The sequence below is a fragment of the Streptomyces sp. Qhu_M48 genome (genome assembly GCF_051305195.1).
GTDB lineage: Bacteria > Actinomycetota > Actinomycetes > Streptomycetales > Streptomycetaceae > Streptomyces.
In genome coordinates this window covers 387372-498023 of record NZ_CP195432.1, presented here as the reverse complement: position 1 = coordinate 498023, position 110652 = coordinate 387372, and the positions used below count along the sequence as shown (strand labels likewise).

Annotated in this window: 111 protein-coding genes, 1 tRNA gene and 2 pseudogenes (2 of these 114 running past the window's edge); 42 read left to right on the top strand and 72 right to left on the bottom strand. The window is 71.2% G+C overall.

Features of this window, described 5'->3' with window-relative positions:
* On the top strand, positions 1–291 hold the 3' end of the coding sequence (locus ACRRSS_RS02610; RefSeq protein ID WP_435969595.1) for a helix-turn-helix transcriptional regulator. Its footprint begins 669 nt before the window's first position; only the last 291 of its 960 coding nucleotides appear in the window; its start codon lies off the left edge, out of view; it ends in the stop codon at positions 289–291.
* Between the two features lie 53 nt (positions 292–344).
* Here ACRRSS_RS02610 and ACRRSS_RS02605 read toward each other — a convergent pair whose 3' ends face one another.
* Positions 345–1346 carry a sigma-70 family RNA polymerase sigma factor gene (locus ACRRSS_RS02605; RefSeq protein WP_435969594.1) on the bottom strand — a complete coding sequence of 334 codons (1002 nt, stop codon included), beginning with the start codon at positions 1344–1346 and terminating at the stop codon, positions 345–347.
* 446 nt (positions 1347–1792) lie between these two features.
* On the opposite strand from ACRRSS_RS02605, the gene ACRRSS_RS02600 reads away from it, so the two are divergent.
* Positions 1793–2926: a questin oxidase family protein gene (locus ACRRSS_RS02600; RefSeq protein WP_435969593.1), complete on the top strand. Its 1134-nt coding sequence runs from the start codon at positions 1793–1795 to the stop codon at positions 2924–2926.
* Between the two features lie 37 nt (positions 2927–2963).
* On the opposite strand, the gene ACRRSS_RS02595 is transcribed toward ACRRSS_RS02600, so the two are convergent.
* Positions 2964–3752: a dioxygenase family protein gene (locus ACRRSS_RS02595; RefSeq protein WP_435969592.1), complete on the bottom strand. Its 789-nt coding sequence runs from the start codon at positions 3750–3752 to the stop codon at positions 2964–2966.
* A 129-nt stretch (positions 3753–3881) separates the two neighbouring features.
* On the opposite strand from ACRRSS_RS02595, the gene ACRRSS_RS02590 reads away from it, so the two are divergent.
* Positions 3882–4370: a MarR family winged helix-turn-helix transcriptional regulator gene (locus tag ACRRSS_RS02590; RefSeq protein WP_435969591.1), complete on the top strand. Its 489-nt coding sequence runs from the start codon at positions 3882–3884 to the stop codon at positions 4368–4370.
* Between the two features lie 130 nt (positions 4371–4500).
* On the opposite strand, the gene ACRRSS_RS02585 is transcribed toward ACRRSS_RS02590, so the two are convergent.
* Both ACRRSS_RS02585 and ACRRSS_RS02580 read right to left on the bottom strand, forming a co-directional pair.
* Positions 4501–6030, bottom strand: a complete 1530-nt coding sequence (locus tag ACRRSS_RS02585) for an MFS transporter (RefSeq protein ID WP_435969590.1) — start codon at positions 6028–6030, stop codon at positions 4501–4503.
* A gap of 159 nt (positions 6031–6189) precedes the next feature.
* On the bottom strand, positions 6190–6864 hold the full coding sequence (locus ACRRSS_RS02580) for a TetR/AcrR family transcriptional regulator (protein WP_435969589.1): 675 nt from the start codon (positions 6862–6864) through the stop codon (positions 6190–6192).
* A gap of 575 nt (positions 6865–7439) precedes the next feature.
* On the opposite strand from ACRRSS_RS02580, the gene ACRRSS_RS02575 reads away from it, so the two are divergent.
* Positions 7440–8711 carry a M6 family metalloprotease domain-containing protein gene (locus ACRRSS_RS02575; RefSeq protein ID WP_435969588.1) on the top strand — a complete coding sequence of 424 codons (1272 nt, stop codon included), beginning with the start codon at positions 7440–7442 and terminating at the stop codon, positions 8709–8711.
* Here ACRRSS_RS02575 and ACRRSS_RS02570 read toward each other — a convergent pair.
* Positions 8698–10317, bottom strand: a complete 1620-nt coding sequence (locus ACRRSS_RS02570) for a class I adenylate-forming enzyme family protein (protein WP_435969587.1) — start codon at positions 10315–10317, stop codon at positions 8698–8700. The two genes, ACRRSS_RS02575 and ACRRSS_RS02570, sit on opposite strands and share 14 nt — an antisense overlap.
* Positions 10318–10378: 61 nt before the next feature.
* Positions 10379–10846: a hypothetical protein gene (locus ACRRSS_RS02565; protein WP_435969586.1), complete on the bottom strand. Its 468-nt coding sequence runs from the start codon at positions 10844–10846 to the stop codon at positions 10379–10381.
* A 224-nt stretch (positions 10847–11070) separates the two neighbouring features.
* Here ACRRSS_RS02565 and ACRRSS_RS02560 point away from each other — a divergent pair.
* Positions 11071–11143 (top strand) — tRNA-Arg (locus ACRRSS_RS02560).
* Positions 11144–11222: 79 nt separating this feature from the next.
* Here ACRRSS_RS02560 and ACRRSS_RS02555 read toward each other — a convergent pair.
* The 10 genes from ACRRSS_RS02555 to ACRRSS_RS02510 form a co-directional block, all read right to left on the bottom strand.
* On the bottom strand, positions 11223–12374 hold the full coding sequence (locus tag ACRRSS_RS02555; RefSeq protein ID WP_435969585.1) for a tyrosine-type recombinase/integrase: 1152 nt from the start codon (positions 12372–12374) through the stop codon (positions 11223–11225).
* Positions 12374–12565, bottom strand: a complete 192-nt coding sequence (locus tag ACRRSS_RS02550; protein WP_366376053.1) for a helix-turn-helix domain-containing protein — start codon at positions 12563–12565, stop codon at positions 12374–12376. The genes ACRRSS_RS02555 and ACRRSS_RS02550 overlap by 1 nt, the downstream gene beginning before the upstream one ends.
* Positions 12562–13953, bottom strand: coding sequence for a replication initiator protein RepSA (gene repSA, locus ACRRSS_RS02545; RefSeq protein WP_435969584.1), 1392 nt, complete (start codon positions 13951–13953; stop codon positions 12562–12564). Before repSA ends, ACRRSS_RS02550 begins: the two co-directional genes overlap by 4 nt.
* A gap of 90 nt (positions 13954–14043) precedes the next feature.
* The gene (locus ACRRSS_RS02540) at positions 14044–14364 is read right to left on the bottom strand and encodes a SpdD-like protein (RefSeq protein ID WP_435969583.1); all 321 of its coding nucleotides are present in this window, start codon (positions 14362–14364) and stop codon (positions 14044–14046) included.
* 26 nt (positions 14365–14390) lie between these two features.
* Entirely contained in the window at positions 14391–14549 is a 159-nt protein-coding gene (locus ACRRSS_RS02535; protein ID WP_104860443.1) for a hypothetical protein, read from the bottom strand.
* 13 nt (positions 14550–14562) lie between these two features.
* Positions 14563–14757: a mobile element transfer protein gene (locus ACRRSS_RS02530; protein ID WP_435969582.1), complete on the bottom strand. Its 195-nt coding sequence runs from the start codon at positions 14755–14757 to the stop codon at positions 14563–14565.
* A 17-nt stretch (positions 14758–14774) separates the two neighbouring features.
* A complete protein-coding gene (locus ACRRSS_RS02525) occupies positions 14775–15425 on the bottom strand; it encodes a DUF2637 domain-containing protein (RefSeq protein WP_435969581.1) in 651 nt (216 codons plus the stop codon).
* An 89-nt stretch (positions 15426–15514) separates the two neighbouring features.
* Positions 15515–16882, bottom strand: a complete 1368-nt coding sequence (locus ACRRSS_RS02520) for an FtsK/SpoIIIE domain-containing protein (protein ID WP_435969580.1) — start codon at positions 16880–16882, stop codon at positions 15515–15517.
* A 2-nt stretch (positions 16883–16884) separates the two neighbouring features.
* Positions 16885–17241, bottom strand: a complete 357-nt coding sequence (locus ACRRSS_RS02515) for an SCO3933 family regulatory protein (protein ID WP_435969579.1) — start codon at positions 17239–17241, stop codon at positions 16885–16887.
* 138 nt (positions 17242–17379) lie between these two features.
* Complete coding sequence (locus ACRRSS_RS02510) at positions 17380–18159, bottom strand: GntR family transcriptional regulator (RefSeq protein WP_435975229.1); 780 nt, start codon at positions 18157–18159, stop codon at positions 17380–17382.
* Positions 18160–18177: 18 nt separating this feature from the next.
* On the opposite strand from ACRRSS_RS02510, the gene ACRRSS_RS02505 reads away from it, so the two are divergent.
* Both ACRRSS_RS02505 and ACRRSS_RS02500 read left to right on the top strand, forming a co-directional pair.
* On the top strand, positions 18178–18645 hold the full coding sequence (locus ACRRSS_RS02505) for an NUDIX hydrolase (protein WP_435969578.1): 468 nt from the start codon (positions 18178–18180) through the stop codon (positions 18643–18645).
* A 20-nt stretch (positions 18646–18665) separates the two neighbouring features.
* Positions 18666–18872, top strand: a complete 207-nt coding sequence (locus tag ACRRSS_RS02500; protein ID WP_435969577.1) for a hypothetical protein — start codon at positions 18666–18668, stop codon at positions 18870–18872.
* Positions 18873–19425: 553 nt separating this feature from the next.
* Here the strand turns inward: ACRRSS_RS02500 and ACRRSS_RS02495 are convergent.
* The gene (locus ACRRSS_RS02495; RefSeq protein WP_435969576.1) at positions 19426–20178 is read right to left on the bottom strand and encodes a GIY-YIG nuclease family protein; all 753 of its coding nucleotides are present in this window, start codon (positions 20176–20178) and stop codon (positions 19426–19428) included.
* 147 nt (positions 20179–20325) lie between these two features.
* Between ACRRSS_RS02495 and ACRRSS_RS02490 the strand changes: the two genes are divergently transcribed.
* The 3 genes from ACRRSS_RS02490 to ACRRSS_RS02480 all read left to right on the top strand — a co-directional run bounded on the left by ACRRSS_RS02490 (position 20326) and on the right by ACRRSS_RS02480 (position 25188).
* A complete protein-coding gene (locus ACRRSS_RS02490; RefSeq protein ID WP_435969575.1) occupies positions 20326–21630 on the top strand; it encodes a DNA cytosine methyltransferase in 1305 nt (434 codons plus the stop codon).
* 140 nt (positions 21631–21770) lie between these two features.
* Complete coding sequence (locus tag ACRRSS_RS02485) at positions 21771–22403, top strand: very short patch repair endonuclease (RefSeq protein WP_435969574.1); 633 nt, start codon at positions 21771–21773, stop codon at positions 22401–22403.
* Positions 22404–23664: 1261 nt separating this feature from the next.
* Positions 23665–25188: a hypothetical protein gene (locus tag ACRRSS_RS02480; protein WP_435969573.1), complete on the top strand. Its 1524-nt coding sequence runs from the start codon at positions 23665–23667 to the stop codon at positions 25186–25188.
* A gap of 371 nt (positions 25189–25559) precedes the next feature.
* On the opposite strand, the gene ACRRSS_RS02475 is transcribed toward ACRRSS_RS02480, so the two are convergent.
* From ACRRSS_RS02475 to ACRRSS_RS02450, 6 genes are read right to left on the bottom strand one after another with little or no spacing between them, the layout of a single operon-like run.
* Positions 25560–25907: a hypothetical protein gene (locus ACRRSS_RS02475; RefSeq protein WP_435969572.1), complete on the bottom strand. Its 348-nt coding sequence runs from the start codon at positions 25905–25907 to the stop codon at positions 25560–25562.
* The gene (locus ACRRSS_RS02470; protein WP_435969571.1) at positions 25904–26575 is read right to left on the bottom strand and encodes a GntR family transcriptional regulator; all 672 of its coding nucleotides are present in this window, start codon (positions 26573–26575) and stop codon (positions 25904–25906) included. Before ACRRSS_RS02470 ends, ACRRSS_RS02475 begins: the two co-directional genes overlap by 4 nt.
* Before the next feature lie 8 nt (positions 26576–26583).
* Positions 26584–26808: a hypothetical protein gene (locus ACRRSS_RS02465; protein ID WP_435969570.1), complete on the bottom strand. Its 225-nt coding sequence runs from the start codon at positions 26806–26808 to the stop codon at positions 26584–26586.
* Positions 26805–26981: a hypothetical protein gene (locus tag ACRRSS_RS02460; protein WP_435969569.1), complete on the bottom strand. Its 177-nt coding sequence runs from the start codon at positions 26979–26981 to the stop codon at positions 26805–26807. The genes ACRRSS_RS02465 and ACRRSS_RS02460 overlap by 4 nt, the downstream gene beginning before the upstream one ends.
* Entirely contained in the window at positions 26978–27277 is a 300-nt protein-coding gene (locus ACRRSS_RS02455; RefSeq protein ID WP_435969568.1) for a hypothetical protein, read from the bottom strand. Before ACRRSS_RS02455 ends, ACRRSS_RS02460 begins: the two co-directional genes overlap by 4 nt.
* 12 nt (positions 27278–27289) lie before the next feature.
* Positions 27290–27568, bottom strand: a complete 279-nt coding sequence (locus tag ACRRSS_RS02450) for a hypothetical protein (protein WP_435969567.1) — start codon at positions 27566–27568, stop codon at positions 27290–27292.
* Between the two features lie 78 nt (positions 27569–27646).
* Here ACRRSS_RS02450 and ACRRSS_RS02445 point away from each other — a divergent pair, with 78 nt between their 5' ends.
* Positions 27647–28402, top strand: coding sequence for a GntR family transcriptional regulator (locus ACRRSS_RS02445; protein ID WP_435969566.1), 756 nt, complete (start codon positions 27647–27649; stop codon positions 28400–28402).
* A 6-nt stretch (positions 28403–28408) separates the two neighbouring features.
* Here ACRRSS_RS02445 and ACRRSS_RS02440 read toward each other — a convergent pair whose 3' ends face one another.
* The 6 genes from ACRRSS_RS02440 to ACRRSS_RS02415 all read right to left on the bottom strand — a co-directional run bounded on the left by ACRRSS_RS02440 (position 28409) and on the right by ACRRSS_RS02415 (position 33252).
* A complete protein-coding gene (locus tag ACRRSS_RS02440) occupies positions 28409–28876 on the bottom strand; it encodes a DUF4240 domain-containing protein (protein WP_435975228.1) in 468 nt (155 codons plus the stop codon).
* A gap of 274 nt (positions 28877–29150) precedes the next feature.
* Positions 29151–29894 carry an ABC transporter ATP-binding protein gene (locus tag ACRRSS_RS02435; RefSeq protein WP_435969565.1) on the bottom strand — a complete coding sequence of 248 codons (744 nt, stop codon included), beginning with the start codon at positions 29892–29894 and terminating at the stop codon, positions 29151–29153.
* 16 nt (positions 29895–29910) lie between these two features.
* Positions 29911–30501, bottom strand: a complete 591-nt coding sequence (locus ACRRSS_RS02430; protein WP_435969564.1) for a hypothetical protein — start codon at positions 30499–30501, stop codon at positions 29911–29913.
* Positions 30498–31922 (bottom strand): hypothetical protein, encoded by a 1425-nt coding sequence (locus ACRRSS_RS02425; RefSeq protein WP_435969563.1) that lies wholly within the window; start codon positions 31920–31922, stop codon positions 30498–30500. Before ACRRSS_RS02425 ends, ACRRSS_RS02430 begins: the two co-directional genes overlap by 4 nt.
* Positions 31923–32023: 101 nt before the next feature.
* The gene (locus ACRRSS_RS02420; RefSeq protein ID WP_435969562.1) at positions 32024–32572 is read right to left on the bottom strand and encodes a hypothetical protein; all 549 of its coding nucleotides are present in this window, start codon (positions 32570–32572) and stop codon (positions 32024–32026) included.
* A gap of 386 nt (positions 32573–32958) precedes the next feature.
* On the bottom strand, positions 32959–33252 hold the full coding sequence (locus ACRRSS_RS02415; protein WP_435969561.1) for a hypothetical protein: 294 nt from the start codon (positions 33250–33252) through the stop codon (positions 32959–32961).
* A gap of 149 nt (positions 33253–33401) precedes the next feature.
* On the opposite strand from ACRRSS_RS02415, the gene ACRRSS_RS02410 reads away from it, so the two are divergent.
* Positions 33402–33839, top strand: coding sequence for a hypothetical protein (locus tag ACRRSS_RS02410; RefSeq protein ID WP_435969560.1), 438 nt, complete (start codon positions 33402–33404; stop codon positions 33837–33839).
* 6 nt (positions 33840–33845) lie between these two features.
* On the opposite strand, the gene ACRRSS_RS02405 is transcribed toward ACRRSS_RS02410, so the two are convergent.
* Positions 33846–35531, bottom strand: a complete 1686-nt coding sequence (locus tag ACRRSS_RS02405; protein ID WP_435969559.1) for an MFS transporter — start codon at positions 35529–35531, stop codon at positions 33846–33848.
* Positions 35532–35908: 377 nt separating this feature from the next.
* On the bottom strand, positions 35909–38215 hold the full coding sequence (locus ACRRSS_RS02400; protein ID WP_435969558.1) for a D-alanyl-D-alanine carboxypeptidase family protein: 2307 nt from the start codon (positions 38213–38215) through the stop codon (positions 35909–35911).
* A gap of 513 nt (positions 38216–38728) precedes the next feature.
* Between ACRRSS_RS02400 and ACRRSS_RS02395 the strand changes: the two genes are divergently transcribed.
* The 3 genes from ACRRSS_RS02395 (at position 38729) to ACRRSS_RS02385 (ending at position 40923) form a co-directional block, all read left to right on the top strand.
* Positions 38729–39427 (top strand): GOLPH3/VPS74 family protein, encoded by a 699-nt coding sequence (locus ACRRSS_RS02395; RefSeq protein ID WP_229315752.1) that lies wholly within the window; start codon positions 38729–38731, stop codon positions 39425–39427.
* Positions 39428–39668: 241 nt separating this feature from the next.
* Positions 39669–40529 (top strand): helix-turn-helix domain-containing protein, encoded by an 861-nt coding sequence (locus ACRRSS_RS02390; protein WP_351897304.1) that lies wholly within the window; start codon positions 39669–39671, stop codon positions 40527–40529.
* Positions 40530–40722: 193 nt separating this feature from the next.
* Positions 40723–40923 carry a DUF397 domain-containing protein gene (locus ACRRSS_RS02385; protein WP_041133951.1) on the top strand — a complete coding sequence of 67 codons (201 nt, stop codon included), beginning with the start codon at positions 40723–40725 and terminating at the stop codon, positions 40921–40923.
* Between the two features lie 201 nt (positions 40924–41124).
* Here the strand turns inward: ACRRSS_RS02385 and ACRRSS_RS02380 are convergent, their stop codons facing one another.
* On the bottom strand, positions 41125–41958 hold the full coding sequence (locus tag ACRRSS_RS02380) for a hypothetical protein (protein ID WP_435969557.1): 834 nt from the start codon (positions 41956–41958) through the stop codon (positions 41125–41127).
* A gap of 81 nt (positions 41959–42039) precedes the next feature.
* Here ACRRSS_RS02380 and ACRRSS_RS02375 point away from each other — a divergent pair, with 81 nt between their 5' ends.
* Together ACRRSS_RS02375 and ACRRSS_RS02370 are read left to right on the top strand one after the other, a co-directional pair.
* Entirely contained in the window at positions 42040–42822 is a 783-nt protein-coding gene (locus ACRRSS_RS02375) for an SDR family oxidoreductase (protein WP_435969556.1), read from the top strand.
* A 197-nt stretch (positions 42823–43019) separates the two neighbouring features.
* On the top strand, positions 43020–44570 hold the full coding sequence (locus ACRRSS_RS02370) for a sodium:solute symporter family protein (protein ID WP_435969555.1): 1551 nt from the start codon (positions 43020–43022) through the stop codon (positions 44568–44570).
* Here the strand turns inward: ACRRSS_RS02370 and ACRRSS_RS02365 are convergent.
* Positions 44555–45673, bottom strand: a complete 1119-nt coding sequence (locus tag ACRRSS_RS02365) for an ADP-ribosylglycohydrolase family protein (protein ID WP_435969554.1) — start codon at positions 45671–45673, stop codon at positions 44555–44557. The two genes, ACRRSS_RS02370 and ACRRSS_RS02365, sit on opposite strands and share 16 nt — an antisense overlap.
* 154 nt (positions 45674–45827) lie before the next feature.
* On the opposite strand from ACRRSS_RS02365, the gene ACRRSS_RS02360 reads away from it, so the two are divergent.
* The gene (locus ACRRSS_RS02360; protein ID WP_435969553.1) at positions 45828–46928 is read left to right on the top strand and encodes a tyrosine-protein phosphatase; all 1101 of its coding nucleotides are present in this window, start codon (positions 45828–45830) and stop codon (positions 46926–46928) included.
* Between the two features lie 52 nt (positions 46929–46980).
* Here ACRRSS_RS02360 and ACRRSS_RS02355 read toward each other — a convergent pair whose 3' ends face one another.
* Together ACRRSS_RS02355 and ACRRSS_RS02350 are read right to left on the bottom strand one after the other, a co-directional pair.
* Positions 46981–49566 carry a bifunctional FO biosynthesis protein CofGH gene (locus tag ACRRSS_RS02355; RefSeq protein ID WP_435969552.1) on the bottom strand — a complete coding sequence of 862 codons (2586 nt, stop codon included), beginning with the start codon at positions 49564–49566 and terminating at the stop codon, positions 46981–46983.
* A gap of 72 nt (positions 49567–49638) precedes the next feature.
* On the bottom strand, positions 49639–50469 hold the full coding sequence (locus ACRRSS_RS02350) for an LLM class F420-dependent oxidoreductase (protein ID WP_435969551.1): 831 nt from the start codon (positions 50467–50469) through the stop codon (positions 49639–49641).
* 128 nt (positions 50470–50597) lie between these two features.
* Here ACRRSS_RS02350 and ACRRSS_RS02345 point away from each other — a divergent pair, with 128 nt between their 5' ends.
* The 3 genes from ACRRSS_RS02345 to ACRRSS_RS02335 all read left to right on the top strand — a co-directional run bounded on the left by ACRRSS_RS02345 (position 50598) and on the right by ACRRSS_RS02335 (position 52315).
* A complete protein-coding gene (locus tag ACRRSS_RS02345) occupies positions 50598–51053 on the top strand; it encodes a nuclear transport factor 2 family protein (RefSeq protein ID WP_435969550.1) in 456 nt (151 codons plus the stop codon).
* A gap of 13 nt (positions 51054–51066) precedes the next feature.
* On the top strand, positions 51067–51819 hold the full coding sequence (locus ACRRSS_RS02340; protein ID WP_435969549.1) for a GNAT family N-acetyltransferase: 753 nt from the start codon (positions 51067–51069) through the stop codon (positions 51817–51819).
* 292 nt (positions 51820–52111) lie between these two features.
* Positions 52112–52315: a hypothetical protein gene (locus ACRRSS_RS02335; RefSeq protein ID WP_435969548.1), complete on the top strand. Its 204-nt coding sequence runs from the start codon at positions 52112–52114 to the stop codon at positions 52313–52315.
* Between the two features lie 159 nt (positions 52316–52474).
* Here the strand turns inward: ACRRSS_RS02335 and ACRRSS_RS02330 are convergent, their stop codons facing one another.
* The 6 genes from ACRRSS_RS02330 to ACRRSS_RS02305 form a co-directional block, all read right to left on the bottom strand.
* Positions 52475–54040 (bottom strand): APC family permease, encoded by a 1566-nt coding sequence (locus ACRRSS_RS02330; protein WP_435969547.1) that lies wholly within the window; start codon positions 54038–54040, stop codon positions 52475–52477.
* A gap of 271 nt (positions 54041–54311) precedes the next feature.
* Positions 54312–55766 carry an aldehyde dehydrogenase family protein gene (locus ACRRSS_RS02325; RefSeq protein ID WP_435969546.1) on the bottom strand — a complete coding sequence of 485 codons (1455 nt, stop codon included), beginning with the start codon at positions 55764–55766 and terminating at the stop codon, positions 54312–54314.
* Positions 55767–55809: 43 nt separating this feature from the next.
* Complete coding sequence (locus tag ACRRSS_RS02320; RefSeq protein ID WP_435969545.1) at positions 55810–57549, bottom strand: N-acyl-D-amino-acid deacylase family protein; 1740 nt, start codon at positions 57547–57549, stop codon at positions 55810–55812.
* Between the two features lie 145 nt (positions 57550–57694).
* Positions 57695–58819 (bottom strand): LLM class flavin-dependent oxidoreductase, encoded by a 1125-nt coding sequence (locus ACRRSS_RS02315; protein ID WP_435969544.1) that lies wholly within the window; start codon positions 58817–58819, stop codon positions 57695–57697.
* Between the two features lie 121 nt (positions 58820–58940).
* Positions 58941–59702 carry an SDR family NAD(P)-dependent oxidoreductase gene (locus ACRRSS_RS02310; protein ID WP_435969543.1) on the bottom strand — a complete coding sequence of 254 codons (762 nt, stop codon included), beginning with the start codon at positions 59700–59702 and terminating at the stop codon, positions 58941–58943.
* Between the two features lie 11 nt (positions 59703–59713).
* Positions 59714–60631: an LLM class F420-dependent oxidoreductase gene (locus ACRRSS_RS02305; RefSeq protein WP_435969542.1), complete on the bottom strand. Its 918-nt coding sequence runs from the start codon at positions 60629–60631 to the stop codon at positions 59714–59716.
* 278 nt (positions 60632–60909) lie between these two features.
* Between ACRRSS_RS02305 and ACRRSS_RS02300 the strand changes: the two are divergent.
* A pseudogene (locus ACRRSS_RS02300) lies at positions 60910–61266 on the top strand (PIN domain-containing protein); the annotation flags it as partial.
* A 102-nt stretch (positions 61267–61368) separates the two neighbouring features.
* Here ACRRSS_RS02300 and ACRRSS_RS02295 read toward each other — a convergent pair.
* Positions 61369–62586 carry an amidohydrolase family protein gene (locus ACRRSS_RS02295; protein WP_435969541.1) on the bottom strand — a complete coding sequence of 406 codons (1218 nt, stop codon included), beginning with the start codon at positions 62584–62586 and terminating at the stop codon, positions 61369–61371.
* 616 nt (positions 62587–63202) lie between these two features.
* Between ACRRSS_RS02295 and ACRRSS_RS02290 the strand changes: the two genes are divergently transcribed.
* Both ACRRSS_RS02290 and ACRRSS_RS02285 read left to right on the top strand, forming a co-directional pair.
* Positions 63203–66079 carry a BTAD domain-containing putative transcriptional regulator gene (locus tag ACRRSS_RS02290; protein WP_435975227.1) on the top strand — a complete coding sequence of 959 codons (2877 nt, stop codon included), beginning with the start codon at positions 63203–63205 and terminating at the stop codon, positions 66077–66079.
* A gap of 225 nt (positions 66080–66304) precedes the next feature.
* Positions 66305–66526 carry a hypothetical protein gene (locus tag ACRRSS_RS02285; protein WP_435969540.1) on the top strand — a complete coding sequence of 74 codons (222 nt, stop codon included), beginning with the start codon at positions 66305–66307 and terminating at the stop codon, positions 66524–66526.
* A 278-nt stretch (positions 66527–66804) separates the two neighbouring features.
* On the opposite strand, the gene ACRRSS_RS02280 is transcribed toward ACRRSS_RS02285, so the two are convergent.
* Complete coding sequence (locus tag ACRRSS_RS02280; protein WP_435975226.1) at positions 66805–68439, bottom strand: FadD3 family acyl-CoA ligase; 1635 nt, start codon at positions 68437–68439, stop codon at positions 66805–66807.
* Between the two features lie 106 nt (positions 68440–68545).
* Between ACRRSS_RS02280 and ACRRSS_RS02275 the strand changes: the two genes are divergently transcribed.
* Genes ACRRSS_RS02275 through ACRRSS_RS02265 form a run of 3 tightly spaced genes read left to right on the top strand, consistent with a single transcriptional unit; the run spans position 68546 to position 70922 of the window.
* Entirely contained in the window at positions 68546–69688 is a 1143-nt protein-coding gene (locus tag ACRRSS_RS02275; protein ID WP_435969539.1) for a lipid-transfer protein, read from the top strand.
* 32 nt (positions 69689–69720) lie between these two features.
* Positions 69721–70146 carry a Zn-ribbon domain-containing OB-fold protein gene (locus tag ACRRSS_RS02270; protein WP_435969538.1) on the top strand — a complete coding sequence of 142 codons (426 nt, stop codon included), beginning with the start codon at positions 69721–69723 and terminating at the stop codon, positions 70144–70146.
* Complete coding sequence (locus ACRRSS_RS02265) at positions 70143–70922, top strand: enoyl-CoA hydratase/isomerase family protein (protein WP_435969537.1); 780 nt, start codon at positions 70143–70145, stop codon at positions 70920–70922. Before ACRRSS_RS02270 ends, ACRRSS_RS02265 begins: the two co-directional genes overlap by 4 nt.
* 70 nt (positions 70923–70992) lie before the next feature.
* Here the strand turns inward: ACRRSS_RS02265 and ACRRSS_RS02260 are convergent, their stop codons facing one another.
* The 3 genes from ACRRSS_RS02260 to ACRRSS_RS02250 all read right to left on the bottom strand — a co-directional run bounded on the left by ACRRSS_RS02260 (position 70993) and on the right by ACRRSS_RS02250 (position 75335).
* Entirely contained in the window at positions 70993–71574 is a 582-nt protein-coding gene (locus ACRRSS_RS02260; RefSeq protein ID WP_435969536.1) for a hypothetical protein, read from the bottom strand.
* A 350-nt stretch (positions 71575–71924) separates the two neighbouring features.
* Positions 71925–74378: an outer membrane protein assembly factor BamB family protein gene (locus ACRRSS_RS02255; RefSeq protein ID WP_435969535.1), complete on the bottom strand. Its 2454-nt coding sequence runs from the start codon at positions 74376–74378 to the stop codon at positions 71925–71927.
* A gap of 162 nt (positions 74379–74540) precedes the next feature.
* On the bottom strand, positions 74541–75335 hold the full coding sequence (locus ACRRSS_RS02250) for a VOC family protein (RefSeq protein WP_435969534.1): 795 nt from the start codon (positions 75333–75335) through the stop codon (positions 74541–74543).
* Positions 75336–75674: 339 nt separating this feature from the next.
* Here ACRRSS_RS02250 and ACRRSS_RS02245 point away from each other — a divergent pair, with 339 nt between their 5' ends.
* On the top strand, positions 75675–76322 hold the full coding sequence (locus ACRRSS_RS02245) for a TetR family transcriptional regulator (RefSeq protein WP_306329873.1): 648 nt from the start codon (positions 75675–75677) through the stop codon (positions 76320–76322).
* A 213-nt stretch (positions 76323–76535) separates the two neighbouring features.
* Here the strand turns inward: ACRRSS_RS02245 and ACRRSS_RS02240 are convergent, their stop codons facing one another.
* Both ACRRSS_RS02240 and ACRRSS_RS02235 read right to left on the bottom strand, forming a co-directional pair.
* Positions 76536–77006, bottom strand: a complete 471-nt coding sequence (locus ACRRSS_RS02240; protein ID WP_435969533.1) for a nitroreductase family deazaflavin-dependent oxidoreductase — start codon at positions 77004–77006, stop codon at positions 76536–76538.
* Positions 77007–78242 carry an acyl-CoA dehydrogenase family protein gene (locus ACRRSS_RS02235; protein WP_435969532.1) on the bottom strand — a complete coding sequence of 412 codons (1236 nt, stop codon included), beginning with the start codon at positions 78240–78242 and terminating at the stop codon, positions 77007–77009.
* 106 nt (positions 78243–78348) lie between these two features.
* On the opposite strand from ACRRSS_RS02235, the gene ACRRSS_RS02230 reads away from it, so the two are divergent.
* Positions 78349–79512 (top strand): thiolase C-terminal domain-containing protein, encoded by a 1164-nt coding sequence (locus tag ACRRSS_RS02230; protein ID WP_435969531.1) that lies wholly within the window; start codon positions 78349–78351, stop codon positions 79510–79512.
* Positions 79513–79674: 162 nt separating this feature from the next.
* Positions 79675–80337, top strand: coding sequence for a pyridoxine/pyridoxamine 5'-phosphate oxidase (locus ACRRSS_RS02225; protein ID WP_435969530.1), 663 nt, complete (start codon positions 79675–79677; stop codon positions 80335–80337).
* Positions 80338–80383: 46 nt separating this feature from the next.
* Here ACRRSS_RS02225 and ACRRSS_RS02220 read toward each other — a convergent pair whose 3' ends face one another.
* From ACRRSS_RS02220 to ACRRSS_RS02205, 4 genes are all read right to left on the bottom strand, one after another.
* Positions 80384–82267: an AMP-dependent synthetase/ligase gene (locus ACRRSS_RS02220; RefSeq protein WP_435969529.1), complete on the bottom strand. Its 1884-nt coding sequence runs from the start codon at positions 82265–82267 to the stop codon at positions 80384–80386.
* Between the two features lie 99 nt (positions 82268–82366).
* Entirely contained in the window at positions 82367–83011 is a 645-nt protein-coding gene (locus ACRRSS_RS02215; RefSeq protein ID WP_435969528.1) for a TetR/AcrR family transcriptional regulator, read from the bottom strand.
* 115 nt (positions 83012–83126) lie between these two features.
* Positions 83127–84473, bottom strand: coding sequence for a dicarboxylate/amino acid:cation symporter (locus ACRRSS_RS02210; protein WP_435969527.1), 1347 nt, complete (start codon positions 84471–84473; stop codon positions 83127–83129).
* A gap of 483 nt (positions 84474–84956) precedes the next feature.
* The gene (locus ACRRSS_RS02205; protein WP_435969526.1) at positions 84957–85223 is read right to left on the bottom strand and encodes a DUF4229 domain-containing protein; all 267 of its coding nucleotides are present in this window, start codon (positions 85221–85223) and stop codon (positions 84957–84959) included.
* Between the two features lie 168 nt (positions 85224–85391).
* On the opposite strand from ACRRSS_RS02205, the gene ACRRSS_RS02200 reads away from it, so the two are divergent.
* Together ACRRSS_RS02200 and ACRRSS_RS02195 are read left to right on the top strand one after the other, a co-directional pair.
* A complete protein-coding gene (locus ACRRSS_RS02200; protein ID WP_435969525.1) occupies positions 85392–85925 on the top strand; it encodes an N-acetyltransferase family protein in 534 nt (177 codons plus the stop codon).
* Between the two features lie 158 nt (positions 85926–86083).
* Positions 86084–86950, top strand: coding sequence for an AraC family transcriptional regulator (locus tag ACRRSS_RS02195; RefSeq protein WP_435969524.1), 867 nt, complete (start codon positions 86084–86086; stop codon positions 86948–86950).
* A gap of 131 nt (positions 86951–87081) precedes the next feature.
* On the opposite strand, the gene mqnE is transcribed toward ACRRSS_RS02195, so the two are convergent.
* Both mqnE and ACRRSS_RS02185 read right to left on the bottom strand, forming a co-directional pair.
* Entirely contained in the window at positions 87082–88245 is a 1164-nt protein-coding gene (gene mqnE, locus ACRRSS_RS02190) for an aminofutalosine synthase MqnE (protein WP_435969523.1), read from the bottom strand.
* A 95-nt stretch (positions 88246–88340) separates the two neighbouring features.
* On the bottom strand, positions 88341–88796 hold the full coding sequence (locus ACRRSS_RS02185; protein WP_351897209.1) for an Lrp/AsnC family transcriptional regulator: 456 nt from the start codon (positions 88794–88796) through the stop codon (positions 88341–88343).
* Between the two features lie 113 nt (positions 88797–88909).
* Here ACRRSS_RS02185 and ACRRSS_RS02180 point away from each other — a divergent pair, with 113 nt between their 5' ends.
* Positions 88910–89047, top strand: coding sequence for a hypothetical protein (locus tag ACRRSS_RS02180; protein WP_351897207.1), 138 nt, complete (start codon positions 88910–88912; stop codon positions 89045–89047).
* Here ACRRSS_RS02180 and ACRRSS_RS02175 read toward each other — a convergent pair.
* From ACRRSS_RS02175 to ACRRSS_RS02165, 3 genes are read right to left on the bottom strand one after another with little or no spacing between them, the layout of a single operon-like run.
* Positions 89044–89721 carry a UbiX family flavin prenyltransferase gene (locus ACRRSS_RS02175; protein WP_435969522.1) on the bottom strand — a complete coding sequence of 226 codons (678 nt, stop codon included), beginning with the start codon at positions 89719–89721 and terminating at the stop codon, positions 89044–89046. The genes ACRRSS_RS02180 and ACRRSS_RS02175 overlap by 4 nt on opposite strands.
* Positions 89722–89751: 30 nt before the next feature.
* Complete coding sequence (gene mqnP, locus ACRRSS_RS02170) at positions 89752–90654, bottom strand: menaquinone biosynthesis prenyltransferase MqnP (RefSeq protein ID WP_435969521.1); 903 nt, start codon at positions 90652–90654, stop codon at positions 89752–89754.
* Entirely contained in the window at positions 90651–92108 is a 1458-nt protein-coding gene (locus ACRRSS_RS02165; protein WP_435969520.1) for a menaquinone biosynthesis decarboxylase, read from the bottom strand. Before ACRRSS_RS02165 ends, mqnP begins: the two co-directional genes overlap by 4 nt.
* A 90-nt stretch (positions 92109–92198) precedes the next feature.
* On the opposite strand from ACRRSS_RS02165, the gene ACRRSS_RS02160 reads away from it, so the two are divergent.
* Together ACRRSS_RS02160 and ACRRSS_RS02155 are read left to right on the top strand one after the other, a co-directional pair.
* Complete coding sequence (locus tag ACRRSS_RS02160; protein WP_435969519.1) at positions 92199–92561, top strand: PLD nuclease N-terminal domain-containing protein; 363 nt, start codon at positions 92199–92201, stop codon at positions 92559–92561.
* Complete coding sequence (locus tag ACRRSS_RS02155) at positions 92561–93445, top strand: LysR family transcriptional regulator (RefSeq protein WP_435969518.1); 885 nt, start codon at positions 92561–92563, stop codon at positions 93443–93445. Before ACRRSS_RS02160 ends, ACRRSS_RS02155 begins: the two co-directional genes overlap by 1 nt.
* On the opposite strand, the gene ACRRSS_RS02150 is transcribed toward ACRRSS_RS02155, so the two are convergent.
* From ACRRSS_RS02150 to ACRRSS_RS02135, 4 genes are all read right to left on the bottom strand, one after another.
* Positions 93348–94277, bottom strand: a complete 930-nt coding sequence (locus ACRRSS_RS02150; RefSeq protein WP_435969517.1) for a DMT family transporter — start codon at positions 94275–94277, stop codon at positions 93348–93350. The two genes, ACRRSS_RS02155 and ACRRSS_RS02150, sit on opposite strands and share 98 nt — an antisense overlap.
* 101 nt (positions 94278–94378) lie before the next feature.
* Positions 94379–94570: a hypothetical protein gene (locus ACRRSS_RS02145; RefSeq protein ID WP_435969516.1), complete on the bottom strand. Its 192-nt coding sequence runs from the start codon at positions 94568–94570 to the stop codon at positions 94379–94381.
* A 112-nt stretch (positions 94571–94682) separates the two neighbouring features.
* Positions 94683–94931 (bottom strand): hypothetical protein, encoded by a 249-nt coding sequence (locus ACRRSS_RS02140; protein WP_435969515.1) that lies wholly within the window; start codon positions 94929–94931, stop codon positions 94683–94685.
* Positions 94928–95122 (bottom strand): hypothetical protein, encoded by a 195-nt coding sequence (locus ACRRSS_RS02135; RefSeq protein WP_435969514.1) that lies wholly within the window; start codon positions 95120–95122, stop codon positions 94928–94930. Before ACRRSS_RS02135 ends, ACRRSS_RS02140 begins: the two co-directional genes overlap by 4 nt.
* Before the next feature lie 170 nt (positions 95123–95292).
* On the opposite strand from ACRRSS_RS02135, the gene ACRRSS_RS02130 reads away from it, so the two are divergent.
* Positions 95293–96045 carry a DUF6879 family protein gene (locus tag ACRRSS_RS02130; protein ID WP_435969513.1) on the top strand — a complete coding sequence of 251 codons (753 nt, stop codon included), beginning with the start codon at positions 95293–95295 and terminating at the stop codon, positions 96043–96045.
* Positions 96046–96061: 16 nt separating this feature from the next.
* A pseudogene (locus ACRRSS_RS02125) lies at positions 96062–96250 on the top strand (helix-turn-helix domain-containing protein); the annotation flags it as partial.
* A 59-nt stretch (positions 96251–96309) separates the two neighbouring features.
* Here the strand turns inward: ACRRSS_RS02125 and ACRRSS_RS02120 are convergent.
* A complete protein-coding gene (locus ACRRSS_RS02120; RefSeq protein ID WP_435969512.1) occupies positions 96310–96633 on the bottom strand; it encodes a hypothetical protein in 324 nt (107 codons plus the stop codon).
* Entirely contained in the window at positions 96630–96854 is a 225-nt protein-coding gene (locus tag ACRRSS_RS02115) for a hypothetical protein (protein ID WP_435969511.1), read from the bottom strand. The genes ACRRSS_RS02120 and ACRRSS_RS02115 overlap by 4 nt, the downstream gene beginning before the upstream one ends.
* Before the next feature lie 286 nt (positions 96855–97140).
* On the opposite strand from ACRRSS_RS02115, the gene ACRRSS_RS02110 reads away from it, so the two are divergent.
* The gene (locus tag ACRRSS_RS02110) at positions 97141–97404 is read left to right on the top strand and encodes a GntR family transcriptional regulator (RefSeq protein WP_435969510.1); all 264 of its coding nucleotides are present in this window, start codon (positions 97141–97143) and stop codon (positions 97402–97404) included.
* A 46-nt stretch (positions 97405–97450) separates the two neighbouring features.
* Here the strand turns inward: ACRRSS_RS02110 and ACRRSS_RS02105 are convergent, their stop codons facing one another.
* Entirely contained in the window at positions 97451–97810 is a 360-nt protein-coding gene (locus tag ACRRSS_RS02105; protein ID WP_435969509.1) for a DUF6247 family protein, read from the bottom strand.
* 126 nt (positions 97811–97936) lie between these two features.
* Here ACRRSS_RS02105 and ACRRSS_RS02100 point away from each other — a divergent pair, with 126 nt between their 5' ends.
* The 4 genes from ACRRSS_RS02100 to ACRRSS_RS02085 all read left to right on the top strand — a co-directional run bounded on the left by ACRRSS_RS02100 (position 97937) and on the right by ACRRSS_RS02085 (position 103282).
* On the top strand, positions 97937–98389 hold the full coding sequence (locus tag ACRRSS_RS02100; protein ID WP_435969508.1) for a nucleoside deaminase: 453 nt from the start codon (positions 97937–97939) through the stop codon (positions 98387–98389).
* Positions 98382–99425 (top strand): isopenicillin N synthase family dioxygenase, encoded by a 1044-nt coding sequence (locus ACRRSS_RS02095; RefSeq protein ID WP_435969507.1) that lies wholly within the window; start codon positions 98382–98384, stop codon positions 99423–99425. Before ACRRSS_RS02100 ends, ACRRSS_RS02095 begins: the two co-directional genes overlap by 8 nt.
* A 154-nt stretch (positions 99426–99579) precedes the next feature.
* Positions 99580–101658 (top strand): hypothetical protein, encoded by a 2079-nt coding sequence (locus tag ACRRSS_RS02090; RefSeq protein WP_435969506.1) that lies wholly within the window; start codon positions 99580–99582, stop codon positions 101656–101658.
* A gap of 4 nt (positions 101659–101662) precedes the next feature.
* Complete coding sequence (locus tag ACRRSS_RS02085) at positions 101663–103282, top strand: ABC transporter substrate-binding protein (RefSeq protein WP_435969505.1); 1620 nt, start codon at positions 101663–101665, stop codon at positions 103280–103282.
* Between the two features lie 96 nt (positions 103283–103378).
* Here the strand turns inward: ACRRSS_RS02085 and ACRRSS_RS02080 are convergent, their stop codons facing one another.
* The 8 genes from ACRRSS_RS02080 to hemL form a co-directional block, all read right to left on the bottom strand.
* Positions 103379–103912 carry an SRPBCC domain-containing protein gene (locus ACRRSS_RS02080; RefSeq protein WP_435969504.1) on the bottom strand — a complete coding sequence of 178 codons (534 nt, stop codon included), beginning with the start codon at positions 103910–103912 and terminating at the stop codon, positions 103379–103381.
* A 37-nt stretch (positions 103913–103949) separates the two neighbouring features.
* Positions 103950–105032 (bottom strand): c-type cytochrome biogenesis protein CcsB, encoded by a 1083-nt coding sequence (gene ccsB / locus ACRRSS_RS02075; protein ID WP_351897175.1) that lies wholly within the window; start codon positions 105030–105032, stop codon positions 103950–103952.
* Positions 105029–106771, bottom strand: a complete 1743-nt coding sequence (resB, locus tag ACRRSS_RS02070; RefSeq protein WP_435969503.1) for a cytochrome c biogenesis protein ResB — start codon at positions 106769–106771, stop codon at positions 105029–105031. The genes ccsB and resB overlap by 4 nt, the downstream gene beginning before the upstream one ends.
* A 5-nt stretch (positions 106772–106776) precedes the next feature.
* On the bottom strand, positions 106777–107514 hold the full coding sequence (locus tag ACRRSS_RS02065) for a cytochrome c biogenesis CcdA family protein (protein ID WP_351897169.1): 738 nt from the start codon (positions 107512–107514) through the stop codon (positions 106777–106779).
* Positions 107515–107518: 4 nt separating this feature from the next.
* On the bottom strand, positions 107519–108124 hold the full coding sequence (locus ACRRSS_RS02060) for a TlpA family protein disulfide reductase (RefSeq protein WP_435969502.1): 606 nt from the start codon (positions 108122–108124) through the stop codon (positions 107519–107521).
* Positions 108125–108235: 111 nt separating this feature from the next.
* The gene (locus ACRRSS_RS02055; RefSeq protein ID WP_435969501.1) at positions 108236–109534 is read right to left on the bottom strand and encodes a hypothetical protein; all 1299 of its coding nucleotides are present in this window, start codon (positions 109532–109534) and stop codon (positions 108236–108238) included.
* A 271-nt stretch (positions 109535–109805) separates the two neighbouring features.
* On the bottom strand, positions 109806–110522 hold the full coding sequence (locus ACRRSS_RS02050; protein WP_435969500.1) for a histidine phosphatase family protein: 717 nt from the start codon (positions 110520–110522) through the stop codon (positions 109806–109808).
* Positions 110519–110652, bottom strand: the 3' end of a protein-coding gene (hemL, locus tag ACRRSS_RS02045; RefSeq protein ID WP_435969499.1) for a glutamate-1-semialdehyde 2,1-aminomutase. Its footprint extends 1213 nt past the window's final position; 134 of the gene's 1347 nt are visible here — the last part of the coding sequence; its start codon lies off the right edge, out of view; it ends in the stop codon at positions 110519–110521. The genes ACRRSS_RS02050 and hemL overlap by 4 nt, the downstream gene beginning before the upstream one ends.

The following is a 110652-nucleotide window of genomic DNA, read 5'->3' as shown; positions in this document are numbered from 1 at the left end:
GCCGCCCAGCTCCTCGCCCGCTCCATGTCCCGGACCCAGCCCGAACTCGACCTGGACGTCACCTTCGAGGCCCCCGCCGACTTCGTCACGGCCCGCCTCCCCTCCCACCTGGTCCCCACCCCGACGGGCCCGACCAGCTGCCGTCTCCGCACCCGCTCGGCGGACTCCGTCGAATGGCTGGCCCTCCGGCTGGCCCTGGTGGACGCCCCGTTCACGATCCACGGCCCCGGCTCCCTCCACCAGTACGTGGAGGACCTGGCGGGCCGCCTGGCCGCGTCGACGCGGGGGTGAACGCGGAGAGGGACCCGGGGACGGAACGTCCCGGGTCCCTCTCTCCAGCCGCACTAGGCCACCGCGTCGAAGCCCGTGTCGTGGGCCATCTTCTTCAGCTCCAGAAGCGCGTGCTTCTCGATCTGGCGGATCCGCTCACGCGTGAGGCCGTGCTGCTTGCCGACCTCCGTCAGCGTCCGCTCGCGCCCGTCCTCGATCCCGTACCGCATCCGGATGATGGACGCCGTCCGGTGGTCGAGCTTGTCGATGAGGTCGTCGAGCTCCTCGCTGCGCAGCAGCGTGAGCACCGACTGCTCCGGCGAGACCGCCGACGTGTCCTCCAGGAGGTCGCCGAACTGCGTCTCGCCCTGGTCGTCCACCGGCATGTTCAGCGAGACCGGGTCGCGCGCCCAGTCCAGCACGTCGACGACCCGCTCCGGCGTCGAGCCGAGCTCCGTGGCGACCTCCGCGGGCTCGGGCTCCCGCCCGTTCTCCCTGTTGAACTCGCGCTGCACCCGCCTGATCCGGCCCAGCTCCTCCACGAGGTGGACGGGGAGCCGGATCGTGCGGGACTGGTCGGCGATGGACCGGGTGATGGCCTGGCGGATCCACCACGTCGCGTACGTGGAGAACTTGAAGCCCTTCGCGTAGTCGAACTTCTCGACCGCGCGCACCAGGCCCGCGTTCCCTTCCTGGATCAGGTCGAGCAGCGGCAGTCCGCTGCGCGGGTAGCGCCGGGCGACGGCCACGACGAGCCGCAGGTTGGACTTGATGAAGAGCTCTTTGGCCCGCTCGCCCGCGGCGACCAGCGCTTCGAGCTCCTCACGGGCGGCTCCGCCCGCCTCGCTCTCGATCTCTCCCTCGAGGATCTGGCGGGCGTAGACACCCGCCTCGATCGTCTGGGAGAGCTCGACCTCCTTGGCGGCGTCGAGCAGGGGTGTGCGCGCGATCTCGTCGAGGTACATGCCGACCAGGTCGCGGTCGGCGATCTCCCCGCCCACGGCGCGAACGCTGCTTGCCCGGCCGGCCCCGCTCTTGGCGGAGGTCTGACGACGGGCGACGGCACGGGTTGCCATGCGAGCTCCCTTGCTGAGTAGGTCGCGACACCCATTCGGGTGCCCTGCATCCGACGGAAACAACGACTGGAATCAGGACAGAATTCCCACCCGGCACATGGATTTTCGCGATCATGCAGTATGCTGCGCGGCCGCCGCCCCCGCGGGCATGCCTTCGATATCCACGGAGGTGCAGGTCAGACTGGGCCCGGAGGGTTTCCCGGCGCCGCTCGCGGGGTCCCCGACCACACTGTCGGTGAGACCGCGATCACACGCGCCGCCGTCTGTTCAGACGCCGGGACGGGCCGATGGGTTGCCCGCCCCGCCCGGGATGCCGAAGGAGGGGACGCCCGGCCCGGGAGGGCCCGGCCAACCGGCCCCGGGAGGGCAGCCCTCGCGGCCTCGGGCGGGAGGCCTAGGTCCCCAGCCCGTTACGCCCCCACCCCTCCCCGCCCTAGCGTCGCCCCATGAGCGACGCACCCGGCACCGCCCCTTCCAGCACCGACGCACCCGGCGCCGCCCCGTCCGGCACCGCCCCGCACCGCGCCGACGACGCCCCGCACCGCACACCCGCACCCGGTGCCGACGCGTCCGGCACCCTCGACGAAGCCCTCGAACGCCTCCACACCACCGGCCCCGAACGCGACGGCTGGCTCAGCAACCACGCCCCCATGGCCGTCGAGGCCCTGGTCCGCCACGGCCGGGCCCCGGCCGTGCACCGCTGGCTGGATCACTACGCCCACAAGCTGGAGGAACTGCCGCCCCCGTCCCGCCCGGTCACCACCGGCGACTGGCGCGAGGCGCTCGGCGACCCGACCCGGATCACCGACTGGACCCGTTTCTTCGCGCGGGAACTCGACGGCGCCGAGGCGCGCCCCTGGCGGGAGATCCTCGCCGAGTGGTGGCCCCGGCTGCTCCCGGGCATCGCGGGTGGTGCGACGCATCCCGTGATCCGCACCGGTCACGCCGTACGGACCCTCCTGACGTCCGGGGAGGCCGGGACGGCACCGCGCCGGGCCGAGCTGGCGCACGCCCTCGGCTACTGGGCCGCCCGCCACCAGCCCCTCCCGTCATTGACCCCGCTGGCCGTGGCGCCGGACGCGGCCGCCGCCCTCGGCGCCGTACCGCCGGTCCCGGAGCAGGACGGCGGGATCCGGGCCCGGCTCGCGCAGCTGACGGCCTTCCCCGACTGGGGCACGGCACCGGACCCGGACACGGCGCGGGCACTGCTCACCGACCTGGTGACGGCGGCGACGCACCGGTACGCGACCCACGGCCACGGCGAGCCGATCATGCTGGTGCACGCCGCGACCGCGCCGAACGCCGTGCTGCGCGCCCTGCCCGCGCTCCCCCGCGAGCTGTGGGCGCCGAGCCTGGCGGCGGCGTGGGCGGCGGCGGCCGCGGTGACCGCCGCGTACACACCGCCGGAGGCAGGCCCGTACGCGCCGACCTCCCTCACCGCCGAGGAGGTCTTCGAACGGGCGGCGGCGCACGGGGACGACCACACGATCAAGTTCACGGACACGGCGCTCGACGTGGGCGACCCGCTCGCGCTGGCCGCCGCCGTCCGCTCCATGGAGCTGAACACCCCGGCGTACTGATGCCCGCCCGGGCCACCGGGCCGCGGGGCCGCGGGGCTCAGCCGAACTGGACCGACCGCTTGGCGAGACCCAGCCAGAACCCCTCGATCACCGACCGCTCCGCGTCGAGGTCCCCGGCCGCCTCCGCCGCGCCCAGGGTGACGAAGAGCGGGGCGAAGTGCTCCGTACGCGGGTGGGCGAGGCGTCCGGCCGGCGACTTGTGCTCGAAGTCGAGGAGCGCGTCGACGTCGTGGGCGGCGAGGGCCTCGTACCCCCAGGCGTCGAACTCGGCGGACCAGCCCGGCACCCCGCCGCCGGTGTGGCGGAGGGCGGCGAGGTTGTGGGTGAAGAAGCCGCTGCCCACGATCAGGACGCCCTCGTCGCGGAGCGGCGCGAGCTTGCGCCCGATGTCCATGAGGCGGCGCGGGTCGAGGGTGGGCATGGAGATCTGGAGCACGGGGATGTCGGCGCCGGGGAACATCTCGACGAGCGGCACGTACGCGCCGTGGTCGAGGCCCCGGTCGGGGATGTCCTGCACGGGCGTGCCGGGCGCGCGGAGCAGCTTGCGGACGGCCTCGGCCAGTCGGGGCGCGCCGGGGGCCGCGTACCGGACGCGGTAGTAGTGCTCGGGGAAGCCCCAGAAGTCGTGGACGAGCGGGATCGTCTCGGTGGCGCCGAGGGCGAGCGGGGCCTCCTCCCAGTGGGCGGAGATCATGAGGATCGCCGCGGGGCGCGGGAGGCCGGCGGACCAGGCGGCGAGCTCGCCGGGCCAGACGGGGTCGTCGGCGAGCGGCGGAGCGCCGTGGGACAGGTAGAGGGCGGGCATCCGTTCGAGCGTGGTGTCCATGGCGACGGCCTCCGGCTTCCGGCGTTGGCGAGGGCGTGATGCTTGAAACTTCAAGTTCACTCCTGCGCAGGATAAGCCGACATAGTTCAACTTTCAAGAACGAGTCGTACGATGGGAACCATGGGAGACATGACCGAACCACGCTGGCTCAGCGACGAGGAGCAGCACGTCTGGCGCTCGTACCTGCACGCCACCACGCTCCTAGAGGATCACCTCGACCGCCAGTTGCAGCGCGACGCCGGGATGCCGCACATCTACTACGGCCTGCTCGTCCAGCTCTCCCAGGCCCCCCGCCGACGGCTGCGGATGACCGAGCTCGCCAAGAGCGCCAAGATCACCCGTTCCCGCCTCTCCCACGCGATCGCCCGGCTGGAGAAGAACGGCTGGGTGCGGCGCGAGAACTGCCCCTCCGACAAGCGCGGACAGTTCGCGCAGCTCACGGACGAGGGCATGGAGGTCCTGCGCAGGACCGCGCCAGGCCATGTGGCGGCCGTACGCCAGGCCCTCTTCGACCGGCTCGCGCCGGAGCAGGTCGAACAGCTCGGCGCGATCATGCGGGTCATGGCCGAGGGCCTCGAACCGGCGGATCCGGACGCGGACCTGCCCTGGCTCCGCTGAGCACGAGCTCGGGGAACCAGGGCAGGTGACGGCCGGGGGAACCAGGGATGGTTACGGACCGGGGAACCAGGGCGGGTGACGGACCGGGGAACCAGGGCGGGTGACCACCCGGCTGGGGAATCGGGATCGGTCAGTGGGCGATGACCGGGACCTTCATCTCGTCGTCGGCGCCCGCGCCGGACCCGACGACGGCCCCGGTGTCCGGCTTCCCGGTGTTGATCAGCACGAAGGCGATCGCGGCCGAGGCGACCAGGATGCCCACGGCCCACCAGATGGCCGCGGTGTAGCCCTCGACCATGCCCTGGAGCTGGAGCAGCTTCTGCGTGGCCGGGGTGGTCGCGCCCGCCGCGTTGTCCGTCAGGTACGCGGTGGTCGCCGAGGCGGCGATCGTGTTCAGCAGGGCCGTACCGATGGCGCCGCCGACCTGCTGCGAGGTGTTGACCATCGCCGAGGCCACACCGGCGTCACGCGGGTCCACGCCGAGCGTCGCGAGGGACATCGCCGGCATGAACGCCGTACCCATGCCCAGGCCGAGCAGCAGCTGCGCGGGCAGGATCAGACCGGCGTACGAGGTGCCGATCTCCAGCTGGGTGAGGAGCAGCATGCCGAGGCCGGCGGTCAGGAAGCCGGGGGCCATGAGCAGGCGCGGCGGGACGCGGGTCATCAGGCGCGTGCCGATCTGCGTCGAGCCGATGATCATGCCCGCGATCATCGGGAGGAACGCGAAGCCCGTCATGACCGGCGAGTAGCCCTTCACGACCTGGAGGTAGTAGGTCAGGAAGAGGAAGAGGCCGAACATCGAGATGACGGCGAGACCCAGCGACAGGTAAACACCGCCGCGGTTGCGGTCGGTCAGGACGCGCAGCGGCAGCAGCGGGGACTTCACCTTCGCCTCGGTGAGCACGAAGGCGAGGAGCAGGACGGCGGAGCCGACGAAGAGGCCGATGGTGCCGGCGTCGCTCCAGCCCTCGGACTCGGCGCGGGTGAAGCCGTACACGAGCGCGACCAGGCCCAGGGTGGACAGGATGACGCCGGGGATGTCGAGCGTGGAGCGGTTGCGGCCGCCCGCGGGCTCACGGATGACCAGGTACGCGCCGACGGCGGCGACGACGGCGAACGGGATGTTGACGAAGAAGGTCCAGCGCCAGTTCAGGTACTCGGTGAGGACTCCGCCGAGGATCAGACCCACGGCGCCGCCACCACCGGCGATCGCGCCGTAGATGCCGAAGGCCTTGGCGCGCTCCTTGCCGTCGGTGAAGGTCACGGCGAGCAGCGAGAGCGCGGCGGGCGCGAGGAGCGCGCCGAAGGCGCCCTGGAGCGCGCGGGCACCGAGCATCATCGCCTCGCCGTTCGCGGCCCCGCCGAGTGCGGAGGCGAGGGCGAAGCCGATCAGGCCGACGACGAAGGTGCGCTTACGGCCCCACAGGTCGGCGATGCGGCCACCGAAGAGGAGCAGGCCGCCGAAGGCGAGGGCGTAGGCGGTGATGACCCACTGCCGGTTGCCGTCCGAGATGCCGAGGTCCTGCTGGGCGGAGGGCAGGGCGATGTTCACGATCGTCGCGTCGAGCACGACCATCAGCTGGGCGAGGGCGATGAAGACGAGCGCTTTCCAGCGGCCGGGGTCGGCTTGGGTCACGGTGTCGTCGGGGATTTTCGGCATGGGGGTAGCCACCTCTTGGCGCGTACTGGTGAAAAGGACGTGAAAGCGATGCGGGTCGTACGGATCGTGCGGGTCGTACGGGTCGTACGGGTCGTACGGGTCGTACGGGTCGTCTAAGGGGTTCACGGGTTCAGCCGGACGGGCGGCCCTGACCGCTGGTCACGGCGTGCGCGGCGAGCAGGAGTCGCGCCTCAGGTCCTCCAGGGTCGCGGCCGTCCCGGGCAGCTCGGAGCGCGCGGGCGCCTCCAGGCCGTCGAGGAAGAGTTGCAGGTGTCGGTGGACGAACTGGTCGAAGTTGGCGCCGCAGGCCGTACCCGGCAGGGGGCGGGTCAGCTGGGACACCGCCACCATCAGGTCTCCGACGCCGATGTCGGAGCGGAGCCGGCCGGCCCGCTGGGCACGGTCGACGAGCGACTGGACGGCTTCCTCCAGGCGTTCGCGTTCGGCCGTCAGGTCGGGGTGGTCCTTGTCGAAGGCCCCGTCGAGCATCGGGCACAGGGCACCGATGCGTTCGTCGGCGGCCGCGTGGGTGAAGCGCCGGAGGGCGGCGAAGGTGTCGTCCTCCTCCGTGGCACGCTCGGCGAGCTCGGTGACGCGGGCCATGATCGAGAGCACGACCTCGCGGACGAGGTCGTTGCGCTCGGGGAAGTTCCGGTAGAGCGTGGCGTTCCCGACGCCGGCCCGGCGCGCGACCTCGTCGTACGGCACCTGGGGGCCGAACTCGACGAACATCTCGCGGGCGGTCGTCACGATCCGCTCGCGGTTGCGCAGGGCGTCGGCGCGCGGTCGGGGCACGCGGCGGGCGGGCGCGGTGTCGGCGACGTCGCTGGTCACGCCACGGCCTCCTCACTTCACTCGGGGTCTTCGGCACTTCGGTAGGGGACGTCGTCCGGAGCCGCACCGGCAGGGCACCGGCACCGCATCCCGGACAGGATCCGGGTCCCGGACGACAACTGGGTCCCGGAAAGGATCCGGCCCCGGACAGCATCCGGGGACGGACTCCCCACTTCGCCGAACACAGTCATAAACGGGGACCCAGTCCCCGGTTATTTCCCACCGCACGTGTGACCTGGCTCACACACCTGGGTCGCGGTCGGAATACCCACGATCGGGCCACCCGGCGCGCGCGCCGGAACCTCTCGTCACAGGCTGATCGCACAGCGCGGTCGCACGCGGACCCATGGGACCACGGGCGGCCGCACGCCGGAACGGATACGACTCGCGTGGACCCACGCCGGAACGGAGAGGGCCACGCGAGCCCATGCCGGCACGGACACGGCCCACGCGGACCCATGCCGGCACGGACACGGCCCACGCGGACCCATGCCGGCACGGACACGGCCCACGCGGACCCGCGCTGACCGGAAGGGGTCGTTCCGCCGACCTGCCCCCCTCGGAGAGGCGACCGTATGCAGCACCCCCGCCGACGGATACGCAGACCCGTCGCCCTGGCCGCGACCACGGCGCTCTCCCTCACGCTGCTCGCCTCCGCGAGCAGCACCCTGCCCGGTCCCGCCCCCGCCTCGGCCGGCCCCGTGGCCGCGGCGCCCGGTGGAGCCCAGCTGGGGCCGTGCCGTATCGCGACCACGATGGGCGTGCAGATGTCGGAGGGGCTGCCCACCGCCCCCGGATACGTGCGCTCCACGGGCCAGGTCAGGGCCCTCAACCTGATGATCGACTTCCCGGACGCCACCGGCGAGGGCACGGCGATGGGCCGCTTCCGCGAGTTCTTCCCGCAGACCGCCGAGTGGTTCCGCACCAGCTCGTACGGGCGCCTGCACTACCGCGCCGAGGCCCCGATAGCCGACTGGCTGCGGATGCCCAAGGCATTCTCCGCGTACGGGATCGAGCGCGGCTCACCGTACGAACCGGCCTACCGCTCCCTCGTGGAGGACATCGTGAAGGCGGCCGACCCGAAAGTGGACTTCAGCGCGTACGACCTGGTCAACGTCCTCGTCACGCCGAACGCGGGGCCCTCCGCCCTCGACACCGTCCTGTCCGTGACCTTCTCCGGCAACGACGACGCCCCCTACGCGGACGGTGTGCCGCTCGCCAACACGTCCTTCGTCTACAGCCGCCAGGACGACGGCTCCGGCAGCTTCGCCGAGACCGGCTACCGCGTCCTGCCGCACGAGAACGGGCACGTCTTCGGGCTGCCCGACCTGTACACCTCGGACGGCGGCGGGACCGTCGGGCACTGGGACATCATGTCCGAGGACTGGGGGGCCAACAACGACCTGCTCGGCTGGCACAAGTGGAAACTGGGCTGGCTCGACAACGACCAGGTCGGCTGCGCGTCCGACCCCGGCACCGGCGACTACACCCTCACCCCGCTGGCCGTCCCGGGCGGCCCCAAGCTCGCCTTCGTCCCGCTCTCCGACACCTCCGGGTACGCGGTCGAGGTCCGCAGCAAGGACGGCAACGACGAGGCGGTCTGCGAACAGGGCGTCCTCGTCTACCGGGTGGAGTCCGACGTGGACACCGGCCACGGCCCGGTGACCGTGTCCGACAGCGAGCACGCGAGCGGCGGCTGCACGCGCCGCGCGAACGTCCACGCGGAACTGTCGGACGCCCCCTACCGCCCCGGCGAGACCTTCACGGACCGCGCCAACGGCATAGGGATCACCGTCCTGGACGAGGACGAGAACGGCACCTACCGGGTCAGGATCACCCGCCGGTGACCAGGCTGCCCCTCAGCTCGCGCTTGAGGATCTTCCCGGTCGGGTTCCGGGGCAGCTCCTCCTCCCGTACGAGGACCTGGGTGGGCACCTTGAAGGCGGCGAGGCGCGCGCCCACGTGCGCGCGCAGCTCCTCGACGCCGACGGCGGCGCCGGGTCGCAGGCGGACGACGGCCGCGACCTCCTCCCCGAGGAGGGGATGCGGGACACCGAGCACGGCGGCGTCGACGACGTCGGGGTGCTCGTGGAGAACGCCCTCGACCTCGACGCAGTAGACGTTCTCACCGCCGCGGATCACCATGTCGGTGAGCCGGTCGACGACGAAGACCCGCCCCTCCGCATCCACCCGCCCGAGATCCCCGGTCCGGAACCAGCCGCCGTCGGCGAACGCCGCACGGGTCGCCGCCTCGTCCCCCCAGTACCCCCGGACCAGCGACTGCCCGCGCAGCCACAGCTCCCCCACACCCCCCGCGTCGGGCCGGTCGACCCGCACCTCGGTGACGGGCGAGGGCCGGCCGACGCTCCCGGGATGGGCGCGGTACTCGGCGCCGACGTTCGACAGGACCCCGCCGCAGGTCTCGGTGAGCCCGTAGCCGTTCCGGGGCTCGACGCGCTCCCCGTACCCGGCGGAGATCCCGTCGACGATGCCGGGCGGGGCGGCGGCGCCCCCGGTGCTGAGCAGGGTGAGGCTGTCCAGCCGGTCGCCGGTCGCGCGGGCGAGGTCGAGGAGCTGGAGCGCGGTGGTCGGCACCCCGGCGTAGTGCGTGACGCGATGCTCGCGAATCAGCTCCAGGGCGAGGGCCGGATCCCACTTCCGCATCATCACCAGCGTCCCGCCGGCCGCCATGACCCCGTAGAAGGAGGTGAAGGCGGCCACGTGGAAGAAGGGAAAGGTGGTCAGCGACACGGGCGCGGGCCCCGTCCCGGGCACGTCACCGCGCGCGAGGGCCGCGGCGGCGGCGAAGTACCGGGGGTTCATGGCGGCCCCGGCCTGCGCGAGATGGGTGGCGACGGCGCCCTTGGGCCGCCCGGTGGTGCCGGAGGTGTAGACGATGGTGGCGTCGTGCTCGGGCAGGACGTCGACGGGCGGCGGCCCGAGGAACGGATCGGTGTCGGGCACGTACGCCCGGAAGCCCGCGGGAAGCGGCCCTTCCGGCTGGAAGACGATCCCGGGGACCCGGTTCCGCCCGGCCCACGCCTCGACCCGCCCGACCCGCTCCCCGTCGACGAGCAGCACGCCCGGGGCACAGTCGTCCAGCGCGTACGCGCACTCGTCCTCGGTCCACCAGGCGTTGAGGGGTACGGCGACGAGCCCGGCGAGCTGGGCGGCCCAGAAGGCGATCTGCCACTCGGGCAGGTTCCGCATGGCGATGACGACACGATCGCCCGGGCGCAGCCCGCACTCCCCGAGAAGCCGCCGGGCGAGCCCGCAGGAGGCGTCGAAGAACTCCCGATAGGTCAGAACCCGCCCCTCGGACACGAGGAAGACCTGATCCCCGTACCCCCAGACGACCTCGACGAACTCGCGCAGGGTCCGCGGCCCGGAGGCGTAGACCCCCTCGCTCACCTCGAAGGGCGCCCCGACAGCGGTCAGCCGCGCTTCCACCACGAGCCCTCCTCGACACCTGCCCAACCGGCCCGGCGACGCTATGCGCCCCGCGCGAACAGGGTCAACCCCGCACCGGGACGCGCCGCAGCCGGGACAGGACCCCGGAGGCCACGGCACCGAAGCAGGCGAGCGGCAGCAGAACGGCGAGGACCGGGTTGACGTAACCGGGGACGAGAACGCCGTAGTCCGCTCCGCCCGCCACCTCGCAGACGAGCCGCAGCGGAACGAAGTCCCCCCGCCGCCCGACGAGGTCGGCCCCCTCGGGCCGCCGCACCTCGCACTCCTGACCCTGCAGCTGCTCGTCGACGAACACCAGGTGGAGAAGCCCCCACAGATAGAACGCGACCGACACGGCGACGGAGAGCAGAGCGACGTCCCGCGTCCCCCGGACCGCGTCGTACCGCCGCAGGGCGTCCGGCGCGAGCCGGGACCCCAGATAGACGACGAGCCCCATCAGGACAGCCGCACTGACGAAAAGCCCCACGACGAGCAGGCCGGGATCGTGCCCCCGCCAGGAATCGGCAGCCAAGCCCACGTCAGCCCCCTCAGGTCCTCACGAGGACCGTAGGCCATCGCACACCCACAGGAAAGATCACCACCGCCCCGCCAGAGCCCGCCATCAACCCCACCCCACCAAAGCTCACGCACCCCCACAGCACACAACGCGGCCAGACCCTGTCCCCCCATACGCCGACCACACCACCCGCTACACTGACGTCGGCGAAGCGACCCCCAGGGGCCGCTCCCCACCCGGCCTTCGTAGCTCAGGGGATAGAGCACCGCTCTCCTAAAGCGGGTGTCGCAGGTTCGAATCCTGCCGGGGGCACAAGCTCAGAGGGGGGTCACATACCAATTTTGGGATGTGACCCCCCTCTGACATCTACGGCTGACATCAACGGCAACGGTCAGGGACGACCGGGCCGCCTCTTGAGCAGCCGGTCCATGTGACTGATCGCCTCACGTTGCGTGTCCTGGACGACATGCGTGTACACGTCCATGGTGATGCTGATCTGGCTGTGCCCGAGGATCTCCATGACCACGCGGGGCGCGACGCCGGCGGCGGTGAGCAGGGTCGCGCAGCCGTGCCGGGCGTCGTGGAGCCGGATGACGCGGAGCCCGGCGGAGGCGGCGACGCGGGTGAAGGAGCGGTACACGTTCCGCGGCTCGACCGGGCTGCCCGTGCGCGTCGTGAAGACGTAGTCACTTCCCTTCCACTCCTCCCCCGCCCTGGCCCGCTGATCGTTCTGCCGCATCCGGTGCCAGCGGAGGGGCGCGATGCACATGGCGGGAAGCGGTACGGCACGGCGGCGACGTCCCTTGGGATCGTCGTCGTACAGGACACCCCGGCGCCGCTGGATCTGCTGGCGGACGTAGAGGACGCGACGGTCCAGGTCCACGTCAGCCCAGCGGAGTCCGATCAGCTCGCCCCGGCGCAGCCCCATGGCGATGGCGAGGACGAAGGCGGCGTACAGCGGGTCTCGGCGGGCGGCGGCGAGGAAGTCGAGGGTCTCGTCCAGGGACCAAGGGCTCAGCTCCCGCGCCTTCGACCGGGGCGGCTCGACGAGGGTGGCCACGTTGCGCGTGATCAGCTCCTCGCGGCAAGCCGCGGTGAGGGCGGTCCGCAGGACGCGGTGGGACTCCTTGGCGGTGGCGGCGGTGGTCTTCTTCTCCAGCTGGACGAGGAAGCGCCGGACGTCGGCGACGCTCAGGGACTCCAGCCGCTTGGAGCCGATCCCCGGGACGAGGTGGAGACGGACGTGCGTCTCGTACTTGTCGTACGTGCTGAGCTTGCGGCGCGGCTGGACGATGTTGCCCAGCCAGTACGGGAGCCACTCGGAGAGCTTCGCCGAGCGGGTCGGCACGGGAATGCCGTTGTCGACCTTGTCGAGGAGCTCGCGGCGCTTGGCGTCGCACTCGGCCCAGGTCTTGCCGTACGCGAACTTCCGGGCGCGGGTGCCGTCGGGCTGGAGGACGTAGACGGCGGCCTGGAAGCGGCCGTCCTTGCGCTGGGTGATGGTGCCGGCGCCGTTCGGGTTGCGCTTGCGCTGAGCGGCCATCAGGCGGCCTCCCCGATCTTGTAGGTGATGAAGTCCCGCACGGCGTCGACGGGGACGCGGCGGGCGCGGCCGACGGTGATCGAGGTGAGGCGGCGTGAGCGGATGAGGTCGTAGACGGTGGAGCGTCCGAGCTTGAGCCGGGCCATGACCTCGGGCACGGTCAGCAGTTCGTCGGTGGTGGCGGTGGTCATGCTGCGGCTCCTTCCGGGGCGGCCAGGGCGAGTTGGTCGCGCAGGGCTTCGCGGGCGGTCTGACGGTTGAGCTGGATTCCGCGCGAGATGGTCGCGGCGAGGGCGGCCTCACCGGGGGTGTGGCCGTGTCCGGCGTACTGCCAGGAGGCGAGGATGAGCACGGTGTCCGGCTCGGCGTCGACGTGTTCCTGGGCGGCGCGGTAGTCGGCGCGGATCTGGCGGAGGGCGCCGAGGGTGGTCGAGTAGCGGCGGGACTTGGTGGAGAAGTGGCCGCGGAAGCCGAGCATGTGGGCCCAGGCGGTGAGCTTGCGGTCCGGGTAGAGCGGGGCCAGGTCGAGGCAGGCCTCGATCAGGCGGCGGGGGTGGTCGGCCACGTCCAAGAGGTCGAGCACCTCCCGGTTGCCGATCCGCCGGTCGAGGCTGCCGGTGGTCTCGGCGGCCTTGGTGGCGTACTTCGCGACGTACGCGGCCACCGCCTGCTCGGTGATGTCGGAGCCGTCGCCGAACGCCTTGACCGGACGGATGTCGAGCTGGCGGCCCCACTGGAACCGCCGGCACGGCTGGTCTCCGGCGGCCGGGACGGTGATGGTCGTGTACGCGTGGACGGCGGCGGCGCGGATCGCGTCGTCGAGGAGCCGCACAGTGGCCCATGAGGGTGGGGCGGTGCCGGGGCCGTCCGGTCCGTCGAGGCGGATCACGGCGTGGAAGTGGATGGCGCCGCGCTTCTGGAACTCGGCGACCTTCCCGTACGAGACCCGTAAGGCGCCCTTCAGCTCGCGCTGGGTGAGCCCGGCACGGGCGGCGAGCTCGCGGCGCAGTCGGTTGGTGAAGCGCTGCCAGAGCTGACCGGCGTGGTTGTTGAAGAGGACGGCTCCGGCGTAGTCGTACGACTCGGGGTCGAGCGCCGTGCCCAGGGCGGGGTCGTTCTCCGGGTGGCGGGTGCCGCAGCGGCAAACGCCGCGGTCGGGCCGGTTGTGCACGGGGCCGAAGGACGGGGCGGTGAGGGTGGCGAAGACCCGGGGGTGGTCGCGGACGGTCGAGGGGATGTCCTTGGACTCGTCGCCGGCCAGGCCCGCGCGGATCAGGTGGTACGTGTCCCCCGCGTACGTGTGGGCGCAGGAGGGGCAGCGGGAGGCTCGGCGGTTGCCGCAGGCGACGCGGAGATGGCCGCTGGGCTCGGCCTCCGTGGAGTATCGGCGGAGGGTCTCGCCGGACGCGCGGTCCTTGGCGAGGGACCAGCCGGTCAAATGGATGGGATCGGAGCAGCCGCCGGTGCGGTGCACCTGGTCCCGCCAGCGGTCGAAGTCGGGGGCGGAGGCGACTCGGAGGACATCGTGGAGGGTGGCCGGGTCCAGGCCCGCCGCGGTGGCGGCGGTGCGCTGATCCATGATGGGTGTTCCTTCCGGTTGTGAGATCGGCGAGGGGTACGGCTCCCGGGCGGCGGATGCTTGGCGGTATCGAGGCCGCCCGGGGGCCGGTCAGCGGCGCTTGGCCGAGGACGCGATCAGCGAACGGACAACGACGGCGCAGACGGCGACCGATGCGGCGGTGACGGCGGTCGCGAGGAGCATCGAGACCAGGACCGTTCCAACGACCAGGACGACGGCGGTGCCGGCACCGATGACGGCGAGCGCAGCCCCGGGGGTGATCTGGACGGCGGGCCGCTGGGCAGTCGGGGCCGGAGACGACTGCATGGGCTCCACGGCAGTCGGCTGGACGACGGCGGGCGGGAGGAAGACGGCGGGCGGGGTGACGAGACCGGTCGGCGTCGGCATGGTCGGGATCTTGGGGCGGAGCATGAGGTGGTTCCCCTTTCCGGGTCGGGTCACTTGGAGATCGCGGTGTCGATGACGGGGGCCAGCAAGCTGTCGGCGAGGAGGAAGCCGCCGAGGAGGAGCACGGCGACGAGCCACCAGGGCGGGCGGATGAGCTTGATGCCGAGAGCGCCGACGACGACCAGGGCGAGCCAGAGCGGGACGTCCACGAGCGGTATCCGTTCAGTCGGAGATGCGGCAGCGGTGGGTACGGGCCGCGAGCTGGGCGGCGGCGGAGCTGGAGTAGTCGGAGGACCAGCCGCAGCGGTCGGCGGTGCAGACGGCGGCGTACTTGGTGCGGCCGTGGCGGTCGCGGTGGGTGCCGATCTGTACGGGGCCGATGCGCATGACGGAGTGGAAGTGGTCGCGAGGGGACATGGCGCTCTCCGTTCTGATCAAGCGAGTTGGGCGGCGATGGCGTCCGCCATGGGCGCGGGAACGCCGAGGCGGGCGCGCAGGGTGTCGGTGTCGATGGGGTGGCCCGTACGGGCGTGGTGGTCGTCGGCGAGCTTGCGGGCGTGCGCGACCAAGGCGGCCGGGACGGGAACGGCGGGCGCGGCTGCCGGCGCGGGCCGGGTCGGCTCCAGCTCGGCGACGGCATCGGTCTCGGTGACGTGCTCCGTCTCGGTCGACACGCCTTCTGTCGGCTCCGGCTCGACCACCGGATGGGTCTCCGAGGTCGTCGGCGCCGGTGAATGTGCGAGCAGCGTGCCGCCGAGGAACGCGACCGCGGGCCATCCGGCGATGCCGAAGCGCAGCCAGCCGGGTGGATGGGCGAGGTCGAGGAACCCGGCGGTGGCGACGTTCGCACCGAGCGAGGCGAACAGGGAGACCAGGAACCAGCACCAGGCGAGCCGTGACGAGCCGTCCGAGCGGAGGCGGCGCCAGGCGGCGACCAGGAGCAGGTCGACGGAGACGGGATAGGCCCACGCCTTCCATCCGGTCTGACCGGCAGCGGCGGCCAGGTCGTGCAGGTGGGCGAAGGACAGCGCACCGGCGATCAGGGCTTGGACCAGCACGGCGTCGACGCGAAGCTTGCTGGTCATGTCGGCACCTCCTTTGCGGGCGTTCTGGGCATGGCGGGGTAGGGACGTGGCGCGTGATGCGGTCGCGCCGACCGGTGGGGCGGGAAGGGTCAGGCGGTAGCCGGGGACTCGGCGGACGCCGGGGCCTGAAGCTTGACCGGGTGCACGTGCGGCTCGACGGCGGGCCGGAAGGCGGCGAGGCCGGGCAGCTCCGGGACGAGGTGCGCGTACTTGTTACAGGCGTTGACGGCCGTACGGAGCGAGGTGTGCGGCGTGCGGATGCGGGCCCAGCCGCCGGAGGCGTCGCCGGTGATCGCGAGGCCGGGCGAGTCGACGGGGATCTGGACGGTGGCGAGGACGGCGTCCGGCGCGATGTCGCCGAAGGCCATGCCGGCGCTGGTCTCGTCGTTGACGCGGTGGGCGGTACGGACGCTGAGCTGGGCGCGGAGCATGGTGATGCCCTTGCCGAGTTCGGAGCCGAAGCGCTGCCCGCAGATCTCCAGATAGATGCCGGCGGCGCGGCCGAGCTGGGCTAGCCGGGCGAGTGAGGTGATGATCCGGTCCCGCCGCTTCTCCTCCTCCTTCGTGGCGAAGAGGGCGAGTTCGGCGACCTCGTCGACGAGGACGACGACGGGAACGGGACGGAGGTGGTCGGGCAGGTCCCAGATGTCGGCGGCGATGTCGGCGTCCGGGGTGTCAGCGGTGATGCGCTGTTCGGCGCGGATGAGTTGGTAGACGCCTTCCATGTGCGCGATGAGGGCGTCGAGGAGGTCGGCGGCGGTGTCGGGGTTGTCTGCGAGACCGGAGAAGCGACGGGCCAGGGGGAACAGCTCGACCCCTTGCTTGCAGTCGATCCCGATCAAGGCCACTTCCTGAGCGGCGAGTTCGGCGACCAGGTTCCGCTGGTAGACGGACTTCCCTGACTTGGTGGCTCCGATCGTGAGGGCGTGCGGGGTGGTGCGATAGTCGCGGTAGTGGACGGCGCCGTCCTCGCGCAGGGCGACCGGCAAGCACATGGTCGAGCGCTCGACGCCGGCGGGCATCTGAACCCGCTTGAGCACGTCGTAACCGGTCATCCGCAGTTCGACGACGCCGGAGCGGATCTCCCGCGAGGCGACGCCGTGCATGCCGAACGAGTGCCGCAGCCGGTCGCACGAGGCAGCCACGTCGAAGGCGTCCTGTCCGGGCCGGAGCCCCAGCCGTAAGACGAGGCCGGTCCGGGTGGGCCGAAGGCGCAGGATGCGCGGGGCCCGGGGCTCCGGCACGGGCCGGTTGGCCATCCGGGCGATGGCAAGACGCCAGCGGGGCGGAGGAACGGTCAGCCCACAGGCGTCCATGACCGAGGAGTACCGGCCCAGGACCCGAAGGGCGGCGAGCACGACCCCGAAGGTCAGCCAGTACCAGGCGGGCCGCCGCCACCGCAGGAGACCAGCGAAGGCGACGACGACCACCACGGCGGAGAGGATCAACCACTCCATGATCAGGCGGCCTTCTGGGTCGCCGCGCCGCCGCCGAGCGAGGTGACCGCGACGGCGCGGAAGGCGATGCCGTGCCGGCGCTGGCCGTTGAACTCGTTCTCCCAGGGACGGGCGATCAGGCCGGTGACCGCGACCGGGGTGCCCATGACGAGGTCGGCGGAGACGCCGGTCTCCGGGACGGTGACGGTCAGGATCTCGACCTCGCCGTTCGCGGCGAACATGACGTCCACGGTCGACAGCGCGGCGCCGGTCTCGGCGTCCATGGCGCGCTCGCCGGAGCGGCGGTCCTTCACCTTGGGCTGCGGGGGCTGGGCGACCATCACGGTGGCCGCGGAGGTGTCGACGGGGATCTGACGCACAGAGATCACTCCTCTAGAAGTGCTGAACTCTGTCACTCATGTATATGAGTGACATGAAGAAGAGTGCCTGACTCCTATACATGAGTCAACCCGCCCGGACGAAGAAGTCAGAGCGGGTTGAGGAGAGTTGACCGTGCGTCAGTCAGCGGCAGGGATCCGATACTCGAAGACGAACTGGTCAGCGGCCATGAGGGTGTCGCAGACCTCGACGACGCGACCGGTCTTGGTGACGGCGTTCCGCAGCAGGTGGACGACGGGAGCCCCGGGGCTCAGGGCGAGTTCGGAGGCTTCAGCCTTGGCGGCCGGCCGAGCCTGCAACGTCTCGACGAACTCGGTGAAGACGTGCCCGTCGTCCTCCAGACGGGCGTAGATCCCACCGGGCCCGGGGTTCTCGGAGAAGAGCTGAGGGATGTCCTTGACGACGTCCCACGGGAGGTAGGAGGAGGCGGTCTCGACGGGAACGCCGTTACGGAAGTACAGCCGCCGCCGCGCGAGCACCTGCGTACCGGTGTCGACACCCAGCCGCTCGGCAATGTCCTCCGGCGCCTCCATCGGCCCGATGTAGAGGACGCTCACCTTGGCGGTGGCACCGGACTGAGCGGACTCAGCAAGGTATGCGGCCTTCCCCCCACGCCGATGCGAGGCCCGGAACCGATCCGAGGAACGCAGCCGCACGGGCGGCCGGTCCTTCACGATCGACCCCTTGCCGTGCCGAGTCTCCACGAGCCCACTTGAGCGAACCTCGGCCATCGCCTTACGGATGGTCCCGCCGGCAACGCCGTAGCGTTCGACGAGCTCGGACTCACTCGGCACCAGGTCTCCGGGCTTGAGAACCCCAGCCTGGATCTGCTGAACAATCTCCTCGGCGATCTGGACGTACCGAGGTACGGACCGACCACCTCCTACTGGAGTTCCCACAGTCTTTCCCACTCTCCTATGCTCCTGTACATGAGTAACAGCGCCCGAGAGACGACGTCAACGCCACTGCACTCCGTGTCCGTAGCGGGCGCGGTCGTACGCGAAGACGGCCGACTCCTGGCGATCCGCCGCGCGGACAACGGCACGTGGGAACTCCCGGGCGGCGTCCTCGAACTCGCGGAGGCCCCCGAGCAGGGCGTGGCCCGCGAGGTCTGGGAAGAGACGGGCATCCGGGTAGAGGTCGAGGAACTGACCGGCGTCTACAAGAACACCACCCGAGGCATCGTGGCGTTGGTCTTCCGCTGCAAGCCGTCCGGCGGCGAGGAGCGAACCTCCACGGAGTCGACCGCGGTCGAGTGGCTCACCCCGGAAGAGATCACCGCCCGAATGACCGAGGTCTACGCGATCCGCCTCTTGGACGCCCTGGACGAGGCAGGCCCCCACGTCCGAAGCCACGACGGCCGCCGGCTGGTCACGCAGCGGTGAGCACGCAGCCACCTCGGCGCATGACCCGCGAAGAAGCGCTCCCCCTGGTCGAGCGCCTAATGAACCCGGAGACGCCCGAGGAGAAGTGCTCAGAGATCCTGGTCGCCCTGGAACAGGGCCTGGCATGCCCCCACATCAGCGACTACATCTTCTGGAGCACCGACCCCAACCTGACACCAGAGAAGGTCGTCGACCGAGCCATGACCTACAAGGCAATCGCCCTCTGAGGCCAGCGCGGTAAGAGTTTCCCTACTTCATCAAGTGCCCGCGCAAGCGCGGGCTGGCCCCTGGGGCCCGACCCCTCTGCGCCTTCGGCGCCGGGGCCGGACCCCTGGGGCCGCAGCAGGCTACGGCCCATGAGTAGAGAGCTGGACACGGACTACTCCGGTCAGAACATGCCTCCGGCGGGGGCGCTCAGGCTCCGAGATGGCGGGGCGCCGTTCGCGATGCGCCGGCCGAGTGTGGCGTGCGCGGGGTGCTCCCTCCCGTCTACCGTCGACCCAGGCAGAGCCGAGCAGCCGTGGTCCAGGGCGTCAAGGTCGTTCGTCCAGCGGGGCGCTCCACCTTGACGCCCTGGACCACGCCCGCTCCACGATGTGTGGGTCGACGGCAGACGGGATGGAAGCCAGGTCGAGTAATGGGATCGGCCGGTGGATTGCCGCCTTGGCAATCCCCCGCCCCTGACATGAGAACGTCAGTAATTGACGAGCTCAATCGCGCCTGTCATAAACGGCCCCTGACATTCCGCTCATCCGACCAGGGCCTATTAGCGTGCATGCCCTAGGCCAGATCCTCAGGGGCGTATTCCTCACCGGAGATGTAGTACTTGCGTGCGCTCTCTGAGCGCAGCTCCTTCGGATACATGACCGCGTAGCCCGGCAGAGCCATGATCTGCCAGTCGTCTGGCAGAGTCGCACTAAGGAAGAGGAAGAACTCGTGCGCCGTCATCTCGGGGCGGTCGATGGTCACATCAAATCGCTCATAGAATTTCTCGGCGGCAGTCCGATAATAGGCGTAGCGAAATGTATAGGGAAGCTGCGTCTTCACGTTCTTCAGTAGCGGGCGCAGGTTCTGGCCCCCAAGGGCGAGGTCGCGTATCACCCAATTGAGATTCGCCGGATAGAGCTGATCAAAATGATCGCTCGCAAACACCGTGGTATCCCGCTTATCACCCGGATCATTGATGCCGAACCCGTTTTCATTCCACGGCGCCTCACCAGCGCTCTGAAACCTGTCGATCAGGAGCTTTTCAGGGGCAACTGCGGAAAAGTCTTCGTCGACCGAAAGCGCCGTAAAGGAGATCTCTTCCAACCGAATCCCCTCGCGGCCACTCAGCTTCCGCAGATGCTTCCCAAGGCGCTGGGACAGGGTGACCTCGGCCTTTCCTACATAAAGCAGTTCCTTGCCTCGGCGCAGTTGGTAAACACCCTTGTGCGGAGGCAGGAGGCGAAGGTTAGCCTCGGTGAGCGGGGCTGGCGTGAGCGCTTCCAGGTCTGCAGCCAATTGATCACCAAGGGCCCTGGTGATGCTCAACTTGAACTCAGCGTGGTTCCCCAACGGCACCGTCGCGACTCCCTTCCCGGAGTGATCGTCGTCACTCTAACCGGTGACCGCGGGGGGCATGATGCGTGTTCCCTCAACGCGCGTCGATGATCGCTAGCTCCGCGGTATAGTTCCCTCATGTCTGAGCTGCGAATCAAGCATCCCCAGGTAGGCACCTGCGTCGAGCTGTTCGCTGGCGGTGGGGGTCTCGCCATGGGCGTACACGCCGCCGGCTTCCGTCCACTGCTCGTGAATGAGTACGCCAAGCGGGCGATCGAGACGCTTCAGACCAACCCCACTCCAGAGGGCGGAAAGTGGCCAGTCAAGCCTGGCGATGTCCGCGATCTCGTCGACGACTTCAAGGCTCTCAACGGAAAGGTTGACATCCTGGCTGGGGGTCCGCCTTGCCAGCCGTTCAGTCTCGGCGGCGCGCACAAGGGCATGGAAGACGAGCGGAACATGTTCCCTCAGATGTTTCGCGCCATTCGCGAGATGAAGCCAAAGGCGGTCATCTGTGAGAACGTTCGCGGTCTCTTGCGTCCCTCCTTCGAGCCCTACTTCGAGTACATCCTCAACGAACTGCGCCTTCCCTTCGAGAAGCGCAAGGCTGGCGCATCGTGGGAGGATCACAACGACATCCTGAAGAAGAAACTCGCCAACGACGAAGTGCCGCCCTCGGAGCGCTACTTCGTCAAGCACATCCCAGTGAACGCGGCGGACTTCGGGGTCCCTCAGATCCGACAGCGCGTGATCATCGTCGCCTTCCGTGCCGACCTCGGCGTCGACGAAGAAACCTGGAACGGATTCGAACCCAAGCAGACTCATTCCGACGAGGCGCTGATCCACTCCATGCGTGAGGGTGGGGAGTACTGGAACCGGCACGACTACGTCGACGACGACGCCAAGGCTCGCACCATCGCGAATCTACCGAAACTCGACTACGACGACCACAAGACCAAGAAGAAGTTGGAACTCCAGCCTTGGCGCACATTGCGCGACGCCATCCAGGGCATTGACGAGTTCGAGGGACGCCCCTTGCAGTTCATCGAGGTCGACGCCGTTGAGAACAAGCTTCAAGTGGGCGAAGTCTCTGATCATTTCGGCTGGCCCGGGGCCCGCGTCTACACCGGGCATACTCCGAACCTTCTTGATCGGCCGGCCAAAACCGTCAAGGCAGGGGTGCATGGTGTCCCTGGTGGCGAGTCGGTCATGCAGATGGATGACCCTACGTTCAACGGCACGGGATATCGCTACATGACCGTGCGTGAGACCGCCCGCGTCATGACTTTTCCCGATGAGTGGCAGCTTGCTGGCCCACGTGGGGAAAAGATGCGGCAGCTCGGCAACGCCGTGCCCGTGAAGCTCGGCGCGACCTTCGCGAACGCTGTGGGCAACGCGCTCCGTTCCGTCGGTGCCTTGCAGCAGTCCGGCGGGAAGCCGTGACCCCGGCGGCGGTCGTGAAACAACGGGGGTGGAACGATCGACTGCCGCCGGAGAATGCGTACAAACCGCGGCCGGGACTGTCTCGGGACAAACGGACAGCAGAGCAGGACAAAGCGGCAGGTGGACGCTATCGCCGTGCAGTGCCGCTCGGGGAAGGCCGATACGCGCGGGCATCAATCCTGCTCCGACTTTATCGACGCACTCGACGTATCCGGGCATATCTACGGTGGTCGGTCAGTGGCAACACCGAGGAGCGCTACGTCTGCGACGTCGATGGACCCACCCGCGCAGCCAATCTCGCTGCCGCCTGGAGCGAGGCACGCGAGGCCGGAATGGTCGTCGACGAACCGCTTCCCGAGAACTCCTCCGCCAGCTCGATGTCCGTCCGGGCGGTCATGACGGCGAACAAGGGCAAGGACACCAAGCCAGAGCTATTGTTGCGATCGGCGCTCCATCGCAGGGGTTTGCGGTATCGCGTAGGCATCCGTCCGTTGCCGAATCTGCGTCGAACCGCTGACGTCGTTTTCCCGAAGGCGAAGGTGGCTGTCTTTGTTGACGGTTGCTTTTGGCACGGCTGCCCTCAACACTATCGGCCGGCCAAGAAGCAGGGCCAGAAATGGCAGGAGAAAATCCAAGCCAACCGAGAGCGAGACGCTACAACCAACATAGCTCTCAAGGAAGCGGGTTGGGCCGTCGTCCGCGTCTGGGAACATGAAGAGGTCGATGATGCGGCCGAACGAATCGAAGACATCGTCAGCGCCTTGTCCCGGTGATGCCGCATCCGCACTCGGCCACGTGTCAAGCGAAGTGTGCTGCAACCAGCGGCAAGCCCGTGGGCTCCCGGCGAGGGCCGACCGACCAAAACTTGCAGCAGAGTCTTCCCTTCCCTGACTGTCGATGGAACGTCAGGACATCCCGCACCCGAGCGTCACACCCCATGCTGACCTAGCGGTGTAAGGCGTCAACCATCATGCCTCTAACCCGGCGTGACGGCCATGCACCCACTGTGACGGACCTCGCAGGACGACATCCCGCCCAGCGGGATGGTCCGAACCAAGCGTCCGCCGGCAGCAAGGGCCCCATATATCAGAGCCCGCCGACCTGAGACTTGAGAATGGAGAAAGTCCCCCAACCGCCTGAAGTCTCCGGCAGGCTAATGCCATTGGACGTACTTGTTCCCGGCACGTCGCGACATATGGCACTCGTCCCATGTGTTGGCAGTGGTCGCACCGTCGCATCGACGGGGACCCGACAGACGACCGGCACCGAGTGCGGCCGCTCGGCAACACCGGAATCACCGGGATGCCGCAGCGGGGACAGTTGGTCGCCTAGCGGCCCTTCGTCTCCAGGTGAGGCAGAAGGGTCCTTCCTTTGTCCGACGTGGCATGTCCCACGGAGGGCCCCGATCGCCTCAACGAACCCGGCGCCGCCGCAGTTCGTTCCACGCAGATCGGAAGGACCCCCGTGGAAGACCACGCCTCTCAGCCAGGGCCCGACGGCTCCGAGCCGAATTCGACACCCTCTGCTGAAGCCACCCCGCATTCTCCCGCCTTGCCACTGGCCAGTGCGGTTGAGATCAGCACCACCGCCCCTGAGACGAGTGAGGCGCGTGTTGATGAGATTGACCCCGTGGAAGAAGATCTTCCATCGTTGCCTGACGGGCTACCTGCCCTTCCGCGGACGGCGGCGGTACGTAAGCTCGCAAGCACACTCGTGGGCTATGGGTTCAGTGAGGGTGCTGCCACAGCCGTCGCACGAGCAATCGCACGACCTGAAGAGGCTCGCAAACGCCTCCAGAATCCCGACATCATGCGGGTACCCGGAGGCATTCTCCACACGATCACTACCCAGGTGTGGGCGCCTGCAGTCTGTCACTTCCCAGGCAACAACCGGGAAGCGGGATACAGGGTCTATCCCCTCTCGGGAACACTGTCACCAGGACACTTCCCCCCCTTGCGTGGCCTAGAAGCGGCGCCGGGGGAAACAGGGGAACTTGTTCTCCAAGCCCAATCGCGTGCGCATGTTGTCAGCGCCATGGACAAGTCGAATAGCTTCCTTGCTCGACACAACGACCTCACTGAGACTATCGGGCAGCACGGCATCCTGAGGGAGCTGCTGCTCACGGTTGTCAGAATCGACCACGACTCGGAGGATGAATCGTCGGTATGGGCACTAGCCGGCGCGGACGGGAGCAGCCGAATTTCGGCAAGTCACCGCATTCATGCACTCGGCGCGAGCGACGTTCTGTATGGCCTACCGGGTGACGATCGGAAGTATCGGCAGCTACTGAGCCAGGTCCTTGGCACGGGTGAGCGTCCGCGGGAAGAGGTCACGCCTGACGACGTGAAACGCGCCCGTGCGCTCGTGGCTCCGGCGACCCTCGTACTGCGGTTCATCCCGGACGAAAGCTCCCAACTGCAGTACGACCAGGCGGTGAAGTTCATCGTAGGCATCACCCACGTCGAGCCTCCGAAGCCCTGGGGAGCCGCAAGTGAGAACGACGCTCTGGCGGATCCGGTCATTGAGGAGTTCCTGAGGGCAGGCCGACTCACCCGCACTCGTGCGGAGTGGTTCGCCGCAGACCTGACGCCGGATGAAGTCCGCTCGAACGTCCTCGACCCGTGGCCTGACACTCGGGTCGCGGAGATCGTAGCCGCATTCCTCAATGCCGAAGAGCACGCCCTCTTCCGTAAAGGCGTCTTGAGGATCACGGCCAAAAGCAAAGTCACGGTCGACTTTAAAGCCAAGGTGGTCACGGAGATGATCCTGCGCCCCTGGCGCGCTGCTAACGCTGACGCAGATGCCGCAGATCGGGTGAGCGGAACCCGCAGCACACTGCAACGCATGCTGAAATGGACGCCACTTCAGGCGTCAGGCTGGCACGTCAGTGGGGACAACGATCCGGACAAGATGCTGGAATCAGCTCTTCGCAGCCTGAAAGAGGGAGGCTCCTCCGAAGGGGCAGGCGTCGAGCTGGGGGTCCGTGGGGGCTACTACCTGGCAGTGCACGGAACTTTGGTCCGAGAGGCGCGAGGACGCACCGTCGACTATCGCACTCCGTCATCCGTGCTCCAACGAATGACGGAGAATCCTCACGGACTTAGGACCCTTCACAGGGCAATCATCGACGGACGCCAAAACAGGAAACCACAGAGGGTAGATGAGATCGGAACGCCACAATTCAACCTGAACAACAAGCCTCTCGAAGCCGACGACACGTGGCTCCGAACCACGTTCACCGCCGTCGGTGAGGCAGTCTCTTCCCCTCCGATTGAAGGGGACGTCACGACGCCAGAGAGCGAATTCGAAGGGGCCAAAGCTCACTTCGCGAACCTCGTAGCTTCACTGGAGAGCGCACTCGTCGCAGCCGAGAGCGTTCGCGGACATAGCCGCGCGTTCGTCAGAGAACAGGGATGGCCTCAGGTTCACGCGGAGGACCTAGGTATCCGTCTCGACAAGATCAGCGGGCGGTTGAAGATGTACGCGGCAATCGCCGAGGCCGCAGAAGAGGCGCACACGGGGAGCACGGACAGCGCGGACGAGTCTGACGAAACCTGACGGCCGACTGCGCGCCGTCGCAATCAGCTCGACGGCGCGCAGCTCCGCAACCGACTAGGCTGTAACCCCGGGCAAGGCGCCTCGCGCCCATGCCGACAAACCGTAGAAAACAGATACAGGATGCCTGCGAACCACCGCTACAGGTGACACTGCAGTCGTCAATGTCTCGGTTGTCAAGGTTGACCATGGTCAGCCACGTGCGTAAATGAGCGGGGCACCGCACCAGGCTGTGGACCAGCCAGGGACCTCTGGTCCTTTGACAGCCCCTCACCTGGGCCGACGTCGGTGGCTGGACCCCCTCTCCGGAGCCGTGTGCAGAGGAGCCCCGGACTGGCCCCGGGGCTCCTCATTGTTGCGGGGGGCATCGCTCGTCAGCCGAAGGCCGCCGCCGACAGCGTGGGGCCTTTGGTGACGTTGGCGCGGGCCTCCGGGACCGGAGTCAACAGGCGGTGCCCGCGGCTTTCCGCTACACGGAGCGTGCCCCGCAAGGCTTCCGTGAGGTCCGCTGCCAGCGCGCTCAGCTCTTGCAGGCCAAGCTCATCGCTGCCGAGTACGTCAGCCACGTAATCCAGGAGCTGAGCCGCCAAGTCGAGTTGGAGTGCTTCGGTGCTGTCAGCCAGGCGGGACAAGTGGCTGTCTTCGTCGTCGGTGCTCAGATAGCAGGGCTTGCCGTCGGGGCCCGTCCACGGCAGGAGGCGGAGCCTGTTGTGAAGCGTCATCCTTCCTGTCCTTTCGCCTTGGTTGTGTAGTGCGTGACGAAGAGCGCTTCGGCGCGGTCGCTGGGGAGGACCAAGCGGGCAGCCTCGACCACGCGTCCGGTGGTGTCAGTCGACACGCGCGTGATCGCGAGGACGGCCAGCGTCGAGCTGATGCGGAGGGTTGTCGCTTCCTCGGGAGTTGGGTGGCGCGCGCTGATCTGGTCTCGGGATTCCTCTACGCCGGACCGATGCCAAGGCCGCTGGGCGGGTGCCAGGTCTTGCGGGACGTAGATGCGGGCCAGACTGTGCGGCGACTTCCCCTGGTGAGTGAGGCAGAGGAACTCCGTTAGCGGGGTGCGCGAGGGGACTCCGAGCAGCGGGATTAAGTCTCCGCGGGCTCGGAGGTTGGTCGTGCGGATCGTGACGTGGAGGTCTGGGTCCGGGGTGAGGCGGCCTCCCGTGTACGTGAGTCTGCGCAGCGGGTGGCGGACGAAGTTGCCCTTGCCGTGGATCTTCTCGATCAGGCCCTCCGCTTGGAGAAGCGCGAGGGCGTTGCGCAGGGTTGGGGTGCTCACCTTGTACTGGGCGGCGAGCATCGGTTCCGAGGGGAGACGGGCGCCGGCCGACAGGTGGCCGGTGGTGATCTGCGTCCGGAGGTCGTCGGCGATGGTGTGGCGGAGGGACGGCATGGGGGCGCTCACCACCTTCTGAGCACACGTACGGCGATCAGGCGCGTGCGGGTGTGCATGGTCAGGAGTTCGCCCGACTCGAAGAGGAGACGCTTCGCGCCGCCAGGGAGTTGGCGGAGGTCGGCTACTCGGCACGCTTGGCCGCCGATTTGGATGACGTCGCCGCGCTGCACGGTGGCCGTGGTGATCTCGACCGGCGAGGCGAGCGCGCCGCCGGAGGGGAAGCCGTTCACGAGGCCGCCTTCGGTGACGTGGTCGGGGAGTGACAGGGGCAGACGCACGCCTCGTAGATGACGGGGATGTCGATCGGTGCCGTCGTCGGGGAGGAGTGCGCGCACTCGTGGTGGGTGCCGATGCGGCATGAGCTGGATCGGTAGGGCGTGGCCGCCGCGGGGATGCGCGTCATCCGTGGACCTCCTCCGGCGTGAAGCACGTGCGGGCGATGAGGTGGTGCGGGACGGGCGCAGAGCGCTGCCGTGTGCGCTGCTCGCTGGCCAGGACGTACGGGCGGACGAGGGCCGTCTCCTCGCCCGGGAGGAAGTCCGTTCGGTCTTGGAGCTGTCGAAGGAGCAGCGTCACTGCCTCGGACGGGTTGGGGTGGATGCGTGTCAGGCGGATGGGCTGTAACGCGTCGCGGTGCCGGGGCGGTTGGGAGTACCGCTCTCTGGTGCGCGCGATGACGCGGCGGATACGGTTGAACATGCTGATCAGCTCCTATCGCTGATGGCCAGGTCCCCGGACATCGCCCTTCGCGGGGACCTCTTTGTTCACGGCGGCCCAGAGGGTTCGGCCGCCCAGGCTGGTGGCGAGGAGACCGAACCGGTCCGCCTTCGACACGACTTCCAGGACCTCCCGCCATGTCTCGACGGGGAGGGATTCCGGTACCTCCGCTTCGATCGATGTGTGACTGGTGTGCTCCTCCACGCGTGTGGTGAGCCCGAGGGCAGATAGCCGGGCGGCGAGGGTCCCCGCGCTTACTTCTGGAGCAGGCACAGGACAGCCTCCGTCACCGGCAATCACTTTCAGTGAAGCTAGTTAACTAGATTAGAGCTAGTGGACTAGATTTTCCATATGCCTGAGCAGCCGCCCTATCTCCGCATCGCCGACGTACTCCGGCAGCGGATCGCGGAGCACGAGTGGACTCCTGGAGACCGGCTGCCCTCTCGGGTCCAGATCGGCCAGGAGTGCGGCGTGGGCGAGAACGTCGTCCGCCGCGCCCAGGAGCTGTTGATCTCCCAGGGCGTGCTGGAGGGGCGGGCCGGGTCCGGGACCTACGTCGCTGAGCCTCGGCAGCGGGTGCGGATGGTGCGGTCCGCTGCGCGCGAGCAGCCTGACGGGTCGCCGTTCCGGGCCGACATGAAGGCCGTAGGGCGAAACGGCGGCTGGGAGAGCCGGACCGACGCGAAGGTGGCCGCGCCGGCGGAGATCGCTGCGCGGCTCGGGATCGGTGAGGGCGAGCTGTGCGTCCGGACCGTGTACGAGTTCCTTGCCGACGGGCGGCCCGTGCAGCTGTCCACGAGCTGGGAGCCGTACGACCTCACCGGCGGGACCCTCGTCGTCCTTCCCGAGGGCGGACCGCACGCGGGGGCCGGCGTCGTGAACCGGATGGCCGAGATCGGCGTCACGGTCAGCCATGCCATCGAGCAGCCCGAACCGCGGCAGGCCTCCGCCGAAGAGGCGTCACTCCTCGGGATCCAGAAGGCCGCACTCGTCACGCACATTCGGCGGACGTACTACAGCGACGAGGGCCGTCCCGTCGAGACTGCCGACATCATCGTGCCCGCAGCCCACTGCGAGATCGTCTACGAGATCCCGATCAAGCGGTAGCTCGACTCAGTCCCGCAGGTCTGGCCAACCGTGCCGGTTGGAGTAGCTTTCGAAGCAGTACCGGGTGGAGCGGTCCCACTCCTCGCCGGTGGCCAGCTCGTACGCCTTGTCCGGCACGTACAACAGCCACTCGCCGTCACACTCGCTTGAGGTGTACGGCGCGAACTTGTCGGCGTCGAAGAAGACGCTCCCCCACACGGCCTGACCTGCGGCCACCACAGCGCAGCGCGCGTACAGGAACACGTCGGACGACTGCGGGAACGGACTGCCGAACCGGGCCGTCAGGTCGACCACCGGCAGAGTGCCGAACTTCTCCTGATCCAGGCGGTAGAGCGCCTCGGCATGCCGTTCCGCGAAGCCGACGATGTCGGAGACGGGACGGCGGCTCAGCTCCTCAGCGAGGCGCTGGCAGCTCTCTTCAGTCGCTTCGCCGTTCAGGGTGGCTATCAGTGCCCAGAAGTCGGCCCATGTCATTCTCACGGGCGCAGGATGTCAGGCCGGTCTGACATCCACGGCTGACATCAACGACGGCGGATGTGGGCGGTCGTACCCGGCTTTCCGCAGCAGCCGTCAGCGGCGCCCCTCACCCGGCCAGGACCCCACAACCGAACTCCTAAAGCGGGTGTCGCAGGTTCGAATCCTGCCGGGGGCACCAGTTCAGAAGGGCCTCACTTCCGGATTCTCCGGAAGTGAGGCCCTTCTGACATTCCACATATGACATCAACGGCGACGCTCAGGTACGACCGGGCTAACCAGTCGCCCCGTCTCCCGTCAGGGCCGTGTACGCCGCTTCGGCCCGGCGGGCCTCCGGGACGTGGGCGGGCGCATGTGCGAGGAAGGCGCCGGTGGAGCCGGAGAAGGTGATCGTGCCCCGGGTGAGGGCGGTGACGTGGTCGGCCTCTTCGGCCAGGTCGGCCACGTCGTGCGTCGAGAGGAGGACTCGTACCTCCCGGGAGGCGAGCCCGATGACGAGGTCTCGGAAGACGCGGCGCTGTGTCGGGTCCATACCAGCCGTGGGCTCGTCGAGGAGCAGGACCTCGGCCCCGTGGACCAGGGCGGAGGCGACACCGACGCGGCGCAGTTGACCGCCGGAGAGCCGCTTCGTCTTCATGTCGGCGTGATCCGTCATCCGGACCTGTTCCAGCGCCCCTGTGGAGGCGTCCCAGGCGGCACGACGGCTCATCCCCTTCAGCCATCCCGTGTAGGCGACCTGCTCGCGCGCTGTGAGGCCGGTCATGGCGGTGACGGTCTGCGGCATCCAGGCCACCTTCATGCGGTACGTCTTCGAGTCGGAGGACAGACGCCCGAACCGTACCGAGCCCTGACTCGGCTGGTTCACCCCGGCGGCCAGCTTCAACGTGGTCGTCTTTCCGGCTCCGTTGGGACCGAGAGGAATCGTGAAACCGTCGGGGACGGTGTAGCTGAGCCCGGAGAGAATGCTGCGAGAGCGGCGCCCGTACGCGTAGGAGACGGCGTCAAGTTCGATGGACACGGGGCTGACGGGCCTTTCATGAGGTGGGGCGGCGACAGGTGTGGCGGAGTGCCACCAGGCCGCAGAGGAAGACCGCCAGGCAGAAGAGGAACGTGGGTACGTAGCCGGCGGGGTGAAGGGTGACAGCCCAGGGCCAGGGGCGGTGGAAGTCGCGGTAGCCGACGAAGGCGGCGACGAAGACCCAGGCGACGGGGGCCACGGTCGCGGCCTGTGGGTGCACGGCGCCCGCGAGCAGCATGAGGCCGGTCAGGAACAGCGTGTTCCGGGCGGCCTCGTACGCCGCCGGAGAGCCCGCGAGCGCGCCGATGATCCCTGCGGCCGACACCGCCACGGCGACCGTGCCCAGGGCAAGGGCCACGTCGTACCGCTGAACCGGGCGCACGGACAGGTCCTCGGCCTCGGGCAGCCGTTGGGCGAGACTGTGCGCGAGAATTCCCGTCACGATCAGCGGCGTGAGGTGCATGAGGAAGAGGAGGTTTCCGCCGGAGGTCAGCAGGCCGGGCAGGGCCACGGACTCGCCGTGGGCGACGGCGGCGAGCAGCGTGAACGCGAGCAGACCGGGCAGAACGACCGCTGTGAGGCGGCGTCCCTTGCACCACCAGATCACGAGTCCGCCCCCTGAGAGCCGGTAGCGGCGTGGCCGCCGGCCGGCTGCTTCGGCATCTGACGGCATGCCTTTGCTTTCTCCTGCTCGAACCAGGCCGTGCGTTGTGCGGCGGTGGGCAGCGCGCGGCCCTTCCCGGCGCGCTCCCGCACCTTTGCCAGGACCTCGGGGCCGTTCGCGAACTGTGCGTATTCGCCAGTGCGCCAGCGAAGGTAGGGGGTCTGGGCGTCGACGGTGTACGCGGCCCATAGCATCACGGCGTCGCGGTTGATGATCCAGGCGGTGGGGGCGTCGGAAGTGACCGTGGCGGGGAAGGAGCAGGGGAAGGTGACGGAGCTGAGCAGGACGGCGTAGCGGACGCCCGCCATACCGCCGTCGGGCCCGACCGCCTCCGCCTGGGCGGTCAGCGGCAGCCACCAGGTGGAGGTGGTCGAGCGGGGGCGGGTGCGGGAACGCTCGTACAGCAGACCGTCGGTGACAGTGGACGGCACGGTGAGGTCGACACCCGCAGCTCGGAGCTTCTCCAGGGAGCCGGTGACCTCGGCCCGAACGTCGTCGAGCCGCTCGACCGCGCCGCCCGTCTCGGCCATGCAGACCCGGGGCGCGGTCCCGACGCAGCGGGCGGGCGCGTGCCCCGCGCTGACCGGACCGTCGACGACGCCCCAGCCCGAGGCCGTCCGCGCGCTCAGGACAAGGGTCGCGAGACCCACGGCGGTCGCGAGGATCCGTAGCGGCAGGCGGCGGGGGCCGCGGCTCCACCAGGCGGCGACGGCGGCGGCCACGGAAGCGGCGACGAGGAGCGGGAGGAGGACGGTGGGAGCAGAGTAGTGCTCACCGAAGGCGACACTCGTGTTGAGCTGTCCCGAGACGTGGCGGGGCCAGAGGGGATCGCTGTACGCGGACGTCTTGCTGATCATGTAGAACGTGGCAACGGCGCCGACCGGTGCGGCAATCACGCGCGGGGCGATGTGCCCGAGGACGCAGCCCACTACGGCGTACGCGCACACGATGCCCATTCCCATGGCAAGGGGGAGCAGGGCGGTCGGCGTGGGCAGGAGCCGGGTCTCGATCAGTCGCATGGCGACGGGCAGCAGCAGGATCGCCCAGCCCGCCCCGACGGTGGGCGCGAGCGCCTGTACGGCCACGCGCCATCGGGCCCTACTGGGAGCGAGATCCCACACCCGGTCCTGTTTCAGCCGCCCGCCTTCCCAGGTCGCGAGGCCGAGGGTGATGGCGTACGCGAAGGCGTAGAAGTACTCCAGGGCGATGGCCACCTGCTGGGCGACCCAGAGCGGCCCGGCGATGACCTCCTCGTACGAGTCATGGAGATGCAGAGCGTAAAAGAAGTAGAAGGCGACGATGCCGCACCAGACCGGGGCGGTCCAGAGGGCGGAGGAGGAGCGCAGGAGGGCTCGGAACTTCAACGGGGCACCGATCTCGCATGAGGGACGGGCCGGGAAGGCGGACAGCCCTCCCGGCCGTGTGTGCAGTTCAGACGGAGTCGTCGGTCGACACCGGTCGCTCGTCAGTCGGCCAGTGCCGTGTCGACGTAGACCCTCTTCACTGGGACCGTCGCCCTGGTGTACTCGGGACCGTTGAGCTGCGGGATGGTGAAGTACCGCTGGTCGCCGTTGGCGTAGTAGGCGCTCCAATAAGCTCGCGTGCTGGCATCCGGACCGGTGAAGCAGTTGTAGTAAGTCTGCATCCCCATGTCCTTGTCGAAGCTGAGGGGAATTGACTGCCAGAGCTTCACGCCGGCGGACTTGCCGGTTGCCCCGAACATCGTGCACCCGATGAACTGGATCTCCGTGTAGTCGTTGTCGGCCCAGTGGCGGGACTCGAAGCTTCCCGGCCCCCAGCCGCCGATGGCTCCATCCCAGTTCATCGGCCCTATCTGGCCGGGCTCCGGAGTGGAGTAGAGCTCAATGAGCCCCGGATCGCTCGAATTCACGACGTGGGCGTCTCTGCTGCCGGGCTGAGCGCCCTGGGCGCTGGCCGAGGTGACGGCGCCGACGAGCGCGGTTGCCGCCAGTCCCAGTACAAGCACGGAACGTAAGCGCATGATGCGCGTCATAAGTTCTACCCCCCAGGGTTTGTGCTATTCGCCGGGCCAATTCGATGCGTACTCCTGGAAGATGTCTGTGGCGGACGCCACCCTTCCGCGGAAGACCGGGGAATCATGACGGGAAGTGACGCCTTGGTGGCGAAAAGGTGTCCTCTCGTGGTGGGCCGTCGCGGGAGTCGGGGCACCTGCTCCTCCCGCACGGCCTGGAACCGCTCGGCACGGATGCGATCCCACTTCTCACCGGATGCCGGGGGTTCACCCCTTGCCGGGGCACAAGAGAGGGCACCTACCGATTTCGATAAGTGCCCTTTGACATCCACGCCCGGCGCCAACGGCAGTGGTCAGGAACAGGGCCGGGCGGGACAGGTCAGGTGTGGCCTCTGGCGGCTCCGGGCCTATCGCACGACCACGTTGTGGGCCGGGATGATCGTGGGCTGGAGGTCGGCGTGGCCAAGGGCGGCGAGGATGGGGCCGAAGGTCTTCGCGTGGGTTTCCAGGGCTTCCGCGCTCTCCCAGACCTCGGTCACGCGGAATCCTCCGTCGACCGGGCCCGCCGCGTGGGAGACGAGGCCGGGGTTGGGCAGGTCCGCGAACCGTGTGAAGCCCTGTCCGGCGGTCACGCGCTCGATGACCGTGTCGTAGAGCTCCGGTCCGGCGCCCGGGAGGTCGAAGGTGACGATGATGGCCATGCGGATGCCCCTGTCTCGGTCCGCCGCGCGGCTGCGGCGGTGTCCGCGAGCATAGCGCTAGGTGATCGGGGCGGTTCGGAGAGCGACCATGCGCGGGGCGGGGAGTGCGGGCCTTGTTGGGGGGGTCGGGGAGTCGGTAGTTTCGCGGTGTGGAACCACTGCCGTTCGTTGACGAGCACTCCGTCGTCGTCGGCGTGCGGGGTGAGGTGTTGTGGCCGCGGCTTCTTCTCGGGGTCGAGCGGGCGCTCTCCGGATCCTTCGGCGCCTGGTACGTGCGGCGCGTGCGCGGGGTGCCCCGTGGGCATGCCGGGGTCCGGCCGCTTGCCGAGGGTTCGGAGTATCCCGGGTTCCGGGTCGTCCGGGTGCTGCCCGGGCGGGAGCTGGCCCTGGAGGGCCGGCACCGGTTCTCCACGTACAGCCTCGTGTTCCGGATCCAGGAGCTGACGGACGGGCGCTGCCGGCTGCGCGCCGAGACCCGGGCCGTCTTTCCCGGCGCCGCCGGGTGGGTCTACCGGCTCCTCGTCATCCGCAGTGGCGGCCACGCCCTCGGGATGCGCCGGATGCTCGACGGGTACCGGAGGCCGTAGCCCGCGTCAGCGCAGTTCCTCCGGGCAGGCCGTGCCCCTGGAGAGCTTGTACGGGGCCGCCAGGCGGTAGACGCCGGGCTTCGGGGCGACCAGTTCCGTCCACTCGTCGCCCTCCACGTCCGCCTCCGTCTTGAAGAGGCAGCCGTGCTCGTTGGCGAAGACCTTCGGGATCTCCGTGTCCGACTCCTCGCGGGCCAGCTTCGAGGCCTCGGTCTCCTGCGGGGGTTCGACCTTGGCGCCGTTCTCGTCGATGAGGGCCAGCCACGGCGAGTACGGGACCCGGATGAGGACCCGGCCGGGGGTGCCGACGCGGATCACGACCTCGTTCTCCTCCGCGCTCCGCACCTCGGCCGGCGGGTCGGCGAGCGGGGTCGGGTTCTCGACCTCGTACAGGCGCCAGTTCTCGTCCGACCAGACCTGGCTCAGGTACGGCAGGCCCTCGCCGACCAGTTCCGCCTCCTGCTCGGCGCCCGAGTCGGGGGCTCCGGTGGGCAGCACCACGTAGTGGACGGCCCAGCGGTGGAGCCAGTCCTGGTAGTTCACCGCGTTCAGGGTGTCGTCGTAGAAGAGCGGGTTGCGCTCCATGTCCGCCTGGCGGTTCCAGCCCCGCGCCAGGTTGATGTACGGGCTGAGCGCCGAGGACTCGCGGTGGCTGGACGCCGGGACGACCTCCACCCGCGCCTTGCCCGCGTCCCGTACCTGGAGCTGGTTGATCAGCGGCGCGAGCTCGCGCGCCCAGGAGGCGTCCGGGGCGGTGCGGATCACGTCGTCGACGCCCTTGAAGCCGATCCAGAAGTTCAGGCCGGCGAAGGCGAGCAGCAGCGCGTACCAGCGGCGTGAGCGCGGCGCCGTGTACGGCAGGGCCGCGAGCAGCACGACGCCCGCGAAGAGCATCGGGAGCCGCGAGATGTTCGAGCCGATCTGCGAGTCGATCAGCCAGGTGAGCAGCGTGCCGACCGTGTACACGGCGGCGGCCGTACGGACCGTCCGCCAGTCCCTCGGGACCAGCACGAAGACCAGGGCGCCGAAGAGCAGCGGCAGCGCGGTCGAGCCGAACGCCATCGGCTGCGTGCCCGAGAAGGGGAAGAGCCAGGAGGAGAGGGCGACCACGAGCACCGGGGCGAGACCGAGGGCGTACGCGCCCGGGCGCCGGCGGTTCAGGAACAGCGCCGCCGCCGCGACGCCCAGGAAGAGCCCCGCGACCGGGCTGCACGCCGTCGCCAGGCCGGCGAGCGGCGCGGCCACCGCGGCCTTCGCCCAGCGCTTGCGGCGCCAGCGGTGCGGCCAGCAGAACACGGCCGCGACCGCGCCGACCGCGAACATCATGCCGAGGCCGAAGGTCACCCGCCCCGACAGGGCGTTGCACAGGAACGCGAAGACGCCCGCGACCGAGCAGGCCAGCGGATTGCGGACCGCCCGCACCCGCACCAGGATCAGCGCGGTCAGCGCGGCCGACAGCGTCCCGGCGATCATCATCGTGCTGCGCACGCCGAGCAGCGACATCAGATACGGCGACACGACGCTGTACGAGACCGGGTGCATCCCGCCGTACCAGGCGAGGTTGTACGCGGAGTCCGGGTGCCGGCCGACGAACTCGGCCCACGCGTCCTGCGCGGCCAGGTCCCCGCCGCTGTTCGCGAAGAAGAAGAACCACAGGATGTGGGTGACCGCCGCGAGGCCCGCGGCCGCCATGACCGTGTAGCGGCGCTTCCGCCGCGGGGTCTGTCTCCGGGCCGGGGCCTGGGCGGGGGGCGCCGGGGCCGGCCGCTGCGCCGGTAGCACTATTCGCGAAGGGGAAGAGGCTTCCCCGTTCCCCGAGTCGGAACCCGTTGGGGAGGGACCGCCGGAAGGACTGCCGGAAGGGGCGTCGGAAGCCGTGCCGGGGTCAGGGTCGGAGTCCGCGCGGTCGGCGCGTCTCGGCTCGGCGGTGGTCACTGCGGCCCTTTCCCGTGCTGCCCGGCTCTCTTCCCCCGTGCGTCATGGGTGCGCACGCATGGTTCTCGTCCCCCGGAAACGCTAACAGCAGGGCGCCCCGGAGAACCGGGGCGCCCAGCCGATCGAGTGGCTTCTCAGCCCACGCGGGTGAGCTTCTTGTCGAAGCCCGGCTCCACCAGGTCCGCCTGGAGGGCGACGGGAGAGCTGACCTTGCCGACGCCGGTGCCGATCGACACCTGGCCGACGATGTCGCCCGCCTTGCCGGTGTGCGCGACGGCCTTGCCGCCGTCGGTGAGCTCCAGCCTCACCCGCAGCCCCGGCCAGCCGACCGCCCGCAGCTCCTTGGTGGCGACGACCGGGGTCCGGCCGCCGAGGCCGTCGTCCACGTAGCCGAGGACCTGGCCCTTGCGGACCACGGCGGCCGAGGTGACGTCCTTCTGCGCCTTCTTGATCAGCTCGTAGCTGTAGTCGATGGACAGCTGGAGCTTCTCACCGAGCTGCTTCGCGTCCTTGGCCCCCATCACGACGCCGAGGATGCGCCGGTTCTTGCCGTCGACGACCGTGTTCGCCGACCAGAGCAGGTTGCCGCCGGCCGGGGTGGAGGAGCCGGTCTTGATGCCGCTCACACCCGGCTTGAGCAGGATGTTGTTGTTGTTCTCGATCCGGCCGGGGATGCCGTCGACGGTCACGTTCGGCATGTTCACGATCTCGCGGAACACGTCGTACTGCATGACCGCCTTCGCCAGCTTCAGCTGGTCCTGCGGGGTCGACACGGTGCTGTCGAGCAGACCCGACGGGTCCGTGTACGTCGACTGCGTCATGCCCAGGTCCTTGGCGGCGGCGTTCATCTTCTCGACGAACGCGGCCTCCGAACCGGCGTCCCAGCGGGCCAGCAGCCGGGCCACGTTGTTCGCGGACGGGATCATGAGGAGCTGCAGGAGCTCCTTCTCCGTGTACGACTGGCCCTCCTGGACCGCCGCCGTCGACTCGTGCTCCGCCTTGCCCTGATCGGCGGCCTTCTTGTCGATCTCGATCTCGGGGCCCTTCTGGTTCCCCTTGAGCGGGTGGTCGCGGAGGATCACGTACGCCGTCATCGTCTTCGTGACGCTCGCGATCGGGGCCGGCTTCTGCGCCCCGTACGTGCCCATCGAACCGACGCCCTCGACGTCGACGGCGCCCTGTCCCTCGGTGGGCCACGGCATCTTCAGCTCGCCGCCCTCGAAGGAGAAGGTCGGCGCGGCGGAGAGCGTGAGGACGGGCGCGGGCAGCGGGCGGACCATCTGCACGATCGCAAAGACGATCAGCACGAGCAGCACGAGCGGGGTCCAGATCCGCACCCGGCGCATGGTCGTCCGCAGCGGGGTCGGCGCGGGCGGCGGCGTGTTCGTCAGCTCGGCGAGCAGGTCGAGCGGGGGCAGCGGCGGCAGGGGCTGCTGCCGCGTCCGCTCGGCCTCGGCGAGAGCCGGCACGGGCGTGGGGGCCGGCTTCGCCACGGGCGTGGGGGCCGCGGACGCGGCGGGCTTCGGCGCTCCGGGCGCCTGAGGGGCGTTGGGGGCTCCCGGGGCCGTGGGGACTCCTGGGGCCTTGGGGGCGGCCTCCTGGGCCTTCTGGGCCTTCTGCTCGGCCGGGATGTCCGCACGCAGCGGCAGGAAGGTGCTCGTGCGCTCGCTGTCGGAGCCCTCGCGCAGGGACGGCGGGAGCTTCAGCGCGGTCGTCGGCTGGTCCACGGGCGGCCGGGCCGGCAGCCGGACCGCCTTGAACATGGTCGTCGGCTGGTCGACCGGGTTCTCGTCGACGTCGTCGGAGGCGTCGGCGTCGGCGTCGGCGTCGGCGGGGACGTTGGCCTGAACGTAGGCGGGGACGTCATCGGGGGTGCCGGCGGAGGCATCGGCGGCGCTGGTGGCACCGGCGGCGCTGGTGGCGGTTTCGGCCGCCGAGTCGTCCGAGGGCGGCTCCTCGCGCTTCGGCGCCTCGGTCGACTTCCGCGACGCGAACCAGGACTCCGCGGACGCCGCCGCCTCGGCGGACACCTTCGCCTCAGCGGACGCCTTCGCCTCGACGGGCTCCGCGGCCGCGTCGTCGGCCGCGTCCTCGTCCGTGCCTGCTTCCGCCTCATCCTCGGGCTCGGCGTCCTCCGGCTCGTCCCCGTCCTCAGGGTCGTCCTCGGGGTCGTCCTCATCGGCCGTGTCCGACTCCGCGTCAGACGCAGACGCAGGCGCGGACGCAGGCGCGGGCTCAGGCGCGGGCTCAGGCGCGAGCTCAGGCTCGGTCAGGGACTCCGCATCCGGCTCCGACTCGTCCGCCTCGGACTCCCCGGCCTCGGCCTCGGACTCCGCCTCAGTCGCTGACGTCGAAGCCTCAGCCGCCGACGAAGCCGCGCCCCCGGGCTCACCCTCGGGCTCCGCCTCCGGCTCCTCCGCCGTCGCGACCCACGCCGCCACCGCCGCCTTCAGGCGCTCGCTCTCCGGCTCGGCCGCCGGCGCGTCGTCCTCCGGCGTCCGCGGCGCCAGGTTCTTGAAGACGGCCGTCGGCTGGTCGACCTGAACCGACGAAGCCGAGGCCGAAGTCGAAGTCGCCGACGACGTCGAAGAAGCCGGCGTCGAAGAAGCCGGCGTCGAACCCGAGGACGCAACCGCGGCCGGTGACGAGGCGTCTGACTCATGGAGCACGGAAAGCCGAGGATCCCGGCCGCCGCCCGAGGCCGTCGTCTCCTGAGACGGTCCCTGCTGCTCCGCCCTGTCGGGGGACTCGCCCGCCACCGTGCCTCCTCCATGCGTCATGCGTACGTACGGACCATGTACCGGTCCGTGTACCAGTGTCCTGTGTGAACCCCTTGGCCCCCGTGCTAGACGAGAACGACATACCTACTGGTTCCCGGATGAACCACCCAGGCACTCTCGACAGATGAATGTGAGAGGGGTCACCCTGTCATTCATCCACGCGGGGAGGCATGGATGGGCAGGAGCCGCAGAACCATTCCGGAGGAGCTTCTGCTGCTCGCTCTGGACCCGACCACGGGTACCACAGCGCAGCCGCAGTCGCTCGACCTCGGCCTGGCCGGTGCACAGCTAGTGGAGCTGGCATTGGCAGGCCGGATAGCCCCTGACGGGGATCGTATCGCCGTGGTGATGCCACGGCCGACCGGAGATCCGACCTTGGACTCCGCACTGGAGCTGCTGCGCAGGCGTGGCAGTCCGGTTCGGGCCGTCCACTGGATCGGCGGACCCCGACTGGGGCTCCGCCAGACGTACCTCTCGCATCTGGAGCGATGCGGCATGGTGCATGCCGTGGAGGGCCAGATGTGCGGGGTGTTGCCGACGACTCGCTACCAGGCGACGGAAACGGCGATCAGTCGGGAGATCCGTTCCCGGCTGGACAGTGCGATCCGCACCGGCGTACCGCCGGACCCGCGGACCGCGGCGCTTGCCGCGCTGGCCCATGCGGTCGGTCTCGGGAAGCACCTCTACCCCGGCAACGAAGGACGGTCGTCGCGGTCCCGGCTGCGCGATCTGATCCGGCACGACCCGATGGGCGGACTCGTGGCGCACGCCGTGATGGACGTCCAGAACGGCGCGGCTGCACAGCCGCGTCGGAGCGCCGCGGGTGTCCCGGCGCAGCCTCGCGGCAGCATGGCCCGCGCGGCGGCGCACTAGACACCCCGGAGCGAAGACCCACCCCGGGAGCCGCACAAGTGTGCGGGGCGGTCAGGACGGCCGCCCCGCACATGTGCGTCCCGGTGCGCGCGATGCCCAGGTGCGTCGCGCTACCGGCGTTTCCGGTGCTCACCGGGCATACGTTGTGGTCATTTTCCAGCGCACGCCCGGCCATTGGTGGCAGTCTGCCAAGCGGTAGATACTCACAGCTACGCAGCAGACAGCCGGAGGTGCAGTTTCCGTGGCGTCCAACGTCAACCCCACCGTCAGGCGACGCCGATTGGGTCAGGAGCTGCGCAAGCTCCGCGAGGCGAAGAACATGACGGCCGAGCAGGTCGCCGAGCGTCTCCTCGTCTCGCAGTCCAAGATCAGCCGGTTGGAGAACGGCCGTCGCTCGATCAGCCAGCGCGATGTGCGCGACCTCTGCGGCGTGTACGAGGTCGAGGACGAGCGCATGGTCGACTCGCTCATGCAGATGGCCAAGGACTCGCGCCAGCAGGGCTGGTGGCACGCCTTCGGCGACATCCCGTACAGCGTGTACATCGGTCTGGAGACGGACGCGGAGAGCCTGCGGATGTACGAACCTCAGATCATCCCGGGGCTCCTGCAGACGCACGCGTACGCGGAGGCCGTGATCACCGGCGCGCTGCCGGAGTCGACGCCGGCGGACATCGAGAAGCGGGTCACGGTCCGCACCCGCCGTCAGGAGCGGATCAGGGACGAGGAGCGTCCGCTGCGGCTGTGGGCGGTGATCGACGAGGGCGCGCTGCACCGGATCGTCGGGAGCCGCCAGCTGATGGTGGAGCAGCTGGAGCACCTTGTCGAGCAGTCGCACCTGCCGCACGTCACCGTGCAGGTGATCCCGTTCGAGATGGGCGCGCATCCGGGGATCAGCGGTCAGTACTCGATCCTGGAGTTCCCGGACACGTCGGACTCCAGCGTCGTCTACATCGAGGGCGTGACGAGCGATCTGTACCTGGAGAAGGCGCAGGACGTCGGCAAGTACAGCGTCATGTACGAGCACCTCAGGGCGCAGGCGCTGAACGTCGAGCAGAGCCGTGACTTCATCTCGGAGATGGTGAAGAAGCACGCCAGGGGATGAGCCGGAACCGGCCGTGAGAACAGCGGGGCGTGTACGGTACACGGCGCACTCGCTCCCACGGAAGCTCAGTTGGAATATGCCACTCGGACGTGTGAACGCCGGTCCCGCCCGACGGGACCGACGAGTAGCGTCGATCACGCCGGCAAGAACGTTGGCGCGACACACCCCACTGGCAGAACCGGAGCTGAGCAGCATGGCGATTATTCAGGGTGGTACGGACACCTGGACGAAGTCCTCGTACTCCGGAGGGAACGGGGCCTGCGTCGAGGTGAAGTCCCCCGTCGTTGCCGCGATCGCGGTGCGGGACTCCAAGGCCCCCGAGGGACCGTCCCTCTCTTTCGGACCGGGATCGTGGAACGCCTTCGTCGGCGAGGTGAGCAACGGGGCGCTCTGAGCCCCGTCGCTCAAGCCGTCACAGCGGTGGACGTCGCAGCAGCGCGCTTCACCGCGGTAGGCGCCACAGCACCACGCAGCACCGCAGTACCCATCACCGCAGTACGCATCACAGCAGTACGCAGGAGCCCTCTCGTCCGGTCCGCCGTCCTGGCCGAGGGGGCTCGGCCCTTTCCTGGGCCGTAGTGCGAGCGGGCCTGGTTCAGCGCAGTTCGTCCACGTACCGGTCCGTCCCCGGCACCGTCGGGACGAACGGGGCCACCAGTTCCACCCGCCCCTCCTCGCCGCCCAGTTCCTCCAGGTCCGCGAAGTGCTGCCGCCAGCACTCCCGGGGGTCGCGCTCCAGGAACCACAGCAGGGTCAGGCGGGTGTCGATCCCCTCGACCTGCTTCACGTACGTCATGCGGTCGCCCGGCAGCGGGGTGGGGCGGAAGACCGTGACCATCGCCGCCGGCGAGCCGGCGAGGCGGCGGGGCAGGTCCCGGGTGCGGAGGCGTTCGAGCAGTGCCGCCCGTTCCGCCGGGCCCTCGGCGTCGATCACCTGGAGGATCAGCCCGGTGTAGGGGTGGTCGAGGGCGTGGAAGTCGCGCGGGCCGGCCGCCCCGTCGCGGTAGACGGTCGCCTCGTGGTCCTGGAACGAGGTGAAGACGTGGGTGCGCTCCTGGTGGACGCGGGCGTCGCGGTTGAGCCGTTTGTTGATGCCGACGGTCCACTTCATGTGGTCGTCGTAGCGGCCCTCGGTGATCCAGTACGTGGAGAGGTAGCAGCCCGTGGTGACGGGCCGGGCGACGGCGGACTTCTCCGGGCTCCGCAGCTCCTGGAGGGCGCGGGTGGCGACCCAGCGGCGGCCCGCGTACATCCAGGGCATGGCCATGGCGCCGGCGTAGTAGTGGTCGTCCTCGTACCAGCGGTTGTACGCGTACTCGTGGCCCGGATGCGGTTCGACCATGGTGATCAGCGCGTGGCCGGGCCGCACTCCGTACGGGCCGACGGAGGCCAGTTCCGCGTACGTCTCGCTGCGGGTCTCCTCGCTCACTTCGCACCCCTTCCCAAGTCGGTGACAGGCACCTACTCTGACGGACCGTCAGATATTTGCCCAGGGTCGAGAGGGGTCCGGATGCCGCTCCAGGGGAAGACGGTCGTCGTGTCGGGGGTCGGCGCCGGGCTGGGCCACCGCATCGCCGAGACGGTGGTGCGGGACGGCGGCAACGCGGTCCTCGGCGCCCGTACCGAGGCGAACCTCGCCAGGTCCGCCGCCGAGATCGACCCGGAGGGGCGCCGCACCGCGTACCGGGCCACCGACATCACCGACGAGGCGCAGTGCGAGGCCCTCGCCGCCCTCGCGGCCGAGCGCTTCGGCGGAATCGACGCGGTCGTCCACGTCGCCGCCTGGGACTCCTACTTCGGCGGCCTGGAGGACGCCGACTTCGCGACCTGGCAGGGGGTCCTGGACGTCAATCTCCTCGGCACCCTCCGGATGACCCGGGCCTGCCTGCCGGCGCTCAAGGAGGGCGGGGGTTCCGTGGTCCTGATCGGGACGCAGTCGGCGGTGGCCGCCCCCTCGCAGGTGCGGCAGGCGGCGTACGCGGCCTCGAAGGGGGCGCTGACCTCGGCGATGTACTCGCTCGCGCACGAGCTGGGGCCGCACCGGATCCGGGTCAACACCGTGCTGCCGGGGTGGATGTGGGGGCCGCCGGTGCAGGCGTACGTCCAGTTCGCCGCGCACACCGAGGGGGTGCCGGAGGCGGAGGTGCTCGCCCGGCTGACCGAACGGACGGCGTTGCCGGAGCTCGCGACGGACGGGGACGTGGCGGAGGCGGCGGCCTTCCTCGCCTCGGACCGGGCGCGGGCGATCACGGGACAGTCGTTGCTGGTCAACGCGGGCGAGCTGATGCGATGACCGTTCCGTAGCCGCGCGGCGGGCGTTCCGCGGCCCCAGCGCGACCCACTCGGGAAAAGTTCATGGATATGAACAAGGGTCAGTAAGCAGAACGATTTTACTGTCCCTTGACCCTCCATTGCATTGTCCCCGCCTTGCAACACGCCACACCATGAACGGCGTTCACAAGGCGGACCAGACCCCTTGGAGGGGGCTCCATGAACAGTCTCGACTGGGCCGTGCTCATCGGCTACTTCGGCGTGATGGTCGCGATCGGCGTCTGGTCCCACAAGCGCGTGGACACCGTCTCCGACTTCTTCACCGCTGGCGGCCGGATGCCCTGGTGGCTCTCCGGCATCTCCCACCACATGTCCGGCTACAGCGCCGTGATGTTCACCGGGTACGCGGGCATCGCCTACACCTACGGCGTCACCTCGTACGTCACGTGGTCCTTCCCCATCGCCATCGGCATCGCCATCGGCGCCCACCTCTTCGCGCCCCGGCTCAACCGGCTGCGCTCCCGGCTCAAGGTGGCCTCCCCGCTCGAATACCTCAAGGACCGCTACAACCTCCCGACCCAGCAGGCCCTCGCCTGGTCCGGGGTCCTCCTGAAGATCGTCGACGTGGGCGCCAAGTGGGCCGCCATCGCCACCCTGCTCTCGGTCTTCACCGGCATCTCCCTGAACCAGGGCATCCTCATCACCGGCGTCGTGACCGGCGTCTACTGCACGGTCGGCGGGCTCTGGGCCGACGCCCTCACCGAACTCGGCCAGTTCGTCATCCAGTTCTTCGCCGGCATCGCCATGCTCGTCGCCGTCCTCGGCAAGCTCGGCGGGTTCAGCGCGCTGTGGACCGTCTGGGACCGGCCCGAGCTCCAGGGCCACACCGCGCCGACGGCCGGCCCGTACACGATGACCTTCCTGCTCGCCTACCTCTTCATCAAGACCTTCGAGTACAGCGGCGGCATGTGGAACCAGGCCCAGCGCTACATGGCCACCCCCTCCGCCCGCGAGGCCACCCGCTCCGGCCGGCTCTCCGCCGTGCTCTGGTTCGTGTGGCCGCTCGTCCTCTTCTTCCCCATGTGGTGCGCGCCGCTGCTCGTCGACCCGAAGAAGCCCGACGGCTCCGACGCGTACGCCCTCATGACCGAGCAGCTGCTGCCGCACGGCCTGCTCGGTCTCGTCGTCGTCGGCTTCTTCTCGCACACCATGGCCATGTGCTCCTCCGACGCCAACGCCATCGCGGCCGTCTTCACCCGGGACATCGCCCCGGTCCTCAGCAAGGCCGCCCGGAGCTGGACGCAGCGGGCCGGGCTGCTCGCCGCGCGCTGGTCGACGATCGCCTTCCTCGCCCTGTCGATGGCGGTCGCGACCCAGGTCAACTCCCCCGCCTTCAAGGACATCATCACCGTCGTCATCAAGTGGGTCGCCGGACTGATGGGGCCGATCGCGATCCCGTTCATGCTCGGACTGCTGCGCGCCTTCCGGAAGTCGGGCCCGACGGCGGCGCTCGTCTCCTGGGCGGCCGGACTCTTCGTCTTCTGGCTCACCAACTACGGCCTGGACGGCGTCGAGCTCCAGATCCAGATCGTCTCCCCGCTCGCCACCTCCCTCGTCCTGTACGTCCTGATCGGCTTCGTCAGGCCGGAGGACACCCCGGAGCGGGACGCGCTCCTGGACCGGATCGGCTCGGACCCGGACGGGGACGAGGACGGGACCGCCGTGATCCCCGCGCAGGGCGGCGAGCGCGCCGATCAGCCCCTCGGGTAGCGCGCGAGCCAGCCCGGCGAGGACTCCGTGGGGCCGTGCAGGGCGGCCCCCTGGGTCATCTCCATCGAGAAGTCGTCCGCGAGCTCCAGGACCGTCGCACGGCCCTCCAGTTCGGCCAGCCAGGCCGGCGGGAGGGCCGTCTCGCCGTGCAGGGCGCCGAGGAGCGCGCCGGTGAGCGCGCCGGTCACGGCCGAGGGCCCGTCGTGGTTGACCGCGAGCCGCAGCCCGTGCTGTACGTCCTCGCCGACCAGGGCGCAGTAGACGGCCGCCGCGAGCTGGCCCTCCGCCCGGTCCTCGGTCGCGCCGAGGGCGGCCACCCGCTCCGGGTCCGGCACCCCCTCGCGTACGGCTCCGAGGGCGCGGCCGAGGGCCTCGGTGACCGGCTCGTGGCCGGGGCGCGCCGCCAGCTGACCGAGCGCCCGGTCGACGGACGTCTCCACGGAGCCGCCGCGGGCGAGGCCGTGGACGACGACCGCGAAGGCTCCGGCGGCGAGGCCGGCGGCCGGGGCTCCGTGGGTCTGGGCGGCGCACTCGACGGCGAGCTGGCAGACGAGCTGCGGCTCCCAGCCGACGAGCAGCCCGAAGGGAGCCGAGCGGACCAGGGCGCCGGAGTCGTCGGCCGTGGGGTTCTTGGGCTTGTCGAGGGTGCCGAGGCGCTCGTCGCCGAGGCCGGTGAGGCAGGCGCGGGGCGGGTTGCGGCGGGTGTAGAGCCACTCCTCGTGGGCGAGCCAGCCGTTGTCCTTGCGGCGTTCGTCGGGACCCCAGTCCCGTTGGGTGGCGGCCCAGCGCAGGTGCGCCCGGTGGACGTCGGTGGGCGGGTGCCAGGCGCCGGTGTCGCGGCGGACCTGGGCGCGGATCAGGCCGTCGACGGTGAAGAGGGTCATCTGGGTCGCGGCGGTGACGGCGCCGCGGCGGCCGAACGCGGGCGCGGGCTCGGTGAGTCCGTCAGGTCCGTGGGCCTCGCGGAGTGCGGCGAGGGTGCGGCCTTCGGCACCCGCTCCCAGCGCGTCGCCGAGGGCGCCGCCGAGCAGACAGCCCCGTACGCGGGCGCGGAAGTCCTGCTGTTCGGCGCGGCCCCACACGGCCGCGGCTGTCGTGGCCACGTCGTGCCCTCCCCCCGTAGACCGGTCTGCGCAGCACTGTAATGGACCGGGTACGTCCGTTCGGGGGCCGGAACGTTATGTGATCCGACGCCCTTCAGGCCGGTTTTGACCGCAGTTCACCCGAGGTTCGGGCAGGACTTGAACGATCCGCGTCATGAGCCCCGTGACACGAGTCAGGTCCCTCTCCGCCGCGGCCGTCGCCGCCGTCCTGCTGACCGGACCGACCGCGCCGACCGCCTCCGCGCACCCCTTCGCGCCCGCGCACCCCCACCACGGCGGGCAGCACCAGGGCGGGCAGCGGATCCCCTTCACCGCCGCGACCGTCACGGAGAACGCCGACGGCACCCACACCGTCGCGTGGCGGGCCCCCGGCACCCGCGGCGTCACGATCCGCACCGGCGGCCGTACCGTCCACCGCGGCGGGGCGACCGGCTCGGTCACCGTCCGGGGCCTCGCCGCCACCGACCGGCGCTGGTTCGACCTCGTCCCCGACCGGGGAACCCCGCTGCGCCTCGCCGACCGGCTGATCCGCCTCCAGGGCACGGTCAACTTCCGTGACGCGGGCGGCTACCGCACCGCCGACGGCCACTGGGTGAGGATGGGTGAGGTCTACCGCTCCGACTCCCTGGAGAAGCTCACCGACGCCGACCTCGCCAAGCTGGGGCGCCTCGGTGTCCGGACCGTCTTCGACCTGCGCATGGAGTCCGAGCGGACCACCGCGCCCGACCGCGTCCCGGCCGGCGCCACGCACGTCGTCGCCGACGTCCTCGCCGGCAGCGGCACCTTCACGTCGATGCCGAAGAGCCCCGCCGAGGCCGAGGCGATGATGGTCGAGGGAAACCGCTTCATGGTGGGCGGCGCCACCGCCCGTGCCGCGTACACCACCGTCTTCGACGGCATCGGCTCCGACCGGAGGCGCGGTGTCCTCTTCCACTGCACCGCCGGCAAGGACCGCACCGGCTGGTCGAACGCGGCCCTGCTGACCGCCCTCGGGGTCCCCGAGGAGACGGTCATGGCCGACTACCTCGCCAGCAACACCTACCGGGCCGCCGCCGACGAGGCGATCCTCTCCCACCTCCCGGCCCAGCAGGCCGCCGTCTACAAGCCGCTCCTCGACGTCCGCCCCGCGTACCTCGACGCGAGCTTCGCCGAGGTCGAGGAGGAGTACGGCTCCTTCCGCGGGTACCTGCGGAAGGGCCTCGGCATCGACGAGCGGGAGCTCAAGGAGCTGAGGAGGGACCTCCTGGTCGGCTAGTCGGGTCTCTTCGGATCGGGTGGGGCTCGTCCGGTGGACAGGCCCGTGGGGATCACTCGGCCGGCAGGACCGGCAGCAGTTCCGGGAGGTGGCCGTCCGACGCCCTCGCCGTGCGCTGCCGCTCCTCCGGCACCTCGCCGTACAGGGTCGTCCGGGGCTTCGCCGGGCGGCCCGCCGCCTCCGCGATGGCCTCCAGGTCGCGGATCGAGCGGTACGAGCCGTAACTCGACCCGGCCATGCGGGAGATGGTCTCCTCCATCAGCGTGCCGCCCAGGTCGTTGGCGCCCGAGCGGAGCATCTCGGCGGCGCCCTCCGTGCCCAGCTTCACCCAGCTGGTCTGGATGTTGGGGATGTGCGGGTGGAGGAGCAGTCGGGCCATCGCGATGACCGCGCGGTTGTCGCGGGCCGTCGGGCCGGGGCGGGCGATGCCCGCGAGGTAGACGGGCGCGTTGGTGTGGATGAAGGGGAGGGTCACGAACTCGGTGAACCCACCGGTCTCCTGCTGGATGCGGGAGAGGGTCCGGAAGTGGCCGAGCCAGTGCCGGGGCTGGTCCACGTGTCCGTACATCATCGTGGACGAGGAGCGGATGCCCAGTTCGTGGGCGGTGGTGACGACCTCGATCCAGGTGGCCGTGGGCAGCTTGCCCTTGGTGAGGACCCAGCGGACCTCGTCGTCGAGGATCTCGGCGGCGGTGCCGGGGATCGAGTCGAGCCCGGCCTCCTTGGCGGCCGTCAGCCACTCGCGGATCGAGAGGCCGGTGCGGGTGGCGCCGTTGACGACCTCCATCGGGGAGAAGGCGTGCACGTGCATGCCGGGGACGCGCTTCTTCACCGCCCGCGCGATGTCGAAGTAGGCGGTGCCGGGCAGGTCGGGGTGGATGCCGCCCTGCATGCAGACCTCGACGGCGCCGACCTCCCAGGCCTGTTCGGCGCGGTCGGCGACCTGGTCGAGGGAGAGGGTGTACGCGTCGGCGTCGGTGCGGCGCTGGGCGAAGGCGCAGAAGCGGCAGCCGGTGTAGCAGACGTTGGTGAAGTTGATGTTCCGGGTGACGACATACGTGACGTCGTCGCCGGACACGGACCTGCGGACGTCGTCCGCGATGCGGGTGAGGGCGTCGAGCGCGGGCCCGTCGGCGTGCAGCAGGGCGAGCGCCTGGCCGTCGGTGAGCTTCGTCGGGTCGTCGGCGGCGACGGCGAGGGCCTCGCGGACGTCGGCGTCGACACGCTCGGGGACCATGCCGGGGGCGGCGGCCTCGCGCAGCGCCTCCCAGTCGCCGTACACCTCGTCGAAGTCGTCGCGCCGGTCGTGGGTGCGGCCGGTGGTGTCGATGGTGGCGTGCAGATCGGTGCGGCCGACGGCGGTGAACGCCTCGTCGGGCTCCTGCCAGGGCAGGCCCCGTACGGGCGCGTCGGGGTTCGCGAGACCGGTCTCGGGGTCGGCGAGGGCGCGGACGTGCGGGAGGAGCCGGGGGTCGAGCCAGGGTTCACCCCGTGTGACGAACTCGGGGTAGACGCAGAGGCGTTCACGCAGCTCGAAGCCGGCGGCGCGGGAGCGCTCGGCCAGCTCCTCGATCTGCGGCCAGGGCCGCTCGGGGTTGACGTGGTCGATGGTGAGCGGGGAGACGCCGCCCCAGTCGTCGACGCCGGCGGCGATGAGCCGCTCGTACTCGGAGTCGACGAGGTTCGGCGGGGCCTGGAGGCAGGCGGAGGGCCCCATGATGTGCCGGGCGACGGCGACGGTGGCGACGAGGTCGTCGAGGTCGGCGTCCGGCATGCCGCGCATGGCCGTGTCCGGCTTGGCGCGGAAGTTCTGGATGATCAGTTCCTGGATCGAGTGGTACGCCCGGGAGACCCGGCGCAGCGCGAAGAGGGACTCGGCCCGTTCCTCCGGCGTCTCGCCGATGCCCAGGAGCAGCCCCGAGGTGAACGGCACCGAGGACCGGCCCGCGTCCTCCAGGACCCGGAGCCGCACCGCCGGTTCCTTGTCGGGGGACCCGTAGTGGGGGCCGCCGGGCTCCGACCAGAGGCGGGTGGCGGTGGTCTCCAGCATCATGCCCATGGAGGGGGCGACCGGCTTGAGCCGCTGGAAGTCGGTCCAGGAGAGCACCCCGGGGTTGAGGTGCGGGAGGAGTCCGGTCTCCTCCAGGATGCGGATCGCCATGGCCCGTACGTAGGCGATGGTGTCGTCGTACCCGTGCGCGTCGAGCCACTCCCGGGCCTCGGGCCACCGGTCCTCGGGCTTGTCACCCAGGGTGATCAAAGCCTCCTTGCAGCCCATCGCGGCGCCGCGCCGGGCGACGTCGAGCACCTCGTCCGGCGACATGAACATCCCGTGTCCGTCGCGGCGGAGCCTGCCGGGGACGGTGACGAAGGTGCAGTAGTGGCACTTGTCCCGGCAGAGTCGGGTGAGGGGTATGAACACGCTCTTCGAGTACGTGATCACCCCGGGCCGCCCCGCCGCCGCGAGTCCGGCGTCCCGCACGCGTCCGGCGGAGGCGACCAGGTCCGCCAGGTCCTCCCCGCGCGCCCGCAGCAGCACGGCGGCCTCGGCCACGTCGAGCGCGACCCCGTCCCTGGCCCTCTTGAGGGCACGGCGCATGGCGTTGGCGGTGGGCCGGTCTTCCTGGTCGTCCGTCATGAAACGAGCATACGAGCGGGCGGGGAGCGCGGGTGGCGGGGAGGCCGAGGTCACCGTGCCCCGCCCGGCCGCTCAGAGGTACTGGGCGTACGCGTCCAGGGTGCGCAGGACCTCCGGTTCCGGGGACGGTGGCAGCTGGAGAACGACCTCCTCGCAGCCCAGTTCGGCGTAGTGGGCGAGCTTGCCGGGGGTCGGGAGGACCGCGTACGGGACGATGTGGAGGGCCTTCGGGTCGCGGCCCGCGGCCTCCCAGGCCTCGCGCAGGAGCGGCAGGGTCTCGGTCAGGCCCCGGCCGCCGATCGGCATCCAGCCGTCCGCGTCCGCGACGATCCGCGCGAGGAGCTTCGGGCCCGCCGCGCCGCCGAGGAGGACGCGGGGCGCGCCGCCCGCCGGCTTGGGCCAGGCCTCCGAGGCGCGGACGGAGCGCCCGGACTCCCCTTCGTACGCGGTGGGTTGCGGCGCCCACAGGGCCCGCATCAGGGCCAGCCTGTCGTGGGTGACCTCCCGGCGCGTCGACCAGTCGACGCCGTGGTCGGCGGCCTCCTCCCGGTTCCAGCCGTAGCCGACGCCGAGGGTGAAGCGGCCGCCGGAGAGGTGGTCGAGGGTCGCGATCTGTTTGGCGAGGGCGATCGGGTCGTGTTCGGCGATCAGCGTGACGCCGGTGCCGAGGCCGAGGTGTTCGGTGACGGCGGCGGCCTGGCCGAGGGCGACGAAGGGGTCGAGGGTGCGGCCGTACTCGCGGGGCAGCTCGCCGCCCGCCGGGTAGGGCGTGTCCCGTGCGACGGGGATGTGGGTGTGTTCGGGGAGGTAGAGCCCGCCGAATCCGCGCTGTTCGAGTGCGCGCGCGAGCCGCACGGGCGTGATGGTCTCGTCGGTCAGGAAGATCGTGGTCGAGATCCGCATAGCGGCACGGTAGGGGCTGCGGCCGGGATTTCCGAGAGGTGCGGCGCCGCGGGCCTCTCGCGTTGTTCCTCGGTCCGCGCGCCGACCGCCCTTGACCTGAACCTTGGTTGAGGTAAGAGGCTTCTCACATGAACGACACCAGCGCAGCCCTCGCCCCCACCGACGTCACCGCCGACACCGCCGCCATCACCCGCCTCTTCGACCGCTACCTCCGCTCCCTGGACGACCGGGGCACGTTCGACGGGACCTGGGCGGCCTCCTTCTTCACCGAGGACGCGACCACCTCCACCCCCGCCGGGGACGTGCGCGGCCGGGACGCCATCGCGGCCAACGTGCGCATGGCGATGGGGCTCTTCGACCGGACCGTGCACTTCGGCTCGAACTACCTGATCGACGTGGACGGCGACCGCGCCACCCTGCTCGGCAACCAGCTCTCCACCCACGTCCTCGCGTCCGACGGCGAACTGTTCGTCTCCGGCGGGCGGACGGAGAACGAACTCGTCCGCACCGCCGGGGGATGGCGGCTCTCCCGGGCCGATCTGCGCATCGCCTGGAAGCAGGGAAATCCGCCTGTGCTTCCGTAGCGCGGCTGCTTGGATGGCGGTCATGCTGAGCCGAATCGAGACCTATTACGACGCAGTACCCCGATCCGCCGCCCGGGTCGAGGAGTTCGGGCCCCTGAGCCTCTTCGTGAGGGAGGGGGACGGCTGGCCGTACTACGCGCGGCCCGCGCTCGGGCACACCGGTGACGTGTCCGTCGCGGACGTGGAGCGCGTACGGGAACGGCAGCGGGAGCTGGGCGTGCCCGAGGCGTTCGAGTGGGTGGCGGAGACGACACCGGGACTGCGCGCCGCCGTCGAGAAGAGCGGGCTCGTGATGCACGAGCATCCCCTGATGGTCCTGGAGGGGGAGGGCGTGCTCCCCGCCCCGCCCGAGGGCGTCACGGTACGGATGGTCGGCGCCGACGACGCCGCCCTCCCCAGCGCGGTCGCCGCACCGTACGCGGCCTTCGGCGCCGAGCCCTCGCCGGGGGCCGTCGCCCAGGTCGCCGCCCGGCTCACCGCGGGCCGCACCCGCCTGGCCGCCGCCCTGGACGCCTCCGGCACGGCGCTCTCGGCCGGTCAGCACCAGCCCGTCGGGGCCGTCTCCGAGGTGGTCGGCGTCGGCACGCTCCCGGAGGCCCGGCGGCGGGGCCTGGGGCTCGCGGTCACCGCGGCCCTCGTCGCGGACGCCCGTGCGGGCGGCGTGGAGACGGTCTTCCTGTCGGCGTCGGACGAGAGCGTGGCCCGCCTCTACGGCCGCCTCGGTTTCCGCACGGTCGCCACGGCGCTGATCGCGGAGGCGAGCTGATCGCGTAGGCGGGCTGATCACGTAGGCGAGCTGATCGCGGTGCCGGGCTGATCACCGGGGCCTGACCGGCGGCACCGTCCGCCGGCGGGCCGGCGCGGCCCGGTGAGGGGTACCGCCTCGCGCACCATCAGCGCGTCGACCGGATCCTCGGACTCCGACGTGAAGCCCTCCCGGTCGTAGAGGCGGCCGTCCCCCTCCGCGGGGGCGCATCCTAGGGAGCGTCCGCCGAGCGCCCGGGACCCGGTGGCAGTAACCGGACCGGTGCCGTCCGCGTTGGTCCGGCATGAAGAAGATGCTCACCGCAGTAGCCCTGACCTGTTTCGCCGCGACGGGCGGCCTCGCCGCCGCCGGGACCGCGGCCGCCGACACCGGCGGTGTGAACCTGCCCTCGGTGGTGCCGCTCAGCGGCGTCCTGACCCCGAAGGCGAAGCCGGCCGGCACGCCCGGCCTGCCGCCCGCCAACGCGGCGGTGGAGCACCTGCTCCCCGGGCGCTGACCGGCGCGGCGGGGATAGGACGAAAGTGGCGGGACCCCCCACGGGCCCGCCACTTTCGCGTCTCTGTGCCTCAGGGACGTAGGCGTAACTCAGGACGTCACGCGACTCAGGACGTACAGGCCACTCGGAAGGCGCGCGTGACGCGCAGACGTACGGCCGTCAGTCGGCGACGACCAGCGACGGCGTCTCCTTGGTCAGCACCTCGCCCCGGAAGAAGGCGGGGCTCCTGCGCTGCATGACCAGCATGATCACCACGCCGATGAGCAGCAGGCCGACACCGATGACGAAGACCGAGCCGACGCCGAAGACCGCCGAGCCGGAGCCGTACGCCGGGTCCCACATGTCGTACAGGGTCTTGCCGAAGACGGCGGTGAGCATCAGGCCGCCGAGCAGCGGCATGAGGCCCTTGTAGGCGAGGTCCCGGCCGGAGCGGAACAGCTCGCGGCGGAAGTACCAGACGCAGGCGAAGGCCGTGAGCGCGTAGTAGAAGCAGATCATCAGGCCGAGCGCGTAGATGGTGTCGACCAGGACGTTCTCGCTGAGCAGGGTCATCACGGTGTAGAAGACGCCGGTGGCGACGCCGGCGACGACGGTGGCCTTGCCGGGGGTCTTGAAGACCGGGTGGACCTTGGTGAAGGACTTCGGCAGCGCCTCGTACGTGGACATCGCGAGCACCGTGCGGGCGACCGGGATGAACGTGGTCTGGAGGCTGGCGGCGGCCGAGGCGAGGACCGCGACGAAGAGCAGGACGCCGAGCGTGGGGCCCATGACCGGGCCGGCGAGCGCGGCGAAGACGTTGTCGGAGGTCTCCGGGTTGGCGAGGCCGAGGCCCTCCTCGCCGGAGCCGACGACCATCTGCGCGGCGATGCCGGTGGCCAGGTAGGAGCCGACCAGGACGACCATCGCGATGAGCGCGGCGCGGCCGGGGGTCCTGGCGCTGCCGGTGGTCTCCTCGTTGGTGGCCATGCAGGCGTCCCAGCCCCAGTACATGAAGATCGAGAGCGAGAGTCCGGCGGTGAAGGCGGCGAAGGACTGGACCGCGAAGGGGTTCATCCAGGACCAGGAGAAGTCGACCGAGGTCTCGAAGGACCCGGCCTTCGTCAGGGCCATGCCCACGAAGACGGCGAGGACGACGAGCTGGAGGCCGACGAGGGTGTACTGGACGCCCTTGGTGGCGGTCATGCCGCGGTAGCTGATCGCGGTGGCGGCGGCGATGAGCGCGAGGCAGGTGACGATGTGGACGGCTTTGTTGTCGTCCAGGGCGGCGACGGATTCGCTGCCGCTGATCTCACCCGCGAGGAGCCAGAAGTAGGAGGTCGCGACGCCGGCCAGGTTGGACAGCACGATGATCGTCGCGATGACGAGGCCCCAGCCGCACATCCAGCCGATCTTGGGCCCGAAGGCCTTCACGGTCCAGGTGAAGGAGGTGCCGCAGTCGGGCATGACCCGGTTGAGCTCCCGGTACGCGAAGGCGACGAGGAGCATCGGCAGGAAGCCCGCGAGGAAGACGGCGGGCATCTGCAGTCCGACCTCGCCGGCGGTGGAGCCGAGCGTGGAGGTCAGACAGTAGACGGGGGCGACGGTCGAGATGCCGATGACGGCACTGCCGAGGAGGCCGACGGAGTTCCCGCCGAGGCCTTTGGTGCGCACGCCGTTGGTGTCACCCGGGGGCTTGACGCCCCTTACCGTGTCTCCGGCCTGGGGCCGCGCTTCCACCTGAGTCATGAACAGGACGTTAAATGCTGCGGTTTCCACATCCGGAGGATCAAAATCCGCTCATCTGATCGATCGACGCCTTTCAATCTGCTGGTCGAGGAGGATCATCACCAATGATTGAAAGATCGACGACCGGGAGCGACCGACCAACTGGTAGGTCGGTCGACCGATGTCCGATATGCGGGAACCGCAGCTCAGCCCGGAATGTCCGTTTCCAAATTTTCCCGAGGAATTTTCGGGAAGACCGTCCGGACGTCATCGACCCGGGCCGGGCCCGGGCTCAGCCCGGCCAGACCACCGCCTGCAGCTCGCTGTAGGCGTGCAGCGCGTACGAGCCCACGTCCCGCCCGACCCCGCTCTTCTTGAATCCGCCGAACGGTGCCTCCATGTTCCGTCCGATCGTGTTCACGCCCACCCCGCCGGCCCGCAGCCGGGCCGCGATCCGGAAGGCACGGGCCACGTCGCCCGACCACACGTAGTCGATCAGCCCGTAGTCGCTGTCGTTGGCGAGCGCGATCCCCTCCTCCTCGTCGTCGAAGGGGACGACCACGACGACCGGCCCGAAGATCTCCTCCCGGACCACCCGCATCTCGTTCGTGCAGTCGGCGAGCAGCGTCGGCGCCACGTAGAAGCCCTTCGCGAGGTCCGGGCGCTCGCCGCCCGCGACGACCCGCGCCCCTTCCTTCCGCCCCAGCTCGACGTACGACTCCACCCTGTCGCGGTGGGCCGCCGAGATCACCGGTCCGACGACCGTGCCCTTCTCCGCCGGGTCCCCGACCTTCATGTGGGCCAGATAGCCGGTGAGCCTCTCGACCAGCCGCTCGTAGATCCCGCGCTGCGCGAGCACCCGGGTCGGGGCCGTGCAGATCTGGCCGCTGTAGAAGGAGAACGTCGTCCCGATCCCCATGACCGCCGAGTCCAGGTCGGCGTCGTCGAGGACGAGCGCGGCGCCCTTCCCGCCCAGCTCCATCAGCTGCCGCTTCAGCTCGCGGCCACAGACCTCGCCGATCGCCTGCCCGACCGCCGTGGAACCGGTGAACGACACCATGTCGACGTCCGGGGAGTCCACGGCCGCCCGCCCGGCCTCCACCGAGGAGCCGGTGACCACGTTGACGACGCCCGGCGGGACTCCGGCCTCCTCCAGGGCCCGGGTCATCGCGTACACGGAGAGCGGATCCTGCGGGGCCGGCTTCACCAGCACCGTGTTGCCCATCGCCAGCGCCGGGGCGACCTTGCCCGCCGGGTTGGCCCAGGGGTTGTTGTACGAGGTGATGCAGGTGACCACGCCGACCGGGCGCCGCACCGCGACCGCGCCGAACACCCCGGCCCTCCCCATCGGACCCGCCTCGTTGATCTGCGGGGGCAGGGCCTGCTCGACCGGTTCCAGGGCGCCCCGGGCGTACCGCCGGAAGCGGGCGGCGCCGACCGCGACCTGCATCCCCCGCGCGGTACCGGTCGTCGCGCCCGTCTCGGCCCGCGCCAGGAGCGTGTTCGCCTCGGCGTCCCTGGCCATCAGGTCGGCGGCCCGGTCCAGGATCGCCGCCCGCTCCTCCGGTTTCGTACGGGACCAGGAGGCGAAGGCCTCGCGGGCGGCGGCCGCCGCCTCGTACACCTGGCTCCGGGAGGCCTCCGGCGCGAGGCCGACGACCTGCTCCGAGGCCGGGTCGACCACCTCGTAGTGCCCGCCGTCGGGCTCGACCCATTCGCCGCCGATGAAGAGCCGCTCGGTCCTCACCCGGTGCCCCCGTCCCCGCCGATGAAGAACCGCTCCGTGAGGGTCATCGTGTGCTCACCGTCCTCGTGTCACGGCCGGAGCGCAGCACCCTGCCCGGGACCGCGCCGGTCACCTCGTCGTCCCGGACCGTCTCCACCCCGTTGACACGGACCGACACGATCCCGACCGCCCGCGAGTCGAGCCGCGGGCTGTCCCCCGGCAGGTCGTGCACGAGGGTCGCCGGGCCCGCGTCGATCCGCTCCGGGTCGAAGAGGACCAGGTCGGCGTGGAAGCCCTCGGTGATACGGCCGCGCTCACGGAGCCCGAAGAGCCGGGCCGGGTCGTCGGTCAGCATCCGTACCGCCCGCTCCAGGGGGACGAGCTTCCGGCCGCGCAGACAGTCCCCGAGGAAACGGGTCGTGTACGGGGCTCCGCACATCCGGTCCAGGTGGGCGCCCGCGTCCGAGCCGCCGAGCATGACGTCCTCGTGGTCCCAGGTCGCGCGGCGCAGCGCCCAGGAGGCCGGGTCGTTGTCGCCGGGCATCGGCCACAGGACCGTCCTGAGCTCGTCGTTGGCGCAGATCTCGACGAGGCACTGGAAGGGGTCCTGGCCGCGTTCGGCGGCGATGTCCCGCACCACCCGGCCGGTGAGGCCCTCGTTCTCCCGGCTGTACGTGTCGCCGATGACGTACCGGTCGAAGTGGGCCAGGCGCCGGAAGACCCCCGCCTCCCTGGAGTCGGCGCGCCGCAGCATCTCGGCCCGCACGCCGGGGTCGCGGAGCCTCGCGATCCGTTCGGGGACGGGGAGGGCGAGGATCTCGCCCCAGCCGGGGATGAGGTTGAGCGCGCAGAACGTGCCGAGGGACATGTTCATGGGGGTGAGGATCGGCATGGTCAGGGCGACGATCCGGCCGCCGGCCCTGCGGGCCCGCTCGGAGGCGGTGAGCTGGCGCGGGACGCGCTCGGGGACGGCCGCGTCGATGGTGAGGACGTTCCAGTTGAGGGGCCTGCCCGCCGCCGCCGTCATCTCCACGAAGAGGTCGATCTCGGCGTCGGAGAACTGGTCGAGGCAGCCCGCGAGGATCGCCTCCAGTTGGGTGCCCTCGTACTCGCCGACCGCCCGGGAGAGGGCGATCAGCTCCTCGGGCGTCGCGTGCCGGGAGGCGACGGGGGCGCCGTCGCCGTCGGAGTGGGTGGCCGACTGGGTGGTGGAGAGCCCCCAGGCCCCGGCCGCCATGGCCTCCTTGAGGAGCCCGACCATCTGCTCCAGCTGCTCGGCCGTGGGCTGCCCGCCGACGGCGTCGGCGCCCATCACGTACCGGCGCAGGGCGCAGTGGCCGACCATGAAACCGGCGTTGACGGCGATCCGGCCGTCGAGGGCGTCCAGGTACTCGGCGAAGGACGACCAGCTCCAGTCGACGCCCTCCTCCAGGGCCTTCAGGGCCATGCCCTCGACCTTGGACATCATGCGGCGGGTGTAGTCGGCGTCCTCGGGCCGGTCCGGGTGGAGCGGGGCGAGGGTGAACCCGCAGTTGCCGCCGGCGACGGTGGTGACGCCGTGGTTCATGGACGGGGTGGCGTACGGGTCCCAGAACAGCTGGGCGTCGTAGTGGGTGTGCGGGTCGACGAAGCCGGGGGTGAGGACGAGACCGGCGGCGTCCTGCTCCGTCCGGGCCTCCTCGCGTACGGTCCCGGGCTCGGCGACGACGGCGACGCGGCCGTCGCGTATCCCGACGTCGGCGGTGAAGGCGGGGGCGCCGGTGCCGTCCACGACGATGGCGCCCTTGATCAGGTGATCGAGCATGACGTTCCCTCTCTGGACGGGGACACGGGTGCGCCCCGGACCGGGGGCCGCCGCGGAACGGCCTCCGGCCGGGGCCGGTACGGGGCGGCGGTCCGGGAAGACACCACCCCGCGCTCGTACGCCGGGGGCCGGCGCGGCGGTCCCGTCAGGAGCCGGACGACTGGCGGAAGCGGGTGGTGCGGTGGACCGGGTCGGTGTCGATCCGCGGGATCACGTGCTCGCCGATCAGCTTGATCGAGTTCATCGTGTCCTCGTACGAGATCCCGATCGGCAGTCCGAAGGACAGCTGGTCCGCTCCCGCCCGCTCCCACCGCCTGCACTGGGCGAGCACCTCCGACGGGTCGCCGCAGATCATCAGCTCCTCCTGGATGAGGAGTTCGATGATCTCGGCCGAGTACTCGGGGAGCAGCTCCGGCCACTCGGGGACGCCCTCGGGGCGGGGGAAGGTGTCGTGGTAGCGGAAGAGCAGCGACTGGAGGTAGTTGAGGCCGCCGCCGACGGCGATCTCGACCGCCTTGTCGTGGGTCTCGGCGCAGATGGCGGTGGAGGTGACCATGACGTTGTCGTTGACGAAGTCGCCGATCGCCCTGGCCTCCTTGATCGCGGTCTTGTAGGACTCGACGACCCACTCCATGTCGGAGACCTTCTGCACGCTGAAGCCGAGGACGCCGAGGCCCTTGCGGCCTGCCATGGCGTACGAGGAGGGGGACCCGGCCGCGTACCACATGGCGGGGTGGGACTTCCCGTACGGCTTGGGGAGGACCTTGCGGGGCGGCAGCGACCAGTGCTTGCCCTGGAAGCCGACGTACTCGTCCTGGAGCCACATCTTGGGGAACTCGGCGATCGTCTCCTCCCACAGCTCCTTGGTGTGGTTCATGTCGGTGATGCCCGGCATGAACCCGAGGATCTCGTGGGAGCCCGCGCCCCGGCCGGAGCCGAACTCGAACCGCCCGCCCGAGAGGTGGTCGAGCATGGCGACCTTCTCGGCGACCTTCACGGGGTGGTTGACGGGGGCGAGGGGGTTGAAGATGCCGGAGCCGAGGTGGATCCGGTCGGTGGCGTGGGCGAGGTAGCCCAGGTAGACGTCGTTGGCGGAGAGGTGCGAGTACTCCTCCAGGAAGTGGTGCTCCGAGGCCCAGGCGTACTTGAAGCCGGACCTGTCCGCCTGGATGACGTACTCGGTCTCCTCCATGAGCGCCTTGTGCTCGGCGTCGGGATCGGTCTCGGCGCGCTTGCCGACGTATCCCTGTACGAAGATCCCGAATTCCAAGGGGGTTCACCGTCCTCGTGAGTTTCCGACGGAGTTTCTGACGAGCCGTCAGATTTGCGATGTGCCCGACTGTGGCATCGCGGGGTGAACCCGTCAATACCTGATGGGTCGTCAGCTCGGCTCAGAAGAGGCTGACACCGGCCAGCCAGCCGCCGTCGATGACGAAGGGCTGACCCGTGATGTACGCCGAGTCCTCGCCCGTCAGGAAGAGGGCGAGGGCCGCCACCTCGTCCGGGCGCCCGATCCGCCCGAGCGGCACGAGCCTGCGGTACAGCCCGGCCGTCGCCTCCGTGTCCACGCCCTCAGGGTTGCTCATGGGAGTGTCGATGGCTCCCGGGCAGACCGCGTTGACCCGGATCCCCCTGGCCGCCAGCTCCAGGGCCGCGACCCGGGTGAGCCCCAGCACGGCGTGCTTGCTCGCCGCGTACGCGCCGACGCCCGCCATTCCGGTGAGCCCCGTGTACGAGGCGGTGTTCACGATCGTCCCGCCGCCGGCCGCCGCGATCTCCGGCGCGACCGTCCGGATGCCCAGGAAGCAGCCGGTCTGGTTGACCGAGACGATCGCCTGGAACTCCTCCAGGGGCGTGGAGAGCAGCTCGTTGAAGCGGAGGATGCCCGCGTTGTTGACGAGCCCGTCGATCTTCCCGAACCGCCCCTTGGCGAAGGCGACGGCGGCCTTCCAGTCCTCCTCCCGGGTCACGTCCAGGCGGACGTACGCGGCCCGCTCCTCCCCCAGCTCCTTGGCCAGCGCCTCCCCGGCGTCGTCGAGGACGTCCGCGAGGACGACCCTGGCCCCCTCCCCGGCGAACAGCCGGGCCTCCTGCTCGCCCTGCCCGCGCGCCGCGCCCGTGACGAGGACGATCCGTCCGTCCAGCTTGCCCATGCCCGTACTCCCTAGAGGTGGGGGGCGACCTCCGTGCCGAAGGCCGCCATCTGGTCGATGAGTTCGGTACGGCTCCGGGAGCGGAACCGGACCTGGATCTGGTCCACGCCCATCTCCCCGTACGCGCGCAGGGAGGCGGCGATCTCCTCCGGGCGGCCGCTCAGGGTCCGCCGGCCGACCTGCCAGCCGGGCGTCCCCACGTACAGGGGTTCGGCGATCGCGCCGACCGTCAGCGGCTCCGCGATCCCGGCCTCGGCGCGCAGCCGCAGCAGCCGCCGGATCTGCTCGGCGAGCCTGTCCCGCGGGTCGCCCTGGGGAAGCCAGCCGTCGCCCTTGAGCGCGGCCCGGCGCACGGCGGCCGGGGAGGAGCCGCCCACCCAGAGGGGAACCCGCTCCTGCGCGGGCCGGGGCAGCTGGCCCAGCTCCTTGAAGGCGAACCGCTCCCCCGTGTGCTCCGGGTACTCCTCGGGTCCGAGCGCCGCCCGCAGCGCGTCGACGGTCTCGTCGAGCACCGCCCCCCGGCGCGCGAAGTCCACGCCGAGCGCCTCGAACTCCTCCTGGACGTGCCCGGCGCCGACCCCGAGGACCAGCCGGCCGCCGGACAGGTGGTCGAGCGTCGCGTACGCCTTGGCGGTGACGAGCGGATGGCGCAGCCCGACGACGGCGACGTGCGAGAGGAGCCGGACCCGCTCGGTGGCGGCGGCGAGGAAGGAGAGCGTGGCGACCGGGTCGTACCAGACGGTGCTCATGGCCTCGGCGAGCCGGCGGGGGATGGCGACGTGGTCGCAGCTCGCGAGGTAGTCGAAGCCGTGGGCCTCGGCGGCGCGGGCGACGGCGAGCAGGTCGCCCGGGCCGGCCGCCGCCTCCCAGGGCTCGGCGTAGAGGGCGCTCTGCGACTGGACCGGCAACTGCATTCCGTAGACCACCACGAGGAACCCCCTTTGACTGACGGTGCGTCAGACGACGAAGGGGCCCATCGTCATCGCTGACGCTCCGTCAGGCAAGGGGCGGGGGGAAAGCCGTCACCTCGGCACCGCCAGCCGGGGCGACCCGGGGGGGGGCGGCCGGAGGGTGAGTGGGCGACGGAAGATGGGCGAGGGCGACCCGAGGGCCGCCCGGAGCCGCCCGAACCACCATCGGGGGCCGCACGAGGGCTCGCAGAGGAAATGCCGAGCAGCGTCACCGAACCGAGAAGGACGGTCGGTGACTCCAGTCGGCCTGGTACGACGCCGTCGACGCCGAGGCGATCGCGTCCTGCTACCCGGAGCGCGCCGAATTCCTCTACAGCGCGCGGACCGGTCGCGAGTACGACGAGATCGCGGGGATGTTCACCGACCTCTACCCCGACGTGGCGGTGCCCAAGAACGCGGGTCGCTGGATCAGCTCCGTCCAGCACCGGATGGCGCGGGCGGGGGAACACCGGAGCGCCTCGGCCGTCGACCTGATCATCGCGGCCACCGCCGCCCATCACGGGCTGACCGTTCTCCATGACGACGCCGACTACCGCACCGTCGCACGTCACGCCGCCGACCTGAGCGAGCACAGCGTCCGCGACGTGCGGTAGGGGGCGACGGCTCGGGCGGGGCCGCTCCCCGGCGGGCGAGCGGCCTCACGGGCACGGGTCACGGCCGCGAGGCCGTCCGGGGTCAGGCCGAGGAGCACGGGGTCACGGTCGCCAGAGGCCGTCCGGGGTCAGGCCGAGGAGGTCGATCGCGTTGCCGCGGACGATCCGCTCGACGACATCCGGGGCCAGGTGCCCCATCTGCGCCTCGCCCACCTCCCGCGACTTGGGCCAGGTGGAGTCCGAGTGCGGGTAGTCCGTCTCGTAGAGGACGTTCCCGGCCCCGATCGCGTCGAGGTTCCGCAACCCGAAGGCGTCGTCGAAGAAGCAGCCGAAGACGTGCTCGGCGAACAGCTCGGACGGCGGGCGCAGCACCTTGTCGGCGACCCCTCCCCAGCCCCGGTTCTCCTCCCAGACGACGTCGGCGCGCTCCAGGATGTACGGGATCCAGCCGATCTGCCCCTCCGCGTACATGATCCTCAGGTTCGGGAAGCGCTCGAACGCGCCGCTCATCAGCCAGTCGACCATCGAGAAGCAGCAGTTGGCGAAGGTGATGGTGGAGCCGACCGCCGGCGGGGCGTCGGCGGAGGTGGACGGCATCCGGCTGGAGGAGCCGATGTGCATGGCGATGACCGTGCCGGTCTCGTCGCAGGCGCGGAAGAAGGGGTCCCAGTGGTCCGTGTGGACCGAGGGGAGGCCGAGGTGCGGCGGGATCTCGGAGAACGCGACGGCCCGGACCCCGCGCGCGGCGTTGCGGCGCACCTCGGCGGCGGCGAGTTCGGGGTCCCACAGCGGGATGAGGGTGAGCGGGATGAGCCGCCCCCGGGCCTCGGGCCCGCACCACTCCTCCACCATCCAGTCGTTGTACGCGCGGACGCAGAGCAGTCCGAGCTCGCGGTCGCCCGCCTCGGTGAAGGTCTGCCCGCAGAAGCGGGGGAAGGTGGGGAAGCAGAGGGCGGACTGGACGTGGTTGACGTCCATGTCGGCGAGCCGCTCGGGCACCGAGTGGGAGCCCGGCCGCATCTGCTCGTAGGTGATGACTTCGAGCCGTATCTCGTCACGGTCGTAGCCGACGGCGGTGTCGAGCCGGGTGAGGGGCCGGCGCAGGTCCTCGTAGACCCACCAGTCGCCGATCGGCCCCTCGTCGCCCTTGGCCCCCATGACCGGGGCGAACTTCCCGCCGAGGAAGGTCATTTCCCTGAGCGGGGCACGGACGATCCGGGGACCGGTGCCGTGGTATCGGGACGGGAGCCGGTCCCGCCAGACGTGCGGGGGCTCCACGGTGTGGTCGTCCACCGAGATGATCTTCGGGAAGGTCTCCATGGCTTTCACGGTAGCGCCGATCTGACGACCCGTCAGCTATCGTGCGTCAGATCGGCGGGGTGACGGTGTCACTACGGCCTTGTCACAGCCCGCACTACGGCCGACCCGATGCTGACGGACCCCCTCCGGACAAGGCAGACTGTCAAGGGCGAAACCAGCGGCAGCGGTACGGGCAGGGGGAGCGATGGACCGTGAGAACGGGCCGCGAGTTCCGGCGCAACGGGCTCCGACGACGGATGGAGGCGCCCCGGTGGACACGGACGCCCCTGCGGCGACGGACAAGAGCGGCACGGACGCGGCTGCGCACCACGACACGGGAGCGGGCACGGGCACGGCTGCGGCTGCGGCCACCCGCCGCGACACGGGAGCGGGCACGGGCACGGAACCGGCGTCCGGGGCCGGAACCGGGGCCGGAGCCGGAACCGGGGCCGGAGCCGGAACCCGCCAGGGCAAGGACGCGGCCCCGGCCGCGCACCCCGAGGCGGAATCCGGCCATGGCACGCACCCGGGCCGCACCGCCGGCACCGGCGGCGCCACCGCCCCCGGCGCGACGCGTGCGGGCGCCGCCCCGGACACCCCCACCGACCACCCCGCCCCCGGCCTCCTCCGCTTCGCCGTGCTCGGACCCGTCCGCGCCTGGCGCGACGGTGAGCCGGTTCCCACCGGTTCGCCGCAGCAGCGCGCGCTCCTCGCCGCCCTGCTCCTGCGCGGCGGGCGCACCGCCACCGCCGCCGAGCTGATCGACGCGCTGTGGGGCGAGGACCCGCCCTCGCAGGCCCTCGCGGCCGTACGGACGTACGCGTCCCGGCTCCGCAAGGCCCTCGGCCCACAGGTCCTCGTCAGCGAGTCCGGCGGCTACGCCCTGCGCACCTCCACCGCCGCCCTCGACCTCACCGCCGCCCGGGAACGCGCCGCCGAGGGCGAGAAGCTGCGTGCCGCCGGCGACCGCGCAGCCGCCCGGGACCGGCTGGCCGAGGCGCTCGACCTGTGGGACGGCGAGGTACTGGCCTCCCTGCCCGGGCCGTACGCCGAGACACAGCGGGCCCGCCTGGAGGAGTGGCGGCTCACCCTCCTGGAGACCCGGCTCGACATCGACCTGGAGATCGGCGCGCACGCGGAGGCCGTGTCCGAGCTGACCGCGCTCACCGCCGCGCACCCGTTGCGCGAGCGGCTCCGCGAACTGCTCATGCTGGCGCTCTACCGCAGCGGCCGGCAGGCCGAGGCGCTCGCCGTGTACGCCGACACGCGCCGGCTCCTCGCCGACGAACTCGGCGTCGACCCCACCCCCGAGCTCTCCCGGCTCCAGCAGCGCATCCTGCGGGCAGACGCCGAACTCGCCCGCCCGGTCGAGGAGGCCGCCCCGACCGCCGCGCCCCTCGCCCGGCCCGCCCAACTCCCGGCGACCGTGCCGGACTTCACCGGCCGCGCCGCCTTCGTGAGGGAGCTGAGCTCCCGGCTCGCCACCGCCGACGGCCACATCATGGCGGTCTCGGCGCTCGCGGGCATCGGGGGCGTCGGCAAGACGACGCTGGCCGTGCACGTCGCCCACGAGGCCCGGCCGCACTTCCCGGACGGCCAGCTGTACGTGGACCTCCAGGGCGTCGGCTCCGGCGCCGCCGCGCCGGAGACCGTCCTCGGCTCGTTCCTCCGCGCGCTCGGCACCCCGGACTCCGCCATCCCGGACTCGCTCGACGACCGGGCGGCGCTCTACCGCTCGACGCTCGACGGACGCCGGGTCCTCATCCTCCTGGACAACGCCCGCGACGCCGCCCAGATCCGCCCGCTGCTGCCCGGCACGGCGGGCTGCGCGGCCCTCGTCACCAGCCGTATCCGCATGGTGGACCTGGCGGGCGCGCACCTGGTGGACCTCGACGTGATGTCCCCCGAGGAGGCGCTCCAGCTCTTCACGAGGATCGTGGGCACGGAGCGGGTCCAGGCAGAACGGGAGGCCGCCCTCGACGTGGTCGCCGCCTGCGGCTTCCTCCCCCTCGCGATCCGCATCGCCGCGTCCCGCCTGGCGGCCCGCCGCACCTGGACGGTCTCCGTCCTGGCGGCCAAGCTGGCGGACGAGCGGCGGCGCCTGGACGAACTCCAGGCCGGGGACCTCGCGGTGAAGGCCACGTTCGAGCTGGGCTACGGCCAGCTGGAGCCGGCCCAGGCCCGCGCCTTCCGCCTGCTCGGCCTCGCCGACGGCCCGGACATCTCCCTCGCGGCGGCCGCCGCCGTCCTGGACCTTCCGCTCTGGGACACCGAGGACCTCCTGGAGGCCCTCGTCGACACCTCGCTCCTGGAGTCGGCGGCGCCCGGCCGCTACCGCTACCACGACCTGGTCCGCCTCTACGCGCGTGCCTGCGCCGACCGCGACGAGCAGCCGCCGTCGGAGAAGGAGGCGGCGCTCTCCCGGCTCCTCGACTTCTACCTGTCGACGGCGGCCCGGGTGTACGCGATCGAGCGCCCCGGCGACCGTCTCGTCGACCACCTGGAACCCACCGGATACCAGGGCCTGGTCTTCACCGGCCGCCACGAGGCCCAGGACTGGCTCTACGCCGAGGCCAACTGCCTGCTGGCCACCGTCCGCCAGTCCGCCACCGCCCCCTCGGCCCTGCGCCGGGGCGTGGACCTGCTGTGGGCGTCGCTGGACCTCGGGGAGTCGGGGGCGAACGCCCGGGAGTTCGAGGCGACGGGAGCCGTCGTGCGCGACGCCGCCCTCGCGCTCGCGGACGACAGGGCAGCGGGCCGCGCGTTCATGGTGCTCGCCGGAGTGCACCACACGGCCGGCCGCTTCAAGGAGGCCGACCGGGACGCCGAGCTCACGCTGCCGCACGCGGAGCGGGCCGGGGACCCGGTTCCGGCCTGCTGGTCCGCGAACGCCCGGGGCATCATCGCGCTCTACCAGAACCGCTTCGCCGAGGGCGAGCAGTACCTCACCGAGGCCATCGAACGCTTCCGCGGCATCGGCGACGAACCCGGCGAGGCCAGCGCGCTGTGCAACCTCTCCCGCATCCGGCTGGCCACCGGACGCACGTCGAGCGCGATCGCCCTCGCCCGGCAGGGCACCGAGATCTACGACGCGATGGGCCACGCCCTCCGGGGCGCCAACGGGCGGTACGCGCTCGCGCTGGCCCTCACCCAGGACAACCAGCTCGCCGCGGCCGGCGAACGGCTCCGCGAGGCGCTGGCCGTCTTCGCCGACAGCAGGCAGCGGCTGTGGGAGGGGATGACCCTCTTCCGGCTCGCCGAGGTGGACCTGGCCGCGCACCGGAGCGCCCAGGCGGCCTCGAACGCGGAGATGGCGCTCACGGTGCTGCGCGGCATCGGCGGCGAGTGGCGCCGCGGCAACGTCCTCACCGTGCTCGGCCGGGCCCTCTTCGGCATCGGCCAGAGCGGACGGGCGCTGGTCTGCTGGCGGGAGGCCCTCGACATCTTCGAGGAACTCGGGGCGCCGGAGGCCACGGAGGTGCGCGCCCTGCTCGCCCCGGCGACGGCCGCGTAGCCCGTCGAAACCGTCGTGGCCAGTGCGTTCATCGTTCGTTTATCGCCGCCCGGCATGCTCTTCCTCACGACGATCCGTCGCGTCGGGGGGCAGGCGGGTTGCCGGTGAGGTCGAGGTCCCTGAGTACTAGGGTGATCGGCCCCGGAGATTCGTCCAGCTGTCCACGGGGGAACGGCTGGACGAGTCTCCCCACATCTCGGACATCACACGCAGGAGTTGACGAGCATGACCGACCCGATCAAGCAGGACCCGATCATCACCACCAAGGACATGCACGCCACCTCGGAGCCGGCCCTGGACTCGATCACGGCGAAGATCAAGGGCACCGGGGAGGCGTCGGTCACCACCAAGGACATGCACGCCACCTCGGAGCCGGCGATCGACGCGATCACCGCCAAGGTGACGGACGCGGACCTCGCGAACCACCCGGTCAAGCCGGTCGACTAGCCACTCCTGACGGGGATGGACCGCGGCGGCGACTTCGGGGGAGCCGCCGCGGACCACCGGGAGGGTCCGGTCGACGGGGGAGCACACGGGCTCGGGGGACGCCCGACGGAACCAGGGGGGATCCGTCCGGGCAGGGCCCGTGCGCGACGCGATCGGACCACCACGAAGAGGGGCCGGGCAGCTGCCCGGCCCCTCCGGTGTGTGTCGTGCGGGGAAGGAGGAGACGGGAATCGTCTTCCTCACGCGTCCTCAGGCGTACTCCGCGTCCTCACACGTCCTCACGCGTCGGCGGGCGTGGGCTCGGGGTCCGGGGCCGGGGGTGAGGTCCGGGTCGGGTCCGGGGCCGGGGTCTCGTCGGTGGCGTCCACGCGCGCCCGGAGCTCTCCCTTCACCACCTTGCCGCTCGCGTTCCTCGGGAGTTCCGTCACGAACTCGACCTGCCTCGGCACCTTGTAGTTCGCCATCTCCCGCCGCGACCAGGCGATCAGGTCGTCCGCGGTGACCCTCGCCCCCCGCCTCCGTACCGCGAAGGCCTTGCCGACCTCACCGAGGCGCGCGTCGGGGATCCCGATCACGGCGACGTCCGCGATGTCGGGGTGGAGGCCGAGGAGTTGCTCGATCTCGGCCGGGTAGGCGTTGAAGCCGCCCACGATGAACATGTCCTTGAGCCGGTCGGTGATCCGGAGGTTGCCGGCCTCGTCGAGGACGCCGATGTCGCCGGTGCGGAGCCAGCCGTCCCCGTCGATCGCCGCCGCCGTCGCCTCCTCGTCCTCGAAGTAGCCGCTCATCACGTGGTGGCCCCGGACCAGGACCTCGCCGGTCTCGGAGAGGCGCACCTCGGTGCCGGGGATCGCGCGGCCCGAGGTGGTGGCGACGGTCGTGTCCGGGTCGTCGCGGCGGCACATGGTGACGATGCCGCTCGCCTCGGAGAGGCCGTACGCGGTGAGGACCGTGCCGACGCCCAGGTCGGCGCGGAGGCGTTCGACGAGCCGCAGTGGGACCACGGCCGCCCCGGTCACGACGAGGCGGAGGGAGGAGAGGTCGTGGGCCGGGCGGGCGGGGTGGTCGAGGAGGGACTGGTGGAGGGTGGGCGGGCCGGGCAGGACGGTGATGCGTTCGGCGGTGATGTTGGCGAGGACGGTGTCGACGGTGAAGACGGACTGCGGGACGATCACCGCCCCCCGCATCAGGCAGGCGAGGATCCCGGCCTTGTAGCCGAAGGTGTGGAAGAAGGGGTTGACCACGAGGTAGCGGTCGCCCGCGCGGAGGCCGGCGAGCTCGGACCAGATCGCGTAGCAGCGCAGGCTCTGGGCGTGGCTGATGACGGCGCCCTTGGGGCGGCCGGTGGTGCCGGAGGTGTAGATGATGTCGGAGGGCGCCGTGGGGTCGATGGCGGCGGCCCGCGTGTGGACCCGGTCGGCCGGGACGGCGTCGCCCTCGGCGAGGAAGGCCTTCCAGGTGGTCCACTCCGCCTCGTCGGGCGCGGTGTCGCCGAGGACCACGACCTTCTCCAGGTGCGGGAGCGCGACTCCGGAGCGGCGCAGGGAGGCCACGTACGAGGTGCCGAGGAAGGTGCCGGTGACGAAGAGCAGCCGGGCCCGGGAGCGCTGGAGGACGTGGGCGGCCTCGGTGCCCTTGAAGCGAGTGTTCAGGGGGACGAGGACGGCTCCGGCGGTGACGGCGCCGAGGGCGGAGACGATCCAGTCGAGGGTGTTGGGGGCCCAGATCGCGACCCGGTCCCCCGCCCGTATGCCGGTGGCGAGGCAGGCGGCCGCCGCCCGTTCGACGCGTTCGCCGAGTTCGGCGTAGCTGACACGGGTGCGGCCGTCGACGACGGCCTCGCGCGCCCCGTACCGCCTCGCCGCCGCCCGTACGAGACCGGGGATCGTTCCCCACTCCAGGTCGCCGCGCATCTCCACCTCGACCACTCCCGTTCCACCGAACCCGCGAGCTGACTATCCGTCAGATTAGTTGTAACCTGACGCGCTGTCAGTAGCGCTGCCACACGGGGAGGTTGTCTTGCTCAAGGACGCCACTGCGATCGTCGGGATAGGACAGACCGCCTTCGCCAAACAGCTTCCCGAGACGGAGAGGACGCTCGCCTGCCGGGCGATCCTCGCCGCCCTCGACGACGCCGGGATCGCCCCCTCCGAGGTCGACGGCTTCGCCTCCTACACGATGGAGGAGACCGACGAGGTCGAGGTCGCCAAGGCGATCGGCGCCGGTGACGTCACCTTCTTCTCCAAGGTCGGCTACGGCGGCGGCGGCTCCTGCGCCACCATCGGCCACCTCGCCGCCGCCGTCGCCACCGGACAGGCGAGCGTCGGCGTCGCCTGGCGGTCCCGCAAACGGGGCAGCGGCCCCCGCCCCTGGCGGAACACCGCCGTCCAGCTGCCCACCCCCGGCCAGTGGACCCGCCCGTTCGGGCTGCTCCGCCCCGCCGACGAGATCGGCATGCTCGCCCGCCGCTACATGCACGAGTACGGCGCCACCCGCGACCACCTCTTCAACGTGGCCCTGGCCTGCCGCAACCGCGCCAACCAGAACCCCGCGGCGATCATGTACGAACGCCCGCTCACCCGCGAGATGTACATGACCTCCCGCTGGATCAGCGAACCCCTCTGCCTCTTCGACAACTGCCTGGAGACCGACGGCGCCCTCGCCTGCGTCATCGTCTCCGCCGAACGGGCCCGCGACTGCCGGCGGAAGCCGGTGTACGTCCACGCCGCCGCCCAGGGCCTGCCCTCCCAGCACCACGGGATGGTCAACTACTGGAACGACGACCCGCTCTCCGGGCCCGCCTGGACCGCCGCACGACACCTCTGGAAACAGGCCGACTTCGGCCCCCAGGACGTCGACGTCGCCCAGATCTACGACGCCTTCACCCCGCTCGTCCCGCTCTCCCTGGAGGGGTACGGCTTCTGCGGACGCGGCGAGGGCGCCGCCTTCACCGAGGGCGGCGCCCTGGAGATCGGCGGCCGGCTGCCCCTCAACACCGGCGGCGGCGGGCTCTCGGAGGCGTACGTCCACGGCTTCAACCTCATCAACGAGGGCGTGAAGCAGCTCCGCGGCACCGCCACCGCCCAAGTCCCCGACGCCGCCACCTGCCTCGTCACGGCGGGCGAGGGCGTCCCCACCTCCGCGATCCTGCTGCGTTCCTGACCCTGCCGCGTTCCTGAGGAGTTGGTCCCGCCATGCTGACCCCCGTCACCGACGAGGACGGCGCCCCCTTCTGGGAGTACGCCGCCCGGGGCGAACTGCGCGTCCAGAGCTGCGCCGACTGCGGCGAGCTGCGCTTCCCGCCCCGCCCCTGCTGCCCGCACTGCCAGTCCTTCGCGAGCGAGTGGCGCCGGATGTCCGGGCGCGGCCGGATCTGGTCGTACGTCCTGCCCCACCCGCCCCTCCTGCCCGAGTACGCCGCCCAGGCCCCGTACAACGCGGTGCTCGTCGAACTCGCCGACGCCCCACGCATCCGCCTCGTCGGCAACGTCGTCGCCGCCCCCGACGCCCTCCTGAACTCGGTCGACCCGGGCCGGCTCCGCATCGGCGCCCCGGTGAAGGTGGCCTTCACCGAGATCGACGGCCTCGCCGTCCCCCGCTGGCTCCTGGAACGCGGATGAGCGTCCCCGGCATCACCGTCGAGCGAGACAGGGAGACCGGGGTCGCCGTCGTCACCCTCGACCGGGCGGCGAAGCACAACGCGATCACCCTGGAGATGGCGCGCGGGCTGAGCGCCGTCTGGCGGGGGTTCCGGTACGAGGACGAGATTCGCGCGATCGTCGTCACCGGGGCCGGCGGCCGGGCCTTCTGCACCGGCGTCGACCGCTCGGCCGAGGTGCCGCAGCCCTCCTCCCCGTACACGATCGACGACCCGCTCCTCACGATCGGCCCCAAGGCGAACGACCTGTGGAAGCCGGTCGTCGCCGCCGTCGAGGGCATGGCCTGCGGCGGGGCGTTCTACCTGCTCGGCGAGGCGGAGTTCCTCGTCGCGGGCGAGGACGCCACCTTCTTCGACCCGCACACCACCTACGGGATGGTCAGCGCCTTCGAGACCGTCCACATGGCGCAGCGGATGCCGTTCGGGGAGGTCGCCCGGATGGCGCTGATGGGCGGCGCGGAACGGATCTCGGCCCGGCGGGCCCACGAGACCGGCCTCGTCTCCGAGCTGACCCCGCCCGGCGGGGCGCTGGCCGCGGCCCTCGCGGCGGCCGGCGTCATCGCGGGCCATCCGACGGAGGCCGTGCAGGGCACGGTCCGGGCGCTCTGGTCGGTCCGTGAGGCCGCCCGCGCCCAGGCCCTGGCCCACGCCCCCCACCTGGTCGCCCTCGGCAACCTGCCACCGGACCGCCAGGCGGAGCTGTTCGACGGGAGGTCGACGGGGCACCGCGTGCGATGAGGGACGCGACGAGGGGCGGGCGGGGTCCGGTTCCAGGACCGGGACCGGGACCGGGACCGGTCCGGCGCCCCTACCGCTCGCGCACCGTGCCGATCGCGCAGTCCTTCACCCGGTCGACCGCCTTCGGGTTCCGCATGGGCACGTCGACGGTCTGCGTCTCGCCGTCCGCCATGGTGACCTCGACGGCCCGCGCGTCGACCGTCGCGCCCTTCGCGTCCTCGAACGCCACGACGATCTCGTAGGTCCCCCGGACCCGCCAGTCCCTCGGGGTGACCTCCACGGTCGCCGTGGTGTCGGCGGACCGGGCCGGCTTGCCCTTGCGCTTCCTCTGTCCGGGCTCCACGCAGTCGACGACGACCACCTCGACCGGCGCCGTCGACGAGGTGACGCTCGGCGCGGCCGTGGCGGTCTCCGTCACGCCGCCGCCCGACCCGCCGCCCGACCCGCCGGAGCTGTCGTCGTGGTCCTCGTAGTCGTCGTTGCTCTTCTTGGAGCTGGAGCAGCCGCCGCCGTCGGAGTCGCCGCTCCGGCTCTTGCTCTTCCCGCTGCCGCCACCGCTGCTGCTGCTACTGCCGTGGCCGGTCTGGAACCCGGTCAGCGCGAGCACCACCACGGTGAGCGTCGCCGCCATCTTCAGGCGCGTACGCACCATCGGCCCTCCCCGTCCTGTCTGTCGTGTCCGCGCCAGCCTAGGGCCTGTCCGGTGCCACGTGGCGGGCCCCCCGCACCCGGCGTAGCGTCGGGAGCGAGAGCCGACCGCCCAGGAGGCCGTAACGATGATTCGCAACATCGTCGGCTCGGTGGCGGCTCTCGCAGGAGCGGCGGCCGCCGTCCGGAGCCCCTTCCGTGCCTGGTACGACGGCCGTCCAGGGCGCGACTGAGCGATCGACGAACTGTTCACCGGCGTCACCGACGCCAAGGCCGGCGTACCGGCCCCGGACCCCGGAACGGGAGAACCCGCCGCCGAAGGGTCAGGCCTTCGCACGGCGGGTCCGTCGTTCCCTACGGGCGCGCGGCGGAGCCCCTGCCCGTCGCCGTGCCCTTGACCGCGTCGAGCGCGTACACGCAGCGGTCCTTGCTGCACGCGTACACGACCCCGCCCTTCGCCACCGGCGAGCCGGTGATCTCGCCGCCGGTCGCGAGCTTCCAGCGCAGCTGCCCGCCGGTCGCGTCCAGGGTGTAGAGGACGTGGTCGGCGGAGCCGAAGTGCACCCTGCCGTCGGCGACGACCGGGGAGCCGACCAGCTCGCCGCCGGCCGCGAAGCGCCATCTGGGCGTGCCGGTGACCGCGTCGAGCGTGTAGAGCGCGCTGCCGCTGCCGACGTGGACGCTGCCGTCGGCGACGAGCACCGGCTCGGCCGACTGGCGCGGCTCGGTGGCGATCCGCCAGCGGTCCTGCCCGGTGGTCGCGTCGATCGCGTACACCGTGCCGAGGTGGTCGGAGAGGTACACCCCGCCGCCCGTGACGGCGGGCCCCGGGGCGAACGCCGGCGGGGAGAGGAAGACGGCCGGTGCCTCGAAGTGCCAGCGGACGTGCCCGGCGGCGATGTCGATCGACAGGACCCTGTTCCCGGCGGAGACGTACACACAGCCGTCCTCGGCCGGGGCGACCCGGACGGGCACGTTGGCGCAGGAGGCGGCGTCGCCGATCGGGTACGACCAGCGCTCCACCCCCGTCCGGGCGTCGAGGGCCTGGAGCCGGGCCTCCCGCCACACGTACACGGTGTCGCCGTGCACGGCGGGACCCGCCTCCGGGGTCTCGAAGTCCGTCTGGGCGCCGGTGACCTCCCACAGCTTGGCGCCGTTGGAGGCCTCCCAGCCCTGCACCCCGCCACCGCGTGTGCCGGTGACGACGGTGCCCCGGTCGACCTGGAGCGAGTACACCCAGGCGTCCGTCCGCAGCCGCCAGCGCTCGCCGCCGTCGGTCGCGTCGAGGGCGTAGAGGGTGGGTCCGTCGGAGGCGTGGATACGGCCCGCGGCGACGGCCATGGACCAGGCCACGTCCCGGGTCTTGAACTGGCGCCGGCCGCTCCCGGTGTCCAGGGCGTGTACCTCGAAAGAGGTCACGTAGAGGAGGTCCCCCTCCACGACCGGGGTGCCCCAGACGTCGTTCGACATCCGGAAGCGCCACGGCCGCCAGGGGCCGGGCTCCGGCGGCGGGGCCTGGTCGGGGCCCTGGGAGGGGACGCCCACCGGGCGGGAGCCGGGCGGCGGGCCGGGCTCCCCGGCGTACGAGCCGTGGTCCGCGCCGTGCGGGCCGCCACCGGGCGGCCGGATCCAGCCGGTCGCCGGGCCCGCGTCGGCGCCGCGGCCGACGGCGAGCGCGGCGCGGGTGTCGGCGACCCGGGGGCCGGGGCCGATCGGCACGGTCGCGCCGCTGAGGCGTACGGGCCCGCCCGCGCCCTCGGCGGGACCCGCGTGACGGCCACCGCCGACGGGCGCGGGGTCGCCGTGACGGCCGCCGGCGGGTGCCGGGTCGGGGAAGCGCGGGTCGCCGACCGGGTCGGCGGGCCGCCGCGGCGGGCGCGGCGGCATGGGCGGCGCGGTCGGCGCCGGTGCCGGGCGGCCGCCACGACGGGTCTCGATCATCTCGGTGGCGCTCTGCGGCAGCCAGGCCGAGGCCGTTCCGCTGTCGTCGCTGCCGGGGCCGAAGAGGTGCGGTGCCAGCTGTGCCTGGAGGTCGGCCGGGGTGGGCCTGCGGGTGACGTCCATCTGCATGCAGGACTCGATGAGGGGCCGCAGCTCCTCGGGCAGGCCCTCCAGGTCGGGGCCCTCGCGGAGCAGCATGAAGACGGTCTCGACCGGGTTGGCGCCGTGGAAGGGCGCGTGGCCGGTGGCGGCGAAGACCAGCATCGAGCCCAGCGAGAAGACGTCGCTGGCGCCGGTGACGCTGCGCGAGTCGCGGGCCTGCTCGGGCGACATGTAGGCCGGGGTGCCGACGGCGACGTTGGTCATGGTCAGGCGCGTGTTGGAGACGCCCGACGCGATGCCGAAGTCGATCACCCGGGGTCCGTCCTCGACGACGAGCACGTTGGAGGGCTTGAGGTCGCGGTGGACCAGGCCCGCGCCGTGGATGGACTGCAGGGCCTCGGCGACACCGGCGGCCAGCCAGCGCACGGCCTGGGCCGGGAGCGGTCCGCACTCGTTCACTATTTCCTCGAGCGAGGGCGCGGGGACGTAGGCGGTCGCCAGCCAGGGCACGGCGGCCCGCGGGTCGGCGTCCACGACGGCGGCCGTGTAGAAGCCGGAGACCGCCCGCGCGGCCTCCACCTCACGGGTGAACCGGACGCGGAACAGCTGGTCCTCCGCGAGCTCCGTGCGCACGGTCTTGATCGCCACGCGCCGGCCCGAGGCCGAACGCGCGAGATAGACCAGGCCCATTCCGCCCGCGCCGAGCCGGCCCAGCACCTCGAAGGGCCCGATACGTCTCGGGTCGTGCTGCGTCAGCTGTTCCACTTGCCTGCCACCTCCCCGTACGGGCCATGAGGGTACGGCCCCGTGGCCCTGATTCTTCCTGTCCGAGGGCCTGGTTGCGAACCCGGGGGCGGATCGGGGTGTCACGGGGCATATGGGGAGTGGTCCGGTACGGGGTGCGCCGGGTGGCGCGGGCGGGACTTCTCAGGCGCTACCGGCCCGTTTCGGTTCGGCGAGGACCGCGAAGCGGGCGCCCTGGTTGTCGTGGAGGACGGCGATGCGGCCGTGCGGGGTGTCGAAGGCGGGGGTGGCGACCCGGCCGCCGAGCCGGACGGTGGTCGCGCAGGCCTCGTCGCAGTCGTGGACGGTGAAGTAGACGAGGACGTGGCCGGGCATCTCGGCGGGGAAGTCGTCGGTGATGACGGCACGTCCGCCGAAGGCGCTGTCGTCGCCGGGCCGGGAGCCGGGGGGCGACCAGACGCGGTAGTCGAAGCCGCCGTCCCTGCCCTCCTCGTCGGCGTCGGCCTGGCGGCCGAGGTAGCCGAAGACGGTGGCGTAGAAGGTGTCGACGGCGTCGGGACGGCGGGTGTACACCTCCATCCAGCAGAAGGAGCCCGGTTCGTTCGTCGTCTCGAAGCCGTCGTCGTCGTCGCCGGTCTGCCGCAGTCCGAAGACGGCGCCGCCGGGGTCGGCGGCGAGGGCGAGGACGCCGAAGGGGCCGACGGGGTAGGGCTCCATGACCATCTGTCCGCCGGCCGCCTTGATCCGGGCGGAGAGGGTGCCCGCGTTCCCGGTGGCGAGGTAGAGGGTCCAGGTGGTGGGCATGCGGCCGTCGCGCTTGGGGAGGAGTCCGGCGACGCGTCGGCCGCGGAGGAGGGCCTCGTCGCGGTCGGGGTCGAAGGTCCAGCCGAAGAGCTCACCGTAGAAGCGCTTGCCGGCTTCGAGGTCGGGAAGCTGTGCGTCCACCCAGCAGGGGGTGCCCTCAGTTCGTACGGCCATGGCACCACGCTAGGTCCGCGGGGGCGGCGGCGCAGGCCCACCACGCGCCTCCACCCGCCCCGATATGCGAACAAAGTGGCGATTTATCGGGGCAGAACCCTTGGGGCGCTTGAGTTGTCCACCGAAGTTGTCCACAGGCTGTTCATAAGCCTATTCGGGTGCGGGGCTCCGGTCGCCACCCTCGTCCCGCTCCAGAACTGGCGCGATCCCGCCCCTCCGTCCGGAGCCGCTCCGGAGCGCACACCGGCGCCGACCTCGCAGAACACGGCCGGACGTGGGGTGCACCCCATTTGCAGTCGGCCGAATCGCGCGCCGACACCCCCTCGGTAAGCTGACGGCATGACAGGACAAGTACGCACCGTCGACGGCCGCGTGGCCGGACGACGCGGCCAGGCGACGCGGCAGAAGCTGCTCGACTGCCTCGGTGAGATGCTCAGCTCCTCGCCCTACCGGGACGTCAAGGTCATCGATGTGGCCCGGAAGGCGGGTACTTCACCCGCGACGTTCTATCAGTACTTCCCGGACGTCGAGGGAGCGGTCCTCGAGATCGCGGAGGAGATGGCCAAGGAGGGCGCCGGGCTGACCGAGTTGGTCTCCGGACGCTCCTGGGTCGGCAAGGCCGGCTGGCAGACCTCCGAGGAACTCGTCGAAGGCTTCCTGGACTTCTGGCGGAAGCACGACGCGATCCTCCGGGTGGTGGACCTCGGCGCGGCGGAGGGCGACAAGCGGTTCTACAAGATCCGCATGAAGATCCTGAACTCGGTCACCAACTCCCTGACGGACGCGGTGAAGGAGCTCCAGGCCAAGGGCAAGGTCGACAAGGAGGTCAGCCCCGCCGCCATGGCCGGCTCGCTCGTGGCGATGCTGGCCGCGGTCGCCGGACACCAGAAGGGCTTCACGACCTGGGGCGTGAAGCAGGCCGAACTCAGGCCGAACCTGGCCCTGTTGGTGCATCTGGGCATCACCGGCAAGAAGCCGACCCGATAGCCCCGTCCCCTCCTTCACCCGTCCTGTCGTCGACGCCGACGGCGGCCCGCCCCGCCCCCGCGGAGCGCAACCGCCGTCGGCGTCGCCGTGTCCGGACCCCACCCGGACCGCACCCGGACCCGCGCACGGGCCGGGGCGGGGCTCCTAAGGGGCCGGGGCGGGCTCCTCAGGTGCCGGGGCCAGGCCCGACCCGGGCGCGGGCCCCGAGAGGACTCACCGCCGGGTCAGCCGGAAGAGTCTGATCTCGCGCTCGATCCGTGCCTGGTACGTGGCGTACGGCGGCCAGAACGCGAGCGCCGCCCGCCAGGCCGCCGCCCGCTCCTCCCCCGTGAGCAGCCGCGCCCGTACGGGGATGTCCTCGCCCCGCCAGTTCACCTCGGCCTCCGGATGGGCGAGCAGGTTCGCCGTCCACGAGGGGTGGCCGGGGCGGCCGAAGTTGGATCCGACGAGCAGCCAGCCGCCGTCCGCCTCGGGCATGCAGGCCAGCGGGGTCACCCGCGGCAGTCCGCTCCTCGCGCCCCGGGCGGTGAGCACGACCCCGGGCAGCATCTGGGCGCTGAGCAGTACCTTTCCCCTGGTCAGCCGGTGTACGGCCTTGTCCATGGCGGGCACGACGCGCGGGCCGATCCGGGCGAAGGCCCGGGTCGAGGACATCTTCTGCATCAGTCTGCGTCCGACGGGCATCTACGCCGCCACCTCTCCGAAGAGTCCGGTCCGTTCCGCCGCCCGTGCGCGCAGCCGCCGCACGGGCCCGAAGAGCAGTGCGTCGGATGCGGCCCGCTTGAAGAAGAGGTGCGCCTCGTGTTCCCAGGTGAAACCGATGCCGCCGTGGAGCTGGATGGACTCCCCGGCGGTGGTGTGCAGCGCCTCCAGGGCGTGGGCGAGCGCGAGGGGTCCGCTCTCGGGTCCCGGGCCGGGTTCGCGCGCCGCGCAGTGGGTGAGGGAGCGGGCGGCCTCGACCTGGACGTGGAGGTCGGCGAGCCGGTGCTTGACCGCCTGGAAGGAGCCGACGGGACGGCCGAACTGTTCGCGCGCGCCGACATGGGCGACGGTCCGGTCGAGGGCCTCCCGGGCCGCGCCGACGGCTTCGGCGGCGAGCATGATGGCGGCGGAGCGGCCGGTGGTGGCGAGGGCGCCGAGGACGTCGGCCGGTTCCTCGCCGAGGAGTTCGGCCGCGGTGTCCCTGAACTGGACGGTGGCCTGGGCGCGGGTGAGGTCCAGGGTGGGCTGCCGGGTGCGGGCGAGCCCGGTGGCCGGGTCGTCGCCCTCCGCGCGGACGAGGAAGAGGAGGGTGCGGCTGCGGGCGAAGCCGCCCGCGTGGGCGGCGACGAGCAGGAGTCCGGCGCTGTGTCCGTCGACGACCTGGGGGGCCTCGCCGTACAGCCGCCAGCCTCCGTCGACCGCGTGGGCCTGGACGCCTCCGGCGCGGCCGCCGCCGGACCAGGCCTCGGCGGCGTTGTCGCCGGTGAGGCCGAGGGCGAGGGCGAGGGGGCCGGGGACGGCGAGGGCGCAGGTGAGGCTTCCGTCGGCGAGCCGCGGGAGGAGTGCGGCGCGCTGGTCGGGGGTGCCGAGGGCGGCGAGCAGCGGGGCGGCGAGGACGCTGGTGGCGAGGAGCGGGGAGGGGGCGAGGGCGCGGCCGGTCTCCTCGCAGGCGAGGGCGAGTTCGGCGGGCCCGCAGCCGACGCCCCCGTACTCCTCGGGGAGGGCGAGCCCGGCGAGGCCGAGGGTGCCGGACATCCGGGCCCAGAGCTCGGGGTCGTACCCCTGGGGGGTGGCGGTGGCCGCGCGGTTCTCCCGCGGCCCGGCCCGTTCGGCGAGCAGGTCCCGCAGGGTGCGGCGGATCTCCTGCTGCTCCTCGGTGAGCGGGGCGGCGAGCGAGGCGGTTCCGGCGGCGAGCGCTGCGCTGTCGGCGGCGTCCATGAGGCTCCCTCCGTATCTGACGGTGCGTCATGCTAGAGCGGGGAGAGGCTCGTTGCCCAGAGAGACGCCGGTCCCGATCGAACAGATCTGATGTACCGTCAGATTCATGCCCACCACCACGCGCAGCTCCCGCCGCGTCGCCGTCGTCGGCGTCTCCCTCGCCGACTGCGGTCGCGTCGACGAGGCCACCCCCTACGCCCTGCACGCCCAGGCCGCCCGGCGCGCCCTCGCGGACAGCGGCCTCGACCGCTCCCTGATCGACGGCCTCGCCTCGGCGGGCCTCGGCACCCTCGCCCCGGTCGAGGTCGCCGAGTACCTGGGGCTCCGCCCCCGCTGGGTGGACTCCACCTCCGTCGGCGGCGCCACCTGGGAGGTCATGGCGGCACACGCCGCCGACGCGATCGCCGCCGGCCACGCCAACGCGGTGCTCCTCGTGTACGGCTCCACCGCGCGCGCCGACATCCGCGCCCGGCGCCGGACCGGGAACCTCTCCTTCGGGGCGCGCGGCCCGCTTCAGTTCGAGGTCCCGTACGGGCACACCCTGATCGCCAAGTACGCGATGGCCGCGCGCCGTCACATGCACGAGTACGGGACGACCCTGGAACAGCTCGCCGAAGTGGCCGTCCGGGCGCGGGCGAACGCGGCACTCAACCCCGAGGCGATGTTCCGCGAGCCGATCACCGTCGACGACGTCCTGTCCGGGCCGATGATCGCGGACCCGTTCACCACACTGCACTGCTGCCTGCGCAGCGACGGCGGCTGCGCGGTGCTGCTCGTCGCCGAGGAGTACGTCCAGGACTGCCGTACCGCCCCGGTCTGGGTGCTCGGCACGGGCGAGCACGTGTCGCACGCCACGATGTCGGAGTGGGAGGACTTCACGGTCTCCCCGGCGGCGGTCAGCGGCCGGCTCGCCTTCGAGCGGGCGGGCGTCCGGCCGGCCGACGTGGACGTCGCCGAGATCTACGACGCCTTCACCTACATGACCCTGGTGACCCTGGAGGACCTGGGCTTCTGCGCGAAGGGCGAGGGCGGGGCGTTCGTCCAGGAGAAGGACCGGCTGCCGGTGAACACGGACGGCGGCGGCCTCTCCGCCTGCCACCCCGGGATGCGGGGGCTCTTCCTCCTGGTGGAGGCGGTGCGGCAGCTGCGCGGCGAGGCGCCGGGGCTCCAGGTGCGCAGGCCGGACGGCTCGCTGCCGGAGGTGGCGGTGGCGTCGGGGACGGGGGGCTGGTTCTGCTCGTCGGGGACGGTGGTGCTGGGGCGCGGCTGAGTCCGGGCGGGGGCGGCCGCCAGGATCTACGGCTCCACCGGCACGGCTTCACCCCCACCGTCGTCGAGCGCGCCCCCGCACCGCGCACCGGCCCGGGCCGGCGGCGGCGAACGCCGTCCCGCTCCCCGCCGACGCCCCGGCCCCGCGCTCTACGGTGTCCCCATGACCGACTTCCACCACGCCCTGCGCTCCCTGAAGGTCTGGGACACCGAACTCCCCGCCTTCGACCCGGCGGCCACCCCGGCCGAACCGCTCCCCCTCTTCCACGACTGGTTCACGGCGGCGGTCGCGGCCGGCCAGACGGAGCCGCACACCCTCTCCCTGGCCACCGCGGACGAGGCGGGCCGGCCCGACGTCCGTACGGTGATGCTGCACGACGCCGACGCCCGCGGCTGGCACTTCGCCTCGCACGCCACCAGCGCCAAGGGCCGTCAGCTCGCCGCCCGCCCCGAGGCCGCGCTCGGCTTCTACTGGCCGGTCCAGGGCCGCCAGGTCCGGATCCGGGGCCGTGTCACCACCGGCACCCCCGAGGAGGCGTACGAGGACCTCCACGCCCGCACCACCGGCGCCCTCGCCTCGGCCCTGGTGGGACGGCAGAGCGAGGTCCTGGAATCGCCGGAGACCCTCGCGGAGGCGAGCGCGGCGGCCTGGCGGCGCGCGGAGACGGAACCGGAGGCGGCCGCCCCCACCTGGACCCTGTACGTCGTCGAGCCGGCCGAGGTCGAGTTCTTCCAGGGCGACGCCCGCCGCCGCCACCTGCGCCTGCGCTACCGCCGCGACCCGGCGACGGCCACCGGCTGGACGCGCGAACTCCTCTGGCCGTGACGGCGCTCCGGAGGACCACGCGTGGCCGTGACGGCGCTCCGGAGGACTACTCGACGTCCCCGGAGCCGTACATCTCCTCGACCTCCCGGGCGAAGTCCCGCAGCACCGCCCCCCGTTTGAGCTTCAGGGACGGGGTCAGGTGCCCGGAGGACTCCGAGAACTCGGCGGTCAGCACCCGGAACGCGCGGATCGACTCCGCCCGCGAGACCAGCCGGTTGGCGTCGTCCACCGCCCGCTGGAGCACGTCGAGCAGCTCCGCGTCGCGGGTCAGCTCCCAGAGCGCCAGGTGGTCCTTGTGCCGCATCCGCCGCCAGTGCGTCAGGCCCTCGTGGTCCAGCGTGATCAGGGCCGTGACGTACGGGCGGTCGTCGCCGAGGACCACGCACTGGGCGACCAGCGGGTGCGCGCGCAGCCAGTCCTCCAGCGGGGCCGGGGCCACGTTCTTGCCGGCCGAGGTGATGAGGATGTCCTTCGTGCGACCGGTGATCCGCAGGTAGCCGTCGGCGTCGAGCGAGCCCAGGTCGCCGGTGGGGAACCAGCCGTCGTCGGTGTACGGCACGGCCGCCCCGCGCTGGGCGTCCCAGTACCCGGCGAAGACATGTCCGCCCCTGAGCCACACCTCGCCGTCGTCGGCGATCCGGACGGCCGTGCCGGGCAGCGGCCAGCCGACCGTGCCGGTGCGGGGCCGCTGCGGCGGGGTGACCGTCGACGCGGCCGTCGTCTCCGTCAGGCCGTACCCCTCGAAGACCTCGACGCCCGCGCCCGCGAAGAACTCCGCGAGGCGCGCGCCGAGCGCGGAGCCGCCGCAGATCACGTACCGCACCCGGCCGCCGAGGGCGCCCCGGATGCGCCGGTACACGAGCGCGTCGTACAGGGTCCGCGCGGCCCGCAGGGAGAGCGAGGGCGCGGCCTCCCGCCCGTACCTGCGGGCGACCCGGGCGGCCCGGTCGAAGGAGGCCGCCTTCCCGCCGCGTTCGGCGGTGGCCCGGGCGCTGTCGAAGACCTTCTCCAGGACGTACGGGATGGCGAGGAGGAAGGTCGGACGGAACCCGGCGAGGTCGGTGAGGAGCTCCTCGCCCTCGACCGAGGGGGCGTGGCCGACCCGGACCCGGGCGCGGACGCAGCCGACGGCGACCATCCGCCCGAAGACGTGGGAGAGGGGCAGGAAGAGCAGGGTGGCGGCGGGCTCCTTGCTCCCGGAGACGAAGACGGGGTGGAGGAGCCGGACGGCGTTGTCGACCTCGGCGAAGAAGTTTGCGTGGGTGAGGGCGCAGCCCTTGGGCCTGCCGGTGGTGCCGGAGGTGTAGACGAGGGTGGCGAGGGTCTCGGGGGTGAGCAGTCCCCGGCGGGCGGTGACGGCCTCGTCGGCGACCCGCGAGCCCGCGCGGCGGAGCTGGTCGACGGCGCCGGTGTCCAGGGCCCAGAGGTGGGCGAGTCCGGGCAGTTGTCGCCGCTCGGCGGAGACCAGCCGGGCCTGGGCGGGGTCCTCGACGACACAGGCGGCGGCGCCGGAGTCCTGGAGGATCCAGCGGGTCTGGAAGGCGGAGGAGGTGGGGTAGACGGGGACGGTGACGAGTCCGGCGGCCCAGGCGGCGAAGTCGATCAGGGTCCACTCGTAGGTGGTCCGTGCCATGAGGGCGAGCCGGTCGCCGGGCCGCAGGCCGTGGGCGATGAGGCCCTTGGCGACGGAGTGGACCTCGGCGGCGAAGGCGGCGGCCGTGACGTCGGACCACTCGCCCCGGGGGCCCTTGCGGGAGAAGAGGACGGCCTCGGGGTCCTGGCGGGCGTTGTCGTACGGCAGGTCGGCGAGGGAGCCGCGGCGGACGGCGGGCACGAGGGCGGGGACGGAGACCTCCCGCACCACCCCGTCCACCAGGACCTTGCGGGGTTCGACCGGCTCGGTCCCGGATGCGGCGGTGGCGACGGACACGTGCGGCTCCTCGGTTATCGCGATGAACTGAGGTCGTGCGTCGGTACGTTGCACCCTGAAGGGGCTTAACCAGTCGGTAACCTTACTGCGCGGTAAGCCTCAACGGGGAGACCAGCGCTCGCTTTTCATGAGGTTCCCCAGACCGGACCACGCGAAGTTCATCAGCGTCGCGGCCGCCTCCTTCGCCGTCACCCCCGGCGTCTCGTTCGCCCAGCTCGCCAGCGACTCGGCGGAGCCGACCAGCGCCTGCGCGAGCGCGGCGACGTCCCTCCCCGTGATGTCGGCGCCGTCCCGCGCCTCCCGCGCCGCCTCGCCGATCAGCCCGGCCACGAAGGCCGTGATCTCGTCCCGCATCCGGGCCGCCTCCCCGGCGAACGGCTCCCCCTGCGTCCGCGCCTGACGGCTGAGCACCGTCCAGGAGTCGGGGTGCCCGGCCGCGTACCCGAAGAAGGCCGAGAGCCCGGCCCACAGCCGCTCGTCGGGCGGCCCGCTCCGGTCGACGACCGCCTCGGCCACCACGGCGAGCAGCGCCTGCGCCTCCCGCCGGATCACGGCGGTGAAGAGCTCCTCCTTGGAGTGCAGGTAGAGGTAGACCAGCGGCTTGGAGACCCCCGCGAGCTCGGCGATCTCGTCCATGGAGGCCGCCTGGTACCCGTTCCGCGCGAAGCACCGCACGGCCGCGTCCATCATCTGCCGCTCGCGCACGGCCCGCGGCAGCCGCCGCGCCTTCGCACCGTCGCCCATGGCGACCCACCCCTGCTTCCAAGATCCACTGGATGCCCCGCGAAAGCCTACGTGCCCCCTGCCCGGACGGGGGCAGGAGGCACGTGGGCAACGCTCGGGACGTACGGCCGAGAGATCAGGCGGCGGCCGTGACCGCGACCTTCCGGTCGGTCTCGTCGGCCTCGACCAGGTCGTCGATCGGGGACGCCGAGGCGTTCTCGTACGCGGTGAGGTCGAGGATCTTCTCCTTGGCGGCGACGATCACCGGGACGGCCGCCTGGCCCGCCACGTTGGTGGCGGTGCGCATCATGTCGAGGATCGGGTCGATCGCCATGAGCAGGCCGACGCCCTCCAGGGGCAGGCCCAGGGTGGAGAGGGTCAGGGTCAGCATGACCGTCGCGCCGGTGAGACCGGCGGTGGCCGCCGAGCCGATGACCGAGACGAAGGCGATGAGCAGGTAGTCACCGATGCCGAGCTGCACGTCGAAGATCTGCGCGATGAAGATCGCGGCGAGCGCCGGGTAGATCGCGGCGCAGCCGTCCATCTTGGTGGTGGCGCCGAACGGGACGGCGAAGGAGGCGTACTCCTTCGGGACGCCGAGGCGCTCGGTGACCTTCTGGGTGACCGGCATGGTGCCGACCGAGGAGCGGGAGACGAAGGCCAGCTGGATGGCCGGCCAGGCGCCCTTGTAGAACTGGATCGGGTTGACCTTGGCGACCGTCGCGAGCAGCAGCGGGTAGACGCCGAACATGACCAGGGCGCAGCCGATGTAGACGTCGGCGGTGAAGGTCGCGTACTTGCCGATCAGGTCCCAGCCGTAGTCGGCGATGGCGAAGCCGATGAGGCCGACGGTGCCGAGCGGGGCGAGGCGGATGACCCACCACAGGGCCTTCTGGAGGAGCTCCAGGATCGACTCGGAGAGGGTGAGGATCGGCTTGGCGCGGTCGCCGAGCTTGAGGGCGGCGATGCCCGCGACGGCGGCCATGAAGACGATCTGAAGGACGTTCAGCTCGGTGAAGGGCGTGATGACGTCCGTCGGGATGATGCCGGTCAGGAAGTCGATCCAGGAGCCCTCGCGCTTCGGCAGCTTGCCGTCCTGCGGGGTGAGGCCGGTGCCGGCGCCCGGGTTGGTGATCAGGCCGATGGCGAGACCGATGGCCACCGCGATCAGCGAGGTGATCATGAACCAGAGCAGCGTGCGGGTGGCGAGCCGGGCGGCGTTGTTCACCTTCCGCAGGTTGGTGATCGAGACCAGGATCGCGAAGAAGACGAGCGGGGCGACGGCCAGCTTCAGGAGCTGGACGAAGATGTCGCCGACCTGGCCGAGGGTCTCCTTCAGCCAGGAGACGTCCTGGCTGCGGGCGATCCAGCCGAGCAGGGCGCCGAGGACGAGACCGGCGATGATCTGGGCCCAGAAGGGGACCTTCGGTATGCGCGAGGAAGCAGGGGACTTCTGTTCGGGCGTGGTCGCGGACGCGGACACAGACACACTCCACAGGTGCGTATCGGGCAATACGGGGACGGGGGTGCGGCACACACGCGCTTTCACGCGGGCCGCTGCATGATGCCGGGTCAGAGCTCGCGGCAACAGACCGCGGACATACAGCGGCACAGATCGACGTGCAGGCGCGCCACGAGCGGGATGCTCGCGGCATGAGAGGGGCGCACTGCTGTCGTCATGTCGAACACGTTAACACTTGAACTTTGAGAACCTCAAAGCCCTTCTTTGGGGTAGGCGGACCCCTCTCTCGCCTCAGAAACGCAGAACACCCCAGGCGGGAGCCTTGGAAGCTCCGACTGGGGTGTCCGGGGTGTACGGGTCTGTGATGAAGCTTACGCGGCCTTTACAAGGGCGCGGCGACCCTTCACGGGCCGCCGGACCGGGCCGCGGGGCCGGCGCCGGAGCCCCGGGCCCGAGGCCGCGGGGCCGGTGCCGGAGCCTCGGATCCGGGGCCGTGGCGGCCTCCTACAGCGCGTCCTCCTGGGACCGGTTGGCGGCCAGCCTGCCCTTGGCGCGGTCGACCTTCTCCACGACCGCGGCGCTCGCCTCGTCGCGTACCTTGCGCAGCAGGACGAAGCTGAGCGGCGCGGAGACGACGAGGGAGAGGACGAGGACCCAGAGCAGGTTGGAGTCGCCGAGGCCGCGCGGCAGCGCACCGACGTAGACGAGGCCCCACAGGGCGAGGAAGCACCCGGCGAAGATGCCGAGACGCATCAGCGTGTAGCGGAGCATGTCAGCCCACTCTTCCGTTCCGACGGTTCCGAAATGCTCCCAAGATCCCATACGGGCCGGGGAGCCCCTCCAGTGAAGCACGGCGCGGCGGCCCTCCCGGGGCCGGGCCTCCCGAGCGCCCCGAAGGTACCCCTTGAGCACCCCAGCCGTAATGTCTAAACTCCCGACATGACCCTTACTTTCGAGGTGGACCCGCCGGTCGACCCCGCACTGCGCGACGGCGTGCTCTCCCTCTGGGCCGACGTCTCCAACGCCGGCGGCGCGGTCGGCTTCGTTCCCCCCGTCACCCCCGACGAGATCCGCCCCGCCCTGCTCAAGCACCTCGTCGCGATGAGCGAGGGCGGCACCCGCCTGCTCGTCGGCCGCGACGAGGACGGCGAGGTCGCCGCCACCGCCTTCTTCACCTTCAACAGCCACCCCCTGATGACGCACTGGGTGTGGCTCTACACGGTGATGGTCCACCCCCGCCACCAGGGCAGGGGGTACGGCCTCGACCTGATGGCCGCCGTCGAGCACACCGCCCGCACCGCCGAGGGCTTCGAGGCGATCGAGGCGGTCCGGCTGACCTGCCGGGGCGGCACCGGCGTCGACGGCTTCTACGCCAAGGCGGGCTACAAGGAGGTCGGCCGCGTCCCCGACGCGATCCGGGTCGCCCCCGGCGACGACCGCGACGACATCATCATGCTGCTGCCCCTGAAGTGACCCGCCCGACCCCGCTCCGGCCCGCGCCCGCCCGGCTCGACCGCCCGGAACGGACACGGCCCGCCCGGCTCGACCCGACCGGAACAGGCACGGATAGTCGGGTCCGTGACCCCCGCCCCTTCCTACGGTGAGGACACGGAAAAGGAAGGACGGACCACGTGCTGGAGCGGCTCAACCAGGCACTCGACCACATCGAGGAGCGCCTCGGCGGCGACCTCGACCCGGCCGAGCTGGCCCGGATCGCGACGACCTCGGAGTACCACTTCCGGCGGCTGTTCTCGGCGCTCGCCGGGATGCCCCTGTCGGAGTACGTCCGGCGCCGACGGCTCACCGTCGCGGGCGCCGAGGTGCTGGCCGGGGAGCGGACGCTCCTGGACATCGCGGTGCGCCACGGCTACGGCTCCGGGGAGGCCTTCGCCCGCGCGTTCCGCGCGGTGCACGGGGTCGGCCCCGGGGAGGCCCGCCGCACCGGGGCCGCGCTGCGCTCCCAGCCGCGGATCTCCTTCCGCCTCGTCGTCGAAGGGAACAGCACCATGCGGTACAGGGTCGTGGAGAAGAAGGACCTGCGGGTCGTCGGGCGCAGGGCGCGGGTCCCGCTGGTCCACGAGGGGGAGAACCCGGCGATCGCCGCGCACATCCGCTCCCTCGGCCAGGAGACGATCGCGCGGCTCGCACGGCTCTCGGACCAGGAGCCCCGGGGCGTCGTCTCGGCGGTCGTGCACCTCTCCGACAGCCGGGAGGAGGGCGCGGAGCTCGACTACTGGCACGCGGTGGTGAGCGACGCAGAGGTCCCCGAGGAGTTCGAGGTGCTCGACGTGCCCGCCGGGACCTGGGCGGTCTTCGAGAACGAGGGCCCGTACCCGCAGGCCCTGCAGTACCTGTGGCGGGACATCTTCACCCAGTGGTTCCCGTCCAACCCGTACGCGAGCAGGCCGGGCCCCGAGTTCATGAGCATCCACCCGGCGGAGGACTGGAAGACGGCGCGCACGGAGCTGTGGATCCCGGTGGAGCACACGGCGGCGTAGCGGCGGGGCCGTACAGCGTGGCCGTACAGCGCGAAAGGGCCGGCGGGAATCCCCGCCGGCCCTTTCACCTCACGAACGCCAGAACCGTCAGACCGTCGGAACCGACAGAACCGACAGAACCGTCAGAACCGTCAGAACCGCATCAGCTGCGGCGACTCCCGCCGCTCCGGGTCCGGCCCCGGGTACTCGCGGATGATCTCGTACCGGGTGTTCCGCTCGACCGGCTGGAAGCCCGCGTCCCGGATCAGTTCGAGCAGGTCCTCGCGGCCCAGCTTGTTCGGCGTGCCGTAGTTGTCGGCGTCGTGCGTGATCTTGTACTCGACGACCGAGCCGTCCATGTCGTCGGCGCCGTGCTGGAGCGCGAGCTGCGCCGTCTGGACGCCGTGCATGACCCAGAAGACCTTGACGTGCGGCACGTTGTCGAAGAGGAGCCGGGAGACCGCGAAGGTCTTCAGGGCCTCGGCGCCGGTCGCCATCGTGGTGCGCGCCTGGAGCTTGTTGCGGATCTTGCCGTCCTGCATGTCCACGAAGTCGTGCTGGTAGCGCAGCGGGATGAAGACCTGGAAGCCGCCGGTCTCGTCCTGGAGCTCACGCAGCCGCAGCACGTGGTCCACGCGGTGGCGGGGCTCCTCGATGTGCCCGTACAGCATGGTCGAGGGGGTCTTGAGCCCCTTCTCGTGGGCGAGCCGGTGGATCCGGGACCAGTCCTCCCAGTGGGTGCGGTGGTCCACGATGTGCTGCCGGACCTCCCAGTCGAAGATCTCGGCGCCGCCGCCGGTCAGCGACTCCAGGCCGGCCTCGATGAGCTCGTCGAGGATGTCGGAGGCGGACATCCCGGAGATCGTCTCGAAGTGGTGGATCTCCGTGGCGGTGAAGGCCTTGAGGGAGACGTTCGGCAGGGCCTTCTTGAGTTCGGAGAGGGAGCGCGGGTAGTACCGCCAGGGCAGGTTGGGGTGGAGCCCGTTGACGATGTGCAGCTCGGTGAGGTTCTCGTTCTCCATCGCCTTCGCGAGGCGCACGGCCTCTTCGATGCGCATGGTGTACGCGTCCTTCTCGCCCGGCTTGCGCTGGAAGGAGCAGTAGGCGCAGGAGGCGGTGCAGACGTTGGTCATGTTCAGATGCCGGTTGACATTGAAGTGGACCACGTCGCCGTTCTTGCGCGTCCGGACCTCGTGGGCCAGACCGCCGAGCCAGGCGAGGTCGTCGGACTCGTACAGGGCGATGCCGTCCTCACGGCTCAGCCGCTCACCGTCCCGGACCTTCTGCTCAAGGTCGCGCTTGAGCCCAGCGTCCATCTCCGGCCGCCTCCCTTTTCTCCGAAATCTGACGTCGTCGTTCACCGTACTCTCAGGCCCGGTGCCGGCCTCCCCCGGGACTCTCCGGCCCGGTGTCAGTCCTCTTCGGGCAGCTCTCCGACCCGGTTCTCCCACTTGGTGGAGAGCACGATCGTCGTGCGGGTGCGGGAGACGCCCTTGGTGCCGCTGAGCCGGCGGATCGTCTTCTCCAGCCCGTCGACGTCGCCCACGCGGACCTTGAGCATGAACGAGTCGTCGCCGGCGATGAACCAGCAGTCCTCGATCTCGGCGAGGTCCTTGAGGCGGCGGGCCACGTCCTCGTGGTCGGCGGCGTCGGAGAGCGAGATGCCGATGAGGGCGGTGACGCCGAGGCCGAGGGAGGCGGCGTCGACGGTGGCGCGGTAGCCGGTGATGACCCCGGCGGCCTCAAGACGGTTGATGCGGTCGGTGACGGAGGGGCCGGAGAGCCCGACGAGCCGGCCGAGCTCGGCGTACGAGGCACGACCGTTCTCGCGCAGAGCCTGGATGAGCTGCCTGTCCACGGCGTCCATAGGTATGAAGCCTTCCATTGTCCAGCGATACCGCGAGTTTGGGTATAGAATCTAAGGTACACAGGGAAGACGCCCTGTGAATCTTTCAGCAGATCAAAGACGATCTTTCAGGAGTGGTGTTCACCGTGTACACGATCGAGATGGCCTACGCCCGTATGCGCGAGCTGCAGGAGATGGCCAACCGCTCGCGTGCCCACCAGCCGACCGCCGCCGCGAAGCGTGCCGAGAAGAAGCACGCCAAGAAGCGCTAACCAGACCGGGGGGTCGCTCCACCGAGCTCTCCCTCCCACCGGCGGTACAGCCGATGCGGCACCCCTGCCGCGTCGAGCACCCGCCCGGCGACGAAGTCCACCAGATCCTGGATGTGCGTCGCCCCCGCGTAGAACGCCGGAGAGGCGGGCAGCACCACGGCGCCCGCCTCGTCCAGCGCCACCATGTGCCGGAGCGTCTGCCCGTTCAGCGGGGTCTCCCGCACGGCGACCACCAGCGGCCGCCGCTCCTTCAGCGTCACGCTCGCGACCCGCTGCAGCAGGTCCTTCGAGAGCCCCAGTGCCACTCCCGCCACCGCCGCGGTCGAGGCCGGCACCACCAGCATCCCCTTCGCCGGGTACGAACCCGAGGACGGCCCCGCGGCCAGGTCGCCGGCCGCCCAGTACCGCACGTCCGCCAGCCGGTCCGCCACGTCGAACGTGTCGGGCTTCCCGTCGGCGCCGCGCGCCAGCCAGGCCGCCAGGTCCTCGCGCCAGTGCGCGTCCCGGAAGGAGATCCCCGTCTCGTCGAGCAGCGTGAGCCGCGAGGCGCGCGACACGACGAGGTCGACGCTCTCCCCCGCGGCGAGCAGCCCCCTCAGTACGGCGGCGGCGTACGGCGTGCCCGACGCCCCGGAAACCCCCACGATCCAGGGGGTGCGCTTGCCGTCGTTCATCCGTCGAGCCTATCCGTCATCGGGCCGGGGCTACGGGGTGAGCCCGCGGACCAGCAGGTCGAGGAGGGCGCACACGAACAGGGCGATCCCGATGAACCCGTTCACCGTGAAGAACGCCCGGTTCAGCCGGGACAGGTCGTTCGGCTTCACGATCGAGTGCTCGTAGCAGAACGCCACCGCCGCGATCACCAGACCGGTCCAGAGGAAGACCCCCGCGTCCGTGACCACCGCGTACCAGACGAGCAGTCCGGTGGCGACGACCGCCGAGGCGCGGGCGCCCCACAGCGCGGCCGGGATGCCGAAGCGGGCCGGCACGGACATCACGCCGTGCGCGCGGTCCGCCTGGACGTCCTGGCAGGCGAAGATCAGATCGAAGCCGCCGATCCAGAAGCCGACCGCGAGGCCCAGGATCACCGCGTCCCAGGACCACTCACCCGTCACCGCGAGCCAGGCCCCGATCGGCCCTATGGCCTGCGCGAGGCCCAGGATCGCGTGCGGGAAGTTCGTGAACCGCTTGCCGTACGGGTAGACCACCATCGGCACCACAGCGAGCGGCGCGAGCGCGAGGCAGAGCGGGTTGAGCAGGGCGGCGGCGCCGAGGAAGACCACGACGGCGATCCCGGCCCCGGTCCACGCGGACCGCACGGAGACCGCGCCGGTCACCAGCTCGCGGTGGGCGGTCCGGGGATTACGCGCGTCGATCTCGCGGTCGATGATCCGGTTGCACGCCATGGCGAAGGTCCGCAGACCCACCATGCAGACGGTGACGAGGAACAGCGTCCACCAGTGGATGTTCCTGTCCACCTGGTACATCGCGGTGAGCGCGGCGATGTACGCGAAGGGCAGCGCGAAGACCGAGTGCTCGATCATCACGAGACGCAGGAACGACTTCGTACGTCCCGGCTGCGCGCCGGGTACGGCGGCCGTGGTCACAGGCCGTACTCCTTCCAGCGACGGTCCACGAGGGCCGCCGTCGCCGGGTCCGACTCGACCATGTCCGGCCAGCCGCCGTCCCGGGTGTAGCCCTCCTCGGGCAGCTTCTTCGTCGCGTCGATGCCCGCCTTGCCGCCCCAGAACTGCTGGTACGAGGCGTGGTCGAGGTGGTCGACCGGCCCCTCCACCACCGTCAGGTCACGGGCGTAGTCGGTGTTGCCGAGGGCCCGCCAGGACACCTCGTGCAGGTCGTGCACGTCGCAGTCCTTGTCGACCACGATGATCAGCTTGGTCAGCGACATCATGTGCGCGCCCCAGATGGCGTGCATGACCTTCTGCGCGTGCTTCGGGTACTTCTTGTCGATCGAGACGATCGCGCAGTTGTGGAAGCCGCCCGACTCCGGCAGGTGGTAGTCGACGATGTCCGGCACGATGATCTTGAGGAGCGGCAGGAAGAACCGCTCCGTCGCACGGCCGAGCGGACCGTCCTCGGTCGGCGGCCGGCCCACGACGATCGACTGGATCAGCGGACGCTTCCGCATCGTCACGCAGTCGATCCTCAGCGCGGGGAAGGGCTCCTGCGGCGTGTAGAAGCCGGTGTGGTCGCCGAAGGGACCCTCCGGCAGCATCTCGCCGGGCTCCAGCCAGCCCTCGATGACGACCTCGGCCTGCGCCGGGACCTGGAGCGGGACGGTCTTGCAGTCGACCATCTCGATCCGCTTGCCCTGCACGAAACCGGCGAAGAGGTACTCGTCGATGTCGCCCGGCAGCGGGGCCGTCGAGGCGTACGTGACGGCCGGCGGGCAGCCGAAGGCGATCGCGACCGGCAGCCGCTCGCCCTTCGCCGCCGCGACGGCGTAGTGGTTGCGGCTGTCCTTGTGGATCTGCCAGTGCATGCCGATGGTGCGCTTGTCGTGCCGCTGGAGCCGGTAGAGGCCCAGGTTCCGCACGCCCGTCTCCGGGTGCTTGGTGTGGGTGAGCCCCAGGTTGAAGAAGGAGCCGCCGTCCTTCGGCCAGGTGAAGAGCGCCGGGAGCCTGTCGAGGTCGACGTCGTCACCGGTGAGCACCACCTCCTGCACGGGGGCGTTCTCGGCCTTCACCTTCTTCGGCGGCACGTGGACCATCGAGCCCAGCTTGCCGAAGGCCTCGCGGACGCCGATGAAGCCCTGCGGCAGCTCGGGCTTGAGCAGGCCGCCGATCTTCTCGCTGATCTCGCCGTACGACTTCAGGCCGAGGGCCTTCAGCAGCCGGCGGTCCGTCCCGAATACGTTCATCGCGAGCGGCATCGAGGAGCCCTTGACGTTCTCGAAGAGAAGCGCCGGACCGCCTGCCTTGTTCACCCGGTCGACGATCTCCCCGACCTCCAGGTACGGGTCGACTTCGGCCTTGATGCGCTTGAGGTCGCCTTCACGCTCGAGAGCCCTGAGCAGCGAGCGGAGATCGTCGTAAGCCATAGGGGCAAGTATCGGTCACCGGCTACCCTTGACCTGTCACCGGGGCCGCCGAAACGCGCCCCCGCCACCTCTTCCAAGGGGCTCTCCCACATGCTCAGGGCGCTGCTGTTCATCCTGCCGCTGGCGCTGATGATCTACGCCTTCATCGACTGCCTGAACACCCCCGAGGAAGAGGTCAAGCACCTCCCGAAGCCCGTCTGGGCGATCGTCGTCCTGCTGTTCTCGGTGGTCGGGGCGATCGGCTGGATCGTCGCGGGCAAGGAGCGGCGGCCGAGGACGGGGCGCGGAGCGGGAGCGGGCGGCTGGGTGGCGCCCGACGACAACCCGGAGTTCCTGAAGTCCCTCAAGGACGAGCAGCGGGGCGACGACACCGGCCCGAAGGCGGACGACGAGGACCGGAAGAAGAGCGATCCCGACCGCGAGCGGGAGCGGGACGAGGACACCGAGAACTGATGGAGCTGCGGCTCCTCGCCACCTTCGAGAAGGTGGCCACGGTCCTCTCCTTCACCCGGGCCGCCGCCGAACTCGGCTACGCGCAGTCCAGCGTCACCGGCCAGATCAAGTCACTGGAGTCCTCGCTCGGCGTGGAGCTCTTCGAGCGGCTCGGCAGCCGCATCCGGCTCACCGGGGCCGGGGAGCGGCTCCTGCCGTACGCCCGCCGGATGAGCGAGCTGGCCGAGGAGGCGCGAGGAGCGGTGACGGAGGCGGCGGAGCCGTCCGGCCCGATCTCCGTCGGGACCATGGAGTCCCTCACCTCCTACCGGCTCCCGCCGCTCCTGGAGTACTTCCACCACCGCTACCCGGGGGTGCGGCTCACGCTGCGGCCGACGCTCGGCGACGAGACGCGTCAGGCGCTGCGGCAGGGCACGTACGACGTCGGCTTCCTGATGGAGCCGGACACGGAGCACGAGGGACTGGAGTCGGAGGTCCTGGCGCCGGAGCCGCTGGTCCTGGTGGCGGCCCCGGACCACCCCCTGGCCGGCCGCACCGCCCTGCCGACGGAGGACCTGGCGGCGTCCCGCCTCCTCGGCACGGAACCGGGCTGCCCGTACCGCGACCTCTTCGAGGAGGAGCTGCGGGAGTGGGCGCCGCCGTTCATGGAGTTCGGCACGATCGAGGCGACGAAGCGCGGCGTGGCGGCGGGCCTCGGGGTGGCGCTGCTGCCCCGGGTGGCGGTCGCGGCGGAGCTGTCGGCCGGGACCCTGGTCCCCCTCCCCTGGGAGGCCCCGTTCACCCTCTTCACCCAGCTCGCGTGGCGACGGGGGAAGCGGCTTCCGGCCCATGTGCGGCTGTTCGTGGAGCAGGCACGGCGACTGGTGGCCGAGCAGCGAGGGTGACCTTGAGGCTGGCGAGGACGATCAGCGGGACGCCGAGCGCCTGGACGAGCCCGATGTGGTGCCCGTACACGGCCCAGTCGACGCCCATGGCGACGGCGGGGTAGACGAAGGCGAGCACGGCGATCTTGGCGAGGGGCAGCCGGGCGTAGGCGGCGTACATGAGCACGTACATCACCCCGGTGTGCACGACACCGAGCCCGACGAGCCACACCCATCCGCTCCCGAGCCCGCTCACCCCGCCGAAGTCGACGAACGGCAGCAGCGCCGGCAGCCCCACGAGGACCTGGACGAGCGCGATCAGATGGGGCCGCACTCCGCTGATCCGCTTGGTGACGAAGGTGGCGAGGGCGTAGAGGACGGCGGCGGCGAGGGCGAACCCGAGCCCCTTGAGGGAGGCGGTCTCGCCCGGCCGCACGCCGGAGACGAGGACCAGCCCGACGAAGGCGAGCGCGAGCCAGCCGAGCTTGCCGGCGGAGATCCGCTCCCTCGTGAACACCGCGCCCAGCAGCACCAGGAAGAAGGGCTGCGTGTGGTAGACGACGGTGGCGAGCGAGATCGAGGCGGCGTCGTAGGCCTCGAAGAGGAAGACCCAGTTGAAGACGATGAACACCCCGCCGAGGGCGGCGAGCCCCAGCGACCGCCCGGTGAACCCGTGCCCGGTGAGGAACCCCCGCGCCAGGCTGTAGGCGCCGAGCGCGGCGGCGCCGAAGAGGCACCGGAAGAACACGACCTCGAAGGGCGAGGCCCCGGACTCGACGACGAAGACGCCGAGGGTGCCGGAGAGCACCATGGCGAGGGTGAGTTCGAGGGCTCCCCGCGTTTCGTTTCTCATGACAGGGACGCTACGAGCGCTCCGGGACCCGGTCCACGAGCCAGTGGGGACAGCTGCCGATACCCCCGATCGGCTGTGCCGATCGGGGGTGTCGGGGGAGGTCAGTTGTCGGATCCGACGGTGTTGTCGTGACCGGCGTTGAAGATGTCGTCGTGCGCGAACTGGAGCCAGTCGCCGAAGACGATGGTGTGCGAGGTTTCGGGCTCGTAGTCGACGTAGACGTCGGCGCTGGCGGCACCGGCGGCGCCGAGGACGAGGGCACCGGTGGCGAGGGCGGTCAGCAGGGAACGCATGGAAGACCTCTCGGTAGAACGGCAGAACACTCCGCGAGTCCACGAAGCACCCGGCAAGCTAAGTCCACGGACCCCCGCACCTCCGGCCGCCGGGCCGCTGGGACCCGGGCTCTCAGCCGATCGGCGGCAGGGACGGGGCGACCCGTGGGCGGTCGGCGCTGCGGACGACCGGCACGACCGACTCGGGCGGAACCAGCCACTCCCTGCCGCCGCGCTCGGGCCGCAGGAACGCCATGGGCCGCCGCCGACGCTCACCGGGCATGTCGGCGGGGTCCTCGTAGTCGGCGATGACGTCACACAGAACGCCAACCCTCCCGGCGCCGTCCTGGACGCGCCCGCCGATGTCGCCGAACGTGATCACGAGTGGCCCCGGGGGTGCCGCCGCAGGAAGACGTTGCAGTCGGACACGGTGGTGAGGTCCCCACCGGCCCGTGCGCGGTCCCGCACGTGGGCGAGCTCGACACAGCCGGCACAGCCTTCGACGGGCTCGGGGTCCGGGGCGGGAAGGGTGAGGTGAACGGGGCCGCTCATGGTCGTGTTGCGGTTCTCCATGAACCCGACGTTAGGGAGGGCACGTTGGGGCGGACCACGGGGTGTTCTCGATTGTTCTCGTCCTCCGCGCGATGTTCTCGACATTTCTCCGGCGATTCCCTTCACCCGGTGGTGGCGGCCCCCGGATGCCCGGAATGCTGAGCGGACACCGCCCCGAAGAGAGGACGCCCATGCCGCGACGACTGCGCTTCAACGGGACCGACAGCATGAACGGCCAGTGCCCCGCCGTACACGAGGACCTCGACACCGGTGAGGTCGTCGTGCAGGGCGTACCCGTCACCGACCCCGAGGACATCGCCCAGTTGCAGCACTTCGGCACCGGGGACGCCGCCGTCGTCGTTCCGCGCGCACTGCTCGTGAACCACGGCCCCAAGGAGATCGAGCGCGTGCCGCGGCTCATCACCTCCCAGGAGTTCGGCAAGCTCTTCGAGTCCTTCGAGTACACGGCGTGGCACCTCGAAACCCGGCGGGGATACGCGTCCGACCGCGCCGACGACGCCTTCCGGACCTTCGTCGAGACCGGCTCCGCCCCCTGGGACCTCGACAACCCGTGGTCCGTGAACATCCGGCGCCAGACCGACGCGGGCAAGAGCGTCGGCCGGGTACGGGTCGTCGACTCCCCGCCCACCCAGGGGCAGCTGTTCCTGCTGGACTACGCGCGGTGCAACGCGGCCACGGGTGAAGACGTCCGGAACCTGTGGAGGGCGGACGCCGACCGGGTCAGACTGCCCGCCGAGGACTACTGGATCTTCGACTCGCGCGTGGTCGCGGTCCTCCACTTCGACGGCGACGACAACCTGCTCCACATCGAGGCGATCACAGAGCCCGCCGAGGTCCTGCGGTACGTCCAGGTGCGCGACGCGGCGCTGCGTCACGCCGTCCCGTACGACCGGTTCGCCGCACAACTGACCACGCTGGAGTAGCGGTTAGCGTGTACCGGTGAGCACGGACTACCAGCAGGCACGGGAGGCCCTCGGGGCACGGCTCCGGGAGCTACGCGTCTCCGGCCCCGGCTGCCGGCTCACCGGTACGGCACTCGCCCAGCGGCTCGACTGGCCGCGCGCCAAGATCTCCAAGCTGGAGAACGGCCGCCAGACGGCGACGGCCGAGGACCTGCGGGCCTGGGCGCCGGACCCTGAGCGTCTGACGGCGGCGGCCGAGACGCCCAGGGCCCGGGCGGTGGTACGTCAGTGGCAAGGGCACCCGCACACCAGGTAGCTGACCCCCTGGACCCCGCTCTCCCGGGGCACATGCTCCCGGCAGTGGTCATGGCGGCCCACGACGCAGCGCGGTGACCGGAACTCCGGCTCGGGCGCGGTCGTGAAGGCGTAGGCCAGCAGGGACACGCTCACCGCGTCGGCGATCTCCGGAGTCACCCACCAGCCGTCGCCCGCCCGGTCACGGTGCAGACCGTCGTGCCCGACGTCGAGCACGCAGACCGAACCGCCCCACACCGGCCGCACCACCTCGGCGACGGCGAGCACGGACCGCCGTGCCCCGCAGCGGCTCATCGGGCCGCGCCCGCGTGGATGTTCCGCTGGTCGACGTCCACCCCGACCGTCGCCAGCCACAGCGCCCGCCGTCGCCGACGCTGCACGGCCCGCGCCGAGACCGGCGCCAGATAGGGCCGCTCAAGGGGCGAGCGGGAGCCGTCGAGCGGCGCCGTCTGCTCCCGGGCGTAGGGGGACCGCCGGTTGGGCGCGCGGTGACGCGGCGCGGGAGGCGGGGACACCGGGCGAGGGTGGGCGACCGGGCGAGGACGGTGCCTGCCGGTGGGCGGCAGGGTCAGTACGAGCAGCCCGAGCAGTACGGGAATCAAGGCCCGGCCCAGGAGGCGCGCGATAGGGTTCCGCACGTCATCAACTCCGTTGGTAGTTGGTGGCCATGCCCCGGGGCCGGTAGGACGGTCGCCGGGGTTTTTCGTTCGCGCCCACCGTAGTGCGTGATGCACCGTGATGCATCACGCTGTAGCTAGAGCCACCCATACGTGACTTTGTATGACTATCTAGCGTGGGACCATGACCCTTGATCCGCAGTCGGGACGCCCCCTGTACATGCAGCTGGCCGACGTGATCGCAGCGAAGATCGCGACCGGGGAGTACGCACCCGACCGCGTGATCCCCACGCCCGGCCGACTCGCCGAGGAGTACGGCATCGCCGTACTGACCGGCCGCCGGGCCATGCGTGAACTCCGGGAGCGCGGACTGATCTACACGGTCCCCGGCAAGGGCTCCTACGTCACGCCCGCCACCGGCGGAGGCACGCCCTCGCCGGCGGAGTAGCTCGTCCACGCGCCGATGGGGAGACCTCACGGCCAGGCCGATCGGCTCAGCCGATGACGGCGCCCACCGCCTCGTGTGCCGCACGAATGATGTCCCCTGCGGTCCGTACGTACCGGCGGCTCTCCTCCGGGTCCTCGGAGACCTGGGCCAGATATTCGGCACGGCGCAGTGCGCGGGCGGTGTCGGGGAATCGCTCGATCTCGATGATCGCGGCCCACTGGACCAGGAACATGCGCAGAGGCGTGATGCTGCTCTGCTCGATGGCCTCGGTCACGGCCTCGCGCTGGCTGGCGTCCATCTCGGACAGCCGCTCCGGAGCGACGACGGCGAGGGCCGCCCGCAGAGCAGCGGGAGTCCGCTCGGGGCGCGGGACGAGTTCTCCGGTGTGGTGAGGCGGTGTCGTCACCATGTCCTCCAAGGGATGTTCGACCAGCGTATTCAGCCGTAGCGCGGCCCGGCCAGCGACCACGGAACGGCACACGAGGAGCCGGGCGGGCGTGACGTCGGCGCCCCACCGGGGAAGGCTCCCCCCATGGATCAGGAACAAGCCCGCCGGTGGCTCGCCACCGCCCTCGACGAGGCTCGCACCGGGCTCGCCGGAGGGGGGATTCCCATCGGGGCCGCCCTGTACGGGCCCGACGGCACCCTCCTCGGCCGTGGCCACAATCGGCGCGTGCAGGACGGGGACCCCTCCCTCCATGCAGAGACCGCCGCCTTCCGGGCCGCCGGGCGGCAGCGCTCGTACCGGGGGACGACCATGGTCACGACCCTCTCCCCGTGCTGGTACTGCTCCGGCCTCGTCCGGCAGTTCGGGATCTCGCGCGTGGTCGTCGGGGAGGCCGAGACCTTCCACGGCGGGCACGACTGGCTGTCGGAGCACGGGGTCGAGGTGCTCGTGCTCGACGACGCCGAGTGCGTCGGGCTGATGCGCGAGTTCGTCGAGAAGCACCCCGCCCTGTGGAACGAGGACATCGGCCATGAGTGAGGCGCGCGGTCGGGCAGGGGGAGACAAAGCCGGAGCGCCCGGGGCCGGTGAGACCCGGGGACCCCGGACCGGCGAGGCCCTGGCGTCCAGGGCCCGTGAGGCCCGGCTGCCCACCATCGACCTCGGGCGCGACCCCGCCTCCCAGCTGCCCGCCGTCGATCACGCGCTGCGCGAGGCCGGGTTCCTGCTGGTGAAGGGTCACGGCGTGGACCCGGAGCTACGGGCGGCGATCCGGGCGAGCGCGCGCCGCTTCTTCCACCTGCCGCCCGCCGCCAAGGAGCCGTACGCCGTGCGGGTCGGCGGGCGCGGCTGGCTGGGGCCCGGCGCCGAGGCCAACGGGTACGCGGAGGGGACGGCGACCCCGCCCGACCTGAAGGAGTCGCTGTCGTTCGCGGCGGACGAGCCGACCGGCGACCCCGTCGTGGACGCCGAGTGGTTCCTGCCGAACACCTGGCCCGCCGAGGTCCCCGAGCTGAGGCCCCTGGTGGAGACGTACCTGGGAGAGATGAAGGAGCTGTCCGACCGGGTCCTCGACCTGCTCGGCGTCGCGCTCGGCGAGGAGCGGGACTTCTTCACCCGGCACACCGGGCACCCCACGTTCGGCTTCAACGTCAACTGGTACCCGGGGCGGGAGCGGACGGGCGAGCCGGAGCCGGGGCAGTTCCGGATCGGGCCCCACACGGACTTCGGGACGGTGACCGTCCTCGACCGGGAGGCGGGCAAGGGGGGACTCCAGGTGTTCACCGAGGCCGACGGGTGGCGGGACGCCCCGTACGACCCCGCCGCGTTCACCGTCAACATCGGTGATCTGATGGCGGGTTGGACGGGCGAGCGGTGGCGTTCGGGACGGCACCGGGTGCTGCCGCCGCCGGCCGACGCGCCCGAGGAGGAGCTGATGTCGCTGGTGTACTTCTACGAGTGCACCCCGGGGACGACGATCCACGGCATCGAGTCGCACGGCTACCTGCGGGCCCAGCTCGACGCCATCGCCACCACGGACCGACCCGCCGCCAGGAACGGTCCCGCCACGGACTGACCCGTCGCCAGAAACAGCCCCGCCCAGGTCGACCCCTCGCCAGGAGCGGCCCCGCCACAGACCTGCAACGCCTCCACAACAGAGTCGAAAAGCCCAACGCTTTCCCAACACACCGTCGATATCCTGGAGTTGACTGTGACGGGGGTGACGGGGCGTGGACAGAGAGCTGTACGGCCGCGAAGCGGCACTGCACGAGACCGGGCTGGTCGCACGTCTCAGCGGGCTCACGGAGCGCGCCACCTCACGGGTGCCGTTCGAGCACGGCGACGACCCGCCGGTGACGGTCTTCACCGGTGGCCGCGGCACGGGGAAGACGGCCCTGCTCAAGGAGGTCCGCAACCGCTACAAGGGGTTCACCCCGCTCGCCCTCCTCGACTGCGCGCACGTCGAACCGCCCGCCGACCACGGCCCCGGCTGGACCCCGGTCACCGGGGCCCTCGCCGAGCTCGCCGTACAGCTGTCGCCGAAGGTGCTCGGCGCCCGGCCGGTGAGGTTCCCCCGGCTCTCGCTCGGCCTGGTGGCCGTAGCCTCGCTCGGCTGGTCCCAGGAGGACGACGAGCGGGCCCGCCGTGATCTCCAGCGGCTCGGACCGCTGCTCGCGACCGTCGACGCGACCAGGGGCGCCGCGACCAACTGGGTCGGCAAGGTCCTCGCCAAGCTCGCCGCCACCTTCGCCGAGGCCACCGTGCCGCTCGCCGGACTGCTCGCCGAGGCGACCGTGGAGACCGTCCTGGAGGAGGTGTTCGGTCGCCTCCAGCGCACCTCCGAGAGCTGGTACGGCACCTACCGCAACGCGGGCGGCCGCGGGAAGGCCGGGCTCCAGCAGCTCGCGATCGACTTCGAGCAGGGCGGCAGACGCCGCCGCGAGGCCGAGGACTTCCTCGTCGGCGCCCTGACCGAGGACCTGCTCCACCCGTACGTCGGCATGCGGCGCGGCAGCCGGATCGGCCGCCCGCTGCTCCTCCTCGACAACGCCCACGAGCCGCTCGGCCGGCAGCTCGTCGAACCGATCCTGCGCGCCCGCGCCGACGGTCGCCGCGACCGGGTCGTCGTCCTCGCCTCCTCCCGCGTCCACGAGCACGAGGGGCTGCGGCACGCCACCAGGGCCCGGCTGCCGGAGACCGCCCACCGGGCGCCCTGCCCGCGCGACGCCCGCGTCGGCTCCGGCATCCTCGCCGTCGAGCTCACCCCGCTCTCCCCCGCCCAGACCCGGTCCGTCTTCGACCGCCACGACCCGGCGGGGCGCACCCCGGCCGAGCTGGCCCGCGCCGTCCACCGGCTGACCGGCGGCCGGCCCCTCGGCGTGGCCCTCCTCGGCCGGGCCGCCGGCGAGGCCCCCGCGGCGGTCCGGGCCGCCCTCACCCCGGGCCGGCTGCTCGACCTGACCGTGGAGCTGCGCGAGGACTCCCCGCCGGTCCCTCTCGCCCCCACCCTCCTCGCCGAACTGCTGCCGGTGAACCGGCCGGGGCCGTACGCGGTGCTGGCCGCCGCCCACGACGAGGAGTCGGCCCGGATGCTCGCCCACGCCCGGCTCCAGGGCGAGTCCCTGGACGGGGACGTGGCACTGCGCGTCCGCGACCGGCTGCGGGCCGAGAACTGGACCGCGCCCGCGCCGGAGTCGCGCCACTTCGTCGCCGACCCGCTGCTGCGCGCCCTGCTCCTGCACCGGCTGCGCTTCGAGGACGACGACCACCCCCGGTACGCGGCCTGGCGCGCGGTCCACGAGACCCTGCGCCGGCACTACGGCCCCGCCCCCGGCCCGTACCGGCTCCACCACGATCTGGCGCTCGGCCGCACCGAACCGGCCGTCACCCGGCTGCGGACGACCTTCGCGGAGCCGGACGTCCTGGGCTGGCTGGGCGCCCTGCGGTTCATCGGCTCCGCGCCGTACCCCCGGGAGCGCGGCCGGAGCGGGCCCGACCCGCGCCGGGCGATCGCCCTGGGCCAGGGTCCGGCGGACGACCTGCCGCCGGAACTCTCCGCCGAGGCCGGCGAGGTCGTCGAACTCCACCTGTCCATACGGCGGTTGCTGCACGCCGTATGGCTGCTCACCGATCCGCTCGCACTGCCCGACGACGAGGTGGCCGACCGCCTCGCGCACGAGCTGCGCCGGCTCTCCGGCCGTCATCTGTCAGGCAGCGGTTCGCTCTGGGACGCGGCCACCCACTGGCCGCGCGACATCCGCGCCTGGCGGGAGCTCTCGCTGCCGCCGGGCCGCGAGGACGGAGTCTGACGCCATGCCCGACCGACGGACCGAGCAAGGACCCGAGCAAGGACCCGGCCGAGGACCGGGCCGAGGACCGGGCGGCCGACCCGACCGACCGCTCGACCGGGTGCGGCGCCGGGTCTTTCGGACGCCCCGCCAGAAGGTCGTCACCTCGATCGTCGTGGCCGCCCTCGTCCTCGGCCTGGGCGGCTACGGCGTCGTACGGCTCACCACCCCGGAGGACCGTTCCTGCGCGACCGGCGTCGAGAAGCCGGTCGGCAGCAGCGAGTGTGTCGGCGTCAACGGCGACGGCCATGCCTTCGGCATCCCCGAACTCGCCGAGATCGCCGGGGCCATCGGCCGCGAGAACGCCACGCTGAAGCCCGGCGAGTACGCGACCGTCGCCGTCCTCCTGCCGCTGACCTCGACCGACGGCGGCATGCGGGTCAAGGTGCTGCACGAACTCCAGGGCGCGTACGCCTACCAGTACCGGGCCAACCACGCGTCCAACAGCGAGACGCCGAAGATCCGTCTCGTCCTGGCCAACACCGGCAAGGGCAACGCCCACTGGCGCGGCACCGTCGACCGGCTCATCGCCATGACGGGCGGCCCCGACCGGCTGCGGGCCGTCTCCGGCGTCGCCACCTCCTCCACCCAGGTACGGGAGGCGGTGGCCGCCCTCACCGGCGCCGGGATCGCCGTCGTCGGCACCACCATCACCGCCGACGACATCGCCAACAGCCCCGCGGCGGGGAACCGCTACCCCGGTCTGGCCCGCGTCTCCCCCACCAACAGCGACGAGGCCAGGGCCCTCGCCGCGTACGGCCGGGTCGACGCCGCAAAGGCCCTCCTCGTCGAGGACACCCGCGACGGCGACCACTACACCGACACCCTCAAGACCGCCTTCTCCGACACCCTCAAGGGCGCCCCGTACGAACCGCAGCTCTTCACCTCGCCGCCCGACCCGACCGAGGAGGGCACGACGGCCAACACCTTCCGGCAGATCACCCATCTGATCTGCGACACCCGCGCCGAGACCATCTTCTTCGCGGGCCGCCACACCCAGCTGCGCCAGTTCATCAACGCGCTCGGCGCGCGCGGCTGCGTCGACCGCCCGTTCACGATCCTGACCGGCGACGAGGGCTCGTACCTGGGTGCGGACGAGAAGCTCGACCGGAACGCCCTGAAGGCGAAGCTGACCGTGCGGTACGCCGCGCTCGCCCACCCGGACGCCTGGAAGCCGGCGGCGGGGCGGCCGGTCCCGGCGACCGGCGGCTCGGTGGCCGCGTACACGACGTTCACGGCGGACATCGTCCGCGCCGCGAAGGAGCCGGTGGCGCTCGCGGACGGCCAGGCGATCATCGCGTACGACGCGATGGCGACGGCGGTCCACGCGATCCGCCAGGCCACCCCGCAGGGCGCCCAGTACCCGGAGGCGGCGGCCGTGGGCACCCAGTGGCCGCAGGTCAAGGGCTCGCTGCGGGTCCAGGGCGCCAGCGGCTGGATCTGCCTCGACAACTACGGCAACCCGTACAACAAGGCGGTGCCGATCGTGGAACTGGCCCAGGACGGCTCGCAGCGCTTCGTCCAGATGGCCTGGCCGGAGGGCCGCCCTCCGGCGGCGGCGTGCCTGCCGCCGAAGCGGGGCTGACCCACGGGCCCGCGGGAACGAGGACCAGCGCCGAAACGGGGCCGACCCCCGGCCCCCCGGACCCGCGGGACCACGGCCCCGCAGGTCCGAGGGCGCCTACGGCTCCCACTTCGGCCAGGGCGCCTCGTCCCGCTCGTACAGCCGCCGCAGCTGCTCCCACCGCTCGGCCGACCAGGAGCCCCAGTCGGCGGGGGTGCCGTCGAGGGCGTCGGCCAGCAGCTCGAAGTGGTCGTGCCACCCCGCGAGGCAGTCCAGCCGGTACGCGCGGGTCCCGCGCATCTCGTTGGTGAAACGCAGCACGGTCGACCCGCCGCCCCCGTCGGACCCCGGCTCCAGATGGAACCGGATCCGTCCGTGCGTCGGATCGACCGTGTACTCGGCCACGTACTCCGGGTCCCAGGCGGTCACCCGCCCCGAGACCACCGTGTCGCCGTTCAGCCAGCGGAGGGTGACCGGGCCGCCGAGCCGGGGCTCCAGGGGGTCCGCCGCGCACAGCCACCCCGCCAGCCCCTCGGGGGTGGCGACCGCGGCCCACACGTCGGGCGGGGGATGCGGCAGCTCGACGGCGAACCGCAGCAGATGCGCGTCGCCGTCGTGGGTCTCGCACCTGCCCCGGGGTATCTCGCTCATACCTCAAGCGTGGCCCCGGGGCCCGTCACCCGCGAGCTCAGACGCCCGCGTACGAGTGCTTGCTGCTGACGAAGATGTTCACGCCGTAGTAGTTGAAGAGGAAGCAGGCGAAGGCGATGAGCGCGATGTACGCGGCCTTCCGCCCCTTCCACCCGGCGGTCGCGCGCGCGTGCAGGTACGCGGCGTAACCGACCCAGGTGATGAAGGACCAGACCTCCTTGGCGTCCCAGCCCCAGTAGCGGCCCCACGCGTCGCCGGCCCAGATCGCGCCCGCGATGATCGTGAAGGTCCACAGCGGGAAGACGGCCGCGTTGACCCGGTACGAGAATTTGTCGAGCGAGGCCGCCGAGGGCAGCCGCTCCATGACGGAGCGGGCGAAGCCACCCGGGTTCCCGCCGGTCGCGAGCTTGTTCTCGTACGAGTCGCGGAAGAGGTACAGCAGGGTGGCGACCGCGCCGAGGTAGAAGACCGCGCCGCAGAAGATCGCGGTGGAGACGTGGATCCACAGCCAGTACGAGTCGAGCGCCGGGACCAGCTGGTCGCTGGGGGTCTTCAGCCAGGTGGTGGCCATGCCCAGGTCGAGCAGGACGGTGGTGACCAGCGGCAGCCCGAGCCAGCGGACGTTCTTCTTGGCGACCAGGAAGCCGAGGTACGCGCCGACCGCCACCGTCGAGAAGGTGGTGGAGAACTCGTACATGTTGCCCCAGGGGGCCCGCTGCACGGCGAGCGCCCGGGCGACCACGCCCGAGGCCTCGACCAGGAAGGCGAGGACGGTCAGCGAGACCGCGATCCGGCCGTACAGGTCGCCCTTGGCGGTGCCGCCTGCCGCGCCGGGACCGTCCGGCACGTCACGGGCGCCGGCCGCGGCGCGGGTGACGACCTTCGGCTTCTCCAGGACGGTGGTGCCGCCGGCCTGCTTGACCTGGACGGTCACGGCGGGGGTGGCGGCGCCGCCGCGCGAGGTGAGCGCGGCGGCCGTACGGCCGACCTTGCTGCGGCTGCCGAGGACCCACTCGGCGATGTGGGCGAAGAAGGCCAGGGTGTAGACGGCCATCGAGGAGTAGATGAGCAGGTCGCTCATCCGCGCCAGGCTCTCGTTGGTCGTGGCGGCGAGGATCACTTGTCGGCCTCTCCAGAAGGGGCAGGGTCTTCGGGTACGGCGAGGGGTGCCGCTTCAGCTGGTACGGCCTCCGGACCGGCGTCCGGTGCCGGCGGCGCGTCCGCCGTGAGGGCGACCGCGAGGTCGCCCAGCTCCTCGGGGAGCTTGGCGGACTCGCTGCGGCCCAGGCCCGCCATCTCGACGACGGTCACGCCGTCCTCGCCCCGCACGGCCCGGACCCAGACCCGGCGCCGCTGGATGAAGAGCGAGCCGGTCAGACCGGCGATCGCGGCGATCGCGCCCGCCAGGGCGAGGCCGTTGCCCGGCTGCTGCGAGACCTGGAAGCTCGCCCACTCCTTGACGTCCTTCTCGAAGGTGATCGAGCCGGCGCCGTTCGGCAGGGTCATCGTCTCGCCCGGCAGCATCCGCTGGGCGAGCTTGCCGCCCGACGCGTCCGTGAACTGGGTCATCTTGGACTTGTCGAGCTGGTACACGTTCTGCGGAAGACCGGAGTCGACCCGCAGGTCGCCGTGGAACCCGGTGAGCGCCATGACGGGGAAGTCGAGCGCCGGGAACTGGGAGAACATCGTGCCCTTGCCGGCGCCCGCGAACGTCGGCACGAAGAAGGCCTGGAAGCCCAGCTGCTCCTTCTTGCCGTTCTTGTCGCGGTAGCCGTCCATCACCTTGATGGCGCCGGTGGACGTGATGTTGTTGTCGATGGGCAGCAGCGGCACGGCGCCGTGGAAGACGGTCTTGCCGCGGCCGTCCTTGACGGTGACGACCGGCGCGTACCCGTGGGCGATCAGGTAGACCTTGGAGTCGCCCACCTTCAGCGGCTCGTTGACCCGGATGACGGTCTTCCTGACCTCGCCGCCCCGGGAGTAGGAGACCTTGGCCTCGAAGGTGCGGGGGGTGCCGCGCTGGGGGCCGTTCTTCTCGTACGTGCCGTCGAAGGCGTCGAGCTTGAAGCTGAACGGCTCCAGCTCGTCGATGCCGAACTGGGAGCCCGACTTGAAGTCGTCGTACTGGGTGAGCGTGTTGGAGAAGCCGTCGCCCTCGACGATCAGCTTGCCGCCCTCGGACTTGAAGAGCTGGCCCCAGGCGAAGGCGACGAGCATCACGATCAGGGCGACGTGGAAGGCCAGGTTCCCGGCCTCACGGAGGTAGCCCTTCTCGGCGGCGATCGCGTCGCCCTCGGGGTGGGAGCGGAAGCGGCGTCCCTTGAGGAGGGTGAGCGCCGCCTCGCGGACCTGCTCGGGCTCGGCCCCGGTGCGCCAGGTGGTGTACGCGGGGAGCCGGTCGAGGCGCCGGGGGGCGCCCGGCGGGCGGCTGCGGAGCTGGCCGACGAACTGCCAGCTGCGCGGCACGATGCAGCCGATGAGGGAGACGAACAGCAGGATGTAGATCGCGGAGAACCACACCGAGCTGTAGACGTCGAAGAACTGGAGCTTCTCGTAGAGCGGCGTGAGGGTCTTGTGGGCGTCCTTGAAGGCCTGTGCCTTCATCTCGTCCGCGCTGGTCTGCGGGATGAGGGAGCCGGGGACGGCGCCGAGGGAGAGCATGAAGAGCAGGATCAGCGCGACCCGCATGGAGGTCAGCTGCCGCCAGAACCAGCGGACCCAGCCGACGACCCCGAGGGTGGGGCCGCCGACGACGGTGTCGCCGCGGTCCTCCGTGGGTGCGGTGGAGAGCTGGGCGCCGGCCGCTTCGTCGGCCTTCCGCTCGTTCTCCGTCGTATCGGATGTGTCGGTCGTGCTCATGGAACTCAGATCCCCACCGTGAAACCGCTGGACCAGCCCTGCATCGTGGCGACCATGCTGTCCCACGCGCCCGTGAGGAGCAGGACACCGGTGACGAGCATCATGCCGCCGCCGATCCGCATCACCCACACATAGTGCTTCTTGACCCATCCGAACGCGCCGAGCGCCTTGCGGAAGGCCACGGCCGCGAGCACGAACGGTACGCCGAGGCCGAGGCAGTACGCGAAGGCGAGCAGCGCTCCTCGGCCGGCGCTGGCCTGCTCCAGGGCGAGCGCGTTGACCGAGGCGAGCGTCGGGCCGATGCACGGGGTCCAGCCGATGCCGAAGAGCGCGCCGAGCAGCGGGGCGCCGACCAGTCCGGCGACGGGCTTCTTGTGGAAGCGGAACTCGCGCTGGGTGAACCATGGCATCAGGCCGAGGAAGAACACGCCCATGAGGATCATGAGCACGCCGAGGATCGTGGTGAGCGTCTCCCGGTACTCCTGGAGGGTCGACCCGAAGTAGCCGAAGAGCGCTCCGCCGGAGACGAACACGGCGGTGAAGCCGAGGACGAACAGGACGGCCCCGGCGGTCATCCGGCCGCGGCGACTCTCGGCGAGGTCCGTGCCGGTGACCCCGGTGACGTAGCTGAGGTAGCCGGGGACGAGCGGGAGGACGCACGGCGAGAAGAAGGAGACGAGCCCGCCGAGGACCGCGAGGGGCAGGGCGAGCAGCAGGGCTCCGCTGGTGACCGTCTCGTTCACCGGCTCACTTCTCCTTGAGGAGGGGCTCGATCATCGACTTCAGCTTCTCCTCGTTGAGCGCCATGAGGGAGCGTGCGGCGATCTTGCCCTCCTTGTCGAGAACGACGGTGGAGGGGATGGACTGCGGGCTGAGCGTGCCCTTGGGGAAGCCGAAGAGGATCAGTTCGCCCTGTGGGTCGTAGAGGCTCGGGTAGGTCACCCCGTAGTCCTCCTCGAAGGCGAGCGCGGGCTGCTTGTTGGGGTCGCGGGTGTTGAGCCCGACGAACTCGACGCCCTGGGCCTTGAGGTCCTTGGCGGCCTTCGCGAAGTGCGGGGCCTCGGCGCGGCAGGGCGCGCACCACGAGCCCCAGACGTTGAGGACGACGACCTTGCCCTTGAGGTCGGCGACGTCGAGCCGCTTGCCGTCGAGGGTCTCGCCCGCGAGCTTTCCGGTGGCCGCGCGTTCACCCTTGGCCGCGGTGGAGATGCCGCCCGTGTTGGTCACGAAGTTGGTGTTGCCACCGCCGCCGGACTTGCCGTTGCTGTCGCCGCCGCAGGCCGAGAGGGTGAGGGCGGCGGACAGCACTCCGACGGCGAGCAGGGTGCGGCGAGGGGCACGGTCAAGGCTCATGTGAAAAGTTTCGCATGGGCGTTTGGGGGATCTTGGGCACCCCCCTACGTGCCCGTAAAGCCCCTTGTCAAGATCGCCTAAGCGATCGGCCGCCCCCGCGCTCCGGTGGAACTAGGCGGTCGGCGTGGACGAGGGGGTCGTCGTGGAGGTCGACGGGGGCCTGAGGAAAGTGTTCCATCCGCCCGTGGGCTTCTCGCCGACCCCAAGCGAACGCAGCCTGTCGAGGATCTTCGGGTCCTGGACGTCGAGCCAGTCCACGAACTGCCGGAAGGAGACGAGCCGGACGTCCTTCTTTCCGGCCATTCCCTTGAGCGCCTCCTCGACGGCGTCCATGTAGATGCCGCCGTTCCACTGCTCGAAGTGGTTGCCGATGAAGAAGGGCGCGCGGTTCGACTCGTACGCGCGCGTGAAGCCGGCGAGGTAGGCCTCGGCCGCCTGCTTGCGCCAGCCCGGGTAGCGCGAGGGCATGCCCTTCGTCGTGTTCTTCGACTGGTTGGCGAGCATGTTGTAGTCCATGGAGAGGACCTCGAAGGAGTGCCCGGGGAAGGGCACGGCCTGGAGCGGGAGGTCCCAGATGCCCTGGCGCTTGACGGGCCAGGTCTGCCGGCCGCCGGGCGAGCTGGCGTCGTAACGCCAGTTCAGACGCTTGGCGGTGGGGAGCAGGTTGTCCTGGCCGAGGAGGCAGGGGGTGCGGCCGCCGACCAGCTCCTTGGAGTAGTCGAAGGGCAGCGGGTCGAGTTCGGTCCAGCCGCTGTTCGTCTTCCATTCGGTGACGAACTTCATGGCCTGGTCGATCTCGCTCTGCCACTGGGCCGGGGTCCAGTTGCCCACGGAGCCGGAGCCGCCGCAGAAGTGCCCGTTGAAGTGGGTGCCGATCTCGTGGCCTTCGAGCCAGGCCTGCCGGACGTACTTCAGCGTGTCCTTGATGTGGTCGTCGGTGAGGTAGCCGATGTCGGAGGCGCCGACGCGGTTGTTCGGCGGGCGGTAGAGGTTCTTCTTGGACTCGGGGAGGACGTAGACCCCGGAGAGGAAGAAGGTCATGGCCGCGTCGTGGTTCTTGGCGAGTTCGAGGAAGCGCGGGAAGAGGCCGTTGCCGACCTCGCCGGCGCCGTCCCAGGAGAAGATCACGAACTGCGGCGGGGTCTGGCCGGGTTCGAGCGGGACGGGGGCGTCGGGCTGGTGCGGCTGCTTCCCGGTGTCGGCGGTGGAGCCGTCGCCGATGAGCCGTACCTGGTCCTTGGTCGGGGTGGCGGTGCTCGGATCCGCCGAGACGTCACCCCCCTTTTCAGGTCCGGAACGTCCGGTCTTGTCCTGATTGCCGGAACTGCACGCGGCGACACCCATCGCCGCGGCGGCACCAACACCGGCCCCGAGCAGCCCCCTTCGACTGATCCCACTGATTCCGCGCATGACATCCCCATTCGCGCTGACGTATGACCTGAACGTCATCCAAACCGACAATGAGTGAGATGCCGGGAGGAACACGTAGGTTCCGGGAATTCGCACAAAAATTTCAGGGCGGTCGATTGGCATGAACACCATCGACCGCCCTGAACTCTGGACCGTGCGCTCCCACACTGTCCAGTGGGGTTGTACGACCACCCCGAAGAACTGCGCCGCACTCCCGCGAAACCGCTCCGCGCCGTGGAGAACAGCGCCGGGTTGTGGAGAACGTGGAGAACTACGCCCCGAAAGCCTTCGACTTCCCCTTGACCGGCTTCGCGCCGGCCAGCAGGTGCGCCGGTACGAGATCCCGGGCCGGCTCGCTGTACCCGACCGACACGATCTTGTCGCCCCGGTACGTGAACGAGGTCAGCGAGGCCAGCGTGCACTGCCGCCGCCGCGGGTCGTGCCAGAGCCGGCGCCTCTCCACGAAGCTGCGGACGATCCAGATCGGCAGCTGGTGGCTGACGCAGACCGCCTCGTGCCCCCGGGCCGCGTCCTTCGCCGCGTCGAGCGCGCCCATCATCCGGACGACCTGCTCCACGTACGGCTCGCCCCAGGACGGCTGGAACGGGTTGGTCAGGTGCTTCCAGTTCGCCGGCTTGCGCAGCGCCCCGTCCCCGACGCCGAAGGTCTTGCCCTCGAAGACGTTCGCCGCCTCGATGAGCCGCCCGTCGCTCGCCAGATCCAGACCGTGGGCCTTGGCGACCGGCATCGCCGTCTCCTGCGCCCGCTCCAGCGGGGAGGCGACGACGTGCGTGATGTCCCGGTCGGCCAGGTGCTCGGCGACCCGGTCGGCCATCTGCCGGCCGAGCTCGGAGAGGTGGTAGCCGGCGCGGCGCCCGTAGAGCACACCGTCCGGGTTGTGGACCTCGCCGTGCCGCATCAGATGGACGACGGTGATGTCCTCGTCGGGGACGTCCCGCTCCCGCACGGGGGCGTTCGGCTCGCTCATGCCGTCGCCTCCGCGGCGGCGCGGGCCGCGGCCGGCAGCGCGGCGGCGATCCGCTCGATCGCCCGCTCGTCGTGGGAGGCAGACACGAACCAGGACTCGAAGGCGGACGGCGGCAGGTAGACGCCGTCGG

Coding starts and splice junctions, on each gene's coding strand:
- ACRRSS_RS02605 (WP_435969594.1), bottom strand. CDS start 1,346: ATGGCAACCCGTGCCGTCGCCCGTCGTCAGACCTCCGCCAAGAGCGGG.
- ACRRSS_RS02600 (WP_435969593.1), top strand. CDS start 1,793: ATGAGCGACGCACCCGGCACCGCCCCTTCCAGCACCGACGCACCCGGC.
- ACRRSS_RS02595 (WP_435969592.1), bottom strand. CDS start 3,752: ATGGACACCACGCTCGAACGGATGCCCGCCCTCTACCTGTCCCACGGC.
- ACRRSS_RS02590 (WP_435969591.1), top strand. CDS start 3,882: ATGACCGAACCACGCTGGCTCAGCGACGAGGAGCAGCACGTCTGGCGC.
- ACRRSS_RS02585 (WP_435969590.1), bottom strand. CDS start 6,030: ATGCCGAAAATCCCCGACGACACCGTGACCCAAGCCGACCCCGGCCGC.
- ACRRSS_RS02575 (WP_435969588.1), top strand. CDS start 7,440: ATGCAGCACCCCCGCCGACGGATACGCAGACCCGTCGCCCTGGCCGCG.
- ACRRSS_RS02555 (WP_435969585.1), bottom strand. CDS start 12,374: ATGGCCGCTCAGCGCAAGCGCAACCCGAACGGCGCCGGCACCATCACC.
- ACRRSS_RS02550 (WP_366376053.1), bottom strand. CDS start 12,565: ATGACCACCGCCACCACCGACGAACTGCTGACCGTGCCCGAGGTCATG.
- repSA (WP_435969584.1), bottom strand. CDS start 13,953: ATGGATCAGCGCACCGCCGCCACCGCGGCGGGCCTGGACCCGGCCACC.
- ACRRSS_RS02540 (WP_435969583.1), bottom strand. CDS start 14,364: ATGCTCCGCCCCAAGATCCCGACCATGCCGACGCCGACCGGTCTCGTC.
- ACRRSS_RS02530 (WP_435969582.1), bottom strand. CDS start 14,757: ATGTCCCCTCGCGACCACTTCCACTCCGTCATGCGCATCGGCCCCGTA.
- ACRRSS_RS02525 (WP_435969581.1), bottom strand. CDS start 15,425: ATGACCAGCAAGCTTCGCGTCGACGCCGTGCTGGTCCAAGCCCTGATC.
- ACRRSS_RS02520 (WP_435969580.1), bottom strand. CDS start 16,882: ATGGAGTGGTTGATCCTCTCCGCCGTGGTGGTCGTCGTCGCCTTCGCT.
- ACRRSS_RS02505 (WP_435969578.1), top strand. CDS start 18,178: ATGCTCCTGTACATGAGTAACAGCGCCCGAGAGACGACGTCAACGCCA.
- ACRRSS_RS02500 (WP_435969577.1), top strand. CDS start 18,666: ATGACCCGCGAAGAAGCGCTCCCCCTGGTCGAGCGCCTAATGAACCCG.
- ACRRSS_RS02490 (WP_435969575.1), top strand. CDS start 20,326: ATGTCTGAGCTGCGAATCAAGCATCCCCAGGTAGGCACCTGCGTCGAG.
- ACRRSS_RS02480 (WP_435969573.1), top strand. CDS start 23,665: ATGGACAAGTCGAATAGCTTCCTTGCTCGACACAACGACCTCACTGAG.
- ACRRSS_RS02475 (WP_435969572.1), bottom strand. CDS start 25,907: ATGACGCTTCACAACAGGCTCCGCCTCCTGCCGTGGACGGGCCCCGAC.
- ACRRSS_RS02470 (WP_435969571.1), bottom strand. CDS start 26,575: ATGCCGTCCCTCCGCCACACCATCGCCGACGACCTCCGGACGCAGATC.
- ACRRSS_RS02460 (WP_435969569.1), bottom strand. CDS start 26,981: ATGACGCGCATCCCCGCGGCGGCCACGCCCTACCGATCCAGCTCATGC.
- ACRRSS_RS02455 (WP_435969568.1), bottom strand. CDS start 27,277: ATGTTCAACCGTATCCGCCGCGTCATCGCGCGCACCAGAGAGCGGTAC.
- ACRRSS_RS02445 (WP_435969566.1), top strand. CDS start 27,647: ATGCCTGAGCAGCCGCCCTATCTCCGCATCGCCGACGTACTCCGGCAG.
- ACRRSS_RS02440 (WP_435975228.1), bottom strand. CDS start 28,876: ATGACATGGGCCGACTTCTGGGCACTGATAGCCACCCTGAACGGCGAA.
- ACRRSS_RS02420 (WP_435969562.1), bottom strand. CDS start 32,572: ATGACGCGCATCATGCGCTTACGTTCCGTGCTTGTACTGGGACTGGCG.
- ACRRSS_RS02415 (WP_435969561.1), bottom strand. CDS start 33,252: ATGGCCATCATCGTCACCTTCGACCTCCCGGGCGCCGGACCGGAGCTC.
- ACRRSS_RS02405 (WP_435969559.1), bottom strand. CDS start 35,531: ATGGCGGCCGCGGGCCTCGCGGCGGTCACCCACATCCTGTGGTTCTTC.
- ACRRSS_RS02395 (WP_229315752.1), top strand. CDS start 38,729: ATGGGCAGGAGCCGCAGAACCATTCCGGAGGAGCTTCTGCTGCTCGCT.
- ACRRSS_RS02385 (WP_041133951.1), top strand. CDS start 40,723: ATGGCGATTATTCAGGGTGGTACGGACACCTGGACGAAGTCCTCGTAC.
- ACRRSS_RS02375 (WP_435969556.1), top strand. CDS start 42,040: ATGCCGCTCCAGGGGAAGACGGTCGTCGTGTCGGGGGTCGGCGCCGGG.
- ACRRSS_RS02370 (WP_435969555.1), top strand. CDS start 43,020: ATGAACAGTCTCGACTGGGCCGTGCTCATCGGCTACTTCGGCGTGATG.
- ACRRSS_RS02360 (WP_435969553.1), top strand. CDS start 45,828: ATGAGCCCCGTGACACGAGTCAGGTCCCTCTCCGCCGCGGCCGTCGCC.
- ACRRSS_RS02355 (WP_435969552.1), bottom strand. CDS start 49,566: ATGACGGACGACCAGGAAGACCGGCCCACCGCCAACGCCATGCGCCGT.
- ACRRSS_RS02350 (WP_435969551.1), bottom strand. CDS start 50,469: ATGCGGATCTCGACCACGATCTTCCTGACCGACGAGACCATCACGCCC.
- ACRRSS_RS02345 (WP_435969550.1), top strand. CDS start 50,598: ATGAACGACACCAGCGCAGCCCTCGCCCCCACCGACGTCACCGCCGAC.
- ACRRSS_RS02340 (WP_435969549.1), top strand. CDS start 51,067: ATGGCGGTCATGCTGAGCCGAATCGAGACCTATTACGACGCAGTACCC.
- ACRRSS_RS02335 (WP_435969548.1), top strand. CDS start 52,112: ATGCTCACCGCAGTAGCCCTGACCTGTTTCGCCGCGACGGGCGGCCTC.
- ACRRSS_RS02330 (WP_435969547.1), bottom strand. CDS start 54,040: ATGACTCAGGTGGAAGCGCGGCCCCAGGCCGGAGACACGGTAAGGGGC.
- ACRRSS_RS02320 (WP_435969545.1), bottom strand. CDS start 57,549: ATGCTCGATCACCTGATCAAGGGCGCCATCGTCGTGGACGGCACCGGC.
- ACRRSS_RS02310 (WP_435969543.1), bottom strand. CDS start 59,702: ATGGGCAAGCTGGACGGACGGATCGTCCTCGTCACGGGCGCGGCGCGC.
- ACRRSS_RS02295 (WP_435969541.1), bottom strand. CDS start 62,586: ATGGAGACCTTCCCGAAGATCATCTCGGTGGACGACCACACCGTGGAG.
- ACRRSS_RS02285 (WP_435969540.1), top strand. CDS start 66,305: ATGACCGACCCGATCAAGCAGGACCCGATCATCACCACCAAGGACATG.
- ACRRSS_RS02280 (WP_435975226.1), bottom strand. CDS start 68,439: ATGCGCGGCGACCTGGAGTGGGGAACGATCCCCGGTCTCGTACGGGCG.
- ACRRSS_RS02270 (WP_435969538.1), top strand. CDS start 69,721: ATGCTGACCCCCGTCACCGACGAGGACGGCGCCCCCTTCTGGGAGTAC.
- ACRRSS_RS02265 (WP_435969537.1), top strand. CDS start 70,143: ATGAGCGTCCCCGGCATCACCGTCGAGCGAGACAGGGAGACCGGGGTC.
- ACRRSS_RS02260 (WP_435969536.1), bottom strand. CDS start 71,574: ATGGTGCGTACGCGCCTGAAGATGGCGGCGACGCTCACCGTGGTGGTG.
- ACRRSS_RS02250 (WP_435969534.1), bottom strand. CDS start 75,335: ATGGCCGTACGAACTGAGGGCACCCCCTGCTGGGTGGACGCACAGCTT.
- ACRRSS_RS02245 (WP_306329873.1), top strand. CDS start 75,675: ATGACAGGACAAGTACGCACCGTCGACGGCCGCGTGGCCGGACGACGC.
- ACRRSS_RS02240 (WP_435969533.1), bottom strand. CDS start 77,006: ATGCCCGTCGGACGCAGACTGATGCAGAAGATGTCCTCGACCCGGGCC.
- ACRRSS_RS02235 (WP_435969532.1), bottom strand. CDS start 78,242: ATGGACGCCGCCGACAGCGCAGCGCTCGCCGCCGGAACCGCCTCGCTC.
- ACRRSS_RS02230 (WP_435969531.1), top strand. CDS start 78,349: ATGCCCACCACCACGCGCAGCTCCCGCCGCGTCGCCGTCGTCGGCGTC.
- ACRRSS_RS02225 (WP_435969530.1), top strand. CDS start 79,675: ATGACCGACTTCCACCACGCCCTGCGCTCCCTGAAGGTCTGGGACACC.
- ACRRSS_RS02215 (WP_435969528.1), bottom strand. CDS start 83,011: ATGGGCGACGGTGCGAAGGCGCGGCGGCTGCCGCGGGCCGTGCGCGAG.
- ACRRSS_RS02205 (WP_435969526.1), bottom strand. CDS start 85,223: ATGCTCCGCTACACGCTGATGCGTCTCGGCATCTTCGCCGGGTGCTTC.
- ACRRSS_RS02200 (WP_435969525.1), top strand. CDS start 85,392: ATGACCCTTACTTTCGAGGTGGACCCGCCGGTCGACCCCGCACTGCGC.
- mqnE (WP_435969523.1), bottom strand. CDS start 88,245: ATGGACGCTGGGCTCAAGCGCGACCTTGAGCAGAAGGTCCGGGACGGT.
- ACRRSS_RS02185 (WP_351897209.1), bottom strand. CDS start 88,796: ATGGACGCCGTGGACAGGCAGCTCATCCAGGCTCTGCGCGAGAACGGT.
- ACRRSS_RS02175 (WP_435969522.1), bottom strand. CDS start 89,721: ATGAACGACGGCAAGCGCACCCCCTGGATCGTGGGGGTTTCCGGGGCG.
- ACRRSS_RS02165 (WP_435969520.1), bottom strand. CDS start 92,108: ATGGCTTACGACGATCTCCGCTCGCTGCTCAGGGCTCTCGAGCGTGAA.
- ACRRSS_RS02160 (WP_435969519.1), top strand. CDS start 92,199: ATGCTCAGGGCGCTGCTGTTCATCCTGCCGCTGGCGCTGATGATCTAC.
- ACRRSS_RS02155 (WP_435969518.1), top strand. CDS start 92,561: ATGGAGCTGCGGCTCCTCGCCACCTTCGAGAAGGTGGCCACGGTCCTC.
- ACRRSS_RS02150 (WP_435969517.1), bottom strand. CDS start 94,277: ATGAGAAACGAAACGCGGGGAGCCCTCGAACTCACCCTCGCCATGGTG.
- ACRRSS_RS02145 (WP_435969516.1), bottom strand. CDS start 94,570: ATGCGTTCCCTGCTGACCGCCCTCGCCACCGGTGCCCTCGTCCTCGGC.
- ACRRSS_RS02135 (WP_435969514.1), bottom strand. CDS start 95,122: ATGGAGAACCGCAACACGACCATGAGCGGCCCCGTTCACCTCACCCTT.
- ACRRSS_RS02130 (WP_435969513.1), top strand. CDS start 95,293: ATGCCGCGACGACTGCGCTTCAACGGGACCGACAGCATGAACGGCCAG.
- ACRRSS_RS02120 (WP_435969512.1), bottom strand. CDS start 96,633: ATGAGCCGCTGCGGGGCACGGCGGTCCGTGCTCGCCGTCGCCGAGGTG.
- ACRRSS_RS02110 (WP_435969510.1), top strand. CDS start 97,141: ATGACCCTTGATCCGCAGTCGGGACGCCCCCTGTACATGCAGCTGGCC.
- ACRRSS_RS02100 (WP_435969508.1), top strand. CDS start 97,937: ATGGATCAGGAACAAGCCCGCCGGTGGCTCGCCACCGCCCTCGACGAG.
- ACRRSS_RS02095 (WP_435969507.1), top strand. CDS start 98,382: ATGAGTGAGGCGCGCGGTCGGGCAGGGGGAGACAAAGCCGGAGCGCCC.
- ACRRSS_RS02085 (WP_435969505.1), top strand. CDS start 101,663: ATGCCCGACCGACGGACCGAGCAAGGACCCGAGCAAGGACCCGGCCGA.
- ACRRSS_RS02080 (WP_435969504.1), bottom strand. CDS start 103,912: ATGAGCGAGATACCCCGGGGCAGGTGCGAGACCCACGACGGCGACGCG.
- resB (WP_435969503.1), bottom strand. CDS start 106,771: ATGAGCACGACCGACACATCCGATACGACGGAGAACGAGCGGAAGGCC.
- ACRRSS_RS02060 (WP_435969502.1), bottom strand. CDS start 108,124: ATGAGCCTTGACCGTGCCCCTCGCCGCACCCTGCTCGCCGTCGGAGTG.
- ACRRSS_RS02055 (WP_435969501.1), bottom strand. CDS start 109,534: ATGCGCGGAATCAGTGGGATCAGTCGAAGGGGGCTGCTCGGGGCCGGT.
- ACRRSS_RS02050 (WP_435969500.1), bottom strand. CDS start 110,522: ATGAGCGAGCCGAACGCCCCCGTGCGGGAGCGGGACGTCCCCGACGAG.